We start from the raw sequence: 104,029 nt of genomic DNA on the forward strand, positions 1-104,029 counted from the left end.
TCAGGCCGCCTCCGAGAGGGGCGGCAGCTCGCGCCACATGCCGGCATGCGCAACGACGTAGCCGAGGACCTCCAGGCCGGCGACGAACTTATGGGCTGAGGCGAGCTTGTAGGTGATCCAGGCGCAGCGCTCCGGGTTCCAGCTGAAGCCGGCCTTGCGAGCCTTGCCGTGGATCCTGCGAACCGCGCCGTCACTGAACGAGGCGCAGTCGTAGAGGCGGAAGGCGCAGGACACGCCCGACAGCGAGCCATAGGCTTCATCCCGCCAGGTGATGATGACGGTGCGAGACATCGCGGTCTCCTGATGTGGTTGGGGGAGGGCGCTTCGGGCGCCGTCTGCGCTAGGGCAGGGGGGCGAAGCCGCCGTCGTCGATATCGCCGCCGCGGCCCTCAAGCCGCAGCTGGCGCGCCCGGACCCGGCGCCTGGCGTAGGAGACCTCGTCGCAGAGACCGAACAGGCACGCCTCGGCGAGCTGGAAGGCGTGCGCGTAGCGCGGTGTCATGGGCGTCACGACGCTTTGGCGCGAGACGCCGAACGTCCGCATGCCGCACCTCAGGAGGAGTAACGGGCGAGCGCGCGCCGGATCTCCGGGTCCCGGTCGAGCGGCTTGGGCTTCCCCGGCCTGTAGGCAACCTCCGAGTGACCCTGGCAATAGGGGCCTTCGGCTGGCCGGCCGCAGTAGGTGAACCCGTCCAAGAGCGGGTCGCCGATTGGCCACTTGCACATATGCGCACTGAGCGTGAGCAGGGTCGCGCAGCCGGGGCCCTCATCGACGATCCGAGCCGGCTGAACTTTGGCCACAGTCGGAGGGCAGGCGACGCCCCTCGGCCTCGAAGGCGGCGCCGGGCGGGCCCTGGGCGGCCGCGGCGCGCGGAGGATCGTCCGCGCAGGCGGCGAGGGCGCAGCTCGGCCGGACAGTCCGATACGGTGAACTTTGCCGATCACCGCGTTGCGGGTGACCCCGCCGAGCTGCTTGGCGATCTGGCTTGCGGACATTCCATCCTGCCAGAGCTTCCTGAGTAGGTCGACGCGAGCGTCGGACCAGCCGAGGTCGGACATGGGGCAATCTCCTGTCTCGCTCCCTTCGAGCGCACCCCATCTGTCCCTTCCTCCATCCTCCTCAGCCCAGCGATAGCTGCGCCGTGGCGGCGGTCTCCTGGTGAGATTGAAGGGAGGCTCAGACGGCGATCGACGCCGCGGCCGTCGCCGGCGCACTGAAGGCGAGCAGGTAGTCAACGGCCCGTTGGGCGTGGCCCGAGGCCTCCATTAGCGCATTGGGGCGCGATTTCAGGATCTTCGCCCAGTGGCCCAAATAGGCGGCGTGGCTGTCGAGCAGCTGAGGGCGCAAACCGATCTGCAGACCCATGGCGCAGGCGGAAATCTCGGCGACCAGCTCCTCGAAGGCGTAGGCCTCATCGCCGAAACGCTTGCCGAACTCGCGGTTCAGCCGGTGGGCGGCTCCCGACCAGTGAACCGCCTCATGAGCTTTCGTCGCCAGGAAGTCATCGACGGTCTCGAAGGCCTCCGGCGGCGGTAGGCGGATGAAGTCCCCGCGGGGACTATAGCAGGCGCGGGAACCGCCGATCTCGATCTTGGCCGGAATGGCGTCAAGCACCGCATTACGGGCCGCAGCGCGGGCGTCGGGGTCGACCTCGGGGGCGGCCAGGTACCTTTCCGGGCAGTCGGTCAGGTCGGCCGCGTTGAAGACCGCGTAGGTCTTCATGTAGCGGGCGATCTTGGTCTCGCCCTCGCCGTCAGAGCCCTCGCCGGCGTCGCCGTCGACGATCCGCTGTTTGTAGAGAATCGCCGGCGCGGCCTTCGCGCCTTTCCGAACCGGCGCGCCGATCTCCAAGGCTTGTTTGAAGGTGAACCAGTAGGGCGAGGCGTAGCCGCGTACGGCGCCGGCGAAGGCCAGCAGCCAGGCGTTGGAACCGGTGAAGGCCTCGCCGTTGGACCGGAGCGGCAATGTGGGATCGGTCGAGTTGACCCACGGCTGGCGCCAGGGCGGCGTGCCCGCCTCGATACGGGCGACGATGTCGGTCATCAGGTCGGCGAAGGAGATGGACATGGCGCTGCTTCCAGGCGCCCAGGACCCATTCCCGGAGCGCTCGCCCGCTCCGGTCCCTTCCTTTTAGCCTTGCCCCGGGCCCGTCCGCCGCCGCCAACACAGAAGCGGATTGCGCCGACGGACATATACGGTCCGGCGCCCGAGCGCTGGACGAGCAAGGAGAGCGGTGAGTGCCCGGACCCCTCTGCCGTCAGCCTGAGGACACGCGCGAGGGATTGTGACCGCCAGCTGGAGGAGACCGCTTGCGGGCTCCGGAGGCGGCTCGGGCGGCGGAGACTTTGCGTAGCAAAGGCTCCGCGGAGGGCGAAGCGCGGAGTAGAGCCCGGTCCGCAGGACGCGCCCAACCCAATCGTCCTGGGCCGCCTGGATCGTGTCTCGGGTGAGCACTCGCGGAACGGCGTCAGCAGCAAATCCCGGCAGCTACGCTTGCCGTCGGAGGGTCGAGCCTAAATTGTGAATCTCTTCAACACTTTAGTGCAACCCATGGTCTACCAACCCGCCTGGCAGGGCCACCTGAAGCTGTCGCTCGTGACCTGCCCCGTCGCGCTCTACAAGGCCGTGGAACCGGCCCGCCGGGGCACGAGCTTCAACTTGATCAACCCGGAAACGGGCAACCGCATCAACATGAAACCGAAGGATCCGGAGCTGGGCGAGGTCAACCGCTCCGACCTCGTGAAGGGCTACGAGGTCGACAAAGGCCTGTACGTCACCGTCACCGAGGAGGAGATCCGCAACCTTCGGCTGGAAAGCAACGGCGCGATCCAGATCGAGCGGTTCGTGGCCGAGGCGGAGATCGACCGGCTTTACTGGGACGCGCCCTATTACCTGACGCCGGATGACGATCTGGCGCACGAGCCGTATCAGGTGATCCGCGAGGCGATGCGGGAGGGTGGCCAGGTGGCGCTGGCGCGTGTGGTGATGAGCGGGCGCGAGCGTCAGTTCGCGCTCGAGGTGCGCGGGAAAGGGATCGTGGCGCACGCCATCCGCACGCATCGGGAGGTGCGGCCGGCGGGCGAGTTCTTCGATCGCCTGCCGGACGGCGAGGCGGATCCGAAGATGGTGGCGATCGCCAAGCAGATCCTGCGCCAGCACGAAGGTCCGTTCGACCCGACGGCGTTCGTCGACCGCTACCAGGAAGCGGTGAGGGCGCTGATCGCGGAAAAGCAGAAAACCCATGGCCTCACCCGGTCGCGCAAGACCGCGCCGAATGAAGCCCAGATCACCGATCTGATGGCGGCGCTGAAAGCGAGCCTAGGCGGCTCATCGCCGCCGGCGCCACGCCGCGCGACGAAGTCCCGCGCGGCAGCGAGCGGCGCACCGAAGAAGCCCGGGGCGGAGAAGAAGGCGGCGAGTTAGCGGTCCGGAGTGGGACGGCGCACCACGCAGGCGCGAGCCCTCGTGGCAGGCCCTCGGCTGATTAAAACGAAAACCCCGCCGGGTTCGCCGACGGGGCTTCAAATTTGATGTCGCCGGGGGCTACTCCCGATCGTCGAGATGGAGCTTCTTGCGAGCGACCCGCTCGAAGAAGAGCCCGATCGCGAGGACGACGCCGCCGAAGATCAGGATCTGGATGGTGGGGTCATTCATCGGTTTTGGCCTTGTCGGCTAGAGCCTGAAGATGGACGCCGAGCACCACGAATGCAATGCCGACGACGATGGTCGCGACGATGCTGCCGGTCGGGATCCGCAGGACGGCTTTCGTCGCGAGGGGCGCGAGGACCCCGGCTGCGCCGGCCGCGGTCAAGGTCTTGCCGCCAAGGTCGATCGCTTCGCCGAGCTTCCGGATGAAGGTGCGCCAGTAGCGCTCGCTGGCGGCTTTCGGGTTTTTCGGGGTCACGGCGCTTGCGCGCTTGGGTTGGGGGCGGCGTTTCTCAATCATAGATCCTCCTCTGTGGCTGGCCGATTTGGCCGTGATGACGCCCTCAGCTGAGGCGGGAAGCAGAGCCCGGCAGTCACCCGCAGGGGGAACGGCCTTGCGCCGTTGACGGCCGGCGCTCCCGCCTACTGTGGCGGTCGTTCATCACGGCGTCGGCGAGCTTCAGAGGGCGGGCCTATTGGCCCGCCGCCTCCGCGCGCAGGCGCTGGGACTGCGGATGAGATAACCCGAACCGTGGCGATCTGCCACTGGCGCTCCGCGCAGGGTGCGCGCTTGCTTGGCGACGAGGCGTTGCACGGTGTCATCCGACACGGCGGCCAGGCCGAGGTCCCCACGATGTCGAGGAACGGACCGAACTCCGCGCCGCGTACGGCGCGGAGGCCGGTCCAAGGCTCAGGCCACGGCCTGGTGATCGATCCCAGCTTGGGCAGAAAAATCTGCCACTTCCTCGTCGGGCATGACGGCATCGCCCGACTCCGTCGAAGCGTCGTCAGACACAACCGGCTCAACGACGCCATCCTCCGGCGATTCGTCCTCCAGCTCGGCCTCGGCGGGCGCCAGCTGCCAGGAGAGCACCTTGGGCGCCCACTGGCGTTCGGCGCAGGCGTCGACCACGAAGGGGACGAGATCGTCCTTCTTCAGCGACGTCGCACGTGCGTCCTCGACCTGCATCTCATCGAGCAGCTCGATCAGCTGCTTCTTGGTGTGGAAGCCGAGGAAGGCCGCATCGGGTGTCCAGTGCACGGTGATGTCCGCGGTGCAGAGGTGGGCGATCTCGGCCGCCTCGGCGCGGGCGGACCGCCGGATCATGTCTTTCCGCTCTTCGCGCACATCGAGCGACATCGCCGTGAGCTCGGCGAGCAGGGCCATCTTCTCGCCGTGCGGCAGGCTGTCGACCCAGGCGATCGGCCGCAGGCCTGAGGCGCGGTAGGCGTCGCGCCGGGCCGCCAACCGGGCGCGGACCTCGCCGTCGAGCGCGGCGATCACAGGCGTCGAGCGGCGGCTGTAGGCCGTGGCGTCGATCTTCAGCGCCGAGCTGCCCTGGCGGACCCCTGCGGTGAACGTGATCGCCTTGAAGAGCTGGGCGATCAGCGCGGTTAGCGCCACGCCCGGATTGTCGGCCAAGTCGCGGATCAGGCCGCGGGTGGCGACGTCCGTGCGCGTCGCGTGCAACACGTTGCTGGCGCCCTCGATGTCGACCTCGACGTCGGGGATCTCAAGCTCGCGCTGGGCGGGCCCGCGGATGTCGTCTTCGCCATTCTCGCTTTCGTCGTCCTCGCCGTCGTCGCCGGCAGCGACGTTCTCGGCTGGGGTCCACACGCCGTAGAACTCGACGTCGAGCCCGTCCTGGGCGTCGGGCGTGATGAGGACCGCGCCGAGCTTCATGCTGGTCAGGGGCGCGGCGGCCAACTCCATCGTCGCCTGCAGGACCGGGAACAGCGTCTCGAAGGCGCTATCGCCCGCCAGGTCCACGTCGCCGATCGCCGAGCGGGCGGCTTCGAGCTTCTCGCGCGCGGCGACCACCTTCGCCTTCACCTCCGGCGCCAGGTAGTAGGTGTTGACGTAGGGCAGGCGCTCGAAGCCGTCAGGCGCGCCGTAGCCGCTCTCGCGGCCGAGGAAGACCGCGAACTCGAGCTGCTTGAACATCTCGACGAAGGGCTGCACCCGCTCGACCCAGAGCGCCTGCAGTTTGTCGGCGTCAAGCACGCGATCGGGCAGTTCGCCGAAGAGGTCGCTGGCCACACGGCCGCCGGCCTCGCTGTAGCGGGCGCCCACGAGGGTGAAACGAGGATCCTCGACGGTGATCTGTTCCCCGGTGACGGCCTGGTGCAGGTGGTAGTCGTGCAGCCGACCCTCCAGGGCGTCCTCCGCCATCTCGGCCTGCTGCGCCTTGTCCTCGAGCCGGGCGCAGAGCCGGACCTGCTTCAGGGTCATCTTGCCAGCGCGCAGCGCATCTAGAACGGTGTCGTGGACGCCGGCGAGCGCCTGCAGGCGCTTGATCTCGATCTCCGGGTAGCCGAGCGCCTTGGCGATCGCCCCGGTGTCCATTCTCGATTTGCGCAGCCTGCCGATCGTCAGGATCACGTCGGCGACGTGGACTGGCGCGCGCTCGGTGTTGGTCAGCGAGAGCGCGGCCAGCTGCTCGGCCTTGGTCTCGAAGAGCTCGCACTTGACCGGGTAGTCCTCGGCGATCCGGCCGGCCTCGAGCAAGCCGAGGAGAGCGTAGCGCCGGCGGCGGCCGTCGAGCGCCATATAGGGCTGCTCGTTCTTGCGTCCCGGCCGGATGGCGATCGGAATCAGGATGCCGGCCGCGTGGATGGTCTCGCCGAGCTGCGGGACGCCGGCGTCGATCGGCTCGTCGAAGCGCATATTCTCAGGCGCGAGGCCGACGTCCTTCAACGGGACGAAGATCTGCCGGTTGACCGGCTCGGCGGAGTTGGCGGCTTGGGACATCGGAGTGGGTTCCAGCGCCGTGGGCGAGGGCCATCCTGCCCCTGGGCGCATCCTGCGCCTCCCTTCCTCCCTTCTTTTTCAGAGGACGAACGGCTCCATCCAGCTGTCCGCAAGGCTTCGAATGCCGGGTTCGGCTCATCGCTGGGTTCCGGGACGAAGCGCTTGGCGCATGACCTCCCCCCTCTGGACGAATGATTGCGGCTGCGTGGAAACAGCCTCGGGCGATGCGCCGAGGCTGTTTCGCTCAATCGAACGACGATGGCGCCGGCGTATTCGTAACGCCCCCGGCAATGCTGGATGGCGTTGTCGGCCGTCTTGTAGACTTTCGGGATCGGAGCTGATCGCTGCAGAACGAGCAACTCGCCAGGGCGCCAGCTGACGCGCACGAACATTCGCCATCCGTCTTGCCCCAGACTGAGCCGGACCGCCTCGATGACCCCGCCGGCGGGGCGGGTCGTCAGTTGTCGGTCGCGGATGGAGCGTTCGGCGTCCACGTCGTCGGTAGGCTTGCCTGATCTAGGGGTTCGGGAATCGGTCATGGGATGGACTTGCCAGCACTACTCTTACGAGTAGCGGCGTTGACGTACAGCTAAGCTTAGTCATGCCGTGGGGAAGGGGAAGCGGCGTTGGCGGCTGAAGCCGCCGCGCCGCGCACGAGTCGCCTCCGCCGCGTGGCGGCGAGAGCGCGAGGGGCGTCAGTCCCCCGCTCGAGGCGGCGTCGACCTCCGCCGATCGCGAAGGATCAGTCCGAGCGCGCACGACGAAACAAACGACACGACAGCCGTCGTCGCCATCGGGCGCAGCGCGATCCCGGCCAGGTACAGATGAGAAAAGACCAGCAGGGCAGTCAGAGCGGCGGCCAGGACAACATGGGCAGCTGGCGCCGCAGCGACTGCCACGAAGTCGACTTCTGAGCGGGTTTGGGGGCGGTGAAGCATCGAGGTGGCCTCCGCCGGCGTCCGGAGCGCCACTCGCTCCGGCCTTACCGGCTCCCCGCCGGTCCCTTGCTCCCTCCTTTGGAGATCAGACTGCCCCGGCCCGCCCGCGCCACAGGACCAGCGCGTTGTTCACGATCGTGACGGTGACGGCGGCCACGAAGGCCAACATCAGGAGACTGCTGCGGCCAAAGATGGCCAGGACAACCGCCCAATACGCGATCCACGCGAGCCAAAGCCCGGGCGGCCCCAACCTTCGCAGGGCGAAGCGATAGAGCGGATTGCCCTCACGGGCCGCTCCGAGCGTCTCGTAGATGCGCAGCGTCGTCAGCATGTCGACAAAGGAGAGGGCGAGGGCGACCGGGATCGTCCAGGGATAGGCGCTCTGCGCGAAGGCCGAGAGTTCGGCGAAAGGAGCCACGCGGACCTCCACTGTGAGCTGTACAAGCGTCTTATCCTGAAGCTCGGATCGGCTGGTGCGGTTTCAGGGCCGCGCCTCAGAAAGACGCGCGGCAACCGAAGGCGGCGACGCCTTGTGTTCGGCGAGCTCGTTGAAATCGCCATGCGGCGCGGGCGGAAACTCGATCCACACCTTCAGCTGTTGCTGACGCAGTCGCTCCGCCAGGATCTCCGCGGACGCGGCGCCATCCTTGCCGCGATCGGCGGCGATCAGCACCGAGCGAACGCCTTGCGGAGCGTTCCAGGTCTTCAGGTTTCGCGTCGACATGAGCGCCCAGCCCGGTAGGCCGAAACGCTCTGTGGCCGAAAGGGTGGTGAAGAAGCCTTCCCCCACCAGCATCTCGCGAGCCGCGGGATCGATGCGTATCGCGCAACTCGACGGAACCTGACCGACTGTTTTGCGCGGCAAGCGAAGGTCGCTTGCTCGGCGGCCGTTCGCAGCGAGGTAGGTCACCTCCACGGCGGTGAAATCGCCTTCGGCGTCGACGATCGCGGCGAGGAGGGCAGGGCGCCGATAGCGGCTCTCCGCGTAGGCTGCCACCGGCGTCTCGGTGCAATGGCGGCCAACGTCGGGCCCGGGGAGCGTACGATTCACGTGGCGGAGCCGGCAGTGACGCTCGGAAAGCGTTCCCGAAAGCCCGCGCCCGTCCTCCCAGATCCTTCGAGCCGCGGCTAGGCGCTGCGTGTGAGACGCCGGCGCGCCGCGGTCGGACCGGTCAGCGCGCCGTTCGATGGCGATCGACGTCGGCGCATTGTCATCGTCGATCAGACGACGTTCCCGGAGGTCGTCGAGAACCTCACGCCAATCGCAATCGCCGAAAGTGTGCACGATCACCCGGCCGCCCCGGAGCAGCAGGGACACGGAGCGATCGACAGGGCTGTGCCCGGGAGCCGGAATATTCGCCCGCATCCCGCCGTCGTAGAGATCTCCTCCCAGGGCTCTAACGATGTTGGCTAGCGACATGACACAACCTCCGCGATCATAAGACCACAGAACACGTGCATGACAATTCCTCCGTTGCTCGCGAGCGATCGCAGCACCGGACCCACCCCTTTGTGCTTTCAGAACTGATCGATCTTGGCCGCAGCGCGATCGCCCGAGCCGGCTCAGTCAGCTATGGGAAGCCATGAGCGAAGACCTCGGCCTTGGCGTGGCGTATCCGGCCCTACGCCGCATCGTCATCGCGGTCGCTCTCCTGAACCTCGCCTACTTCGGGATCGAGTTCGCCGTTGCGTTGTCGATCGGCTCGGTCTCGCTGTTCGCCGACTCCGTGGACTTTCTCGAGGACGCGTCGGTCAATCTGTTGATCGTGGTCGCCCTAGCCTGGACCGCAAAGTGTCGGGCGAGGGTCGGCATGGCGCTCGCCGGCATCCTGCTCGTTCCCGGCCTCGCCACGCTCTGGACCGCTTGGGACAAGTTCAACGTCCCGGTCGCGCCCGACCCGGGGCCGCTTTCGCTGGCAGGGCTCGGCGCGCTCGCCGTGAACCTGACCTGTGCATTCATGTTGGCCCGCTACCGTCAGCACAGCGGCAGCCTCACAAAGGCGGCCTTCCTGTCAGCGCGCAACGACGCCCTCGCCAATGTTGCGATCGTGGCGGCGGGACTGGTCACGGCCTTTCTGTGGCGCTCGGCCTGGCCCGACCTGATTGTCGGTCTGGCCATCGCCCTCATGAATGCCGATGCGGCGCGCGAGGTGTGGAGAGCCGCCCGCGAAGAGCACCGCGCCGCGGCCTGAGACGGCACGAAGGTCAGCGGTGCCGCCAGACCTTGACCGAGCTGATGAGCAGGACCCCAGCCAGGACCGGGAGCAGGACGGCGTTGGGGACGATGCCCAGCAGGGTCGCACCGATGGAGCTACCGACGATCGAGCCGGCGGCCATCACGGCGAGGAACAGGCGATTGCGACCGAGCACGGCGAAGCTACTGTCTCGGCTGTAGCGGGTGAACCCAATGATCATGGTGGGGAGGCTGACCGCGAGCGACAGGCTTCCAGCGAGTTTGATATCGGCGCCGAAGAGCAGGACGATTGTGGGGATCAGCAGTTCGCCGCCCGCGACGCCGAGCAGCGAGGCCACGACACCGATGAGGAAGCCGGCGCCGACGCCAACGGCGATCTGGAGCGGTCCCGCCAGTAACGCCCCGCCCGTGTTGGTCGTGTCATGTCCGACCAGCAGCACGATCGCGATCGCCACCAGCAGGACGGCGATGATGCGATAGAGCGTCTCCGACCGTAGGCGCGTCGCCCATCCTGCGCCGAACCACGCGCCAGCGAGGCTCCCGGCCAGCAGATTGGCGATCACCGTCCAGTGCGCTGATAGCTCCGACAACGGCACCGCCATTAGCCGAAACGGCAGAGCGCTGGCCACGACGACGAGGCTCATCGCCTTGTTCATGATCACCGCTTCGAGCGGTCCGAAGCCGAACATTCCGATCAGCAGCGGCAAGCGGAACTCCGCGCCGCCCAGACCGATCAGACCGCCCAACGCTCCGATCGCCCCGCCGCCGCCGAACGCAGCAGCGAGGTCGCGCTTCCTTGGTTCAACCGACGCTGAGGTCACGGCTGCCGATCCATTAGTTCGACAGCGGCTTTAGAGTCGAACGACCTCGCCGTCTTCCTTCGTGAAGCTCTCCGGCTTGCGGTCCAGGAGCTCGAGCACCGCCTCTGACGGCCGGCTGAGCTTCACACCCTTGGGTGTCACGACGATCGGGCGGTTCACCAGGATGGGGTGCTCGACCATGGCGTCCAGGATGGCGTCGTCGCTGACGTTCGGCTCGAGAAGTCCCAGTTCAGCGGCCGGGGTTCCCTTGTCCCGCAGGATGTCGCGGGGCTTGGCGTCCATTGATGCCAGCAGCTCCTCCAGCTGGGGCTTCGTCCAGCCGACCTGGAGATACTCGACGACGTTTGGCTCGTAGCCGGCCGCTTTGACGATTGCGACGGTGTTTCGCGAGGTCCCGCACGCCGGGTTGTGGAAGATGGTGATTGGAAAGTCGCTCATGACGCAGATCTCCGGCCCAGAAGCCAGTTGAAGGTGATCACCGCCACGAGCCCGCCGACCACTTGGCCGGCGATGAACAGTGGGGCAGAGGCCGGCGCGATGCCGGCGAAGGTGTTGGTCAGGCTGCGGGCGATCGTCACCGCAGGGTTGGCGAACGAGGTCGAGGCCGTGAACCAGTAGGCCGCCGTGATGTAGAGGCCGACGAGCATCGGCGTGCTCTCGGGCTTGAACCGCAGCGAGCCCAGGATGGTGGCGACGAGGCCGAAGGTGGCCACCGCCTCGGCGAACCCTTGCGGTAGTCCGTCACGCACCTTGGCGGACACCTGCAGGATCGGCTCGGCGAACATCAGGTGCGCCGCCCAGACGCCGATGATCGCCGCTACGGCCTGGACCGCGATGTAGGCCAGCGCCAGGCGCCAGCTCAGCTCGCGTTTGGCCGCAAACATGACGGTCACCACGGGGTTGAAGTGCGCGCCCGAGATCGGCCCGAAGATAGTGATCAGCACGACCAGAGCCGCACCGGTCGCCAGCGTGTTGCCGAGCAGGGCCACAGCGGCGTTCCCCGCCGCCAGGCGATCGCCCATGATCCCCGAGCCGACCACGACCGCCAGCAGCAGCGCCGTGCCGAGCGCCTCCGCGGCCAGCCGTCGCGCGGGGCCGAAAGGCTCGAGCGGCGGCTCGAGACTGGCGTCCAACGGCCGCGCCGCTCGGGGCAAGGTTTCGACAGGAGCGTTCATTCCGCGGTCGCCGCGGGCGCGTCGCGGGTCTGGCCGATATCCTCGAGACGCTTCTGAAGTCCGAGGCGATCGAGCGAGGCCATCGGCAGGTTCATGAAGAGCGAGATGCGATTGTTGAGCATGCGATAGGTGTCGGCGAAGGCGATCGCGATCTCGGCGGGCGATCCCGTCGCCAGGGCCGGATCCGGCATGCCCCAGTGGGCCGTCATCGGCTGGCCGGGCCAGAACGGACAGACTTCGCCGGCGGCGTTGTCACAGACGGTGAATACGAAATCGAGTTCCGGCGCGTCGGGATTCTGGTCCCGCGTGAATTCCTCCCACGCCTTCGACCGCAGACCATCGGTGTCGTGATGCATCTGCTCGAGGAGATCCAGAGCGTGCGGGTTGACCTTGCCCGTCGGCATCGAGCCCGCCGAGTAGGCCTTGAACCGGCCGCGACCGATCCGGTTCATGATCGCCTCGGCCAGGATCGAGCGACACGAGTTTCCCGTGCACAGGAAGAGGACGTTGTAGACCTTGTTAGGGGCCGCCTCGCTCATTGGTTTTGCTCCCTCATGCGCAGCGCCCCTCGGCCTCGCAGCATTGGCTGGCGATGGCGACCAGGGGCGCGCAGATCTCGGGCGAGCCGCCGCAGCAATCCTCCATCAGGAAGGCGAGCAGCTCGCGCATGGCGTCGTAGTTGGCGCTGTAGATGATCGAGCGGCCGTCCCGCTTCGACGTGATCAGGCCGGCGTGGCTCAGGATGTTCAGGCTTGCCGACAGGGTGTTGGGCAGCACCTCGAGCCGCCGAGCGATCTCGCCTGCCGCCAGGCCTTCGGCACCCGCCTGGATGAGCAGGCGGAAGGTCGAGAGACGGCCTTCGTGGGCCAGCGCGCTGAGACTTGAGACCGCGGACTTGGTTTCCATATTTCGACAATAGGTGAATTGTGCGACAGATTGAAGTCGCTTCCGCAGCCCTCCTCCCCGAGGCTATCCATGACCGACTTTCCCGCCCTGCAGCCGCAGTTCGTCGACCCGCCCCGGCTCGAAAAGCTTGAGCCCCGGACCCGCGCGAGCCATCCGCCGCGGATCCTGCTGCTGTACGGTTCGCTGCGCGAGCGGTCGTACAGTCGGCTGCTGACCGAGGAGGCGGCCCGCATCCTTCAGCGCCTGGGCGCGGAGACGCGGATCTTCGATCCTCGCGACCTGCCGTTGCCGGACTCGGTCTCGCCGGATCATCCCAAGGTCCAGGAGCTGCGGGCGCTGTCGACCTGGTCTGAAGGGCAGGTGTGGTGCAGCCCGGAGCGTCACGGGGCCATCACCGGGATCATGAAGGCGCAGATCGACTGGATCCCCCTGGAGGTCGGCAGCGTGCGGCCGACCCAGGGACGCACGCTTGCGGTGATGCAGGTCAGCGGCGGTTCGCAATCATTCAACGCCGTCAATGCACTGCGCCTGCTGGGTCGCTGGATGCGCATGATCACCATCCCCAACCAGTCCTCGGTCGCAAAGGCGTTCCAGGAGTTCGACGAGGCGGGCCGTATGAAGCCGTCGGCCTATTACGACCGGGTCGTGGACGTCATGGAGGAGCTGGTGAAGTTCACCCTCCTGACCCGGGATCGTTCGGACTACCTCGTGGACCGCTACAGCGAGCGAAAGGCTGACGGCCGCCTGCCGGACGGGGCAGAGCTCGCCGCGGCCGCGATGGAGCACGAGGCGCGTTGATAAGCTCGGGCAGAACCGCCAGCTCACCACGCCCGCCACCAGGTCTTAGATAGTAATTGCCCGGGGACGGTGGGCATTTACTTGGCACGAGCGCCCGTCACATGTTCTTTGGCGGTACGACGCGGGCGACCCGCGCCCCAGCTGATCGAGCAAGAGCACGGGCCGCGAAATGCAGCGGACGGCTGAAATTCGGTCGCCCGCGCGGGTTCAAATCATTGCGGCACGCCGACTGGGCTAGCCGCGGATATACCCGTCGTGAACTTCGGATTTCCCGCCCATGCCGGGCGCTGATGGATGCGCTCGTGCGCAGCAGCGTCTACGCCGACCACGCTCGGCGCACCTCCCATGGCGAAGCTCGAGTTTTCCGAGCTGGCCTGAACGTGCGCGGCGGCGTCTACGCCGACCACGCTCGGCGCGGACGCTCCCGTGGTGAATTTGGGATTTCCCGACAGAGCATAATCTTGGCCTGAGTATGTGGCGCAATTGGTAAGGCCAGCGCCCAATACGGCGATGGCGAGAACCTTCTGAATGTTCCTCATCACATTCTCCTTCTGATCCCCGTCGGCAGCCACCGAATGGCCGCGACGGCTTGTAGGCGGACACATGTCCGCCAGCGCTTTGGGGATCAGACGAGAATCGGCGGCCTGAGCGGGGGCGGCCTTTGCAATCCCGACAGCCGATAAAGACGAGGCGCGGGCCAACGCCTTGCCTGCTCAACTACAGCGGCCGCCGATATGGAGACCGGAGCCAGAACAATGGCGGGCGAGCAGTGGCAGCCGGCGGTGAGTGGCGTCGACATATCGCAGCCGCCCATGTGGCAGGCGCAGTCCGCCGCTGTCGCAGGGCAGGGACAGGGAGCCGCGCCGCTCGCATAGACCGGCGCGACCGCGATGGCCAAGGCGACGATCGCGGCTACAAGCACACCGAGACGCCTCATGGCGCTAGCCTACCACGCTGGGGCCAATCATGAGGTCATGAGGCCGTTACTTGGTCAGCGATAGACGCCGCACGCGCTCTGTCGAGTGCAAGCTTCGCAGTCTGTCGTGGAATTTAGATGACTTGTCCGACCGGCACGCTAGCCTGAAGCGTGATGCGCTTCGTCGTCGCCCTCCTGGCCGTCCTTGGCCTGCTCGCGAGCCCGGTCGCCGCTGCGGCGGCCCAGGTTGCGTGCAACGGGCATGCCGACCAGGCGATGGCCGCCATGCCCATGACCGACATGGACGGGATGCATCGGATCGATGCGCAGAAGCCCGACCCCTGTTGCGACCACAGCAAGAACGAGCGGCCGTCGAAGCACCACGACTCTGACTGTGTGCAGGCTTGCGCGGCGATGTGCGGCGTTGTCGCCGCCCTGCCGAGCACGCCGGTCGCGGCCCCGCTGCCCCTGGTGGAACAAGCACCCCACCCATCAGTCGTGGCCTCTTTGCACCCCCACGAGCCTAGTCGGCTCGAAAGACCTCCCAGATCGATCGCCTGAGCCTGCGGGCTTGAGCCCGCGGGATCGCGCGCCCCGACTCCGTCCGGGCATCGGATCGATTTTCAGGGAGATTTCCCATGACCAACCGTAGCTTCACGGCCCTCAGCGCTCTGGCGCTGGCACTCTCCATCGCGGCCTCCGCCGCCCACGCTCAGCCGTACGGCAAAGGCGGCAACTATAACGTCGCACCCTCTTCGGCCTCGTCTGCTCAGGACGAGCACAAGTCCCACATGCGTCAGACCAAGTGCGACTGCTCCATGATGAAGTCCGATGGGGCTATGCGCGATCAGTGCATGTCCATGATGTCTGGCCACCGCGGCGAGACCGCGCAACCCGGTCAGGCCGGCTAGGCTCCCAACCCCGCGGCTACTTATCCCCGCCCCGGGGACGGAGGGCGTTCGGCGGGCGGCTTGCCTGTCCGCCGACGCTTCCTGCGTGCGGATGCAGTCCCTTCCTACCTTAGGAGCCAATATGCGGCCCTGCTGGCTGATGTTGACCTCGGCGCTGTTCGCCAGCGCCACGCATGCTGCACCGCTCACCTATGAAGCGGCGCTGAAGCTCGCCGCCAATTCAGCGCCGAGCCTGGAGGCGAAGGCGCTGGACGTCCGGTCCGCACAGGCGTCAGCCATGGCTGCAGGGCGGCTGCCGGACCCGAAGCTACGCTTCGGTCTCGACAACTTCCCAATCTCTGGACCGCCGGCTGGTCGATTTGGACCGGACAGCATGACGATGGCGACGGTCGGCGTTATGCAGGACGTGCCGAACGGAGCCAGGCGCCGAGCGGCCCGCGACCGCGCCGCCGCCGATATTGGCGCGGCGGAATCCAGCCAGGTCGTCGAGGCCCGCAATGTTCGGACCGCGACCGCCCTCGCGTGGGTCGATCTCTACTTCGCGAGGCGTCGCCTCGCGGCGCTCGATGAGATTGCGACCACGCTCGAGCCGCTCCGAAAGACCGCGCCCTCGCAGCTCGCCTCCGGCGCTAGCAGGCCGGCGCAGACTGTGGAGCCTGAACAGATGGTCGCCGCCCTCGACGACCGGCGCGCCGATCTCGCCGCGGCTGTAGCCAAAGCGCGCGCCGAGTTGGCGCGCTGGACTGGCGATCCGGATCCCGAGGTCGCGGGAACCCCGCCACAGCTTGAGATCGACCCCGGGGCGTTGCGCGCCGGCCTTGATCATCATCCCTCGCTCCTGGCCTACGACGCCATGGAGCGCCAGGCCGGCGCCGAGGTGGCGGCGGCGCGAGCCGAGAAGCGGCCGGACTGGAGCTGGGAGCTCGCCTACCAGCACCGCGACCCGATGTGGGGCGACATGGTCTCGGTTGGCGGGACGATGAGCCTGCCGCTGTTCGCGCGGAAACGTCAGGACCCGGTCATCGCGGCCCGGACTGAGACCGCGTCACGCGTGCGGATCGAGCGGGAGGCGGCGCGTCGCGCGTTGGTCGCCCAGCTCGACGTCGACGTGGCCGACCACCTCATGCACCACGACCGGCTCATGCGGGCGCAGAGCACGCTCGTGCCGCTCGCCAGACGCAAAGCGGACCTCGAACGATCGAGCTACGCCGCTGGCACGGCGAGCCTGTCGGACGTGCTGCAGGCTTTTGTGGCGCTCGCAGAAGTTCGCGTGGACGCCCTGGACCGCGAGGCGGACGTGGTCGGCGACGCGGTTCGCATCAATCTCACCTACGAGACTTCGAACCCATGAGCCCGATCCGCTCCCTGAGCCCTGCGCGCCTGGCGCTTGCCGCCGCCGCTATCGCCCTGGTGGCGGGCGCCGCCGGCTACGGCTTGGGCCATCTCGGCAAGTCGCCGGCCCCCGCTCCTTCGACGTCGGCGGCAGGTCGAAAGGTTCTCTACTGGTACGACCCGATGGTGCCAGCCCAGCACTTCGACAAGCCGGGCAAGTCACCGTTCATGGATATGCAGCTGGTCCCCCGCTACGCGGATGAAGGACCGAGCGCGGCGTCCGGCGTCCAGATCGACCCGGCCCGGCTGCAGAGCCTCGGGGTTCGGTATGCGACCGTCGAGCGCACAGACTTCGCCGACGAGCTCACCGCCCCGGGCGTGTTGGAGTTCAACCAGCGCGACGTCGCCATCGTCCAGGCCCGGGCGAACGGCTTCGTGCAACGGGTCTACGGCCGCGCCCCCGGAGACGTCGTACGCGCCGGCGCGCCGATCGCCGACCTGCTGGTCCCGAGCTGGGGCGGGGCCCAGGCGGAGTTTCTGGCCGTGCGACGGACCGGCGATCCAGCGCTCGAGGCGGCCGCGCGCCTGCGCCTCCGCCTCCTGGGGATGCCGGAAGGCCTGATCGAGGCCGTCGCGCGCCGCGGCCAGGCGCAAACGGTCATCACGTTCACCAGCCCGATCGGCGGGGCCATTCAAACGCTCGACGTGCGTCAAGGCATGGCGGTGAACATGGGCCAGACGCTCGCCCAGGTCTCCGGCCTCGGCACGGTCTGGCTCACCGCGGCCGTGCCGGAGGCGCAGTCAGGCCAAGTCCGAATCGGCGCGCCGGCCCGTATAGATTTGGCGGCATTCCCGGGCGAAGCCTTCACCGGGCGCATCGCCGCGGTCCTCCCCGCCGCCCAGGCGGAGAGCCGGACCCTTCAGGTGCGGGTGGAGCTATCCAATCGCGGCGGACGGCTGCGGCCGGGGATGTATGGAACCGCGCACCTTGGCGGGACTGCGCACCCGGCCCTGTCGGTTCCGTCCGAGGCGGTGATCCGCACCGGCAAGCGCGCCATCGTCATGGTCGCGGGGCCCGGCGGAAGATTCCAGCCTGTCGAGGTCCAGCTCGGCCGGGAGGACGGCGCCCGCACGGAGATCCTGGCGGGCTTGAGCGAGGGCCAGAAGGTGGTCGCGTCGGGCCAGTTCCTGATCGACTCCGAGGCCAGCCTCGCCGGTCTGCAGGCACAGGCGGTCGGCACGGCGCCCGCAACGCCGCCGCCACAGCCGAGGGCCGCGCTCTACGAGACGCGCGGCCGGATCGAGTCGCTCACGGCGGACTCCATCACGCTCAGCCATGAGCCGGTTCCTGCGATCGGCTGGCCGGCCATGACCATGACCTTCAAGCTCGGGTCGCCGGCGCTGGCGAAAGGCGCGAAGGTCGGCGACCGCGTGGCCTTTGGCTTCGAGCAGAAACCGGACGGGCCGGTCGTGCAGCGGCTCGCGCCGACGGGCGCGCAATGATCGCGGCCCTGATCCGCGCTTCGGTCCGGCATCGCATCTTCGTGCTGCTGGGCGCGTTGGCCCTGCTCGCCGCCGGCGTCCTGGCCTTGCGCTCGACGCCGGTGGATGCGCTGCCGGATCTCTCCGACGTGCAGGTGATCATCCGCACGCCCTATCCGGGCCAGGCGCCGCAGATCGTCGAGAACCAGGTCACCTATCCGCTCGCGACCACCATGCTGTCGGTTCCGGGCGCCAAGACGGTGCGCGGCTATTCCTTCTTCGGCGATAGCTTCGTCTACGTCCTGTTCGAGGACGGAACGGACCTCTACTGGGCCCGCTCGCGGGTGCTGGAATACCTGAACCAGGTGCAGAGCCGGCTGCCGGATACGGCCAAGCCGGCCCTCGGACCCGACGCAACCGGCGTCGGCTGGGTCTACGAATACGCCCTCGTCGACCGGACCGGCCACAACGACCTCTCGCAGCTGCGGTCGCTGCAGGACTGGTTCTTGCGCTACGAGCTGAAGACCCTGCCGGGCGTGGCCGAGGTCGCCAGCATCGGCGGCATGGTCAAGCAGTACCAGGTGGTGCTCGACCCGGTGAAGCTCGCCGCCTACGGCGTCACGCACCAGCAAGCTGTCGCCGCGATCCGAGAGGCCAATGCGGAGACAGGCGGCTCGGTGCTGGAGCTGGCCGAGGCCGAGTACATGGTCCGCGCCTCCGGCTACCTGAAGACGCTGGACGACTTCCGCGCCATCCCCCTGAAGACCGCGGCCGGCGGGGTTCCGGTCCGGCTTGGCGACGTGGCTGCGATCCAGCTTGGGCCGGAAATGCGCCGCGGCGTGGCCGAACTGAACGGGCAGGGCGAGGTCGCCGGCGGGGTGGTGATCCTGCGCTCGGGTAAGAACGCCCGGGCGACCATCGCGGCGGTGAAGGCCAAGCTGGCCGAGCTGAAGAAGAGCCTGCCGCCGGGCGTCGAGATCGTCCCGACCTATGACCGCTCGCAGCTCATCGACCGCTCGATCGGCAACCTGCGCGAAAAGCTGATCGAGGAGTTCATCGTCGTCGCGCTGGTCTGCGCGCTCTTCCTCTGGCACGTCCGCTCGGCCCTGGTGGCGATCCTGACATTGCCGCTGGGCGTCGTCTTCGCCTTCCTGGTCATGCGCGCCCAGGGCGTGAACGCCAACATCATGTCGCTGGGCGGCATCGCCATCGCTATCGGGGCCATGGTCGACGCCGCCGTGGTGATGATCGAAAACGCCCACAAGAAGATTGAACGATGGGAAGCCGCCCATCCCGGCGAGCATCTGCAGGGTGAACGGCGCTGGAACGTGATCACCGAGGCCGCCGCCAAGGTCGGACCGGCGCTGTTCCTCAGCCTGGTAATCATCACCCTCAGCTTCGTGCCGGTCTTCTCCCTCCAAGGGCAGGAAGGACGGCTGTTCTCACCGCTCGCCTTCACCAAGAGCTACGCCATGGCCGGCGCGGCGATCCTCTCGGTGACCCTGGTGCCGGTGCTGATGGGCTGGCTGATCCGCGGCCGCATCCCGGCGGAGAGCAGCAATCCCATCAATCGGTGGCTGGCCGCCGCCTACAAGCCGCTGCTGGACCGGGTCATGCTGCGGCCGCGGACGACGCTCATCGTCGCCGTGTTGGCCTTCGCCACCACGGCCTGGCCGTTGGCCCATCTCGGCGGCGAGTTCATGCCGCAGCTCAACGAAGGCGACCTGCTCTACATGCCCTCGGCCTTGCCGGGGCTCTCCGCCGCCAAGGCTGGGGAACTGCTCCAGCAGACCGATCGGCTGATCAAGACCGTGCCGGAGGTGCAGAGCGTGTTCGGCAAGGCCGGCCGGGCGGAGACCGCCACGGATCCCGCGCCGATGGAGATGTTCGAGACCACCATCCAGTTCAAGCCGCAGAGCCAGTGGCGGCCCGGCATGACGCCGGAGAAGCTCGTCGAGCAACTGGACCGCACGGTGAAGGTCCCCGGCCTCGCCAACGTCTGGGTCCCGCCGATCCGCAACCGCATCGACATGCTGGCGACCGGCATCAAGAGCCCGATCGGGGTGAAGGTGTCCGGCGCCGACCTCGCCGAGCTGGACCGCATCGCCCACGACGTCGAGACGGTGGCCAAGACCGTCCCGGGCGTCAGCTCGGCGCTCGCGGAACGGCTGACCGGCGGACGATATGTGGACGTCGATATCGATCGCGCCGCGTCCGCCCGCTACGGCCTGAACATCACCGACGTGCAGGCGATCGTCAGCGGCGCCGTCGGCGGCGAGAATGTGGGCCAGACCGTGGAGGGGCTGGCCCGCTATCCGATCAACGTCCGCTATCCGCGCGAGCTGCGCGACAGCCTTGAGGGCCTACGCACCCTGCCGATCCTGACCCCCGCCGGCCAGCAGATCACGCTGGGAACCGTCGCCAGGTTGCAGATCGCCGATGGGCCGCCGATGCTCAAGACCGAGAACGGCCGGCCCTCGACCTGGGTCTATGTCGACGTGCGCGGGCGCGATTTGGCCTCGGTTGTCGGCGACCTGCAGACGGCGGTCGCCAAGGACGTAAAGCTCTCGCCCGGCGTCTCGATCGCCTACTCCGGCCAATTCGAGTACCTGCAACGCGCGGTCGAACGGCTCAAGCTCGTCGTACCAGCCACGCTGCTGATCATCTTCGTCCTGCTCTACGTCACCTTCGGCCGGTTCGACGAGGCGGCGCTGATCATGGGAACCCTGCCGTTCGCGCTGACCGGCGGGATCTGGACGCTGTACCTGCTGGGTTTCCACCAGTCGGTCGCCACCGGGGTGGGCTTCATCGCGCTGGCCGGCGTCTCGGCTGAGTTCGGCGTGGTCATGCTGATCTACCTGAAGGAGGCGCTCGCCGAGCGCGGCGACAATCCATCGGAGAAGCAGGTCGCCGAAGCGGTTCGCGAAGGCGCGCTGCTGCGGGTCCGTCCAAAGGCGATGACCGTCGCCGTTATCCTCGCGGGTCTAGCGCCTATCCTCTTCGGCCACGGAGCCGGCTCCGAAGTCATGAGCCGCATCGCCGCGCCGATGATCGGCGGCATGCTGACGGCCCCGCTGCTCTCGATGTTCGTCATTCCCGCTGGCTACCTGCTGCTGCGCCGGCGGCGATCCCTTCCTGCAGCTTTTCAACCCAAGGAGACACCATGAAACTCTCGACTCTCGCCGCCCTCGTCGGCTTCACAGCGGCTATCGCCGCACCTGCTTTCGCCGACGACATGAAGGGCATGGCGATGGGCCCGGCGGCCGCAGCCAAGACGGGTCACGCCACGGGCGTGGTGACGGCGGTGGATTCCAAGGCCAAGACCGTCACGATCAAGCATGGCCCGATCGCTGCCGTCGGCTGGCCGGCAATGACGATGACCTTCAAGGCCAACCCGCCGGCGCTCGCGAGCAAGGTCAAGGCCGGCGACAAGGTCGCCTTCAACGTCAAGGTTGAAGGCGGCAAGAACGAGATCACCGCCATCAGCAAGCAGTGAGCCGCAACGGGGTGGTCAGATGCGACTTGGCCACCCCGCCTCGCGTTGAAAGACTGGACGCCCCGGTGTCCGACTTTCGGATTGGAGCCAAGGACAATGAACTGCGGCGCCATGATGAGCGGATCCGGCGGGATGCTGATGATGGGCGGGATGGCCGTCGAATGGCTGATCCTGCTTGTTCTAGAAGTGCTCGCGATCGCGGCCCTGATTAAATATCTGCGTTCGCCTGGCCGGGTGCCGTAAGCCGCGCCGTCGTGGCGCGCACCCGGTTGCTGCCTGCTCCGGCACGCCCGTGTCCGGGCCCCAACCGCTCACTCTGGCGGCGCTCGCCGAGATGCGACTTGCGCCAGCTGCGCACAACGGTTGCAGCTCAGCCTATAAGCGAATCTACTCGCCCCACGCGCTGACCAGTCGCCTCACGGGTGAAAGCGCGACTATCAAAAAGCTGCTATCTCGCGCGGCCAAGTCTCGGCCGCCGAGGGGGAGGGGCGTGAATGGGTGACACGAACGGCCGTGCTGACCAGGAGTCGGAGGAGACTTGGATCCAGTCGGCCACGAACCCCGACCAGCAAATCCGACTCCGCAGCCTCGGGATCTATCTTGAGAATGGCGGATCTGTCGTCGACTGCCGCGTGATCGAAGACGCCGAGGGCCTCTGGACGATCTACGTCCGGCTCAGCGATCGGCCGGGCGAGCACCGGGTCAACATGTACAAGTCCGACCAGCCGAAAACCTACCGAGCCGTCAATCTCGCTGTGAACACGATCCGCGACGACTTCGGCTACTTCGGCCCCGTCGTGCTGTCGACGGAGCGCCGCGCCGGCGGCCCTCGACAAACCTCGAGTGAAGCCGACGAGGCGGAAGGCTGAAGCGTGGCTAGGGGAGCCGTTGCGGGTCTCGCCGTTGCGATCCTGGCCGTCGCGGGACATGCCACGCCGGGTCATGGCCAGCCGCGGCGCGAGCCACAAGAGATCGTCGGCCGGGCCGACGTGATCGACGGTGACACCTTCAGGATCGGTCGCCAGTCGATCCGCATTTGGGGGATCGACGCTCCGGACGACGATCGTAAGGCGTTCGGCACGCGCGCGCTGCGCCAGATCGTGCGGGCGCCGGTCCTGACCTGCCGCCCGCTCGGCCGGTCCTATCAGCGCATCGTCGCGCGCTGCGTAGACGAGCGCGGCAGGGACATCGCCTGGCAGATGGTCGAAACCGGATGGGCGCTCGACTGGCCGCGGTTCTCGCGGGGCTTTTACCGGCCAGCGGAAGCGCGCGCCAGGGCGCGCCGGGCTGGAGTCTTTGGCACAGATCAGCCGCTCTGGCGTGACCTGGACTAAATGATCGCTATCTGTTCCGACCGGCGGATGTTGTGCCGCGAGAGGCTGATCGCGAAGGACCGCCAAGCGCGCTAGGAGGCGTTGACGTCCTCACAGCGAGCTTCAGCCGAAGACGTTGGCGGGCTCTTGGCCATCTCCAGCCAGTGTGCTCCGAGAGCGGCATAGGCCGCCATCATCGCGCGGTCCTCGCACCAGTCGGCGAGATCACGGGTGGCCTCCGCCATGCGGTGGCAGTGTGCGATCCAGCGTCGGGCGCGCTCATCGTCCATTCAAGCGCTCCACTTTTGCGCGAGTTTAGGCGACGCACTGTCCGACAGGATAATCACCGGCTCATTAACGCTCCCCCTGTCGTACGAAAGAGCCAATGGTGATGTGTCAACTAAAGGTAGCACACCCCCTCGGTAAGCAACCCAGAAGCTTTACCGCGACGCCCACCTTGCGGCTATTCCACCAAACCATCAGAGTGCATTGCAACCACGCCTGAGGCTGCGTAGGGCTTTCCATGCGTCGGGAGCCTGACGCGAGGAACGTCTTGTTTTACTTGCGGCTGGTACAGCGTAGCTGGGGCTGGAAAATATGGGCAGGGTCCTCGTGGTCGAAGATGACCACGCAATCTGCGAGATCATGTGCGAGGCGCTGCGGGACAGCGGACACGCCGTCGAGTGCGTGAACAACGACCAAGAGGCCTATGAAAGGATCGCCGGCGTCCCCACGCTCGAGGGGCTGGTGCTGGATGTAAACCTCGGGAAAGGAACTACGGGCTTTGACGTCGCGCGCTTCGCCCGGCAAGTGATCCCCGATCTCGCGGTCGTCTACGTTAGCGGCGAAGCACCTCAGACCTCGTTCAAGGCCTTCGGCGTGCCTGAGAGCGTTTTCCTTCCGAAGCCCTTCTCGCCGGGTGAACTGGTCGAAGCTGTCACCAAGAAGCTCTGCGATCGGGCCGCCTGAGGCGCCCCCATGTAGGATGAAGCTCGACTTCGCCTCTAGCGCGTATCTAGCCATCATCATCGGCCGCGCACGGTGAGCAACACCCGCGATACATCCTCGCCGGCGGCCAAGGCGGCCGCCTGGATCACCGCGGCGAAGTCCCGCCGCAGTCGATCCGCGGCCACGCCATTCCGATGTGAGAGCTGCATCACGCCGTCCTCGATCCCATGGAATCCGATCGCGCTGAACCAGGCCCCGTAGGGGCCGGTCTTCACGCGCCTCTGCAGCTCGGCCTCGATCCGGAGCCAGCGAGGATCGTCGCGGCCAGGGCCGCCCACGACCTCGGCGGGCGAAACGGCCGTGGGCGCCGGGTCCGAGATTGGCGGCACGCAGCCCTTCTGCTTCAGGATCCGCGCAAAGTTCAGGCGCAGGTCGGGAGCTCCGAGGGGGTCGTAGGAAGCCATTTTTCCGAAGTATTTGCAGGGGCTGCGGACGTCGGGATCTTCGATTGCGATTGCCAGCATGGCGATGGCGCGCAGTCCATGGCGCGACAGGGCCCAGGCGAAGGTCTGGTCGTTGTTGCGCTCAGGCTCAGGAAGCAGCTCCGGCAAGGCAGCCGCAATCCGGGCGAGGTCCGCTGGGGACGCGCTGAGCGGGTCAGCGACAACGCCAGGACCGACCAGGGCGGCGAGCCTGGGAGAGGCCTGGTAGGCGGCCTGCAACTCTTGGCGCGCCATTTCGGCCTGTACCGAGGTGCCCGGTTGGGCTCGAACGAAGCCGCTTGCTCCCTCCGGAGAGCAAATGGCGCTGTGATTGCCGGAACGCAGGTTTTGGGTCGAGGTTTTGTCGGCGTTGCCGCTCGCAGCGGACGCAGGCCGCTGCGCTATTGAATGACTTCGCGCCGTAGGCGCGGCCGCTCCTCTTCGTACAGAAGAACTTTGGTTCCTATGGGACTGTTCTAGGCGCCGGCTTTCCGGCGCCTGGGCGCTGAATCCTCTCTCTGCGACGACATGCTCCGCAGCTTGCGCCCAGCGCTGGCGGATCTCCGCGTCGACAGCCTCGGCATTCGCCTCGAGCTCTCCAAGCCGGTCCGCGAGGGGGGCCAGGTCATAGGCTTCGATGTCGGCGGGTCGGTTGGCGCGGTTGTAGTCGCGCACCATATAGCCGCGCGCCTCAAGGACCTTGCGATGGGCGCGAAGGGTGCTCTGGCTGCAGCCGACCTCGGCGGCGATACGGGCTGTGCTCGGCCATACGCAGGCGATGTCCTTTTCGAGCTGCTCCTGGTTCAGCCGGCGCACGTAGTGCAGCAGCACGAGCCGTTGCATCGGGTTCAGATCGCGGGCGCCGAGCAGCACGGCGTCCTCGATCCGCCAGATTGTGACGCCCGGCTCCCAGCGCCAGGCGCTCGCGCGCTGGCGAACGTCCTCGAAATTGTCGGCGCGCTTGGCGAAGCCAGGCCGCCAATCGGCAATGGATACAGCAGGGTGCATCAAGTCCCTCGGAGGAAGGGACGAGGCCGGTCACGGCCTGGAGATCACCAGACGCGGAGACAATAGATCTCCTGCTCGGGCTTGACGGCGAAAAAATCGCCGCCTAGTTTTAACCCGATCATTGAGCCGCCACGACAACGGCCATCTGAGATTTCCGAAAGCCTCCAGTTCCCGCTGGGGGCTTTCGCCGTTTTAGGGTCTCGTCGTTAGGTCACGGGATGGATCCCTTGGGTTCGCCGGGGGTGTGGGCCCACGGACAGCACAGCCTCCGGTGAGTCTGTCGCCGGCCGAAGCCGGTGACCTCAGGAGACCTCGGAGCGCGCACCGCAGCGGCGCGCCAGACTGGAATTTCAGCGTGTTCGCATCGTCGTCCCTCGATCGGGACGGGACCTGGAGGGGCGATCGGACCGGCTCGCGTCAGGCCACACGAAACCGCTGGGGGCTTGACGGCGTTTGCGACGCCACCTAGCTTCATCCCCATCGAAGCCGCGCGCAGCAGCAAGTCGATTTTCCGAGAGCCTCCAGTTGGCGCTGGAGGCTTTCGCCGTTTTAGGGTTCCGTCCTAAGTCACGTTGAAGTCCTCAACAGCCATCGCACGCCGGAAATTCGGCGTGTGATTCGGCAGGGTGGAGAGTCAGCTGAGTCTGCGGTTTGCCAAACCCCGGGCGGGCGCGAGCAGGGACGACAAAGCCTGTCTGTATGCCTTGGATGCTGGAGACGAGGCCGCAGCCGCCGAGCAGGTGAATCGGGCGAGGGATCATTCTGCGGCGAGCCGGTCGGCGGCGGCCGCGCGCGCTCGCCGCCAGGCCTGAAAACCGCGATCGTTGTCGATGAAGGTCGCGAGAATATGGGCGGCGAGCTGCTCGAGCTCGATCGGCCCATTCTCAGCGACGTAGGCGTCACGGTAGTCGGTGAGATCGACGGCCGGCTTGCCCTTCAGGCGCATTCGGAGCTCCAGCGTCTTCTCCTCAGCGTCGAACTTCGGCAGCGCCAGACTGGTCTTGTTGGTACGCGACACGTTGGGTCCCTTCTTGTTTGGCGAGGTAGCGATCGACCGCCGTGCAGGCGAAGTCGGTGAGCTTGACGTTGAGCTGCTTCATCCGCTCGCGGACATCGGCGCAGAGGCTGCTGGAGAGCCGCAGGCTCCTGCAGTCCTTGGGCGAACGGCGCACGGCGAAGACGACGTCCTCACCCGCGTCCAGGGCGCTCAGCAGCTGGGCGAAGGCGTCCTCATAGGTGAGGCGCAGCGCGCCGTAGGTCGGACGACCGTCGGTGAGGCGCGCCTTGGCCGCCTGCATCATCTCCTGATGCAGGCGCTCAGGCACGTAGATCCCGACCTTCTCGGTGTGGAGGTAACGCTTACTCATAGGGCGCCAGGATCATGTCCTTGTTGACGATGACCCGGAGCGGCCAGCCGGCGCGGACGCGGATCGTCGGCTGGCGGTTCAGGTCGCGCGCGGTGATCTGGGAGCCGACTTGCTCCGCCTCGTTGGCGACCCCCGAGCCAGCGCTATTGAGCACCAGTCCGCCCGAGCTGCGCGTCGAAGCGTCCTGGGCCGAGGCGGCGCCGACGCTGAAGATCGTCGACAGGAGGATCCCCTTGGCGAGCTGCCAGCCGTGGGCGTCCCTGCGGTCCTGCAGGCCGGCCGCACCGGTCAGGTCGGCCCCGGTCATCGAGCCGATATTGATCGATCGCCCGTTGGGCATGATGATCCGGTTCCAGGCGATCATCGCGCGGTTCTGGCCGTAGGCGACTTGGCTGTCGTACTTGCCGATCAGCCGCGACCCCTGGGGAATAAGGACCGTGCGACCGGTCACGTGGTCGAAGACCGGCTCAGTGACCTGGGCGATCACCTCGCCCGGCAGATCCGAGTTGAGCGCAGTGACGAGCGCCGCGGGAATGATGGTGCCGGCCTTGACCTCATACGGGCTCAATGGCCCTCGAAGCGGGTTCTCCAGATAGTCGTCGGCGCGCGCCGTGCGCGCGAACTGGGTCTTGGCCGCCTGGCCGTTGCCCGGTTGGACCTCCTCGGTGGAGTTCGCGGCGTCAGGCTGGGTCCCCGCGAGCTGCGCGAGACTGGCGGCGCCGCCATCGTTCTGCGCCGTCGATTGGGGAGACGCCCCGCCGAAGAAGGGGCCTGACGTCTGAGCAGCGCGCGCTTGTTCGCGAGCCTGCTGCACAACTGGATCGACAGGCGGCGGAGCCGTGGCTTGTGCTGCCGCTGGTGTGCCCGCTGCGGTCGCGTTCGCCGCTGTCGCGCCGATCGGCGTGCCGGGCGGCGGCAAGCTCGTCACGCCAGGTGTGTTTTTGAGGTCCGCGTAGCTGGTCGGGACCGCCTGGGCGAAGGGCGGAGTCTGCACCGTACTGGTGTCCACATTCGCTTGCGGATCCTGCTCGCGCGGCTTCGGCGTGTGCGCGCCGCCAAGCCCCACGAAGAAGCCGAGACCCACGAGGAGAGCGAGGACGCCAGCGCCGGCGACCAGATACTTCCGGTTCCACCGCGTCACCGGCGGCCGCGGAGCCGTCAGCAGGCTCGCGCCGCCAGACTTGGTGCGCAGCGGGGGCGCGCTGGCCGAATTGAGCGGGGGGTCGGGAGGAAGGTGCGTCATGCCCTAGCTACGCTCCCCGGTGCGGGTGATCCGCACGACCGTCTGGCGCTTCTCGCCCAGCCGCAGCTCGGCGACGTCGATGATCCGATCGACCACGTAGTAGCCGTTCAGGTAGCGATAGTTGACGAGCTGGGCCTGGTGGTCTGGTCCGACGAGAAAGAGTGGCGGCGCCTCGGTCGCGGCCATGTTGGTCGGGAACTGGATGTAGGTCTTCAAGCCATCGTCGAAGACCCGCAGGGGTTGCCAGCTCGGCGCACGGCTGTGGATCGGGCGCACGTCGTAATCGAAGTGCAGGTTGTCGATCGGGACGCTGGCGGCCACGACCGACTGCGTCGCGGCGGCCTTTGCCGCCTGGGCTTCGCGTATCTGCTCCTGCGGGTAGTTCCAGCTGATGACGCTCGTGTAGGCGTCGCCGTCGTGGCTCACCGCGTCGAGCAGATAGGTCCGCTGATCGGTCGTGAGGATGACGTTTGTGCGCAAACCTCCGCGCACCGGCTTCAGCATCACCAGGATCTGCTGGTCCGGACCGCTGCCCTGCACGGTCTCGCCGAGCACCCAGCGCACCGTGTCGCCGGCGGCCTTGGAGACCAGCTTCTCGCCCGGCCTAAGGGTGATGACCGACAGGAAGCGCGGACTGGTGTTGACGGTGTAGAGCCGGCCCGGCTCGAAGTCGTAGTAGAGCGCCGAATTGATGTAGGCGCCCCTCGTGGGATAGTCCCGCGCGACCGCGTTGGCGTATCGAACCGTGTCGTAAGTCGGGGAGCGGCGCTTCGGAGCGGACCGGCGCACGTGAGCGCGGTGGACAGGCGCCGGCAGGGCCGTAGCCGCGGGCCCACGTTCAGCCGCCTTAGTGATCGGCACGCCGCGCGCGGCGCCCGGTGCGGCGGCCGGATTGGGCCGCTGCACCAGCTGGGTCTGGCCCAAGGCGACGCCGGCGGCCGAAAGGGTCAGGGCGAAAACGGAAGCGCCGCCGAGGCGCAGAATCTTGGAAGCGACAGCGCTCATAGCTCGCGGCTCCACTGGAAATTGGTGACGTAGATGCCGAGCGGGTTTGCCCTCAGCTCAGCGGCGTTTTTCGGCGGGTTGACCTTGGTCGTGATCAGGCCGGTCCAGTTCTCGGTCCCGCCGCTGGCGCCAGCGTTGTATTGGGTCTCGCGCCACTGCACCTGATAGGTGTTTGGGCTGCGAGCTAGGACCGAAACGATCTCGACATTGACCGCCTGAGAGCCGGCGTTTGCGAACGGGTCGTTGTTCTTGGCGAGGTCGTTGAGCTGGCCGATCGCTCCGCCGGCGACGAACTGATAGGCCTTCGTCCAATTGTCGCGGATGACGATCGGGTCGATGCTCTTCGAACGCGTGAGCCGCACCCAATCAGCGAGGAAATAGCCCATCTCGGCCGTGCTCGGCTGGTAGGTCTTCCCCGCCAGCTCGATGGTGCCCGGCCGGGCATACTTGTCGACCGGCACGACGTAGGTCGCGATGTGGGTGTTGTTCATCTGGTAGAGCAGGCCGCCGACGGCGAGGCCCGACAGGGCAAGGCAGCCGAAGGCGATGCGCCGCCAGTTGTTGGCCTGCGCAGCGGACGAGCCGATGCGGTTGTCCCATTCCCGGGAAGCGCGAACGTAGGGGGTCTCGAGGGGAGCCGAGCTCCCGTACTTGTCTGCAGGTCGTTTGAAGGGGTTCATGACTGGCTTTCCGACTTGGGGTCAGGCCTTGGGCTCTTCTTCGTCATCCCTGCGCGTCGGCGTGGCCGTCATTCCGTGTGTGGAGTGATCGCCGGCCGTCGCCGTCGCCGCCGCGGATTTGGCGACTCTGGAGAGACCGCCACCGTCAGCGCGGCGAGCACGAGCGCTGGCCACGGTTTCAGAGGGGCTTGGGGGTTCAGGGGGCGAGGAGGGTTCTTCGCCGCCGCCGCTGGACGGTCGGCGACCGAAGGTGCCGCTGGCGAGCTGCCGAGCGACCGAGGAAGTTGCTGACACGGGCGCTCGCCGGAATTCTTCGGCGAAGTTCATGGCGTCTTCAGCCATGGCCGAGCCACTGAAACCGCCACCGGAAGCGGGGGCCGAAGATCCGGCCGCGCCCGCGCCGCCGCCGCTGCCCACGCTCGATGCCGCAGATGCTGCCGTTCCTGCGCCGCTCGAGCCCGCTGAACTAGCTCCGGCTCCGGCCGCCGCGCGAGCTGCTGCGGACCCCGTTGAAGGGCCGCTCGGAATTGCGCCAGCCGCTGCCCGCGCCGCGGCGACCTTTTCACCGCCGGCAGCCCAGCCGCCCGCGACGGCGCCGCCAAGAGCACGGCCGGCGAGTCCGACGCCGGCCACACCGGCGGCAACCCCCGCTGCGCCCAACAGGGCGGAGCCCGAGTGGAGTTGGGGGCCGCCGGAGATCAAGGCGCCGGCGATCGACGGCACTTTGAGCGCCAGCATCATCAGGAAGAGGGCGGCGAGGACGAAGCCGCACTCCTCGGTCAGCGTGGGCTCGGCCGAGAGCGTCATCGACTTGAAGATGTTGATGCCGATCCCGAGGATTACGCCGAGCGCCATCAGCTTCATGCCGACCGACACGACGTAGCCGATTGCCCGTTCTGCTAGGAATGACGTCTGGCTGAGCACCCCGAAGGGGACCACAACGAACCCGATGAGCGTGACCAGGTGGAACTCGATAACCGTCACTGCGACCTCGATCGCCAGAACGATGAAGGCAAGCAGGATCCCCAGCGCGGCGACGGCCGCGCAGATGATCGCGTCGATGTGCATGAGCGTACCTGCGCCGAAATTCTGCGAAGCGAGCTGGCCGATGTAGATCATCAGCTGAGAGGCGACCTTGAGCCCCGCGTCCACAGCAACAGTCGGCTGGGTCATGAACGAACCCACACTGCCGCCACCGCCTGCCTGAAGTCCGAGTTTCCCGAACCCGTTGACGATCGTCGTGCTGAGGCTGTGCCAGCTGCCCACCAGCCAGGCGAAGAAGCCTATCGTGAGCACCTTGCGGACGAAGCTCGCGAGCACGTTGTTATGCTCGTCGATGGCCCAGAGCATCGCGGTAAGCACGATGCTGATAACCACGAGAGTTCCGAGAATAGCGTGGACGTCGCCTGAGATCATCCCGAAGCCGCTGTCGATCTGCGACACGAACTTCGTAATGAATTCGTCTAGCGCCGCGGGGCTAGCTGAGGCAGCCATCGAACTTACTCTTTCGGATTTCTAGAACTTCTTGGTGTTTCCAAGCTTGCTGTGTGTCGGCTTGTAGTAATAAGGCGAGCATGGGTTGTTCATGTCGCGGATATCCGGGTCTGGACATTTCTGCTTGGCTGGAACTGGAGCGCTTGCTGGCGCTGGCGTTTGGGCCGCTTGCGGCGCCGGCTTGCCGCACCCGGCAAGCGCGAGGGCAGCCGCAAGCGTCACGACTTTTAGGATCAAGCGCATCTCAGAAGCTCGTCATGCTGCCTAGGGTGGAGGTCGTCGGCGTGTAAGCGTCGTGCCGCGTCGATTCCGCCTGAGCCGCCGCGGTGCTCGCCTGCTGCTGCGCCAGGATCGTCTCCTGGGTGCGCGCCTGGGCGACGAGGATGGTCTGCAGCGTCTGAAGCTGGCTGCTAAGCGCTGCGAGCAGCTGGTTCGTGGCCTGGATCGCGGCGGTCTGGCCCTGAGCGCTCTGGGACGCTGAAACAGCGCTGTTCACCGCATAGGCCGTAGTCGGCTGCGACGCGACGATCTGGTTCTGCAGCCGCAACGCGTCATTCATGGTGGCGCGCTGATTTTGTTGCCAGTTGGCGTACTTCGCCAGGATCTGCGACAGGCTCGAGCCGCCCATGCTCGACGGGTAGAGCGTCTGGAAATCCATCGCGACGTCGGCGCCGGAATACCCGATCCCGGTCGCCGACTGCATGAGGCTGGTCGCCTGAGCGCTGATCGCCGAAAGCGGATGCGTCACATCCGTGCCGAGCCTCTGGAGCATCTGCGCCTGATAGGCGACCTGCTGCTTCAGGTTGTTGATCTGTTGAAGGCCCTGGGCGACCTGCCTGATGGCCTGAGCCACGGCCGCCGGATCATAGACGACCATCGCCGCCTGCGCCGGCGCCGGCGGGATCGCAGAGAACGCGACGAGCGCGGCCGCCGCCGTCGCGGCGAGTTGCTTACGCATGGCGATGATCCTTCTGGGGTGCGGACGCCGGAGGGGAGGGGGGCCAGAGGTCCGCGGCCTCTGCCCTGACGAAGGTCGGTTCGGTGCGAGCACGGAAGACGACGGCCGCGCCGAACAGCACAAAGCCGGCCAACAGGACGAAGAAGTTGTGATGGTAGATCGTCCCGAAGACGCTGAAGAAGCCGGGCGCCGCCAAGCCGAGGAACAGGAACCGGCGCCGCCGCCGCGTGCGGATCCAGTCGGCCGGGAGATGCCGCGCGAGCCAGCTGAGCCGCCGAAAGTCGCGCGGACTGAAGGCCGATGGCTCCGGATTCGGTGCGGGCATGAGGGCGCCGCCGTCCATCACGCCACTCGCGCTGGAACGGTAAGGTCCGCGAGGTAGGCGGCGACATCATGCTGGCCTTTGGCGGCATAGAAGCCGGCGGCGAAGCCGTCGCGGCCATGCGTCTCGAGCACACGTGAGATGAGCTGCTGATCGCCCGGGGACGACGAGCCTACGGCCGCGAGCGAGATCGGGCCTAGGCCCAGCTCGAAGAGCCGGTTTCCGGCCGTCGACTGGTAGTAATATTCCCGCTTCGGCGTCGCCTTGCCGATGATGCTGATCTGCTGGCCGTTGAGGCCGAAGCCGTCATAGAGGGCGGCGATCTGCGGCGAGTGCGCGTCGGGGTTCGGCAGGAAGACGCGGGTCGGGCAGCTCTCGATCAGCGCCGGCGCGATCGAGGACCTGGTGATGTCGGAGAGCTGCTGGGTCGCGAAGACGACCGCGACATTGTACTTCCGCAGCGTCTTCAGCCACTCGCGGATCTTGGCCGAGAACGAGCCCTGATCGAGGAACAGCCACGCCTCGTCCAGAATGAGCAGGGTCGGGCGCCCATCGAACCGCTTCTCCAGTGTGCGGAAGATGTAGGTCAGGACTGGGAGCAGGGCGGCTTTGTTCGCCATCAGCTCGCCCATCTCGAACGTCTGCCACCGAGCCGTCTTCAAGGTGTTCTGGTTGGCGTCGAGCAGATAACCGTGGGGGCCAGCCAGCGTGTACGGCTGCAGCGCAGCCTTCACGTCCTGATCCTGAACAGTGGCCGTCAGCAAGGTGAGGGTGCGTTGATCCTGCGGACCGGCCGCCAAATTGCGGATGCCGCTCCAGATCTCGTCCTTCACCTGCGGTGTGACGGGAACGCCCTCAGCCGCGACGATGTCCTGCACCCACTCCTGCGCCCAGGCCAGGTCCTCGGCCGCGTCGATATCCGCGAGGGGCTGGAAGGCCAGTTCGCTGTCTGCGCCGCCGAGCTGGTAGAACTGGCCACCGCTGAGCAGCGTCGCCGCGCGCGAGCTCGCGCCCTTGTCGAAGAAAAAGACCTGCGCCTCCGGGTAGCGCTGCCATTGCAGGGCAATGGTGTTCAGCAGCACGGACTTGCCGGCGCCGGTCGGGCCCACGACCATGGTGTGGCCGACGTCGCCCTGATGCAGGTCGAAACGGAATGGCGTCGTCGCCGCGGTCCGCGTGAACATCAGCGGCGGCTGATCCCCCTCGTGGCCCCGCTTCGCGCACTCAGACGTGAGGTGGGTGTTCCGCGTCGGACCGGGCCAGATCGCGGACATCGGCATCATATCGCAAAGGTTCAGCGAGGACACGAGCGGCCGGCGAAGATCCGCGTAGGCCTGGCCGGGCAGGCTTCCCATCCAGGCTTCGACCGCGTTGACGTCCTCGACCTTCGAGACGAAGCCGGCGCGGTTGATGGCGCCTTCGACTTCGCGCACCCGATCGGCCAGGCGATCGGGGTCGGCGTCCATGAGGGTGATGGTCGGGGTGAAGTAGCCGATCGAGGCAAGATCCCCGCCGAGGATGGCGAGCGCCGCGTCCGCGTCGACGGACTTTTGCGCTGCGTCGGGATCCTCCAGCTGAGAAGGCTCGCGGGTCACCGCCTCCTTGATGAGGGCCATGATCCCCTTGCGCTTGGCGAACCAGCGTTTCCGGATCGTGGTCACGGCCTTGCGCGCGTCCTCCTTGTCGAGCGGGAGGTAGCGGCAGACCCAACGATAGCTGACGCCGAGCTCGTTCAGGCGGTCGAGCAGACCGGGCGACGAACCGGTCGGATAGGCCCGAACGGAAATGGTCCTGATGAAGTGCTTGCCGAGGCGCGGGTAGAGGCCGCCCTGGAAGTCGTCGTCAGTCAGGAAGGCGTCGAGATAGGCCGGGGTGTCCGGCCGCCGCACATAGTGGCGTTTGGTCGAGATGCAGCCGTGCAAGTAGGTCAGCGTCTCGTCATCATCCAGCTCGCGGACCTCCGGCATGATCGCCGCCAGGATGTCGGCGATCTGCGCGATGGTGCTCTCGAAACTGCTGAGTTCGGACCGGTACATGCCGGCGGCGCCGCGGCCAGTCGGCACGTTCTCGAGCAACAGGCTTTCGGCCGTGCTGACGGCTTCTTCCGGAGGAAGATAGGTGAAGGTCATGTAGTAGCGGCTCTCGAAGTGCCGCTCGTGCGCCTGGAAGGTGTCGCGCCGTTCGTTGTCGATCAGCTCGGATACAGGATCCGGGAAGGCGCTGGTCGGATAGCTCTGGGATGGCGCCCGCAGGGCCTCTATGTGCAGGCACCAGCGCGAACCGAGGCGCCGCAGGGCGTTGTTGAGCTGCGCCCGCGTTGCGACCAGGCCGGGCTCCGTCGAACTGGCGAGATCCGGACCGCGGAAGGCGAGCGTCTTCTGAAAGCTGCCGTCCTTGTTGAGCAGGAGTCCCGGCCCGATCAGAGCCACCCACGGAAGATGATCGAAAAGCCGGTCGGCTCTGGGCCGGTATTCGCGGAGATAGAGCATCGCGGGGCCTTACTGTCGGCGCGGCGCTAGGCCTGGCGGCGTGACGCCGCGCCGACGTTGAGGAGGACTTCAGGGGAGGAGGGCGACCTGACGCTCATCAGCCGGCCAGATGAGACTTCTGGCGGATGTGCCGCATCAGAGCGTCGAAGAAGTAGGGGTCGCGCTTGTTCAGCCAAAAACAGATCGCATGGATCAGCAGCCCGAGCGGGATGCCGAGCCAAGGCACTTGGAGACCGAGGGCGAGTACGGCGGTCAGGGTGCCGTTCAGCACCGCGATCATCCGTGGGACGCCGGCCATGGTCACAGGCTCCGAAAGCGAGCTGTGAAAGCCGATCTTGAAGCCCTCGATCTCCGGCTCCGCCATCTCAGAACGCCGCCCCAGCGGTCATGCTGAAGAACGAACTGATGAAGGTCGTGGCCGTGAACGCGATCGCGAGACCGAACACAATGCCGACGCCCTTGCGCATCGCCGAACCGCCCTCGGCGAAGGCGAAGCCGACGCCGGTGAGCACGATCGCGATGATGCCGATCGCCTTGGCGACCGGACCCGCAAGCGAGTCCTGGATCGTCTGAAGCGGCGTTTCCCACGGCATGGCCGTGCCGCCAGCCGCGAATGCGGGTTCGGCGAGCAGCAGGCCGACGGCCGCTGCGATGAGCGCAGTCTTAGCGTGACGGCTGAATCGGGGGCGATTCAGCCGGCCGAAATGCCGGAATTTCATTGGAGTTGCCTACCTTTTTCAGTCCCGCCCGAGGTGTTTGGGCTACCTAGGATTGTGAGTGAGGCAGACTCGCGTCAAGCGCCTTTTTTTTGTAAATGCGCTTTATGTGCTTTTACGTCGGAAAAGTAGAGAAATCCGACATCCGCCCGGGCTGGCGCACTACGGGCTCGAGCTAGACGGCTGTCGCAAAGACAAGCTCACGGGCAATTTAGGCTAAATCGGGGCATCTCACGCCAAGACCTCCTACTCCGAGGAAAGCTTGACCATTGAGGGAGGTTATGACTTCGTTCGGGCTTGTCTCTATGTCCCGCTCACTTTAATATTAACTTCCATTTTGACGCCGTATAACTCTACACATCGTGAATATGCACGATTTCGCATAAGATATATTGTGCATGTGCCAGATTCCGCCAGGGTCTTACGCTGTATAGAGCGAAGCCGGAAACGCCGTACGGCTCCGTTATTTTTGGCTGAATTCCTGAAATTCACTTCCAGAGGTTGCGGTGGGCGCATGAGGCCGGCCGCCTGGCCCGCAACTTCTGCGATAGCTGCGCAATCGGTCGTTCTCGCGTGCGATCGCGAACGCGGCCGAGGCGATGGAAGCAAACGGCGCGGGCAAGCGCGTTGCGGGACTCGCCCTTGTTCAATTCCGCCCTGGCCTGGCGGCGCAGCGCTGGATCCTCCAGCCAGTCGAGCGAGATCGCCTTGGGCGGTTCAGAGGAAGGTCGCCAGCGGCTAACCGACCTAACGCGGACGCGAAATGGTCCGGCCAAGATGTGGTGCTGGCGACGGCTCGGGGGACCGTTTCTCTCGAATTCAAACACCTATCCGCTTTGTTTCTCACATCCAGCTAATTCGATTGTCGAAACATGACGGCTCGTTTACTCAGACAAATCGCGCGAAGAGTGGCGGTATCACTTACGGGTGAGAGGGACTTATGGGCATGCCTTCGAACGACAAGGTGGGCATTGTGACCGCATGCTGTCTGACGCTCTTCGCTGGTACCTCCGGAGCGGCGCCGGCGGCGAGGAATCGGCTGGCGACCTACGCCAATCCCGTCGATCTACCGTACCGGTATCAGGCTCCGGTCAGCATCCCGCGTCTGCAGCTTATGCCGGGCCAGCCCTACCGCGAGGCGGCTGACCCAGCGTTGGTGCTCTTCAAAGGGCAGTACTGGCTCTTCGCTTCGCACTCGAAAGGCTATTGGCGTTCGACCGATCTGCTGCACTGGAGCTTCGTCGAGGCGAGCGGCTACGCCGTCGACAAGTTCGCGCCGACCGCCGTCGTCATGGGCGGACGAATGTTCCTTGCGACGAGTGAGGCGACAAAGCGGATATGGACAACCGACGACCCGATGTCCGGCCGCTGGACCGAGGCGGCGACGATCAGCTCAGGCTACCAGGATCCAGACCTGTTCCTCGACGACAATAGCCGGCTCTACATGTACGACGGCCTGGCTCCGTCAGGACCGCTTCACGCCTACGAGCTGGATCCGAAGACCCTCCAACCGCTAGCTCGGGTGGACATACCCCAGTCTCGCAGCAAGGAAACGCGCGGCTGGGAAGTTCCAGGTGATCACAACGAGAAGACCGCCAATCTGTCGTTTGTCGAAGGTTCGTGGATGACGAAGTACAAGGGGCGCTACTACCTTGAGTACTCCGCGCCCGGCACCGAATCCAAGACCTACGCCAATGGCATGCTGGTGGCTGACAAGCCGATGGGGCCGTTCACGTATCAGGCCTACAGCCCCTTTGCCGTGAAGCCGACGGGCTTCATCGCCGGCGCCGGCCACGGCAGCACCTTCCAGGCCAAGGATGGCCGTTGGTGGCACGCGGGCACCATGACCATCTCCCGCCGGCATATCTTCGAGCGCCGGTTGGGCCTCTTCCCGACCAGATTCACGGCTAAGGGCGAGATCCTCGCCGACACCTACCTCGGCGACTATCCGCACTACCTCGACGGCGACCGCGGACTGACGGGCTGGATGCTGCTGTCTCGCAGCAAGGCTGTGACCGCATCATCCAAACTGAACGAATTCCCGGCGGAAAACGCCGTCGATGAGGACGTGCGAACCTGGTGGTCGGCGAAGACCGGCGGCTCCGACGAATGGTTCCAGGTTGACCTGGGCGAACCCAAGCAGATCGAGGCTGTGCAGATCAACTTCGCCGACGAAGGCAGCGCAGGCATAGGGATCAGTAAGGACGTCTACAACTATGTCCTGGAGCTCTCGAACGACGGAAGGACCTGGCGCAGCGTGATCGACCGCTCGGCGGCGGGGAGGGACGCCCCGCACGACTACGAGGTCTTGCCAAAGGCCGACCAGGCTCGCTTCGTGCGGCTTCGAAACGTCCATTCGCCAGATGGCGGCAAGTTCTCGCTCTACGACCTACGGGTCTTCGGCAGGGGTTACGGAGCGAAGCCGGCGAAAGTCGGTTATGCGCAGGCCACGCGCGACGCGGTCGACGGACGTAAGGCGGCGATCAGCTGGGCGCCCGCGAAGGGTGCAGATTTCTACGTCGTGCGACTGGGTGTCCGCCCTGACCTGATGAACCAGAATTACCAAGTCTATGACGGCCAGACGTCAGTCGCTGTCGCCAGTCTCAACCTAGGTGCAAAGTACTGCTTCGTCGTGGACGCGGTGAATGAGAATGGGATCGCCCGAGGCGACACCGTCCGCTGTATGCCATGATTTTATACGCCACGGGCGCTTCAACTAGGTTGGCCCGCAACTTAGCTGGGATGCAATCGATGACCTGGCAAACAATCCGCTACCTACGCGGACCCCGGCAGTCTGGGTTCCGGCGGCCGTGTCGCATGAGTTCTTCGCTCGTGGGGAGATTGCGATGCGCTCGCTGTACATCGCGCCCGGCTGCGCTGGGCAGTTCCCTGCAGGCCGCCAGCTTCATGACTCACCCTCGGCGTAGGCGCTGACTCGCCGGCGCCACAGCAGATGACTCGGGCGGGCAACGCGCTGGGTGCATTGATGTTGCGAAGGAAGCTAGTCGGCCTTCACCAAGGAAGGCTTCCGGTACCCATCGCTGGCGAACGCCGCGTCCAAGCGGGGCCTTTGGCCTCCGCTCCCAAGGTCAGATGGCATTCCGGCGTGCGACATCGCCGAGCCATGTCGCGCTGGGTTTGAGCGTGCGCGTCTGCGTCTTCCGATCGACCGCGATCACGCCGAACTTGGGGCCGTAGCCGAAGAGCCACTCGAAATTATCCATCAGCGACCAATGCCAATATCCCCGGACGTCCACGCCGTCCTGGATGCATTGATGAAGGCCGGAGATCGCTTCGTTCAGATAGCGGATCCGCACCGCGTCATCTTCGATGCCGATGCCATTTTCGGTGACGTAGATCGGCACCTGCGCCGCATCCGCTGCATAGCGCACGGCATTCGCCAGCCCCTCAGGGTAATATTCCTGGAAGATCTGGGTGCGCAGCGTTCCCGCGGGCGCCGGCACCGCTCCGGCGAAGCTGAACCTCTCACGAGTGTAGTTCTGCACGCCCAGGAAGTCGTCGCGCCGGGCCACCTGGAGCCAAGCGTCGTAGCGCTTGGACCGCTCGGCTGCGCCGGCGCCTGGAAAGCCGGGCGCGTCCTGGATGTCGCTGATGGCCAGCGTCATCCCTACAGGCAGATCCGCTCTCACCGCCTTGATCGCCGCGCGCGCGGCCTCATGACACGCTCGGACGATCGGCTTGGATCGAGAACTGTCGTCGAACAGGAAGGATCTGAACGTCGAGGATCCGCTGCGCTGCGCCGCGGCGCTCAGCATGGGCGCAAGGGTTCGCGCCGGAAGGTGATCGCTGAACGAAAGGTTCGCTTCGTTGAAAGTGCAGATCACGTCGATGAGATCCCCGCAGTGACGGACAACCCGGTCCGCATAGGCGGCGAAAGCCGCAACGCTGTCGGAGTTCTCGAACCCGCCCGCTGCGGCCTGCCAGCGCGGGCTGGTGAAGTGGTGGAGGGTGACGACCGTCTTCAGGCCGTGATGGCGACAGGCCATCAGCATGGCTCGGTAATGGTCGAGCTCGGCGCTCGAGTACCGCCCGCGCTCCGGTTCGACGCGCGCCCATTCTATCGAAAAGCGATAGCTCCCGAACCCGAGGCGCGCGATGAGCGCGATATCCTGGGCGAAGCGATGATAATGATCGCATGCGTCGAGTGACGGCTCCCGGATCATGGTTCCGGGCACGTTCTCCAGCAGCCACCAATCGTTGTTGAGATTGTTGCCTTCCACCTGGTGGGCGGCGGTGGCGACCCCCCAGATGAACCTGCTGGGGAACCGACGAGTCCCCTTGGCGAAGGCAGGAGGCGCTGCGCTGGCCAGAGCCAGGGCCGCGCCGGCCCCGAGAACGGCGCGACGGTCTGGTCGGGCGGGGGGCTGTACGCTTGCGCCAGCATCTGCCTTCGACATCTCAATCCTCTTTTTGGATTTCGCAGTTCGCGTCTCTCGTTCGATCCGTCCACGACGGACCGGGTCCCGCCTAGTCGGCTGAAGGGGCGATCTTGGCCATTCATCTATGCCGCGCTGACCGCGACCTCCTGCAGGATGTGCCCGCCAGGAGCGACGGCCGCGGTCGCTAAGGCCTAAGGCGGCTGCCTGTCAGCCGGACCTCACCTTCTAGGCGAGGAGCGTCGGACGCCGATCCGACCGCGACTGCATAGGCGCCGGGCGCCACGCGCCAGTTGCGCGCCTTCACGTCGAAAGCCGCCAGCAGGCGGGGATCTGCGGTGACGCTCAGGGTGCGGGTCTCGCCGGGCTTGAGAACGACCCGCTCCCATCCGACGAGATGCTTGACCCCGCCGACCCGCGCATAGACCTGCGCGGTCTCGGTTCCTGGCCGGGTCCCCACATTGGCCACGGTGAACCGGGCGGTTAGGGTGCGGCCGCCGGCGAGCTCGAGGCCGCTGTAGGCGAAGCGCGTGTAGCTGAGGCCATGCCCGAACGCGAAGAGAGGCTTTGCCTTGGTGCGGTCGTACCAGCGATAGCCAGCGTCCGCCCCCTCCGGGTACTCGACCGGGAAATGCTCGTCGAAGGCGACGTCGTACAAGCCCGCGTCGCCCCGTGGCTGACCGCGATCGCTGCCGGGGAGCTTGGGGTTCGGCGTCTGGTCCACGGCGGCAGGGAAGGTGACGGGCAGGCGACCGGACGCATCGATCTCACCCGTCAGCACCCGGGCGATCGCCTCGCCGCCGCGCTGGCCCGGGTACCAGGCCTCGAGGACGGCCGAGACCTTGTCCAGCCAGGGCATCAGCACCGGGCCGCCGGTTTCCAGCACGACGACCGTCTTCGGGTTCGCCGCGGCGACGGCTGCGATTAAGGCGTCCTGGCCGTTCGGGAGGGAGAGGTCCGGGACATCCTTGCCCTCGGCGGTGAATTGCTCGGCGAAGACCACGACCAGTTGAGCGTCGCGCGCCGCGGCGGCGGCGCGGGCGGGGTCCGTTCCGTCGTCATAGGTCACCGAGGAGCCAGGCCGCAGAGCGCGCAGGGCAAGCAGCGGTGAGGACGGGGCGTACATCTTCTTGTGATAGATGGGCTCGCCCGGCAGCGGCAGGGTCAGGGCCGCCCCTCCGACCGGAAGCACCTGGGACGAGCCGCCGCCGCCCAGGACGCCCACGTCGGCATGAGCGCCGATCACCAGGATGCGCTGCGTCGCCGTGCCGATCGGCAGGATCTGGCCCTCGTTCTTCAGCAGCACGATCCCGCTCTCGGCGACCTCGCGAGCGACCCGGCCATTCGCCTCAAAGTCGATCGGCTCGCCTGCCTTCACCGGGCGATCCACGACCCCAAGGCGGTACATGCTGGTGAGGATCCGCAAGGCCGCCCGGTCGACGTCGGCCTGGGCGACCTTGCCCGACGCGAGCGCTGTCTCGAGGCCTTCGCCGAACAGCGCCGGCTTCTTGGCGTTCGTACCGGACTCCTGATCGAGCCCTTCGCGAATCGAGGTGGAATGAACTGCGCCCCAGTCCGACATGACGAAGCCCTTGTAGCCCCAATCGCGGCGCAGCACGTCGTTGAGCAGGAAGCTGTTCTCGCAGGCGTAGACGCCGTTCACCTGGTTGTAGGCGCACATCACCGACCCGGGCCGGCCGATCTCGACGCCGATCTCGAAGGCAAGGAGGTCGCTTTCCCGCAGGGCCGCCTCGGCCATGTTGGCGCTCAGGCCTCCTCGCCCGGTCTCCTGGGCGTTGAGCGCGAAGTGTTTGATGGTCGAGATGATTGCGTTCGACTGCACGCCTCGAATGGCGTGGCCGACGAGCGTTCCGGACAACAGCGGATCCTCGCTGAAGTATTCGAAATTGCGGCCGTTCCTCGGCTCGCGGACCAGATTGACGCCGCCCGCGAGCAGGACGTTGAAGCCCTTCGCCCGCGCCTCTGCGCCGATCGCCGCGCCGGCCTTCTCGACCAGGGCGGGGTCCCAGGTCGCGGCCAGGGCTGCGGCGGACGGGAGGGCGGTGGCCCCATCGCCCGCGCGCATCACGCCGCCCAGGTTCGCCACCCCGAGGCTGGCGTCGCTCTCGGTCAGGTTTGGGACGCCAAGCCGCGGGACGCCCGGCACGACGCCGGCGGAATTCGGCGCACCCAACAGTCTGGCCGGCGCGTAGTAGGGGACGTAACCGCGCAGCAGGACGCGCCGTTCCTGTGGCGTCATCTGCGTGAGGACCGCAGCCGCGCGGGCTTCGGCCTCATCCGGCCTCGGCGACGGCGCGGCGTGAGCGGCGGCCGTGGAACAGAGCAGCGCAGCCGCGAGGCGGCACACGGATCTCGACATGTTCATCTGCGACCTGTTTCCTGAACGCGGATTACAGCGACATCCCGCCGCTGACCTCGATGACCTGGCCGGTGACGTAGGCCATCTGCGGCGACACCAGCGACAGGGCGACGCCGGAGAAGTCGGACGGCTCGCCCAGGCGCCGCAGGGCGGTGTTCTGTTCGAGATAAGCCTTGGTTGCCGCGTCGCCCCGCAGGTCGGCGTTGGCGTCGGAGGCGATCAGGCCGGGCATGATGCAGTTGACAGTGATGTCGCGCGGTCCGAGCTCCTTGGCCATGACGACGGTCAGGGTCTCGATCGCCGACTTGCTGATCGCGTAGACGACATAGTCCGGGAGGGCGTTGCGTGCGCCCAGCGAGCTGACGAAGATCACCCGCCCGCCTTTGCGCAGTCGCCCCTTCAGATGCTTGGTCACGAAGAAGGGCCCGCGGAGATTGTCGCCGAGGATCTTCTCGAACAGCTCCGGGGTGGTGGCGTCCATGTTCGCCACCGGGCCGCCGCCGGCGTTGTTGATCAGGATGTCGAGGTCGGTGGCGCCGGTGTGCTTCAGGAGTTCGGCGTCGAGGTCGGCCGCCAACTGTTCCGCAGCTTCGGAACTGCCCTGGGCGTTCTTGATCAGGAAGGCCTTACCCCCCTTCGCCTCAATGGCGCGAAGCGTGTCCTGTGCGGCGGCGTCGTTGCTGGCGTAGTTGATGGCGACCAGGGCGCCGTGCTCCGCCAGGAGCTCCGCCGTGGCGCGCCCCAGGCCGCGCGAGGCGCCGGTGACGAGCGCGGTCTTACCGTCGAGCATCTTGCTCATATTCTCTCCAGTTCCGGCTCAGCCGTTTCCGAGGGGGATTTGGTCGTAAGCCGGCGTCGGAACGCTGCCAGCAGGCGTGGCCTGGAGATAAACGTCGAGGTGACGAAGCTTGCCGTCCGCATTGAACTCGTAAACCGACACGGAATTCACGACGTTCTGCTGGCCGTCGTAGACGACGCGCTCTTCCAGCTCGAGGAAGACGACGTTGTCGTGCTCCGTCACCCGCTTGAACGAGCCTTCCCAGTGGGCGTCGACGCACCAGGTCGCCAGGAAGGCGATCATCGCGTCGATGGTCATCGTCTCCTTGAAGTTGCCGATGCGCTGGAAGTCGTCGGAGACGAAATCCCTCAGGCCCTGCCATTCGTCCGGTGAATAATCCGGTCCTTTCGCGCGATCCATCAGGCCCTTTTGGAACAATCCATAGTCGATCGCCTTGCGCGAGAGCCCAGTGTATCGCTGAGCTGCGACAGCAATGTCCTCAAAGGTCTTATTCACCACGGGTTTAATCTCCAAAAGAAGCGGAATTCATAGAGTTATCTGAGGCGTGGATCGCCGGAGCCAAGCATTTGGCCATTGATTGATGGGGCGGCTTCGCGGGAGGCGGGGCGGTCTCACAGGCGGCCCTGGACGCAGGGCGATCGATTGCGCCCTCCATCAGGTCAGCCCGACGCCGCAGAGACTGCGCCGTCGCCAGCAGTTCTTCCTTGTCAGGCTGTAGCGAGATCCGCAGGGCCGCTTGCTCGCAGAGCTCCGCCTCGCGTCTGCAGTCATTCGGGGTCAGCACCATCAATGCGCTCCCTGGCGCGCCGAAATTGCAGATTCGATCCATCCGGAGCGTCATATGCGCTAGCTGCGCATGATCGTGCCGCCGTCGATGCTGATCACCTGGCCGGTGATGTACGAGCCCTCGTCCGACATCAGCAGGGCGCCCATGGCGGCGATGTCCTCGGGCCGGCCGACGCGCGACTTGATGGCGGCGGCGGCCTTTGCCCAGTCAATCATCTGGGGCGGGAGCAGGGCCTCGATGCTGGGGTGCAGGGTCAGGGCGGGCGCGAGCGCGTTCGCGCGAATCCCCTGGGCGCCGAACCGGAGGGCGACGTGGCGCATCAGCGCGTGACCGGCGGCCTTGCTCATGGCGTAGGCCACCTGGGCCGGCCCGGAGCTGTAGGCCGCCGCGGAGCTTGTGTAGACGATGGCGCCGCCGCCGCGTTTCAGAAGCTCGGGAATCGCCGCCCGGGTGCAGAGATAGAAGCCGCGGGCGTTCACCCGCTGCACGTCGTCGTAGACCGCCAGCGGCAAATCCAGGATGCTGAGGTCGGGGCTGCTGTCGGCGAGGTTGGCGAAGTTGGCGTGCAGGCCGTCCAGTCCGCCGTAGGTCGAAACGCAGCTGGCGACCGCATCGGTCACCGAGGCTTCATCTGCGCCGTCGAGGTGCAGGGCGAGCGCCTCGCCGCCAGCCTTGCGGATGGCCTCGACGACCTCGGCCGCAGACTCCAGCTTGAGGTCGCCCAGAGCGACCTTGGCGCCTTCGGCGGCATAGCGAAGAGCAAGCGCGCTGCCGATCCCGCCGGCGCCCGCCACCAGGACCACCCTACCTTCGAGCCTGGGTCTCATGTCGTTTCTCCCTATCCACGATCTCGCCAGGGCGTTCTCGCCACGCCGCGACCACCGTCGTCGACCCGTGCAGTAGGCTTGTCCGACCATAGTGTCAACAAAGACGACCATATGGTCGTATAATGGGTGCCGGCCTTGATGAATGGTCGGGATCACCGCATTGAAGCGAGTGGAGAACTGGAGTCGCCATGTCGGCCATTGAGAAGGCGCAGCCGCGCAAGAGGCGTTATGTGGAGCGTCCCGACGTCCGCGTGGCCTTGCTGAACGCCGCCGAGGCGCTGGTCCGCGAGGAAGGCTATGCCGCTGCGACCGCGCGCCGGATCGCCACCAAGGCGGGGCTTAAGCACCAAGTTATCTTCTACTACTTCGGCTCGCAGGATGAGCTGCTGCTCGCGGTCTACCGACGGGCCGCCGAGGCCGCCTACAAGCGGCTCGAGATCGCCATGGCGTCCGATCATCCGGTCAGGTCACTTTGGGAGATCGTCAGCGATCGCGAGGAGACCCGCTTCACCCTCGAATTCATGGCCCTGGCCAACCACAACGAGTTGGTTCGCGCGGAACTTGCCAAGAACGCCGAGGCCGCACGCAAACTTCAGGCTGACGCCCTCGCCCGACACTTCGAAGCCCGCGGCATCATCCCCCGCCTTTCGCCGCAACTCGTCGCCGTGATGACGACGAGCATGGCGCGTTCGCTGGTCCAGGAGGCCACGCTCGGGATCAGGGCCGGACACGATGAACTCGAGGCCCTGATCTTCGACTCGCTGCGCAATTTCGAACTGGGCGGGGAGAGCGACGGCGACATGGAAACCGTGGTCGCCGCGATGAGTCCGCGCCGGGACAGCTGATCGTCCATCAAGACCAAGCCACGCGCGCACACGGTCGGCTGTCTTTTTGCGACCTAATGGTCGCTATATGCGACCGGATGGTCGGTTTTTGTTGACGCGCCTGGGGCGCCCGGATTATCAGTCCAACATGATCAGTTTCCGGCGTGCCTTCGTGGGTTCGTCGGGGAACACGCCCGAGCACGTTGTCGGTCCGCGCAGGTGGACGGGAAGCATCGTGCCGGGCGCAGGGGAGCTCAGAGTCAATGACGAGCCGTTTCGACGAGGTCGATTATTTCAACAGCTACGATCTGGTCCCCGATCCTCATCCCTATTTCGAGCATCTGAGGTCGCAGGGACCGGTGACGAAGCTGCCGGTCTATAACGTCGTGGCGGTGACCGGTTACCAGGAAGGCGTCGAGGTCTATTGGAACCACGACAACTTCTCCTCAATCGTCACGGCGAAGGGGCCGTTCCCGCCGCTGCCGTTCACGCCAGATCCCGAGGACATCAGCGCTCAGCTGGAGGCGCACCGCCCGACCATGCCCTACGGCTCGATGCTGGTGGCCATGGATCGGCCCCAGCACACGCGCATGCGCAAGCTGATGATGGGGCTGCTGACCCAGAAGCGCCTCCGCGAGAACGAAGGCTTCATGCATCAGCTCGCCGAGCGGCTGATCGACAAGTTCGTCGAGGCCGGCCGGGTCGAGGTCATCGGCGACTATTCCCATCCCTTCGCGACCCTGGCGATCGCCGATCTCCTGGGCCTGCCTGAAGAGGCCCACGAGCAGATCCTTCCGCTGGTCGGGGGGCTGCCCGGGCGGCTCGGTGGCGACGACGACATGTCGAGCAACCCGCTGGCGCAGGTGGGCATGCTCTTCTACGGCTACATCCAGGATCGCCGGGCCAATCCGCGCGACGACGTGATGTCGATCCTGGCCAACGTCACCTATCCAGAAGGCGACCTGCCCGACCTGGAGACGATCACCGGACTCGCCGGGCTGCTGTTCGGCGCCGGCCAGGACACCACCGTCCGCCTTATCGCCGCCATGCTGAAGACCCTGGGCGAAAATCCCGAACTCCAGGAGCGGGTGCGGAACGATCGCGAGCTGATCCCGAACTTCATCGAAGAGACCCTGCGGCTGGACGGGCCGACCAAGGCGGTGTTCCGTCTCGCGAGACGCCGCGCCAAGGTCGGCGACGTCGAGGTCCCGCCGGGCGGGCTCGTCATGCTGGCCCAAGCCGCCATGAACCGCGATCCGCGGAAATTCGAAAACCCCAACGTGTTCGACGTCGAGCGCGAGAACGCCCGCGAGAACCTGTCCTTCGGCAGCGGCATCCATGTCTGCCCGGGCGCGCCGCTGGCGCGGGTGGAGGCGAAACTGGCGCTCAACAAGCTGCTCGACCGGGTTCGCGACATCCGCATCGACGAGACGGTCCACGGGCCCGCCGACGCGCGCCGCTATGATTATGAGCCGAACTACACCCAGCGTGCGCTGCGCAGCATCAACCTCACCTTCTCGAAGGCCTGAAGGGCGCCATGCCGTCCTCTCCACGAGCTCGGCTGGGGTCTCTCCGCGGGCGGAACACGCTGGCAAAAATAACTCAGACAAAAATGACCTTCGCGCGTTGACGGCGATGAAGAGGCGTCGCTAACATCTTGGCAAACAGGTGTGGAACTTGCGTCGGCGACGCAGCATCACCGCACCGGCAAAAGACCTGGGAAGGAGGAACATGGCTCACAGAGCCAATCGCGTGCGCGATTCGACGTGCCGCGGCGCGTCGTGGACGTCTTTCACCGCTGATAAAAAACGACCGGACCGTGAGGTCGCGAGGTCGGATCGAGGACCCGCCGCATCGGCAGGGATCCGACAACTTGGGGGAAACATGAACAAGCTGACGACGCTCGCGCTTGCGAGCGTGAGCCTTAGCGTCCTTGCGACGGCTGTTACCGCGCAACCCGCTGCAACCTCGTCCGACGACTCCACGCTGAGCGAGGTGGTGGTCACCGCACGTCGGCGGGAGGAGAGCCTCCAGACGGTGCCTCAGACGGTGAACGCCGTCTCCGGAAACACGCTTCAGAAGCTGAACATCCAGCGCTTCGAGGACATCCAGGCTGTCGTTCCGGGCCTCACCCTTTCGTCCGGCAGCAGCGGTTATTCGACCGCAGCCACCGTCCGGGGCGCTTCGTTCCAGCAGGAGACGGGCGCGCAGCCGACGGTCGCCTTCTACCTGAACGATGCGACGATCAACTCGGCCTACTTGTTCGAGTCGCTGTTCGACGTCGGCCAGATCGAGGTCCTGCGCGGTCCGCAGGGAACTCTGCGCGGCGAAGCTTCGCCTTCCGGCTCGATCACGGTCACCACGCGCCGCCCGACGCTGGGCGAGGGCGGCGGCTACGCCGATGTCACGGCCACCGATCACGGGGGGCGCAACCTCAACGGCGCGGTCAACGTGCCGATCATTGCGGACAAACTCGGCGTACGTCTGGCCGCCATCATCGACGACAACCGCTACGACCAGGTCCGCAGCATCAACAACCCGCTCCGACCCTACTCCAAGTCCTGGGGCGTGCGTCCGAGCATTCGCTGGGAGCCGACCGACGCCGTCGCGGTCAACGTCATGTACCAGCACATGGAACGGAAGCTCGGCGCCTACGATCCGGTGGAGTCGCTCTCGCAGATCGATCCCAGCGCGCCCGTGGTGAACCCGGTGATACACGCCAGCGACAGCGTCGGAATCGCCGGGGCGGAGCGCACCACGCGCCAGGTTCAGGACGCCCTGATCGGCAACCTCGACGTTCGCTTCTCCGGCCAGAAGCTCAGCTATGTCGGTTCGCTCAGCGAGCAGACGATCACCGCCTTCACCCCGGGCGATGCTGGCAACGCCTTTCCGGGAGTCGTCTACGGGCAGGATCTCGTCAGCAAGGGCTCGCAAGTCACTCATGAGTTGCGACTGGCGTCCGAGGATCGCCTGTTCGGCCAGTTCGACTACACGGTCGGCGCGTTCGTCAGCCGGTTCGGCGCTCCGTCGGACCTGACCAATCAGAGCGCCATCACCGCCTTCGGCAACCTGGTCTTCATCGCCGACACACCGATCTTCAATCGTGGCGTGAACAAGGAGCGTTCGATCTTCGGCAATGCGACCTGGCATGTCGGAGACGCGACCGAGCTTTCCGGAGGCTTGCGCCACATCTGGTACGAGGATCACGGCGAACTGATCGTCAGCAGCAACAGCCTCTTCCAGGAGCGGAGCAAGGATCAGAAGACGATCTACAACCTCTCCCTGTCCCACAAATTCACGCCCGACTTCCTGGCCTATGCGAACACTGGGACGGCGTTCCGTCCCGGCCCCTTCCTGATCGGCGTGTTCCGTCCGCTGACGCCGACCTTGCGGCAGTTCGTCGATCTGCAGAACGAGACCTCGAAGTCCTACGAGGTCGGCTTCAAGTCGACCTTCCTCGACAAGCGGGCCCTGTTCAACGTCGCCATCTACCACCAGGACTTCAACAATTTCATCTATCGCGGCTCTGCAGTCTCCTACGTCGACCTGAACCAGAACGGGCTCGTGCCAAGCTCATTCAACTTCGGCTCCAGCGTCGATGCGAAGATCGACGGCGTCGATGTCGAGGCTGCATTCCAGGTGATGCAGGGCTTCAACGTCAGCGCGGCCTTCAGCTACGCCAAGAGCAAGATCAAGAACGACCCCGTCGCCTGCAACGACCTCGACCTCAACGGCGTGCCGGACTCGACCGCGGTCACGCCGACCCTGGCGCAACTGCTCGCCTCGACCGGGAGCGGCGCGGTGGCGCAGTGCATCGTGCACGACCCCATCTCGTTCAGCCCGAAGTGGAGCCTGACCCTTCAGTCGGAGTACGCCCGTCCGATCTCGAGCTCGGTCGACGGATATGTGCGCGGGCTGTTGTCCTACTATCCGAAGAACCGCCAGGACCCCTACAACCCCTACGACAACGTCGACAACTACGGCCTGCTGAACCTCTACCTGGGGGTCCGCAGCCGCGACGGGGCGTGGGAACTGGCGCTCTTCGGCAAGAACATCACCAACACCGACAAGGTGCTGTCGCGCAGCAACGGCGTCATCACGACCGGTGTGCAGGAACTGCAGCCGCCGACCTTCACCTCGGCGATCGGCCGCTCGATCCCGAGCTCCTATGTGTCGGCGCGCTCGACCCCGCCGCGCGAGTTCGGCGTCAACCTACGCTACGCCTTCGGCTCTCGCTAACCTCCCCGGATGCGAGCACCTGGAGCGCTGGGCGGCGACGCCCGGCGCTCTTCTTCTTCTTCGATAGGAGAGGGCGGTGGCTGCGCCGGGCGAACGGTCCGCCCCCACGGAGGCCGGCGGACGAACGGGGTGTTGGAGCCTGGGTCGGCGCCAGTCGGCGCGACAACTCCAGGGATGCCACATCCGGATGAAGCAAAACGCCTTTTCGGGAGAGGTGCGGATGACTTTGCGGCGATCGACGATCGGGCTATGCGCCAGCGCCGCGATCGTGCTCAGCAGTGCGACCTCAGTCCAAGCGGCGCCGCCGCGCGATAACCTCGAGCCCAATAGGCAAGGTGAAACCCTGGGCGAGGTTCGTGTCCTGCAGGAGCCCTATCACAAAGGCGTGCGGGTCATCGGGCGCAACGAGATCCTCCGCCGCGACTCGAACCTGCAGCTCGCGTGGATCGATCACTGCGCGTACGTGTCGAGCACGCCTGTCAACTTCCTGGGCTTTGCGACCAAGCCCAACAGCGCCGAGACCTCGGGCGTTGCCGTCGTCGACGTGCAAGATCCGGCCGCGCCGAAGCTTTCGATGCTGCTGCGCGATCCCGGCGCGATGTTCGCGGCCGAGACGATGCACGCCATCGAAGCGGGAGGGCGACGAATACTCGTCGCTGGCGCCTATGCCGGCGGTAAGCCGGGGGCGAAACCCGACGACGCTGCATGGCTGGAGATCTATGACGCCAGCGATTGCGGCCACCCGAAACACCTGGCTCAGGTCAAGTGGCCTGAGAACGTCCATACGGTGACGATCGGGCCCAGCGGAACACGCGTCTACGGCACGGCGATCGATCCCTTCACGGGAAAGGGCGGCGTCCTCATCCTGGACATCAGCGATCCCTCTCATCCTCGCTACCTGGGCAAGTTCGGGATCACACGTCCCGATGGCCGGACCTTCGAGGCAGCGATCCACGAAATCTCATTCCGTCAGGACGAGCGGCGAATCTACGCCGGGGTCCTTGCCTCGACGGACGGCGACCTGAACGCAGGCATCGGGCTTTTCCCGCCCACCGTCGCAGGCCTCGGGCCAGACGCGGGCGGGATCTACATTCTCGATAATGGTGACATCGTTGATGGCCGGCCGGACCCGAGACTGAAGCTCGTCGGCACGGTTCCGCACGGCGGCTGGCACTCTGTCGTGCCCGCACAAATCGGCGGGACGCCTTACCTAGTCGGCGCCGGCGAGCTGGGGGCCTGTCCCGGGGCGTGGCCGCGGATCACCAACATCGCGGACGAAACCCGGCCCGCTCGCGCCGGCGAATTCCGGCTGGCGATGAACCGCCCGGATAACTGCCCGCCGATGACGGAGACGGAACTCGCATCCGGCGGCGTGATCGGTCGAGCGGGGACGGCGACAAGCCACTACAATGACGTGGACAGCAGCACCCAGACCCGGCTTGGCCTGTTCAATTTTATGTGGGCGGGACTGCGCATCGCCGATCTCCGGGACCCTGCAAAGCCAGAGGAGGTCGCGTACTTCAGACCCGGTGACGCTTGCACGGGACATGTTCGCTACCGTCCGGAATCGGGCCAGATCTGGTTCACCTGCGCAGCGAGCGGGTTCTATGTGATCGAGCTGCAGCCAGAGCTTCGGGCGCGGCTCGGCCTGGCCGCCGCTTCCATGCCCGCGGCGCGAACGCGCTCGGCGCCCGCGAAGCGGCCCTGAAGCTGCGCAGCTAGGCGCCAGGCCCGTCCATCGACATCAGGTCCTTCATCGTCTGATATTCGGTGACCACCAGGCCCTGCTCGCTACGGGCGGGCGAGGCATGATGCGCCCACGCCGCTTCGATGAAGGCCACCGGGTCCGCGGCCATCGCCGGGCTGTGGAGGTCGAGGGTCAGAAGATCGAGCTGTTGAGCCGAGCGCATGGCATTCTCCCGATGGGAGGCCGTCACAGCTGGACTGGCGGCGGCGTGCTCGGCACGCCGCCGAAGTTGGGCCTCAGAGCCGGGCGCGCACCGATACGCCGTAGGTGGTCGGGTAGTTCCACACCGAGCCGACGCCGAAGCCGCCGGCCAGGCCCTGGATCCGGTACCGCTCGTTCGTGACGTTGTCGCCGAACACCGCCAGCGTGTAGCGCTGCGACGGGTCGGTCCACTCGGCGCGAAGGCTCAGCGTCGTGTAGCCCTTCTGAGGGAACTGGTTGGACGCATCGAAGAAGAACTTCGATGAGTGGAAGAGATTGCCCGAGAGCGCGAGCTCGCCATCCGCAACACCGGCGATCGTGTAGCGCGCGCCGACATTGCCCGTGAACTTCGGGGCTCGGGGCATGCGGAAGCCGCTGGCGTCGATCGGCTGGGCTGTGAACAGGCCGTAGCCTGCGCCGCACGCCACCGGATCCAGACACTGGAACTGGGCCGGCGAGTTCGGATAGCTCTTGAACTTCGCGTCGGTGTAGGCCGCCCCGGCATTGATCTGGAAGGCGCGCGTGACCTCGTACCTCAGGTCGCCCTCCAGGCCGTAGACCCGCGAGCTCGCCGCGTTGGTGATGAAGGCCAGCGCGCCGGTGTAGGTCGAGACCTGCAGGTTCTTGTAGTCGTAGTAGTAGGCGCTGACGCTCGCCGACAGCGGGCCGCGGCCATATTTGTAGCCGGTCTCGTAGGAGGTGATCGTCTCGGCGGCGATGTTGACGTTGTTCAGGCAACCGCAGCCGACATTGGTGATCGGCGCCTTATAGCCTCGGGCATAGGAGGCGTAGATGCTCGAGTAGGCGTCCGGCTTGTAGCGGAGGACGAAGCGCGGGGTGATGCGGTCGTTCTTCTGATTGGGCAACTCGAACTTGCCGAGCGGCGGGAACAGCAAGTTCGTGAAGAACGGCTTCCTGATCTGGTCGTGGCTGTAGCGGGCGCCGGCCGTCAGGAAGAGGTTCGGGACCACCTCGTAGGTGGCGTCGCCGTAGGCGGCGTAGGAGCGCGTATCCACCGCCGAGCTGGCGTACGAGACGAGCGGCGCGCCGCCGAACGCGATCTGGGTGTTCGGATAGGCGTCCTTGTAGTCGATGAAGAAGGCGCCGAGCGTCCACTTCAGCCTGCCGCTCGAAGCGGAGTTGAGCAGGAACTCCTGGGTGAAGGTCTTGTCCTTGATCGGGATGTCGCTGAAGACCACCGGGGCGGCCGACCAGTCGAGGTCGATGAAGGCGTGTTTCGTTCGCTCGTCCCTGTATTGGGTGAATGACGTCAGCGTGGCGAAGTCGAAGTCGAACTTCGACGTCAGTTGCCACACGTTGGTCTGGGTGCGAACGCCGATGGGCTCACTGTTCGCCACCTCGTTGGGCCGGGTCGCGACGGGCGCGCCGAAGACGGCGCCCGGGGTGAGGGCCTGGCCGTTGCGAACGAAGGCGTTGCCGAGCGTCGCCGTCGGATCGTCGGTGCTCTGGTGCTGGTAGCGGAGCAGGAACGACATCTTGTCGGTGGGGGCGAATTTGACGCCGGCGCGCATCGACCAGTTCTCGAACTGCCCGACCTTCTTGTCGTTGGTCAGAATGTTCCGCTGGTAGCCGTCGCCACGGGTGTAGAGACCCTCGAGGTCCACGGCCACCTTTTCGCCGAAGCCCGTGGTTCCATACGCCTGGTAGCGCTGGGTGTTGAACCGGGAGTAGCTCGCCTGCAACACCGCCTTGGGATCGCGACTGGGTTCGGCGGTCGTGACCAGTATCGCGCCGCCCGTGGTGTTCCGACCGAAAAGCGTGCCCTGCGGCCCCTTCAACACCTGGATGTTCTCGACGTTCAACAGTTCGAAGTTCGCCGCCACCGGGTTGGGCGAATAGAAACCGTCGATGTAGATGCCGACGTTGGAGCCGCCGCCGGCCGTCGTGATCGCCGTGCCCACGCCGCGGATGGTCGGCTGGATGAAGGCTCCGGCATAGTCGAACCGCAGGGCCGGGGTCAGCTTGGTGATGTCCGTCAGTTCCTTGACGGAGGCCGCCTCCATCTGCTGCGCCGTGACCGAGGTGATGGCGATCGGCACATCCCGCTGGAACTCCGAGCGACGCTGGGCGGTGACGACGATTTCGCCGATCGTGCTGCTTTGCGCTTCGTTGTTAGCCGTAGTGGCCGCCGGTCCCCCGCCGCTGCTCGCCTGTGCAATCGCCGGCCCAGCCGGGCTGGTCATAAGAGCAATCGCGCAAGCGGACGCGAGAATCTGAGCCCTGTTCATCTATATCCCTCCCATAGTTTTTTTGATTCGGTTCTTCGCGACGCACGCACTCGACTATGCGCGTCTAAAACTACAATCTCGCCGTCTTGTTTGCCAAAACGTTAGCAACGTTTCAACGCGATCGGCGCGGCGAGTCAAGCGTCATGTCCACGGGGAGCGGCTAGGGATCTGAGCGGGCTCTCATATGCAACACCGGCGCGGCAGGCCGCTCCGGATCACCATCGGTCGGACGAGGTCCTCTCGAGCGTGAGCGGGCGTTGGTAGCTGACGTCGCGCTTGTCACGCATGCCCTTCAGGTAGCCGAATTGTGCGAAGGCTTCCGACGTTAGGAAGGCGGCCTCGCCGACCAGCAGGATGTCGACCGTGGTGCGCCGGAGCGCGATCCTCCACTCGCCCTCGCGCCGTTCCAGGCGATCGGCGTAGCGGCCGGCCAGCATCCGGGCGGTCTTTCCGTCGGGATCGAGGAAGAGGCCGACGGAATAGGTTTCCGCATGCGCCACGTCGCCATCGATCTCGCAGCTGTGGGTGGTGATGTTGTGCAGGCTCTGCTGCGACATCGCATTGTGCGCCGCGTTGGCCCACTCGGGATAGCGGGGGCCTTCGTTTACGGCGAAGCCGTGCTCGTCGAAACCGTCGGGGTGGTAGGAGCTGGCCAGCAGTTCGGCGTCGTGCCGGTCGCACCCGCGTGCGTTGCGGGCGATGCAGTCGAGGATCGCCTGTCGATCCTTCATGTATCTCAGCTCGCGCTCGAGTTCGTCGAGCCGTTCTTCGACCGTCATGCCGGCCTCCTTGCCTTGTTGAATTTGGTTCAGAAGAAGAGGCCGCCGCTGACCTCGATGATCTGGCCGGTGACGTAGCCCATCTTCGGCGACACGAGCGAAACCACCACGCCCGACAGGTCCGACGGCTCGCCGAAGCGGCGCAGCAGCGTATTGTCTTCGAAGAACTTCTTGCTTCCCGGGTCAGATCTGATGTCGGCGTTCGCATCGCTGGCGATCACGCCCGGCATCAGGCAGTTCACCGTGATGCCGCGGCCGCCCAGCTCCTGGGCCATGACCCGGGTGAAGGTCTCCACCGCCGACTTCGCCATGGCGTAGACCACATACTGGGGCAGGGCCTTTCGAGCCCCCACCGAGCTCATGAAGATGACGCGGCCATGATCGCGCAGCCGCGCCTTCAACGCCTTGGTGACGTAGAAAGGGCCGCCGAGGTTGTCGGCCAGGACGCTCTGGAAGATCTCCTCGGTCGTGCTGTCGAGATCATGCACCGGGCCGCCGCCGGCGTTGTTGACCAGGATGTCGAGTCCGCTGCTTCCGGTGCGGTGCGTCAGCGCCTCGTCGAGCTCGGCGGCGAGCTCCTCGGCGGCCTGCAGGCCGCCGAGCTTCTTGCGGATCAGGAAGGCCTGGCCCCCTTTGGCCTCGATGGCGGCGAGGGTTTCGTTGGCCGCGGCGTCATTGGCGGCATAGTTGATTGCGACGAGTGCGCCGCGCTCCGCCAGATCCTGGGCGATGGCGCGACCGAGGCCTCGCGAGGCCCCGGTCACCAAGGCGGTCTTTCCCTCGAGCGGCTTGCTCACGACGCTGTCGCCGCCTTCGCGGCCTGGGCGATCCATTCTCCAGAGTCGCGGGCCTGCTCGTAGATGTCGAGGTGGACGATCTTCTGCTGGTCGTTGAACCGGTAGACGGCGATCACATTCTTCCGGATGAACTCGTCGCCCCGGTAGTGACGTTCCTCGATCTCCTGGAAGACGGAATTCCCGACCTCGCTGATGTGGAAGGTCGTCATCTCGAAGCGTGTGCCGCCGGAGACCCAGCCGGTCAGAAACTTCCGGTACGCCGGCCAGTCGAGCTCCTCCAGATAGGCGCCGACCCGCTTGAAGACCGTCGGCTCGAGGAACTCGGTCAGCGGCTGCCAGTCTTCGGGCGAGTTGATGCCCTCGCCGATCAGCTCGATCTGCTTGGCGGTGTGCGCCTCGACGACCTTGGCCAACGGGCCGAGCTCATGGGTGACCGATGTGGCCGTGGTGATCGTCATGTCTTTCCTCCCGTTTGCGTGGAGATGCGGATACTCCGCCTCACGCAAGCTGCGCGCTCTGCCCGCCGTCGATGACGAGGGCGGCGCCGTTGATGAATTTGGCTTTGTCCGATGCGAGGAAGGCGGCCAACTCCGCGCATTCGTCCGGATCGCCGCCGCGTCCCGCGGGCACGCCCGCGATGACCTCGTCGATCAGCGCCTTGGGCGCCCGCTCGGCCGCCTCCGTCATGAACATGCCGGGCACGATGGCGTTCGCCCGCACCCCGAAGCGCGCATATTCCACGGCCGCCGCCTTGGTGATGGCGATCACGCCTGCCTTGGCGGCAGAGTAGACCGCGGTCCCTCGCTTGCCGCCGAGCGCCGCCACCGACGACCAGTTGAGGATGACGCCGCCGCCCGCGGCGCTCATCACGCGAGCCGCATGCTTCGTGCCATGGACGACGCCGCGAAGGTCGATGTCGAGGATGCGGTCGTAGTCGACCATCTCGAGTTCGCCCAAGGAGCCGAAGTGGGGCACGCCCGCAACGTTCAACACGGCGTCCAGCCCGCCGAACTCGTCGCAGGCCGCGCGGATCACCGCTTCCACCTGAGCCTCCTGGGTGACGTCGCAATGGAAGGCTCTCGCGGCCTCGCCGATCGCCGCGGCGGTGTCCTGCTCGGCGCCGCTGATGTCGCTGCAGAAGACCGTCGCGCCATAGCCCGCGAACACGCGCGCCGCGGCGCGGCCGAGGCCGGAGCCGGCCCCGGTGATCACCGCCACCTTGCCTGCAAGGTCGGTCATCCACCCACTCCCTCTGTTGGTGTGGAGATCGTCGCCGACGCTCTCCGGCTCACATCTCGATCGCGCCGCCGACCGGCGGCCGGCAACCTGTCGCGTTCACTTGTCGAGCTTGAACACCTTGATGGCGTTGCCGCCGAGGATGGCGCGGGCGTCGTCCGTGCTGGTCGAGTCCACCACCGCCCGCACCGAGGTGCGGCCATAGCCGAACGCGCCCTCGCTGTGCGGATAGTCGGTGGCCCACATGCAGCGGTCGGCGCCGATATAATCCAGTTGGCTCAGACCCAGCGGGTCGTTCTGGAAGGTGGCGTAGCAGTTCTGGCGCCAGTACTCGCTCGGGCGATGATCCAGCCGGTCGACGATGTCGCCGTTGCCGAAGCTGTCGAAGATCATCTCGGCGTCCTGCAGCGCCGGCGGAACCCAGGAGATGCCGCCTTCGGCGAACACCACCTGGAGGTCCGGGTGTCGGTCGAACACGCCGCCGAACACCAGCTGGCCGAACGGCTTCCGGAAGGGCGCCAGCAGCGTCATGTTCAGCGCGCCGACGCCGCCGCGGTGCTCCACGTCCGTGCCTTCGCCGACGTGGAAGCAGACCGGCAGGCCTGCCTCGGCGACTACGTCCCAGAAGCGGTCCATGATCGGATCCTGGTAGTGGATCTCCTTGCCGTCGACGCTCTTCCCCGGGTTCACCGGGATCATGAAGGTCTTGAGGCCGAGGTCGACGATCTGCTGCATCGCGCCCTCCGCAGCCGCCGGATCCCACCAGTTGCTGAAGACGCCGACCGCGTGCGAGCGCGACCTGCGCTCGATGTGCCCGGCGGCGTAGTGCTCGTTATAGACGCGGTAGAGGGCTTCCTGGACGGCGAACTCAGGATATCGAGCGAAGCCGATTAGGGTATTGGGGAAGCAGATCTCCTCGTCGACGCCTTCCGCATCCATGTCGCTGTAGCGCCGCTCGGGCGTCCAGTCGGTGCCGTTGGTGCGCACGATCGCCCGCGTGGTGCGCTCGCCGATCGGGAGCGCCTCGACCTGGCCGCGATAGCCGATCCGCCAGAAGCCGTCGAACCACACCCGCGGCGCCTTGTCCCGCAGGTGCGTCGGGAAGTTCTCGTAGAAGATGTCCTTGGTGATTTCCCAGTGGTTGTCGGCGGACACCAGCCGCGTCCCTGGCGGCAGGTTCATGTCGCCCTTGCTCTGGGGCGAGCGGTTCAAGAACACGCCGATATCGCGGATTTCGGGAATGGCGAGACTGCGGGTGGCCACGGACATCTGGGGTTTCCTCCTGGGCTCTTGCGACCCTGGTTGCGGCCGAAGGGTGAGGTCTGCGCCACGCTGCGCGCGGCTGGCCAGCGGCCTTCGGTGTTGTTGACCAAGTTGTTAGCAAGCGACCTGACGAGCGTCAATCGGCGTTCGCGGCCAAGCCGCGACTAAAGTTCAGGCCGGGGGCGAGGTCCGGACGTGGCGCTCAGGCGGTGGTCTGCGCGGCGGCGGGGGCGGCCTCGGGCTCGAGCCGGCGGAGGCACCACTCGACCAGCGTGCGCATCTCCTTGTGCCCGCTCGATATCCCGAGGGCGGAGTCGAAGTTCATGACCAGCGCCATCGAATTGATCGCCATCAGCATGGCGTAGGGCGTGAAGACCTCCGGCTCGGGGGAGACCTGCTGCAGGCGCGCCGACAGCGCCTCCACGGCGATCTGCCGGCTTCGCTCGCCATACTCGACCATGTCGCGGCGGATGCGCTCGTTGTGGTTGGCCATCGCCATGAACTCGTTGGCGATGGCGCCGTTGGGTGGGTTCGCGGACACCTCCCAGTAGGCGTGCAGCGGTCGCTCGGAGCCGAGTGCTTCCTCCAGCCGCCGCATGAAGGTGTCCATGTGCCGGTGGAAGGTGGCGACGATGAGCTCGTCCATCGTCTGGAAGTAGTAGTAGACGAGCTGGTGGGTGAGGCCGACGCGTTCGGCGACACTGCGCGAGGTCAGGGCCGCGTAGCCCTGTTCCAGCATCACGGCCTCGACCCCGTCCATCAGCAAGGAGCGGGTCGCCGAACTCTCAGGGCCCATCCGTCGTTTCGACGCCACGCTTCGCTCCTGTCCAACTGCCGCCGCCGACTCGCGGCGGCGCCACGGCCCCGGCCGCGCACCCTTTTACCCGAGCGCCCGAGCCCGGCTCAACTCGCCGGTGTCGCCTTCCGGCTTCCGGAGACCCACTCAAGCATCCATTGCATGAAGACGCGCGTCTCGGCATGTCCCCGCGAAATCCCGACGCTCTGTTCCATGACCAGCCCGCGCGCCACGCTCGCGAGCAAGGTCGCGAAGCAGATGGAAGGGCAGATCGCCGGGTCGACCGGAGAGTCCTGGATGAACCGGGCCACGGCGGCGCTCTGCAGGTCGCGCGCGCGGTCGCCGTAGGCGGCGATCTCGGCCCGGATCGCCTTGCGGTGATTGCCCAGGGCCATGAATTCGACCGCCAGGGCCATGGGCGTGCCCTCGGTCTGAAGCCGCCAGAGCTCCTTCACCGGATCGTCCGCCTCGAGCGCGCTCGTCAGCTGCTCGAAGTTGGCCGCCGTCGCCCGGCGATAGGCGGCGACCAGCAGGTCGTCGGTGGACGGGAAGTAGTAGTGCACCAGCCCTGGAGCGAGGCCCGCCCGCTTGGCCACACTGCGGGTCGTCACGGCCGCATAGCCCTCGTCGAGCATGAGGCCTTCGGTGGCGTCGAGAATGAGGTTCTTGGCGTCTTCGGGATCACGTCTGACGCGCTTGGCCTTCACTGTCATCTCGCTCAATCCCGCGTCCCCCCATCTTCGGCCGCACGCCGGCGGCTCCCATACCTAGCCGCCGAACCAGGTCCTTGACGACCTCTGGCAGTTACTATTGAACATATGCCCAATAGTCGCTCGGGCGGCTGCAGGGTGGAGATCGAATTTCATGCTGGCCTCAGCAAAGTCGAAGCTGGCCGTTCCGGACCTCACGCCGACGATCGGCAGCGAGCTGAAGGCGGACGCTGACGCGCTTGTGAGCGGCGCGTTCTCGGCCGAGATCCGGGCGCTCCTGGAGGAGCGCGGCGTCGTCGTGTTCCGGGGGATGAACCTGACGGACGAGCAGCAGATCGCCTTCACCCGCACGCTGGGCCCCGCGGTCGAGGAAGGCGTCTTCAAGATCAGCATGGACCCGAAGGTGAACCCGGTCGCCGAGTACACCAAGGGGGCCTTCTACTGGCACATCGACGGCACCATGTCGGACGTGCCGATCTTCGCCTCGATCATGAGCGGCCGGAAGCTGGCGTCGGTCGGCGGCCAGACCGAGTTCTCGAACACCTATGCGGCCTGGGAAGACCTGCTGGAGGCCGAAAAGGCGGTGCTGGACGGGCTCAAGGTCGTGCACATGTTCGAGGTCTCGCAACGCTATGTGAACCCGGAGCCCTCATTCGAGACACTGCAGGCCTGGCAGACCTTCCAGCCCAACACCCTGCCGCTGGTCTGGACCCACCGGTCGGGACGCAAGTCGCTGGTGCTGGGCTCCACCGCCAGCCATGTGGAAGGCATGGACCTGCGAGAAGGCTGGGCGCTGCTCACCCGGCTGCGTGACTATGCGACCGAGCCGCAGTTCGTCTACCGACACGAATGGACCGTCGGCGACATGGTCATCTGGGACAACACCGGGACCATGCACCGGGCCATGCCCTATGCGCTGGACAGCGGTCGCCTGATGCACCGAACCACCATCCAGGGCGACGAGCCGTTCGCCTGAGGCGACCACAGCGTCCCCTCTCGGCTGCGCCCAGCGATGGGTGGGGCGGCTCCACCTAATCCAGGCTTTCTCCAAGAGAGATCCATGACCACACGCATACTCGACACATCCGACATCGAGCGCCACCTCGGCAAGCCGATGGACAGCTCGCCGCTGCGCGAACCCATCACCAACAACGACATCCGGCGGTGGGTGCATGCGATGCATTACCCCAACCTGCTGCACTTCGACCCGCCCTACGCCGAGGCCAGCCGCTGGGGCAGGATGCTGGCGCCGCAGAGCTTCCCGATCGCCACCGATGACGGTCACGGCGTCGCCCCGGCCTGCGTGGGGAAGATCCCGGAATCGCACCTGCTCTTTGGCGGGGACGAGTGGTGGTACTACGGCCCGCGCGTCTTCGGCGGCGATGTGATCTCAAACGAGCGGATCCCCTACGACTACGTCGTGAAGGAGACGTCGTTCGCCGGCCCGACCTGCTTCCAGCGCGGGGACAACTTCTATCGCAACCAAGCCGGCGAGCTGCTGGCCAAGCAGCGCTCCACCTCGATCCGCTATTCGGCGGAAGCGGGCGGTGAGAGCGTCAAGGCGGAGGAGGCGGAGGACCCCGTCTGGGCGGACGACGAGCTGGAGGCCCTGGAGGATCGCAAGTTCCAGTGGATCCAGATGCTCCATGACCTCGGCCACAAGCAGCGCTGGTGGGATGACGTGAAGGTCGGCGACCAGCTGCCCGAGCGCGTCTTCGGCCCGCACTCGGTGGCGAGCTTCACCACGGAATGGCGGGCCTATCTGATGAACGTCTGGGGCGCGCTGGAGATGCGCAAGAACGATCTCGCGGCTCTCGGCTTCACCAAGGAGATGGGCGGCCACGAGAACGACCCGGACATGCTGCGGATCAATCCGGAGCTGACCGACGGCGCCTACTACGGCCCCTCGCGCGGGCACCTCTTCCCGCGGTGGGCGCGGCGCATCGGCATGCCGAGGGCCTACGGCTACGGCGCCTCGATGGGGTCCTGGGTGACCGACTACCTGGCCGGCTGGGCCGGCGAGCACGGGATGATCGTCCACTCCACGGCCAACTACCGCGGCCCGGCGCTGGCGGGCGACATCACCGTCCAGACCGCCGAAGTGGTCGAGAAGTCGGTCGACCAGGACGGCCGCCACCTGGTCCACGTCAAGCACAAGATGGCCAACCAGAAGGGGACCACCCTGTGCACGGGCGCGGCCGAGATCGAACTGCTGAAGAAGCCTGGCTGAGGGCGGGCGCATTGAACGGCAGGATGCCTTTCGGCTTGGGATCACCGGCATGAACGAGATCAAGCTTGCGCAGGGCGCCCCCTCGATCATCCGGGGTCATCCGCTGAGCGAGGAACCGGGGTTGGGGCCGCTCACCCTGCCGGGCATGCTGCGGGACGTCGCGTTCCGGCATGCGGAGCGCGAGGGGCTGGTCATGCACCGGCCCGACGGCGCGGTGACCCGCTGGACCTATGCCCAGCTCTGGGACCGCACCATGGAGGTCGCCCGCGCCCTGCTCGCTTGCGGCGTCGGCAAGGGCTCGCGCATCGGCGTGCTGATGACCAACCGGCCGGAATGGATCGCGACGGTGTTCGGCGTCAGCCTCGCCGGCGGCGTCGCCATCGCGCTCAGCACCTTCTCGACCGAGGCCGAGCTGGAGTTCCTGCTGAAGGCCTCCGACATTTCCGTCCTGCTCTTCGAGCGCGCCGTGCTGAAGAAGGACTTCGAGGCCATGCTCCTGAAGCTGGAGCCGGGACTCGAAACCGCTCGACCGGGTCATGTCGCCTCGCCGCAGTTTCCCTTCCTGCGGCACGTGGCGAAGCTGGACGACGAGCGCCCGCGCGGCGCCATCGAGACCTGGCCGCAGTTCCTGGCGCGCGGCGAGGCCGTGGCGCCGGCCCTGGTCGAGGCCGCTTCGGCCACGGTCAAGCCGTCCGAGGCGGCGCTGTTGTTCTTCTCCTCCGGCACGACGGGCCGGCCCAAGGGCGTGTTCAACAGCCACCGCGGCGTCTGCATTCAGTGCTGGCGCTGGGCGAGGCTCTACAGCTTCGGGCCCGAGGTGAGGGGGTGGTCGCCGAACGGCTTCTTCTGGTCGGGCAACTTCGCCATCGGCCTGGGCGCGGTGATGGCGGCCGGCGGGTGCATCGTCATCCAGCGGATCTTCGAGCCGGCCGAGTCCATTGCGCTGCTGGAGAAGGAGCGGGTCACCTTCGCCTACGCCTGGCCTCACCAGTGGGCGCAGCTCGAAGCCGTGCCGAACTGGGATGGCGCCGACCTCTCGAGCCTGCACTATTTCGAGCCGGGCCTGCAGCTGCGCCGCCCGCAGGCCTCGATCCGCACCGAATGGCGCGAGCCGCGGGCGAGCTACGGCAACACCGAGACCTTCACCATCGTCACCGGGACGCCGGCGAACCTGCCGCCGGAGGCGACGCAGGGGCATCACGGCGAAGCCCTGGCCGGCTGCACCATCAAGGTGGTCGATCCGCTAAGCGGGGAGATCCTGCCGCGCGGCGAGAGCGGCGAGATCGCCGTGAAGGGGCCGACGCTGATGCTTGGCTATCTGGGCGTGCCGCTGGACGAGACGCTCGACGAGCAGGGTTTCCTTCGGACCGGCGACGGCGGCTACATCGACGAGCAGGGCCGTCTGGTCTTCCAGGGGCGGCTGAACGACATCATCAAGACCGGCGGCGCCAACGTCTCGCCGGTCGAAGTCGACAATGTGCTGGGCGCCCTGCGCGGCGTGAAGGTCTGCAAGACGGTCGGCGTGCCGCACGAAACCCTGGGCGAGATGGTCGTCTCCTGCGTCGCGCCGGAGGCCGAGCGGCCGCTGACCGAGGCGCAGGTGCGTGATTACCTGCGGGCCCGGCTGGCCAGCTACAAGGTCCCGCGCCGGGTGGTCTTCGTCAGCGAGACCGAGCTCGACTTCACCGGCAGCGCCAAGGTCAAGGCCGACGGCGTTCGCGCGCTGGTCGCCAAGCGGCTGCGCGCGGAGGAGGGCGCCGCCTGACCCGCTAGGCCGCGCTCAGCGCACGGCGGGCAGCAGGGCCTCGGAAATGACGCGCGGCGAGAACGGCTTCAGCTGATCGATCCTGCCCGCCTGTACGAGCTTGGCCCAGTCCGGCTCGGAGATCATCGCGCGCCCGACCCCGACCAGGTCGAAGTCGCCCCGATCGAACATCTCCATCAGCGTCCTGAACCTGGAGAGGTCGCGGCCGGCGTCCACGCCCTCCATCAGGCTCGACTGCATGTCGCCGTCGAGGCCGATCGAGCCGATGGTCATGGTCGGTTTGCCGGTGACCTTTTTGGTCCAGCCGGCCAGGTTCATGTCGCTGTCCTCGAACACCGGCTGCCAGAACCGGCGCTCCGAACAGTCGAAGAGGTCGACGCCGGCGTCGACGATCGGCGCCAGCAAGGCCTCGAGCTCCTGCGGCGTCTCGGCGATGCGGGCCTGGTAATTGACCATCTTCCAGTGGGAGATCCGCAGCGCCACGGGCATGCCCGGGCCGACGCGGCGGCGAATCTCGGCGACCACCTCCGCGGCGAAGCGGCCGCGGGCCTGAGGGCTGCCGCCATAGCGGTCGGTCCGCCTGTTCAGCTCCGACCAGAAGAACTGGTCGATCAGGTAGCCGTGGCCGCCGTGGATCTCGATCCCGTCGTATCCCAGCGCCATGGCGGTTTCCGCGCCGCGACCGTAGGCGTCGATCACCTCGTCGATCTGCGCCTGGGTCATGCCCTCGCAGACCTTCTTGCCGGGAGCGATGTAGCCAGAGGGACTGACCTGGCCCAGTTCCGGCCGGTAGTGCGCCGTGCCCGTGACCATGTCGTAGCTGCTGTAAATCAGGCCGACATGCCACAGCTCGGGAAAGGTGACGCCGCCGGCGGCGTGGACTTGCCTGGCCACGTTGCACCATCCCTCCAGCGCGGGCTCCCCGTGGAAGCGGCCCAGCATCGGATTGTCGCCGGACGCAGGGTGGTCGATGTAGACGCCCTCGGTCATCACCAGGCCGGCGCCGCCGGCGGCCCGGCGCGCATAGTAGTCCGCGACCTCCTGAGACGGGATGCCACCTTCGCAGATCGCCAGGCCCATCGCCGGCATGACCACCCGATTGGGCAGGGTCACGTCGCGCAGCTTGAAAGGCGTGAAAAGCGCGGAAAAGTCGATTTCGTGGGGCACCGCAGGCTCCGGGAACTTAGAGGATCTTCGTCATCTCGACCCGCAGGCGGGTGAGACGGGTCGACTGGATACGCCAGCCGGCGGCGTTATGGACGTAGGTCTCATGATAGTGGCCGAAACCATGGAGGTAGGTGCTGCCGTCCGCCAGCGGGTGGGCCTTGGTGCGATAGAGCCGATCCTCCATCGCCCAGATCCCCGTCGCCGTCCGGTCCGAGGTGATCTCGATCAGCGGCATGTGTCCGTGGTGGACAGAGACCTGGTCGCCCGTGCTCTTCGAGACATAGGCGATGATGTCCTCCACGCCGACCGCCTCCATCGACGCCTCGGGGACGATCAACCGACCATCCTCGGCGAACACCTCCCGGCGCCAGAGGTCCCAATCCTTGTGGTCGAGGCCGTAGAAGTAGCGCGCCTTCAGCCGCTTGATCTCCTCGATCGCGAGCAGCGTCTCGACGTCGGTCATGCGCCTTTCCTCCAGCCTCTCTAGATCTTGGCGAGCCGCGAACTCGCTCGCAGCTCCCGTAGGCGCGGCGCTTGGTGTTTGCCAGAATGTTAGCGGCCGGCGGGCGGTGTCAATGGTGAGGACGCGCCAGGACAGTCCTTGCTCCTCGGACCTGGTGCTAATAGGTTGGCAAACAACGCTCGCGAGAGGCGTGCAGCGAGGGAACGCGGCTGGTGGATCGAAACATCTGCGACGACATCGGGCGAAACATCGCCGCCCGCGAAGACGCGATCCTCGGCCATGCGCCCAGGATCGCGCCGCTCGGGGATGACCAGATCCCCGGCAAGGTGCGCGAGCAGATGAACGCGCTTCGCGCGAGCCTCGGCGTCGGCCCGATCGTAGGACCGCTTCCGGAGCTCACCGCGACGATGCTGAAGGCGCCCGTGCTGATGGACGCGCACACCGCGCTCGCCGGCTGCCTGTTCCAGGGACATCTGTCGGCGCGCGACCGAGGAACTGATCGCCGACGCCATGATCACCGACGGGACCTGGGCGGTGCTGGCGCGCACCCTGACCGAGCCGCAGCTGATCGAGCTGCCCATCCTGATCGGCCAGTACCAGGGCGTGGCCTACCTGCAGAACGCGCTGCGCATTCGCCTGATGGAAGGCAACGAAGGCCTTCGGGCCCGTTGATCGCAGCCGATCCGACCCGGCCAAGGAGGACGTCTTGAACGATATCACCAATCCGGCCGCGAGCCGCCTGGAGGCGCCGGTCGTCATTCCGGTCGAGGCCTACGTCTCCGAGGCCTACGTCCGCGCCGAAGGGGAACGGCTGTGGCCGAAGGTCTGGCAGATCGCCTGCCGGGTCGAGGAGATCCCGAAGGTCGGCGACTACGTGACCTACGACATCCTCGACGAGTCGATCATCGTCACCCGCACCGCCCCGGACAGGATCCAGGGCTTCTACAATGTCTGCCTCCACCGCGGCCGGCGGCTGACGGAGGGCTGCGGCCACACCGCCCAGTTCTATTGCCGCTTCCACGGCTGGCGCTGGAACCTCGACGGCGAGAACGCCTTCGTGCTCGATCGGGAGGACTGGGGCGAGGCGCTCACGAACGAGAACCTGCGAATGAAGCAGGTGAGGGTGGACACCTGGGGCGGCTGGGTGTGGATCAACATGGATCCTGACTGCGAGCCGCTGCTCGACTACCTGAAGCCGGCCTCATCCCTGCTCGACCCGTTCGAACTTGAGAAGATGCGCTACCGCTGGCGCCAGTGGCTCAACTTCCCCTGCAACTGGAAGACCGCGCTGGAGGCCTTCAACGAGAGCTATCACGCCCGCGCCACCCACCCGCAGCTGACCAAGTGGGTGGACCTCATCTACTGGAGCCGGACGGCCGGCCGGCACGCCTGCCACGGCGTCGCCACGCCCCGGGAGGGCGGGGCGGCGGGAGGCTCCGGATTTGGCGGGGTCAACGTCCGCGACGGCCAGGATCCGCGCACCGCGGCGGCCGAGATGATGCTCGAGATGGAGCAGACGCTGGACGCCACGACGACACGGACGATCATCGAGGCCGCGCAGCGTCTGCCGCAGGAGCTTCCCCCGGGCACGCCCGCCGAACTGGTGGCGGCCCATATGATGGCTTCGGCCGCCCGGGACGACGCCGCGCGCGGTGTCGTCTGGCCGGCTCTCGATCCTGAAAAGACCGCCGAAGCCGGCTTCGATTGGCACCTCTTCCCCAACTCGGTGATCCTGCCGGGGGTGACCTTCGCGCTCTGCTATCGCGCGCGGCCGAACGGGGCCGATCCGAACAGCTGCATCTTCGAGGTGTACGTCATCGAGCGCTTCCCGGAAGGCGAGGAGCCGAAGACCGAGTGGGTCTACGAGCCCGATCCCACGGAAGAGAAGTGGCGGCTCATCCTGTCCCAGGACTTCCAGAACATGCCGAAGGTCCAGCAGGGGATGAAGTCGCGGGGCTTCCCCGGCGCGCGCCCAAGCCCCCGACAGGAAGTGGCGATCATCCAGTTCCACCGCATGCTGGCGCAATACATTGGAACGGGCGCGCCGGAAGCGATCAGGTGATCTGAGAAACCCGCTGGGGAGGGTCATTCCAACCGACAGACCGCCCAGGCGAAGGTCCTCCTCCTGGAGCGATCGCAACGTCCACTAATGACGCTCGTTGTGCGCCATAGGGTCGTTCGACCCGCGGCTAACGGCTGGAGACAAAAAGCTGGCGGCGGCGTCGCCTTGTAGACGCGCTGCCTGTCACGTTCCGTACCTCTCAGTCGTCTTAGCTTCATCAGGAGGATTGAAGATGAAGCAGCGGCTAGCGAAACTTGCAATTGAGACCATCACACGCCGCAATGGCGGCGATCCTGATTATGCAATCGCGCTGTTCGCCGCCTCACCGCAGGCACTGAAGCGATTGGGAAAAGCCGCGGAATTGCTTTCCCACCGAGAGGCGGCGTCCTTGGAGGCGGCATTCGCTGCCCAGCTCGTCGGCGCACTGGCGGAGGGGTGCGGATCGTGCGTCCAGATCCACATCAACACCGCGCGCCGAGCAGGGATAAGCGATGACTTGATCGAGGCGGTGCTCCGCGGTGATGACCAACATCTTACAAGCGATGCGGCGCTCGCGGTCCGCTTTTCGCGCGCCATCATCAACAGGACGGATGAAGAGGCGGAAGCAAGAGAACACGTCCGCGAAAGATGGGGGGACAAAGGGGTCGTGGACTTGACTATGGCCACCCAAACAAGCCGCTTCCTTAGCATGCTGAAAGTGGGTTTTGGTTACGCTACGAGCTGCGAGCGCCTCTGTGTCGGCCAGAACGCCGTTGAAATCCGCCGACCTGCGGCATGAACAGATCACGCGATCCGATTGCTCCGTACCGTCGCCGACTGCTCGGCCTGAGCTATCGTATGCTTGGAAGCCGAGCCGACGCCGAAGATGTGCTTCAGGACGCCTTTATCCGGTTTTCCGGCGCCGACCGCGTTCAGGATGTTGAATCATATCTCACAGCGATCGTCACACGGCTTTGCCTCGACCGGCTCAAGAGCGCTCGCGCCAAGCGCGAGATCTATGTGGGCCCGTGGTTACCGGATCCTGTAATTGACTGCGATAGCCTCTCTCCGGAAACAGCAACCGAGTTGGCGGAAGATCTCACGTTCGCGTTCATGCTCGCCCTGGAGCAGCTTACACCTGCGGAGAGAGCCGCTTTCTTGCTCCACGACGTTTTTGATCTCCCGTTTCGGGAGATCGCAGCGATATTGGGGAAAACCGACGCGACATGCCGTCAGTTGGCTACCCGGGCCCGTAGAGCCTTGCGTGAGAGGCCGCGGCCGGACGCGCCAGGGGTTGAGGCGCACGGTCCCATCTTCCAAGCCTTTCTGACAGCGCTAGCGACGGGCGATCTAGCAGACCTGACCATACTCCTCCGTCACGACGCCGTGCTGCTCTCCGATTCCGGCGGATTCCGACCATCGGCGCTCAATCCAATCTATGGACCGGATCGGATCGCGCGGCTGCTCACGAAAGCCGCCAAGAAGTTCGGGGGGCCTCCACCAGGGAGCCGTTCGGACGTGGTGCACATCAACCGCTCCATGGGGCTTATCACCCGCGTCGGCGATGAGCCGCTGCAAACGATGTCGGTGTCCATCTCTGAAGGCTTGATCACCGCCGTCTATGTCGTGCGCAATCCAGAGAAACTGGTTTGGCTGAAGCCCAGAGGGGCGCCGGCCAGTGGCTTCGACCGAGCCGGTTCATGCGCCATGTCCGATTAGGGTCCGAAATTCCCCGTTGGCGCCCCTCCAACAAGCGGACTCCGCGCAGGTCCGCTCCGCGGCACGGATCCAATGCGAAAGAATGTTGAGGGTTTCGGATGCCGGCCCCTCGCGCAGAAGAGCGGGCCGGCTGGGGGGCCGGCGTCCGAAGGCCTCCGGGGGAGGAAGCCGCGGTCAGCCGTGCTGTGGCCGGCCGAGAGATGCGCGGCTATGGGGCTTTCGTGTCGCGCCACCCGCCGGGAGGTGAGTTCCCGGGCGGTTTCTGCGTCCGCAGCCGCACGCCAGAGGAGTCCTCGGTCGTGGCGGCGCGAGCTGAGCGGGACGCCAGGGCGGGATGCGAGCCGGTTCTGCGCATGTCGACGGCGATGAGCGCAGCCGGGCTGGCGCCGAGGCCGAGGGGCGACGGCGGCGCAGGCTTGGGCATGTCGGCCAGGTGCGGGTCATGAGCTGTCCAGCCAAAAGCGGGTGACGATGGCGGTTCGCGGCAGACGCCCGCGGCCGAAGACCTCGATGACGCGCATGCGCCCGCCGCAGCAGACGCAGGTCGGCGGGGCCGTGGCCTCCGGCTCGGGCTCGGCGGTGGCGTGCTGGTCGGCGGCGGGCGGCGCCCCGGCCTGGGCGGCGATCAGCGCCCGGAGCTGGTCGAGGTCTGGGGCGCGCGGGCCCTTCGCCAGCAGGCCGTAGTGGCGGATGCGGTGGAAGCCCGTGGGCAGGACGTGCAGCAGGAAGCGCCGCAAGAACTCCGCCGGGCTGAGGCTCATGGTCTTGATCTTCACGGCCCCGGTCTCGGCGTTGGCGGTGCGGTAGTCCTTCCAGCGGAAGCGGACGGCCTGTTCGTCCAGGCTGACGAGCCGGCTGTTGGCGATGGCCACGCGGTGGGTGTAGCGGGCGAGGTAGGCGAGCACCGCGGCCGGGCCGCCGAAGGGCGGCTTGGCGTAGACCACCCACTCCGTCCGGCGCAGCGGCGCGATGTGCGCGGCGAAGGCGTCCGGCGCCGCCAGTTGGGCGAGGTCGCCGAAGAAGCTCAGGCGCCCGCGGGCGTGGGCGGCGGCGAGCTTCTCCAGGAAGAGCCGGCGGAAGAGCCGCGAGAGCACCCGCACGGATAAGAAGAAGCCCTTGCGGCAGGCGATCCAGCGCTGGCCGTCGGGCGAGAGCCCGCCGCCGGGGACGATGCAGTGGACGTGCGGATGGTGGGTCAGCGCCGAGCCCCACGTGTGCAGCACCGCGACGAGGCCCACACGGGCGCCGAGATGCTTCGGGTCGGCGGCGATGGTCTGCAGTGTCTCGGCGGCGGCCTTGAAGAGCAGGGCGTAGACCACGGCCTTGTTCTGGAAGCCGATCGCGGCGAGCGCGGCCGGCAGGGTGAAGACGACGTGGAAGTAGGGCGCCGGCAAGAGGTCGGCCTCGCGCTCGGCGAGCCAAGCCTTGGCCGCCGCGCCCTGGCACTTCGGGCAGTGGCGGTTGCGACAGGAGTTGTAGCTCACCGCCAGGCGCTGGCAGTCGTCGCAGCGCGCGACGTGGCCGCCGAGCTCGGCGGTGCGGCAGGCCTCGATGGCCGACATGACCTTGAGCTGGCCCAGGCTCAGGCGCCCGGCGTGGGCCTGGCGGAAGGCCTCGCCGTGGGCGCGCAGGATGTCGGCCACCTCCAGGGATGGCCGTGACACGGGGCCGGGCTCAGGCCGGCGGCGGCCTCAGGTGGGCGAGCGGGCTCTTCACCGCCCCCAGGGTCTTCAGCGCCACCCGCGTGTAGAGCGCGGTCGTGTCGAGCTTCTTGTGGCCGAGCAGCACCTGGATGACGCGGATGTCGGTCCTGCGCTCGAGCAGGTGGGTGGCGAAGGAGTGCCGCAGCGTGTGCATCGACACCCGCTTGTCGAGCGCCGCGGTGGCCGCGGCGGCTTTGCAGGCGCGGTCGAGCTGCCGCGTGGTGATCGGCTGGGCCGGATCGCGGCCGGGGAACAGCCAGCCGCGCGGCCGGGCCGCCCGCCACCAGGCGCGCAGCAGCTCCAGCAAGTCCGGCGAGAGCATCACGTACCGGTCCTTGCGGCCCTTGCCCTGCTCGACGCGGATCAGCATGCGCGCGGAGTCGATGTCGCCGACCTTCAGGTGGACGATCTCCGAGACGCGCAGGCCGCAGCCATAGGCGAGGCTGAGCGCGGCCTTGTGCTTCAGGCTGGGTGCGCAATGCAGCAGCAGCGCAACCTCCTCGGGGCTGAGCACGACCGGCAGCCGCTCCGGCGTGCGCACCGTCGCCAGCCGCTCGCCGAACGCGGGCCGATCGAGCGTGACCCGGAAGAAGAACCGCAGCGCCGACACCGCGGCGTTCATCTTGGCCGGCGAGGCGCCCTGGCTGGCCAGGTGCAGCTGGTAGCGCCGCAGGTCCTCCGGCTCGGCCTGGTCCGGGGAACGGCCCAGGAACCGGGCGAAGTCGGCGACCACGCGGACGTAGTCGTGCTGGGTCTTGGGACCGAGCTGGCGGATGCTCATGTCCTCGATCATCCGCTGACGCAGCGGGCTTACAGGTACAGAGGCCATCGAAGATCTCCTGTCTGCAGGGATGGACCCCTGATCTTCAGACAGGACGGGCCGATCACGGCCCAGGCCGGCTCAACCCCGCCATCTATGCCGCGCGCCAATGCCGCGGGAGCGGCTTAGTCCTTCGACCCCGAACGGTCATTCCGAACGTCTGCTCCCTGGCGCTCGCGTGGTCGCGACCGGAAGGATGGGCGTGTTCGATATATGTTCCAGCTAGCGTACTCTGGCGCACAAACCTCAGGTGAGGCCATCTTGAGTGGCAAGCAGCATCACAGGATGAGGCGCATCTATTTCGAACGCGGAAGCGAATAGTCGCGCATTTCGCGGCCGCAAACCCTTGGCTTCTCAAGCAGTCGCGTCTATTTCGCGATCTGACAACGTGTCAGAGTTCGCATTGAATGCGACTGGGCCAGTGGCCTAAGCACCTGTTTTTCATAAACATGGACGTTCGCAATCGATGCGAATGTTCGCATTGAAAAGCCCATTTCGTTCGCAATCGATGCGAATCGTTACAGCCTCCCGTCATCGTGCTGCAGGTGAACGGGCATGGCGCGTGGACAGAAGGGCAGGGGCTCGGACGTTGAACCGGGCCAGAGCGCCGCGGAGCGGCGCTGGCAGCGCGCCGTAGAACGACAACGTGTGCTCCGCTCGCTTATTGAGAGCCCAACCCGCACCCGGGCCGACGTCGAGGTGGCCGCTCGTCGCCTGAACCTCCATCCGGCGACCGTGTACCGACTGATCGCCCGCTACGCCGTCGATGGAACTGCGACCGCCATCACCGCCGGGGTCGGTGGCTGGCGCAAAGGCCTCTCCAAATTGCCCGCCCGGACGGGCGAGATCATCGACGCCGCGATCGAGGAGGTGTTCCTGGATCCGCAGGCCCCCACCAAGGCGCAGCTCGGCCGCGACATCGCTAAACGCTGCGTCGCTGCTGGTCTGAAGCCCCCGTCGGCCAGTGCGATTTCACGTCGTGTAGAGCGTGTTGAGCTCCGCATTGCGGCCGCCCGCAGGCGAGGCGCGAACGCCGCGGAACGCGAGACAATGCGGCCCGGGAGCCTGGTCGTCACAATTCCAAACGCGGTCTGGCAGATCGACCATTCTCCGGCAGACGTCATTCTCGTCGACGCGAGCACGCGCGCGCCCATCGGGCGGCCCTGGGTGACGTTGATCATCGACGTCGCCTCCCGCGTCGTGACGGGACTGCATGTCTCGCTGGATGCTCCGTCCGCTGTCTCGGTTGGAATGGCCATGCGGCATGCCATTTTGCCGAAGGCCGAGGCGCTCGCCGAACGCGGGATCGCCGCCGACTGGCCGGCGTTCGGAACGCCGGAGCTGATCCACAGCGACAATGGTGCTGATTTCCGCAGTCGCAGTTTCGCCCGCGCCTGCGCCAACCTCGGCATCGAGACGGATCGCCGTCCGGTCGGCGCGCCGCGGTACGGCGGACACATCGAGCGGCTCATCGGATCAGTGATGCAGGAGATGCATCTCGTGCCCGGCACCACCTTCTCCAACGTCGCAGAGCGAGGCGCCTACGACAGCGACGCGGCTGCAGTGATGACCGTCGAGGAGTTCGAGGCGTGGCTCTGGCGCTTCGTGGCGGGCGATTACAACCGCCGGATCCATACCAGTCTGATGGCCCCGCCACTGGAGACCTGGCGGCGGCTCTGCAATCAGCAAGGCGTCACGCCACGCATGCCCGCGGACCTCGACGCGCTGGCGTTCGCGTTCCTACCGCGGGTGTCCCGCACGATCACGCGGCAGGGGATCGTGTTCAATCACGTCCGGTATTACGAGCCGTTCCTGGAGCCACTATTTGACGCCGGCGAGCGCAGGCAGGAGATCGCTTACGACCCGCGCGATCTCTCACAGCTGTTCATCGAGACTCCCCAAGGCCGGCGCGCGCTGCGGTACCGCAACCTCGCCCATCCGCCGATGAGCCTGTGGGATCTTCGGGCCGCCAGGCGGCGGCTGGTCGCCGAAGGCCGGGGGCTGGTCGATGAAGAGGCGCTGTTCGCGGCGCGCGCCGCCAATGAAGAGCTGACGTCGCGGGCGAAGGCCGAGACGCGGCGCCAGCGTCGTGAAGCTGTGCGGCGCCAGCGTCACCGCACCGAAGCCGCCAGCGTCGCTGCGCCGAGCTCGACGGCGATCGCGCCAGAACCAGTGGACTCCACGGCCGCAGCGACCGACTTCCACGTGGAGATCGAGCCATGGTGAATTCGTCAGCGGAGGCGCTGGCGCTCGATGACGACGCACGCATCGCGCTCATCCTATCGGATCGGTGGGTCAGCTATCCGCAGGGAACGACGGTATTGCGGTGGCTGGAGGACCTGCTGCGCGGAGCGCGCCGAACCCGCATGCCGTCCCTGCTGGTGGTCGGCGACCCGGACATGGGCAAGACCACCATTCTGCGGAAGTTCATGCGGAGCCAGCGATCGGATTTCGACGCCGCTTCAGGTCTGAGCCGGATGGAGGTGGTCGCCATGGAAGCGCCGCCCGAGGCCGACGAGATGCGATTCTATGCGGCGGTTCTGGAGGCGATCGGTGCGCCGACGCCGGCTGGACGCGTCATCGATATGGAGCGCGCCGTCCACGGCCAGTTGGGGCGCCTTCAGACGCGGCTGCTGGTGATCGACGAGACGAACAACTTGGTGATCGGCAGCGCCGCCGCACAGCGCAAAACCCTGGCCGCGCTGCGACGCTTGTCGAACACGCTTTCGATGTCGATGGCCTACTTCGGCACGCTCGAGGCGCTGAACGCCCTGGCCTCGGACCCGCAGATCGAAGGCCGCGCCCAGCCTTACCGTTTGGCGCGAATGGCCAAGGACGAAACCTACGGAGCCATCGTCTCCGCCGTCGTGGCGCATCTGCCGCTGCGGATGCGGAGCGAGGTCGACGCGGCCTTTGTCGACGCCGTCCACGAGATCAGCGGCGGCAGCCCGGGCAAGACCTTCCGGCTGCTGAACGCCGCAGGGGTCGAGGCGGTCGACAGCGGTCGTGAGTGCATCACCGTGGCGTCGTTACGCGCAGACGAAGTTGTCCGCCACGTCCGCACCGCCTCCGCCATGCGCCGCGGCGCCGGCGCCTTCGGGTGAGCCACCTGAAGCCGCTGCCATACGCGCCCCGCCCGATCCGCGGGGAGGGGCTGGCTTCATGGACGGCCAGGCTTGCGGTCCACAACTTCGTTGAGCCTGCCGCATTTGCCGAATGGATGGGCGCAGCTGGCAAGGCGCGTGAGACGCCAACGAGCGAGGTGCTGCGGCGGTTGGCGGTGCTCTCGCGATTGCCGGTCGAGGATTTAGCGCCACTGGTGGCGAGCAGCGCGTCCAGCGGCCGCGCCTGGCAAGTTGCGCCAAACGCGTCGGGGCTGCGCGGCGGCGCATGCCCCGTCTGCTGCCGCGAAGCCGCCGAGGCCCACCAGGATCATTGGTGGACCGGCGAAAGCGAGGACCTGCTGCGGGTGAGCTGTCCGCGCCATCGATGTCGGTTCGCGGGGCTCGGCCAACTGATCCTAACGCGGACTCCGCAGGGGCTGCGGCTGATGCTGCCCAGCAACCAGCCACTCGGCGCCGGCCGCACGAACGAGCCGCTGGAAGCGTCGGTCTTGGAGATGGAAGCGGCGATAGCGGGGTGCCATTTGGGTCACTCGCCAGGCTCGGGCTGGCGTCTGCAATGTCCGGCGACGCTGCTGCGTAGCGTGGAGGTGCTGATCGGCTATGTCCTGTGCGCCCCGGTCGGGTGCTTGCCGTTCGCCCAAGCGTTCGACACGCTCGAGTCCAAAGGTCGAGATGTGTTCGGCCTCACGCCCGCCATGTGTCGTCGAGGCGTCGCTTCGCTGCAGGGGCAATCCATCCGCACCCGCTGCAATGCCCTGGCCGCGCTGCAAGCTCTGTTGGCCCAACCTTCAGCGCTTGTCGGAGAGGCCGCCGAAGAAACTGGATGGCGAACTGCATCCGACGACCGGGGCCCGTACAGAGCGTTGGCCGAGTACCTTGGCCGTGAAGGCCGCGCGGAGCTCGCTGGTGATCTTGAAGACCTTCCTCCCGCGCTCGCTGGACCGGCCATCGCTGCGATCGAGGACGCCGAACTGGACCATGCCATCCTGAGCAGGAGACGCGTGAGACGGCGGCGAGCCCGCGCACGATGCGACGTGCGGCCGGCAGGAGATTACCGACTGCCGGCGGGTCGCTAATCGAACCGAGTTCGAACGACGTGACCTATCAAAACCGGACCCGCATTGGCTTGATAGCCTCGTCGCGCCGAGTGTGATTTCGCATAAGATATATTCTGCGCGGTAATATGATACCGCATTGAGAGCCCGACACCGTTAGATCATTCACCGGGAAAATCCGGCGCAAATGGCATGACGATGGGCCGGGGCTGCGCGGCTACTTCCCTCAGGCGCCCCGTAGCGCGCGGATCAGCCAGAGCTAACGAACGGGCCAATTCTGTCGCATAGGCGGACAAAACCCGAATGTGGCGGCCGCTTCTCGCCCGAGGCTTGCGGCAGTACGCGACGTCGACCTCTGATCAATGAAGGTGACCGGACCCGCGTCCTGGGGCACGCTAACAACCAAAAGATGTGGCTAGCGTGTCTTAGCTCCGGCCAAGCTGAAGCATGGCTCATTCCACCACGTGTCAAAATCGTGTGCGGCTGGATCCGATTCGCGATTTGCCGGCGTTCCTCCGCTCCTCGTGGCGGTTGATCGCTCTTTCGGCGCTGTTCGTGATGCTCGCCTTCGCCAGTCTCAGCGTCTTCTCGCTCATTAAATTCCAGGCCGCTGGCGCGGACTACTCCTGCTTCTGGGCGGGGGCGAAAACGGCGCTGAGCGAGCCCGCTTACATCTATGACTTCCATCACAACACCGCCCTGCAGGGCTGGCCGCTGGGGCCAGGGCGTATTAGGCCGTACATCTATCCGCCCACCGCCTTGTTCGTGTTCATACCCTTCGCCCTGACGCCCTACTGGATCGGATACGGCCTGTGGATCGTCTTAAGCGGCATCCTGTTCTTCTGGGCGGCAGCACGGACCGGAGCGCCCTGGGCGGCGATGCTGTTCATGCCTGCAGTCGCCCTGGTCATTTATTGCGGCCAGGTGACGTTCGCGGTGGGCGGGCTGGTGCTGGCGGGCCTCGCGCTACGCGATCGGTCGATTTTAGCCGGAATGCTGTTCGGGCTCGCGGCCTGCATCAAGCCGCAGCTGGTGATTTTAGTCCCGATCGCCCTCCTGGCGGAAATGCGCTGGCGCACTCTGGCGGCGGCCGGGATGACTGGTCTCGTGCTCAGCCTCGCGGCGACGCTGGTGTGGGGACCGCAGGTCTGGCGAGACTGGCTGACTGCGCTTCCCAGATTCAACGAGCTGATATTCAACGATCGGGCCCTGACGGGCTATGCCATCACCCCGTACGCCGCCCTCGTCACGGCCGGTCATCGGGGCGCCTGGGCCCTTCTGCTGGCGCCGGTGGCCGTAGCCATGGTCTGGTTCGGCTTTCGCCGGACGCAGGACCTTCCGGATCGCAGCCTGCTCCTGTTCGGGGCCACGATCCTGGTGACGCCCTACGCCATGACATACGAGTTCGCGCTGTTCGCCCCGGGCGCGGCGGTCTACCTGACCCGGCTGCGCGATCCGCGATGGCCGAGGTACGCCGCGGCGTTCCTGGGCTACATGATGCTGCCGACGACGTTCCCCACGGTCCTGCTGGCGTTCGTCTTTGCAGTTGCGCCCCTAATCCGACCGCAGCTTGCCCGAGACAACGCCAGCCACTCGCGGCAACCGATCTAGAATTCGCAGGCCGCTAGCTTTGACGAGTCGACCGCGCACTGCTCGGCGTCCACCCTGGTCAGGCGCTGGGCAGGTTCAAGGCGCCGCAATGACCCACCGTACGAAAACGTCGAGGACGGGGTTTTCCGCACCTCCTACGAGCCGTTCTGCTGAATCGCAGCTGGACGCTGAACTCTCCGGAGGGTCCTAGTCGCAACGAATGCGAACGAAAATTACCGCCGAGAATGCGACTCGCAACGAATGCGAACTTTGACACAACGCGCGAATGCGTCGCACTCGCAGATTTCGCATAACCGTCCTTAGGCGCGTTTTTATCAAATAAATCAATGGCTTAGGAAATCCCGTCAGAGCGTCGCGGCGATGTCCTCCGCCTCAGCCTCGCGGATGGTGCGGCTGAGGTTGAGCCGGATGAGCAGCTCGGCGCCTGGATTGTCGCGACGAGCGGCCTCGAGCGGGGTTGCCAGTCGCGCTGCGCCAGGTTGTTGGTCTCGCCGACCTGGAGCACACGCCATCCCTGCCCCAGTTTCTCCGCCACCAAGTAGGTGACCCCTATCGGCCGCAGGGGGCCTTCCCCGTCCAGGGGCAGAAAGGAGTAGCTCTGGCCGGACGCACCGGCGATGTCGACGCGCTTGCTCATGTCTGGGTGCATAGGTTCCGCTGGAGTCCGGATTCTGGCATTCGCAGACGGCTCATCAAAGAGCCAAGTGTCTCCGGATGCGGGCTTTATGTTGTGCCTGCTGCTACTATGGCGCTACCTCTCACTTCACCCAAGCCTTTGATTTCACGTAAGATATATTGTGCGCGATCCAGATTCAGCCAGAGTCGTTCGCTGTATAGAGCGGAGCTGGGAACGCCGTATGGCCCCGTTGTTTTTGGCTGAATTCCTGAGATTCACTTCCGCAGGTTGCGCTGGGCGCACGAGGCCGGCCGCTCAGGCCCGCAACTTCTGCGATAGCTGCGCAGTCCATCAGTTCGAACCGAATGCGCAAAACGAACGGACTCGCCAACGCGGCGCTGTTCTGTTTTTGTTCTGATCATGAAACCCAGCACGGATAACCGGCTCCAGGCGGATCGTCGGGCGGCGATCGCCAGCGGCGTTTGGCGAAATGGCACGCGGACAGTCCTATCGACGGACCTCCTGGCCAATGCCGCCAGGGTGAGCAACGAACCCGCCTACCCGATCAGCTCATGGGAGGCTTGAGGATGGTCCACCGGACCTACTATGGCCTGGGGCCACCGGACGCCGCGGTCTGCGCGTTCGAAGGCCTGAAGCCCTACGCCGCCGAGCTGCTGGCGCTGCAGTCGGAGTGCCGGCCACTCGGCTCGGACTACATGGCCGTCGGCGTCGCGCTCGATGGCCTGCAGACCGCCGCCTATCACTTCACCCGCCGGCGCGACTTCTACCACGAGCTTGAAAGCGGCCGCCCGACATACCGGGAGGGAAACGACCGGCTCAGCGACCGCGCTGAGGCGATCGCCACCTTCCGAGCGCTCACGCCGCACGTCGAGCAGCTGCGGAAGCTGCAGCTCCAGTGTCGGCCTTTCGGGCGTGACTACTGCGCCCTGGAGATCGCCAAGCAGAGCCTGGAAACCGCCGCCTTCCACTTCACGCGCGAGGAGAGGTTCTATGCCGCGCGCAACGACTCCGCCGGCCCGATCCGACCGGCGAGCTGAGTTACGGCTCATTCCAGCCGACGCAGCCACAGCCATCGGCGATTTCCGCCGCTATCCGGGCTGTCGCCTGGTCCTCGCCTGCGCCGCCTGCGGCTGGTCCAAGTCCTACAAGCCCGAGCGCGTCATCGAGCGGTTGCAGGTCCTCCAGGCGGGCGGTCACGCGACCTCGCTCTCGGCCGTGGCCAGGCGGGTCGGCTGGAATTGTCCGGCCTGTGCGCGGATGCGCTGGCGGGTTCAGTTCGGCTGGCCGCCAGGCGTGGACGAGCGGGAAGTGAGGCGGCTAGCCCATCTCTATCGGAACTAGGTCGCCGATCGATGATGATGTTTCAGACCTTGCAACGCGTCATGTCGCCCGCGGACACGCTGAAGATGGAATGCGGACGGTGCGGACACGCCGCGGAATGGCCGCAAGCCACAGCCTTACGGCGGATCGGGCCGGACGCCACGCCGGCCGAGGTCCGGCGGCGCCTGCGCTGCGGCAAGTGCGGCGCCGGTGACGTGAAGGCGTGGATCTGAGCAAGGGCATGGGCCGCAATCGCAGCCCCTAGACGCGGCGGCTCCAGCCGCCAATTCTTAAGGCCATGTGCAATCTCTACACCCTGAAGCCCGCGCTCACAGAGCTGGCGGAAGTCTTCCATAACCTCCTAGGGCTGAAGCTGGCGATGCCGGCGGGGCCGGACACCCTCTCGAACCGGCCCTGGGCCACGGTCGTCTATCCCAAGTACGATGGTCTCTTCGTTCGTCCGCTCGACGCCAACGACCCCGCCGGCGATCTGGAGCCAGGGGTCGGCCGCTGGGGCGTTGTGCCCTTCTTCCACAAGGGACCTGCGAAGAGCTGGAAGTTCCCAACCAACAATGCGCGCTCGGAGGAGATGGCGACCAAGGCCAGCTTCCGCGATTGCGTGAAGAGCCGGCGCTGCATCATCCCAGCGACCGAAATCTGCGAATGGAGCGGGCCGAAAGGCTCGAAAACCAAGCACCTCATCAGCAAGGCCGACGGCTCGCCGCTGTTTCTGGCCGGGCTATGGGCGAGCCACACCTGGGAAGGCGAGCGGACTGAGAGCTACACGATGGTGATGCAAGAGACCGCGCCCGGGGACGACATGCACGCATTCCACAATCGCCAGCCCGTGTTCCTCGACCGGGAGGCGGCGGCGACCTGGCTGGATTGCACGGCCGAATACGCGCCGCTTCTGAAGGGACCGCCGCCAGGCACACTCGTCGCAGATCCCCCAGAGGCGGTGCTCGGCTGACGTCCCTGGCATACGATCGCGGGTGACCACGGGGCGTACGCGGCTCTCCGGTCCAATTGCTTCGACAAGCTACGCCGCACGCGCGAGCCTTAGCCTCGCCCCGTTGCCCTTGCCTTCTCCGGGATGATCGGCGTGGTCCGCGACCAGAGGGTGGAACTTCTTGGGAACGGTCCTTACACGCTCGGGAATAGGCGGCGCTCCTCGATCCGCTGGCAGGAGCTTTAGTGGCGAGTTCGTGCGCGGGCGCCTGAGCAGCTGGGTCGCGATCTCTCGTGCCAGGACCTCCGCCAGAAGCGAAGGCACCGCGTTCCCGAGCATCCGTTGTACGTCATTGCGGCCGCGGTCGAATTGCAGACCATCAGGGAAAGTTTGGAGCCGGCAAAGCTCGTCAGCGGCCAACCGGCGGCTAGTCCAATGAAATGGTCCGGTGGCCGAGCCTGGTTGCGCCTGGATGGTCCAGGACGGCCGATCCTTCGCCAACTTGAGCAAGAAGTTCCAATATCGTGTGCGCCAGCCGAAGAGCGGTATGCCCCCGCCACGGTTGGTATGCCAGAGATAGTTCTCCCCCTCGGGCACCGACGGCAGGAGTTCGGCCCACTTACCGCCCATCCGGAGATCCGGATCTTTCCGCTGTTGAGGAAGATCGCCTAGCGCATCCCACGCGGTGCGAAATGGCTTTCCATGACGCGCTTCGGGCCCGTGCGTCGCGGCGGGAAATTTGAACTCCGTTCCGTCTCGGGCGGCGACGATGAACACCCTCTCGCGAATTTGTGGCACGCCATACGCGGCAGCGCTGAGGACCTGCCATCGAGGCCTGTAGCGCGCGCCTGTAGCCTTGTTGATCTCTTCCACCCCGTCGAGGATGCGGCCAAGCCCCTCGTCCTTGCCGCGGTATGCTAGCCCCGAGACGTTCTCGAGCAGGAACGCCTTGGGTTGCGCATCCCTCAAGACCCGAAGATAGGCGGTAAGGGTGTCTGCTCGAGGATCTGCCAACCGCTTCGCGTCACCCGTGGCCCAATAGCCGGATTTGGAAAATGGCTGGCATGGCGGGCCGCCTATCAGCACGTCGGCATCGCCGACGCCTAGCCCGGCCACACTCAAAATCTCATCGGAGCTGACGGAGTGAATGTCCCCTTCGATGACCCTCCAATTGCGATTCAGCCGGAGCGTGCTGCAGCAAGCGGAATCACGCTCAAGCGCCACAGCAGTCTGGAATCCGGCCGCCTCGAACCCGAAATCGAGTCCTCCGACTCCCGTGTATAGGCTAATCAGCTTTGGCATGGGCGGCATGGTGACTGATTCTAGGCTCTACATCAGGCGTGATCACGAGCTTCGCCGTCGCGGATTGTATTGTCAATACAAGACGTGATTGTCGTTCGCCTGAAGGAGATGATGACCGCCTATCAAGCCCGCACCGGCGAGCACCTGAGCTATGCCCAATTGGCGCAGCGCGCCGGGATAAGCAAGGCGGCGGTGGAATCCGCTGCGAGCCGGCCCGGATACAACCTTAGCCTCGCGGTTGTGGAAAGATTATGCCGGGCGCTCCAATGCACGCCCGGCGACCTGCTCACGCTCGAGCCACCTGGAGGGCCAACCGGTGAGTGAGGGCAAGGTTGTCGTCGACAGGCGGCTCGCTCGCGCAATGCTCTATGAGGAGGCGGCGAAAGCGGCTGCCGGATACGTCGAGCAGACCTGGGTGGCGCCTATTGAGGCGATCTCGGAGGCCGCGGAGCACGCTAACCGTACCCACATCGCGTTCCTGGGGACGGCCATCTTGGCCAAGTGCGTGAACACCGCCATCGACGTCTTCGCCGTCAAGGAGGAGGCCAGCTCGACAGCCTACTCAGCACGCGGGCTCTGCCACCAGGTGCTCGTTCCGAACGCGCCCGAACTCGATATAAACCTCGGCGTAACCGGACGTGAGCCGCTCAACAACCAGCCTTATTTTCGGATCCTGCGGATGTCGCGCGACATTCCTGCCCGCACGACGGCGAAGCCCGTCGTCACCCTTCTCTGCGACTTCCTTGATCGACTCCAGAACGCCAGCGAGGCCGAGGCGAGGCAGGCCCTTCGCGCGTTCATAATTGTGCGCCGCCGCTTCGGCCCCCGCTACTCAACCAAGCTCGACGGTTTCACGAGATTGCTCGCACCCGACCAGCTCGCGAATCGGATCTCCGCGTTCGTGCAAGCGAACTCCGAAGGCGGGCGTCGTGCGCAAGCAGCCGCAGCCGGCCTCATGGACATCGTTACCGACTCGCAGAGAGTGGATGTGCGCCGAGTGAACGATCCTTCGCGCTCAGTGCCTGGCGACGTTAACGTCAGGGCTGTGGGCGGCGGCGGTTGGGCGCGCATTTTTGAGGTTCGCGACAAGCCGATCACACGGGAGGACCTGTACGTCCTTATCCGAAAATGTCAGGAAACCAGCGTGACCGAGGCGGTCATGGTGGCGACCGCTCCAGCTCAGCCCCCTGTACCCGTTGAGGAGGCCCAGCGTTGGGCCGCCGAGCGCGGCGTCAATCTCACCGCATTCTTCGATTGGCGAAGCCTCGTGCGGCAGGCCCTGCTATGGGCCGAGCCATCATCCTTCGCCGCCGCGGGTCTCGCACCTGCTCGAATCGAGCGCCGGCTCATCGAGCTGGAGGTCGCCGAAGCCTCCGTCGCGCAATGGGCGGCGGAGTTCGCGTCCAGCCCTCCCCCCTGACATCCCGCACCTCAACCAATGCTCCGAGCCTTTCATTATGAACATCAGGCCATACGACACATCCATTCGGTCGCTGTTCCAGTCCTCGTTCCTGAAGATCCCGCGGTTCCAACGCCCATACTCCTGGGACAAGGGTAACCTCGAGGAGTTCTGGTCCGACATTACCAATGCGGACCGTGAGGGCTACTTCATCGGCTCGATGGTCATGTACGGCGCCAGGGGCAGCCAGGACCTGTTTGTCGTCGACGGTCAACAGCGCCTCACGACGATCACTATCATGCTCTCAGCTATCCGCGACGAGCTGAACGAGAGAGGATTTGAAGCACAGGCCCGCGGGATTCAAAACGTCATCGAGAGGCAGGACATCAATGCCGAACAGCGTTTCGTGCTCCTGACAGAGACCTCGTATCCATACTTCCAGGAATACGTGCAGAAGCTCGGCAAGCCAGAGATCCGCCTGACACCGACCGAGGAGGAACGCGGCATCCAATCCGCGTACAAATTTGCGCGCGACCAACTCGCATCGCTTATACTCGGGATCGAGCGGGAGAACCCCGAGGACCCAGAGGCAGTCAAGTCAATACTCAAAGCAAGGCTAGAGAGAACTCGGGATATCCTTCTCGGAATCGAACTCATCGTCGTCCAGCTCGACAACGAGTCAGATGCTTATGTGGTATTCGAGACGCTCAACACGCGCGGAAAGGATCTGGAGCCGAAGGACCTGGTCAAGAACCTTGTAGCCAAGCTCATGCCACCAAGCCGCGGCATAGACGTCGCAAGCCTTAAGTGGTCAAGCGTCCTCGACAGCCTCGCAAGATCAGCTACGACAATCGGTCCGTCGACGTACCTTCACCACTTCTGGCTCTCTCGCCACGAGTACACGCCCGAGCGTACGCTGTTTGACGCAATCAAGAAAAAGGTTGCTGATGCCGCGTACGCATCAGAGTTCCTCGACCAGCTCGTCACGGATGTTGAGACCTACCGACGCATCTTCGAGCCTGACAATTTCGCCTGGGCTAAGGAGGAGCTGCGCCTCCTCAAGTCGCTGCTCGCCCTCGCTTTATTCCGCATCCGTCAGCCGACACCTTTTGTCTTAGCTCTGCTTCGCGCCTACCTAGCGAAGGAGATCTCGCTCAAGCAAGCCGGCGACGCGCTAGCCGCAATCGAGCGGTTTCACTTCCTCCATACAGCGATTGCCGGCCTCTCATCCTCGGGCGGCGTATCTATGATGTATGCTGCTGCCGCCCGCGAACTGACCTCCGAGGGGGATGCCCAGAAGCGAGCCCGTCACCTCCAAGAATTCAAGGCTAAGCTGACCGGCCGTACACCTGACCGGGACGTTTTCAACGCCGGAATCAATGACCTCCGCTACAGTCAAGCGGAGACTCGCAATCGGCCGCTTATCCGCTACATTCTCGAAAGGGTGGACTTGTCCGGCAAAAATGGAGTTGCCGTAGACTATGACGCTATGACTATTGAGCACATAGCTCCGCAAAATCCAGTCGGAGCGAGCCCGGTTGAGGGTTATGCATCGCTCGGGAACCTCCTGCTCGTCTCCGAGGACCTGAATACCAAGCTTAAGAACAAGGAATTCGGAGAGAAGAAGGAGATTTTACTGAAGTCTGGAGTTGTGCTGGACCCAATCCTCGCGGACGCCACCGACTGGGGTAAGGAGCAAATCGCGTCACGTACCTCCCACTTAGCCAACCTGGTTTATGCCTAGTCCGGGCGGATGGAGCCCGACGAAGGGTTTCTCGACGGGGCCTGGCACGATCTGACGGCCACCTTCAGCGCGGTGACCGCCACCAGACTGGCTTCCCTAAGCCGGCAGGAAGCTTAACAATCCTCTAGCGTGAACGTCGCACCAGACTCGCGCTGACGCAGAGCACAGGCGAGCACGATGAAGGTGGTCTACCGCGGGCGGTCGAGCCGGAGGGTGAATCCCGATCCAACGGACGATGGTGACGTGATTGAACTGCTCACCAACAACTGGGATGACTACGGCCACAAGACCACCTTCGTCTCCACCAGTCGAATCCAAGGCCAGATAGTCGAGCTGGGCTCTATCAAGCTGATGATTGAGGATGTGTTCACAACTTCCACCGAACTCGACCATCGATTGAAGGTCGGGTGGGATGGAAGCTTTCCGCTAGAGAATGCCAACTACCTCTCGACTCCGACGGAGATCACCTTCTATCAGCAGATTTCCGAAATCCTTGGCGTGGAGATCGCGCGTTCCGTAGCCCTCCAGTTGAGGGACGCCAGTCTGCTCATTCACGAAACTCAGGATCCCTCCGCGACTGGATTGATGAGTTCGTCGACGTTCAAGAAGTCGCTCCAGCGCGAGCGCGGCGAGCAGAAGACGTTCCTGGATGGCTGGAAAATCTTCGCCCGCCAGCAGATGGCCGTGCTGGACCTGGGCTTCCGGTTCGAGGACGTGTTCGGCCAAATCTCCACTCTAGGCCTCAAATTTCAGTCCGAAGGTCCCCTGCCCCACGACGTCAATGTCCTGATTGGCACCAACGGGGCCGGGAAATCTCAGATCCTCCATCAGATCGTTCGGGATTGGGTCAAGGACGGGGATCGGCGCGGCAAGACCGGTTTCGCTGAGAAGCCGAACCTCAGCCAGATGGTGGTAGTCTCCTACAGCCCGTTCGAGAAATTTCCGGTCGACCTGTCCGAAACCAAGCTCCAGGACAAGTCTATCTATCGATATTTCGGTTTCCGAGCTCCACGGCAGGACCTAGACGGTCGTCGAAGGATTGTCCTGACCCACGACGCGCCAAAGCGTGACGCCGCCGCATCGCTGCTGGATTGCCTAACCGACGACCAGCGGTATCGAAGCTTCCCTGGCTGGACGCAGAAGCTGAAAACCGCTGAGCAGGTCCTGCGGTCCGCGTTCGCGTTCGATGTCGCCGCCGTGCGGATCAAAATCGGCAAGGAACTCGAGCGCTACACAGATGATCTTCTGACTGACAACGGTATGATCAACATCGCTGACGGTGCCTACGCCGGCAGATACTTGCCGATCGCCTCGGCCGACGTTCCCCATCTGAAGGCGGACGCGGTCCAGACCGATATGTTGGCCACGCACGGCGTCACCTTCTTCAAGGACGGCATGCCGGTTGAGCTGAGTTCCGGCCAACGCCTCTTCTCCTTCATTGTCATCAACATCCTTGGCGCGATCAGGCGGGACAGCCTAGTGCTCATCGATGAGCCCGAACTGTTCCTTCATCCGGCGCTTGAGATCCGCTTCATCGGGATGCTCAAACAGATCCTGGACCGCTTCAACTCAAAGGCACTGGTCGCGACCCATTCAGAAGTCACAGTGCGAGAAGTCCCGAGCGCCTGCGTCCACGTGCTCGAACGCACCACTGACGGCTTGGTGGTGCGCAAGCCGCCCTTCCAGACGTTCGGCGGCGACGTGCAGCGGATCAGTTCGTACGTCTTCGGCGACAGCGCGACGTCCAAGCCGTTCGAAGGATGGATTCGGGAGCAGTTGGAGGAGCACCGCGGAGCTGACGCCCTGATCGAGGCGCTTGGCGAGGACATCAATGAGGAACTGGTGATCCAGATCCGTGGCCTGGACCGCCTTCGCCGCGATGAAGACGTCCTGTGGTGATGTCTCTGGACCTGCCCGAGGATTGCGGCCTCGACCTGGTGGACGCCGTCGTCGCAGAGCGCCAGAACGGGCCGAACGCGGCTCTCTTCACGGGCTGGGCGGCGGAATGGCGCGACCGCGTCCAAGCCTATCTCGATCACGGGGGATCCCCAGAGCACGTGCCGGTCTGGCTGGACGTCATGGTTCACAAGGGGAAATTTCACAACCTCTACAACAGCGCCGATCCCGAATCAGCGCACGGCGAGGTTCTCGCCCGGCTGCGAGAACACGACTTGACGCTCTGTCCCGCCTGCGGCGAACCTGGGCGGCCCAACACCCTCGACCACTATTTGCCAAAGGGCCGCTACCCCCATTTCTCGCTCACGCCGGCGAACCTGTTTCCTATGTGTGACGCGTGCCAGGCCAAGAAGCTGGAAAAGACTGGCGACTCTGCCGAGCCACGCTACTTCTTGCACCCGTATTTCGATACATTCATCAAGGCTCAGATCCTCAAGATGAAGATCGACCCTCCCTTCGATAAACCAATGTTCTACTTGGCACCCTTCGGCCTGGCGGAGAGGGAAGCTGCTCTGGTCGCCTCCCACTTGCGCGAGCTTCACATCCCGGGCCGCTTCCTTAAGTTCTTTACTGACGAACACCGCCGCCTTCTGCGGAACGTCTCGCGCATGCGGGCGAAGAATCAGGACGTTGCCGCGACACTGGAAAGCTTCAGCTTCGACGCCGCGGATCCTACGCCGAACAGTTGGCAGCATCTCTTTTACGACGCCGTGATCACAAACTCGGACCTCATGCATTATCTGATGACCGCCGACCTCCCCCCCTATCTATGAGGCTGGATTGCTCCCATTGGGGCTGGATGATCGCTGGGGCGTGGATTGGTTCCAGGGCGCCGGTTGATAAAATCGAAAGGCCAAAGGGTAGGCGGCCGCGCAGTCGTCACTCGCCGCCGAATGTCAGGGTCTGACGCGGCGAAAGCACCTTCACGGTGAGGCTGGCGCGCGTGAGGGCCACGTACCAGTCCCTGTGGTTCATGTTGGGCGAGTGGACGATCACCGCGTGCTCAAACTCGAGGCCCTTGACCAGCAGGGTGCTGCCAACGCTGCGTATCGCGATGCGCCGGCCGGCGTGACGCAACCGGTTCTGCACCTGCCAGAGCGCGTCCTGGAGGCATTGGACGTCGCCGGCGACCAGCATGGTAAGGGCCGAGCGCATGGCCAAGAACATCTCGCGGCGGAAGACATGGGTGTCCGACCGGCCCGCAAAGCCATCGAAGAGGTCCAGAACGGCCAAAATGCCGCCAGGACGGCCGACGGCGAGCCCGAACTCAATGAGTTCACCGAACTGGGCCGCGCCCAACCGGCCGCCAGCGGCCCGAGACGCCACGGCCTTCACGTAAGCCGCCTGAGTGAGGCCGGTCATACACGCGCTGAGGAAGTTGAGGGCGGCCGCCAGGCGTCGGTCGTCCGAAGCATTCTCCAGAGCCGCGGCAGAGCGGAACAACTGTTTGCAGTCGACGGGCTCGATATTGGAAAAACCCCGCTTGGCCAGCACCTTTGCGATCTGGGCCCGCGTGCCTTCGTTTTTTGGGTCGGCGATGACGACGAGTCGGCCTTCCTGCCTCATGGCGTTCAGGCAGGCGGAGACGATCCTCTGCTGACGGGGCCCAGGCTGGTCGGGTAGCCATTCCCACGAGATAGGGCCGCCACGTAGATCAAGGGCGCGCGCCGCCTCGAGAGTGGCGCGCGCGGACGCGAGCCATGCGGCGAGTTCCGGGTTCCCTGCGTTGATCCAGCGGTGCGGCGTGTTCAGGCGGCCAACGACCGGGAAGCTTGGGAAGACGTCGGTGTCCCAGCGCACCGGCGTCTGGTCGCCAAAATCGAAGATCGCCTGCAAGTTGTCGCCGAAGACGCATATTGGTAGGCGCGACGCGAGGGCGACCACCACGGCGTGCTGGTCGAGCCCACAATCCTGGTACTCGTCCACGAAGACTCCACAGTAGGAGGCGCGAAGTACCCGGTCGACGGCGCCGCTGAGGACCAGGCGGGTCGCCGCCGCATAGACCGCTTTCCAGTCTGCCGAAGTCTTTGGCTCGCCGATCACGAACACGGAGGTCACGGGAAAGGCCAAGACATAGCGCAGGCACCAACCCGCCAGCGTCTCCAGATGATAGAGCGTCGCGGGGGTCTTTAGGCGCTTGAGCCGCAGCCGGAGCGCATCCACGCCGGCGTGGGTGTGGGTGAGGATCAGCCTGCGGCCGCCGGACAGCTTGGTGGCGCGTGCAATCTCCTCGGTCTTGCCACATCCAGCTGCGGCGATCACGCAGCCAGCGCGGGCGGCGGCGACCTGGGCTGTCAGATCGTCGCCGGTGCCGTCACCCATCGACCCACTGCCGGACAGTCGACAGGCTGATACCGAGCGGCGTCTCGGCGATCCGGCCGAGCACCGGGTGGATAACGCCGGCAATGGTTTCGGCACGGGCGATGTCCTTGAACCAAGCCTTGTCCTTCGTCTTCGCTGCCCTACCGAGAATGCGGCGGAATTCCTCGGTCTCAATTGACGCGGGAAAGGCCGTCGACGTGAGTTTCGCGATCCCCTCCGGTAAGGCGGCGTTGATCGTGTGGAGGATCCGGTCTGGCCCTTCGAAGGAAACGGCGAGGTCCACCAGCTCACGCACCTTGGACCAGGGCAAATCGAGGAATATCCTCTGTTCCGTGGAGCAGGCACCGGGCCAGATCACCACTTCGCACCCCTGCGACCGCAGATCCGCGATCGTCACCGCGTCTGGGGGTTCATCCGAATCCAACAGCACCAGAACCTCGTAACCTAGCTCCCGCAGATGGCGCGCGAAGGTGGGGGCGGAAGGAACACCGCCCCCATTGACCGCGACGACGCCCTGGCAGGCGAAAGATTCGGACCCGGTGGCCGACCAGAGGTCGTCCAGGCCACGGGCCAGCCCACACTCAGTTTTCCCCTCCCCCACCAGGATCCGCGGGGCCAGAAAAGCCTCCGGGTTGGCCCGCAGATGCCGCTGCGCCTCATGGAGGGTCTCGGCCGTGCCGGCGATGTCGCCTACGCTCACGCGGCCACCGTTCCGGCGCACAGCGCGCAGGTCGCCGGCACCAAGTTCGCGGATCACGACCGGCGAGTGGCTGGTCATGAACACCTGCGGCGGGAAGATCGACGCGGCCTCGCCAGCCGCCTCGTCGTCGCCGAGCGGGGCGTTGCGCAAATGTCGGAGCAGGCGGGCAATACGATGCGGCTCGAGCCCGTGCTCGATCTCGTCGATCAGGGCGATGTGCGGACCGCCGGTGTTGTGCTGCAGCCCCGACACCACCAAGCGTGACGAACCGGTGCCGAGCGTGCGGAGCGGCAGCGGGCCGTCGTGCAGGGCCACGCCACCGCTGGTCACCAGTACCCCTTGGATGTCCAGCTCGGCCGCGTAGCCGTCGCGTACAGCGACGGAGAATTGCTGGCTGAGCCTCTCCGCACGGGCGGCCGCCGGCCCGAACACCGTACGGTCGCCAGCCCGAAACGCGTCTCGCGCGGCGCGGCCCGCGGCCGCGAGCTGGGCGTTCATGTTGGCGCGGTCGCCGATCCGGTGCAGCACCGACGCCCGCCCCCAGCTCAGGTGCCGGTCGGCGTAGGGTCCGAGGCGCGTGGTGGCCAGTTGCCGCGCATCGAGCCACCTCAGGGTCGGCGGATCCTCGTCCGGGGCGAGCCGCTCGTGGAAAATTGACCAGCGCGCCTCGAGGGAGTCCGGCTCCAGGGTTGCCCGCACGGAGAGCGCTTCCTCACCCCCGCCGGGCTCGTCGACAATCGTGTCACGCTCGGCGTCCCAGCTCCTCATGTGCAACCCATAGCGGGCGTCCGAGCAAAAGGTGTCGGGCAGGCCTGCGAGCGTGACAGTGATCGTCGCGGCTACCATAAGGTCGAGACCGTGGAAGTCCGTGTCCTCGCAAACAAAGTTTGGCCGCGGGTTGAGCGCGAGTTCGATGGCGTCGAGCACCGTCGTCTTGCCGGCGTCGCCCGGACCGATCAGACAGTTCAGGCCCGGCGCCGGCGCCCAATCCAGGCACCCAATGCCGCGGAAGTTCCGAATCTCGATGTGAACAATGCGCATCCGAGCCCCCTGCGGCCAAGCTTAGCGCTTCAAACTGCAAAGCCGCTCCAAAATTGCACCCCCTCAGCGCCTTGGCGCGCATTGCGATGGCCATCAGCTTCCAGGCCGCCCGCACCGCCGGCGGCATGCTCTCGATGCGCATGAAGACCCCACCTCGCTCCCCGAAACCCGGAATCGTCCCGCGAGACGCGGAAAAGCCAAAGCCTCCCCTTCCCGCCCCTCGTGGCCGTCGTCAGTGGCGGATGGCCTCCAACTGGTAGGCCTCGCCCTCTCGGCCGACCAGGCGGCTCACGTCGCGCACCCGCCGCCCCGTCGGCGTACGCTCGATGTAGATCACCACGTTGATCGACTGGGTGATCGCCCGATAGGGGATCCGCTCGGAGACCTCGCCGATCAGATCCTCGAGGCGAGTCAGCCCCTCGGCCGCGCTGTTGGCGTGGATTGTCGCCAGCCCGCCGGGATGTCCGGTGTTCCAGGCCTTGAGAAGATCCAGCGCTGAGCCGTCGCGCACCTCGCCGATGATGATGCGGTCGGGTCGCAGGCGCAGCGTGTCGCGCACAAGGTCGGTCATGGTGACAGGCGGATCAGTCCGCTTTGTCAGCATCTGGATCTTGTCCATTGCCGAGCATTGAAGCTCGGCTGTGTCTTCGATCAGCACGACGCGATCGTTCGCGAACGCCGGCTCCGCAAGGATCGCGTTGGCCAGCGTCGTCTTCCCGGACCCGGTGCCGCCGACGATCAGGATGTTGTCGTGGGCCTCGGCCGCACGGCGGATGATCGCCGCCTGGTCCTCGCTCATGATCCCCTGCCGGGTGTAGTCCGCCAGGGTGAAGACCACCTCGGGCCGCTTGCGGATCGCGAAGGCCGGACTGGAGACCACGGGCATGAAGGCGCCCTGGAAGCGCTCTCCGGTCTCGGGAAGCGTGGCGCTCACTCGGGGCCGGTCGCGCGTGACGACCTCGCCTACGTGGTCGGCCAGGAGGCGGAGGATGCGATCGGCGTCGGCGCTGTCCAGCATGTGGCCGGTGAAGGAGCGCCCCTCCCCTATCCGGTCGACCCAGATCCGGCCGTCCGGATTGACCATCACCTCGACGACCATGCGGTCGGCGAGCGCGCTGGCGATGATTGGGCCCATCGCCTGCTTGAGGGCAGCGACCTTTCGGTTCTGGGTGGCGAAGTGGTGTTGCGGCATGGGGGTGTCCGTCAGGAGTTGGAGGCCAGGCGGGCGGAGGCGGCGAAAGCCGTCCCTCAGGCCGGGCCCGGCAGGGAATCGTCGTCGTCGCGCTGCAGGGTTTCGATCGGCTCGATCGCGCTGTTGGCGTCGCCGTCTTCGGCCGGGGTGATCGGTTCAACAAACTGGGGCGGCGGTGGCGGCGGCGCCGCTATGACAGCTCGAACGCGAGCCCAATCGATCACAGGGCGCCCGGGCAGGTCCGCCTCGCCCGGCCGCTGCTTGTAGACGGCGGGCTTCCCATGGAAGTAATCGCCCGTCTTGTCCTTGAAGAACGGCTCCTCGTAGTAGCGGATCTTGTCCGCAAGGATCGGCTTCGTGTTGTTCACGAATATGAACTGCTTGCGGTCGTCCAGCTCACGCACGTCCTCTTCCGAGAGGATGTACCGCTGCTGCTCCGACTGCGACATCGAGCGATGCGAATTGCCGAGGATCGTTCGGGGATCGCTGTAGCTGGCGCGCATTTCGAGGGACTTGCCGGCGCGCCGGATGACCTTCTCGATGCTGTTCGGCTCGGACGTCGCGAAGGTGGCGGTGATGTGCATGTTGTCGAAGAGCGGCGTGCGATCGCCGTACTTCGAGAACACGTCGTTGAAACTCTGGCAGACCAGGTGGGCGGTGATGCCGTAGCCGGCCATTTCGCCCATCGCGTTCTCGAGGAAGGGCAGGCTCCCGAGCTTCGGGAATTCGTCCAGCATGAGCAGCAGGCGATGGAGCTTCGTGCGGCCTCGGCTGTCGACGTGCTCGCTCTCCATGAGGCTGTTGATCGTCTGCCGGGTGAACACGCGAACGAGGAAGGCCAGCCGATCGGCGTGGGCCTGCGGCGTGATCATGTAGAAGCTGACGGGCGCCTCCGAGCACACCAGGTCGCCGATCATGAAGTCGGACCAGCTCGTGGCGTACTCGACCAAGGGGTCGGCCCACAGCGTCAGCGAAGCCCGGCACGTGGCGAGCACGCTCGATCGCACCTTGGGCTCCATGGTCTCGAACGCCCGGGCGCCGAGCAGCACCTCCGGATGGATCTCCGGGATGGGCTTGCCGTCCTCTCCCTTCGCCAGTCCGTCAGCCGCGTGGAAGTCCGGCCGGTGGCGATGATAGGTGTTCTTCATCGCGTGCAGGGTGGCTTCGATGTTGATCAGCAGCCGCCGCACGTGGGCGATGTTCTTCTGTTCGGCCGGCGCGCTGTAGAGAACGTGCAGGATCACGGCCGTGAAGAAGTCCGTCGCGCTCTGATCCCAGAAGCTGAGGTCGCCCGCCTTGCGGCCGAGCGGGTCGACGAGGATACCCACGACGTTCTGGATGTCTGCGATCTCCATCGGCCCCTGGCGGACCTCGAACAGCGGGTTCCAGCGGACCGTGTTCGGGTCCGTCGGGGCGAAATAGAAGACGTGGCTGAACTTCTGCCGATGGTCGGCGGTGATGTGCCAGAGCTCGCCCTTGCGGTCGTAGATGAACGCGCTCTGCGTCCAGCAGACCAAGGTCGGGATCACGTGCCCCGCCCCCTTCCCGCTCCGCGAGGCGCCGACGATGATCGCGTGCTCGACACCGTTGTAGGTCAGGTATCGGCCCGCGAAGCGGCCGAACACCCGCCCTGTCACGGCCGGCCCTTCCTGCAGCAGTTTCGCCTTGGCGACGTCTTTGAGCGTCGCCCAGCTCCCGGCCCCAAACTCCGGCGCCTCGCGCACCGGAGGCCGCTTGCTCAGGCCGATCCAGAGCATGGCGGGTACGAACATCAGGAGCAGAGGCAGGCCGGCCGCCAGGTCGAACTGTTGGCGATAGAGCGGCTGGAATTTCGCGTACCAGCCGAGGAAGCTCCAAGGCGCGTAGAGCCGCGTCCGGCCCACGTCCAAGAGCCCGCCCCCGAACTCGTGTGGGTAATGGAAGAGGTGGGCGACGAACTGCGTCGAGATCGCCAATGCGACGACGATGCCAAGCGCAGTGACAGGCAGAATGGTCTTGGCTTTCGAGGCGGCCGTCATCGCGGGCTCCTATCGGCTTATTCCAAGGTTCTGGGTGATGCTGCGGCCGACGCCGCGATTGATCCGGTCGATCGCGGCGGCGCGCTCCTGGGCGGGAAACTGCTGCAGCACCGCGCGGGTCGGCTGACCGACGTCGCGCATGAACCGCGTCGCGTCCGGTGAGCTGCGCGGGACGCGTAATGAAGAGATCCCCAGCTCGTGCGCCACGCGAAGATCGTTGTACGTGCGGGTCGCGGTCGCGATCCGCTTGTCCATGCGCTTGATCTTGCGCTCGAGCGTCCGCTTTTCGCGCGTCACGTCGACGGCCTTTTCCAGCGCCGGCTGGCGGCGCGCGACGATGTAGGCCTGGCCCTTTTCGGACCTCGCCCACGCCTGACGCACGGTGAGCACCGCCTCGGCGCGCTTGAGCTCCTGACGAGCCTTGGCGATGGCGTTCAGCTCGGCGTGCTTGGCCCAGATCATACGCGCCGGATTGCGGATCCACTGGACGAGCTGCAGCCGCTTTGAACGCGTCTCTTTCACCCGCTCTTGGATCGCCAGGAAACGGGCCCGCGCGCGGTTCCGCGCCGCCACCGCGCCCGAGGTGAGCTCACGCTCAATCTGCCGGGCAGTGGGGACCGGCGGCGCCTTCAGCCCCTCCTTTTCCGCCTTCCAGCTGTCGCGCTCGGACATCATGTCGGCACGCAAACTCCGCGCGCCTTCGATCAGCTTTTCGACCGTCACTTCGACGCGCGGGCGCGCCGCGGCGACCCGGTCGATGGTCTCGTCGAGCGCGGTCTGAACCTCATGAGCCTTGGTGTTCCGCGCCTTCACATCGCGATTGTGCTCGCCGCGTTCGGACGCGATCTGCTTGCGTTCCAACGCCGTCGCCGTCGGCCCCAGATGCACCGTCGGCGCGCGGTCGAGCCCTTGGTCGGCGAGGCTCAAATGCGAGACTTGCGGAGCGTTGGGGCCGAGGTGTTCGCGCAGATGTTTGTTCTGCACTTCGGCCCACGAGGACCGAAGCCGCGGCACAAAGCTGGCGTGGTGCCAGTCGCGATTCTTCTTACCCAGACCCTCGGGCCCGACCTCGCGCGTCGTGACCAGGACGTGGGCGTGAAAATTGCGCTGATCGCCCTCCTTTCCGGGCCGGTGCATGGCCACGTCGGCGATCATGCCGTGGGCGACCAGGTGCTCTTTCACCCATTCGCGCACCAGCTCACGGCGCTGCGCGAAGCTGAGCTCATGGGGCAGCGAGAGCAGGATCTCCTGCGCCGGTACGGCGTCCTTCCGCCGCTCCGCCGCCTCGACCGCGTTCCACAGGACCTCTCGGTTCGAGTACGCCGCCGGCGCGCCCTGCGGCGTGATGATCTCCGCGTGCTCGATGCCGTCCTTGGCGGAGAAATCGAACTCCATCGCCAGGCGCTCGTCGATGAGGTGGTCGCCGGCGCGATAGGCGGCGGCCGCCACGGCCGAACGACCGAGGCCGCGTTGGATCGTCTGAACGGCGAGGCGGTACTGCGCCACGTCACCCTCTCCTGGCCGGCGCCGCCGGCGGGATCGCTAAGGGCTCCGCCCTTGGCTTCAAGCACCAGGCCGCGGCCGGCCGTTCGGGGGCTTGAAGGGTGTCGGGCGTCGCCTGACCGCAGTCGTTGGTGGGCGTAGCCCAACCAATGGGGAACTGCGCCATTGTCCGTAATTCTAGTTTACCGACTGTGGACCATGGATTCCCGTCATGGTAGCGAAAACCATCCAGGGGCGGGCAATTCTGGTCTCGGAGCGCGACATGGCGACGATCGAGAAGCTGACTGAGAAGCGCAAAAGGAACACCCGGCGTTCGAAGTACCGCCCGCGCACAGAGGCCCAGAAGCAGCGACGAAAGGAGCTGTGGGCCGCCCGCGAGGAGGAGCGGAAGCTTGGTCGCCGGCTCTCCGAAGAGGACCTCCTCCGCGATCGGCTGATCGAGCTTGAGCAGGCCCTGCGCGATCAGGGACAATCCGGCGTCCATGCAAAGCGGCACACGAAACCGCTTGAGGACATTGCCGACGATGCGCAGCGGTTCGCTGTGCTGAAGGCCCGTGTCGAGCGGCTGGAAGCGCTCTGGGCCGTCAACCAGCGCAAGCGGGAGACGCGCGGCAAGATCATCATTGGCGGCGCTCTGCTGGCAGAGGTGGCCGACTTCTTCACCGAGGATCGCGAGGATCTTCTGGAGCGCCTGGTCGACCTTCTCGACCGGCGCGTCGATCGGGTTCGCGACCGTCTCACCGTCCGCGAACTCCTCGGCAACATCCCGCTGCCCTTGCGCCAGGGCGGCGACCTTGAGGAAGGCGTCGAAGCCGCCCTCCAGGCTGCCGGAGATGATCTGCCGGACTTCGACGCGATGGCGCAAAGCGCCATGGCCGATGACCAGGACGACGAGCTGCGGCCGAGCGAAATCGACCCCGATTACGCCGACCTCGATGACAGCTGGCGGCCTCAACTTTAATCCAGCCGGTCGCTGGTGCGGCCGTCGGTCAGCACAAAGATCCCCCGCACTGGATCAGCGGACCGAGGGGCCGGAATGACGGGTGACGGAGCCTTGTCCGCATTAGGAGGGAGCGGCGTCAGAAGGTTCTCTGCATCGTCGGTCGTCGCTTGCTGCCGGCCGCCGCTGACCGAGCTGACCGCCCGGACTTCCCCGACGAACATCGAGACCGCCGGAGTGCTATTGGCGGCTGTTCGGACGCCAGCGCCCGGCCGCCCTCGCCGCCCCGTCTCCGCATAGAAGGTGTGCGCGCCGATCGTCGCCGATGGGACAGCCCCGCCGAAGTTCGTCAGGCCCCGCGAAACGGCCCCGGCAGCCTCTCGCTGGGCCACGATCGTCGCGTTCTGGAAATAGCGCGCGCCGTTCGTCAGGTCGGGCAAACGACCCTCCAGCGCCAGGTTGAGGATGGTGTCGATCCGGGCGCGTTGGGCATCGCTGACCGGGCGAAGATTGCGCCAGGTTCCGCCAACCCGAAGCACTGGCTCAAACTGAGCTGGCGCATTCAGAACGCTGTCGACGCTGGATCCCCAACGCCCATCCTGCAGCCGGTTCAGGATGGTGTAGACGACACCCGCAAGCCCGCTGTCGCCCTGGTTTGCGGCTTCTGCATAGGCCACCCGAGCGATGCCGTCGCGAGCCTCAGCTGACGCGACCCGGGCTGCCAAGCCCGCCCCGGTCATAGGGCTCCCCGGCCGGGCTGAGGAGAGGACGGCCGACGTGCGGGCCGGACAGGTCACACCCGCCGGAAGTGGATCCGCCGAGGCGTTCCGGCTGAGCAACAGGCACAGGCTCGCAAGGGCTGCGGGATCCATCACAGCGCTCCAGGACGGCCAGGAAGGGTGAAGACCGGCCGGAACACGCCGACCACCTCAGGTGCGCGCAGAGGGCCGTAATACCGGCTGTCGAAGCTGTTCGGGATGCGATCGGAGAAGACGAAAAACTCGTCCTCCGCGAGACGCCTGCACCCGATCCAACGGGGCAGTTCGCCGCCATATCGATCGTGCGCATAGACCGGTCCGGCACGCCGGTCGTTGATCCGCAACTCGCCGTTCAGGGTGCACACTCTGTCACCCGCCGCGGCCCCGATCTGCTTCAGGATCGGGATGCGGTGAAGGTAGTCCATCCGACGCTCGGCATAGGGGAAAACCGAGGCCGGCGCCTTGAACGCGATCACCCGGCCGAGGCGGGGCGTCTCAGGCGTCCGGACGTAGAGGCCCTGGGGTTCGCTATCGCTGGCGTTCCAGAGGACTGAAGGGTGCGGCGCCAACACCGCAACAGCAGCCGCAACCGCAACCGGCGCTGTCGACCACACGAGAATCCGAAAGCGACGACGCCGGCTGTTCGGCGATGGACTGGACGACATGCCCCGCTCGAGGTTTGGGTGAACGCCCCTCCCCCGGCTGAAGCTCAAGAACGCGCCGGGGAGGAGGTGCGATTTGCATGAAATTGCACATCAACCCGCGGCCAAACACAACCCTAAATGCGCGTCGCGACAGACACTCGCTAAGCGTGACTGTTGCACAAAATCGGCCAGCATCCGCCGCTGCTCACGTTCACATCGCCGCTCAGTCGGCGGTCAACGGCGTCACAACCATCCCAGGCGCACCCGCTTTGGTCGCCGCCTCAGATTCGGCGGAGATCCTCGAACCGATCTTGCCGGGTGAGGAGGTCCAGCGCATCCCGCCTTGCAACGCAGATCCATGCTGGTCGATCGCCGCTTGTCCAACGAGCTCGGACCAAAGGGCCCTCTCCTTGGCCCTTTGGATCGAGCGGCCCCTCAACGGCGCATTAGGAGTCTCGTTATTGAGAAGGTTAGGACAGTTAAGCTGCAAAATGCCGCCCGAAAGCCTCACCTAGCCAATGGCTTCGACGTAGACCGGGTGGGCGATAACCCGTCATCCGGTGTGTGATCCCCCGCACTTGTCGCGGGCGATCCCCCGAAGCTGAAGCGTGTGTTCCCCCGTCACCATCCACAGGCGGCAAGCCGTCCGCGCGGTGGGTGAAACCCCGACGAGGTGACGATATTGCGGTGTGTGAAACCCCGAAACGCGAGCGTGAGGGACGGTGGGCGATCCCCCGCAGCGTTTGCCCGGTGGGCGATCCCCCGACGGTGAAGTCCAGCACCTGGTGCACGCGCCGCCCGCTGGCCATCCGGTGGGGTTTTTGGCCCCGAAAGCCCCTCAGACGCTGACTTGACCGTCCTTGGAATGAGGGACCGCCCCGATCGTCACCAACTTCCAGGCGCGATCGCGGAAATTAACCGGATCTTAAGGACGAGGAGGTTGGGAGGAGAGTCTCGGGTGGGCGAAACCCCGTGCCTCAAGCGGTACAAGGGCGCCTTACATGTCCCTCACAAGCCATTGTATTATAGCCATTTTAGCAGGCTGGGTGTGTGATAGACCGTTAGCTGTCGGCGGAGGAGGCGCGGCGTCTGAAAATCAGCTCGGGAACGCCATCAACCTCGGCGGCTCGGGCGTCTTCACGAGCCCGGCGCGTCCTTTGGGCCGTCTCCGCCTCAAGCTCCGCTCGGAATTTGGCCCGTTCAGCCGCAGTTCGCCGGACAAAGTGGACGGCGGAAGAATTGTCACCGGTCGTCGTGAAAGCCAGGTCGTATTCGGGCAGATCGTTCGCTTCCACGATCTTCCGCAGCATGCGCGCGAATTCCTTCGGCGCGCTATCCGACCCCGACTTCTCGTGAAGTAAGGAGACGCGGCAGGTCCATCCCTGCTCCTGGTCGCCGGCATGTTTACGTGCGATCCGGTACAGCGCCCGTTCCAAACCGCCGGAAAGCTGGAAGTAATCGGGATGCATCGTGAGCACCGATTTCTCGTTGATGATCCCCTCGTAGACCCAGTTCGACAGCGTGATCTTCAAGGCGATCGGCTTTTCGGTCACCGGGTCGACCTCGACGCTCCATGAATCAAGCCAGCTAAACCGGCTGTCGCGTCCTCGCTTCGCTCGGATCGATGTGAAAATCGTCGTGGTGGTCAGCCGGTCGAGCGCCGCCTTGAGTTCAACATAGCCTTTTCCGCCGGTGTCGCGCTGGATCGATCGCAGCAGGTCGTACGCCGTCGTCTTCAGCTCACGAGGCAGGTCATTGCGCCCCTCCGCCTTGAGGCGGTTCAAGGCGCTCGCCGCCCAGATCAGGATGTCGCCGTCCCAGATCGTCGCCATTCCATAGGCCGGCACGGCCTCGACCTTCACCCGGACCTCGCCGTCGGCGCTGGCGTATTCGATCGGCTTCAGGCGCTTGCGCTTTTGAAGGCTGAAGAACGGCCGCTCCATCGTCTCCCGCTGATCTTTCAGCGGGAGGTCGCGCATCAACGGGATGAACAGGTCGAACTGGCGGGCGGACGGCTTAGGTGGGGACATGCGCCCTCCCCTCCCCGCCAATCCGGCTCGCACGCGGCTCACCAACTTCGCAGCGGACGCGCGCGCCAGACATCAAGACCGGCCTTTGGGGGTGTCGGAGGCCGCTTGAGCCTCCATCGCGTCCATGGCCCGCTCCAGCACCTCCCACGCCGGCACGCTGGCGTCCTTCACGAGCTGACGCCAGCGCAAGACGACCGGAACCGGCGCCAATAGATTCAGCTGCGCCCGCTCGCTTTCGGGATAGCGGTCCTCGATGCCGAGGAGCTCTTGCAGGCTAACGCGGCGCTTACGGCCCTTTTCCGCGGCCTGCGCGGGCTTTGCGGCCGCTCGACCGCGCGGCGCAGGCCCTGGCTTTGCGGCGCGGCGGGTGAAACCCGCATCTTGAGCGACCTCCGTGGCCGCCTCAGCCGCCGCACGGTCGATTTGGCGGGGTTTCGGAGCGAAGGCCGACAGGTCGACGTCGTTCGTCTCGGCCGCAGCGGCGAAACCGAAAGGATCTTCCTTTGCCATCAGGCAGCCCTCGTTTGTTCGTCAGCGGCGGCCTTCAGGATTGAGAGGACCTCCGACACATACTCGGCGGCGTTTCGCCGTGCGCTCTCCAAGCCGTTGATCGCCGTGTCCGGGAGCTCCCCCATCGTCGAGTCGAGCTTGAACAGCCCCCTATAGGCCGGGCGCTCGCGGAGTGTGGTCTTCATCAGCGCAAGGCCGTTCTCCACGAGACTCCGCCGGATTTCCCGCTCGTCACGGGTCATCACGCCGCCGGCCCGGGTGAGCAGGATCCGATAGTTCACCGGCCTGCCGGACCGCTTCGACACGCGCTGTAGGACCTGCACCGTCCGAGACACTTGCTTTGCGTCCAGGGCGGACGGCGCGAACGGAATGATCACCAGGTCGGCTTGCGAGGCGACATCGGTCAACCATTCGTTCGGGCTGCCCTCGGGGTCCGCGATGACGAAATGAGCCCAGGACGAAGCGCCTTCGATCCAGTCGAACACCCCTTCCTGATCGTCATCGTGAACAACGGCCAGCCGGCCGCCGTTCGCATCCGTGACGGCGCTTTTCTCAATCAGATCGCAGGCTTCAGCCGGAGACTTGACCCGCGACCTCGACGTTTCCAGCGACGGCATGTTGCGCGCTTGAGCCCAGTTCATCAGCGGCCGGTTTGGATCGCCCTCGAGCAGAACCACCTTTGCCCGGTGATTGACGAGCTCGCCCGCCAGGACAAGGGCCGCGGTCGTTTTACCGCTCCCCCCCTTGGTGTTTGCGAAGAGGACTAAGGCCATGGCGCTCTCCGTGCGTGTGCGTCTAGACGTCCGGAGCAGATGACATCCGGATGGTAAAGACTTCCTGAATGACAAGACTTGCGGTGGGTCCGGACGTCCTGTGGCTCCGGCGCACAGGACGTCCGGAGCCAACGGTATTCCGGATTCGCAAGATGTCTAGCCCCGCTTGTTCTCCGGCCCGCCTAGCACTCCGGAAAGCTAGCCACTCCGTCGCGCCTAGCAGCACTAGCCCGCCTAGCATACCTAGGGTCACTTTCCGGTCTAGTGGGTCTAGTAGGTCTAGACCCACTAGCTTCCAGGCCGAGGGCCGTCCGTGTAGCTCACCACAGCACCGGAAAAGGCTAGCCGGATTCGGTGCTCGGCCACGCTCGCACTCCAGCCAGCCGTCGCGGGCGAGGGGAGGGCGCCCGACCTTTCGGGACGGGCGCCGGGCCGCGTTAGTCCTCGTCGCGGTCCGCGTTGTCGCCTGGACGATCCAGGGACTTCACCTCGTGCGCGGCCGTAGTGACCACCACCTTCGAGAAGTAGCGCTCGACGCCCTGGTTGTCGGTGAAGCGGTCGTGGCGGATCTCGCCCTCGATGAAGACCTTGGAGCCCTTCGCAAGCCCGCGCGTGTCGAGCCATGTGACGGTGCTCGGGCTCCAGATCTCGACCGAGTGCCAGGTCGTGTAGTCCTGCCGCTCGCCGTTCTTCTTGGTGTAGCGGCTGGTGGCCACCCGGAGCGTTGCGACCTTCTTGCCACCCGCCGTCGTGCGGATTTCGGGCTCCGCGCCGGTGAAACCGATGAGTTGGACCTTGTTGAGCATCGTCTTTCTCCATCTGCCGCCGGGAGAGGCCCCGGCGGCTCGCGGTCCCGCCGCGATCACGAGACCGTCCTGGGCGGGGGAGAGGGGAGGGGCCAAAGCCCGAGGTCGACGGAAACCGGCCTGCAGCGCAGCGAAGGTCGGAGGGTCCGGCGAGTTCGCCTCGCTCGCGAGGTCGGCTTTGACCACGACCGCCCCGCCCTAGGTTCACGTGATGGATCGCGCCAGACCGCCGACCGACGGGATCGACCTGCGCAATGGTGATGACGGCGCCTCGGCGGCTCCAGATCAAGGTTTCGCCGGCGCGACGTCCGCGTCCCGCATCCGCAACGGTCGCAAGATCGACAGTCTCGGGTCCGCTGGCGCGGAACGAAAGAACAGCAAAGCAAGTCACCCTGGAGATCGGTCGAGATCAGGACCTGTGCAGGGCAATGGCCTGCCTCTCCGAGACGGCCCCGACGGGTCCACGAGGGGAAGAGGGGTTGGGGTCAGCCCCGACCGCTTCACCGGCAGCCGGAGCAGCGAGCGGGCAGATCGAGCGCTTGGTCACCACACGGCAGGGGACAAGGCGGTCACGGTGAGACCAGGAATACGGGGACCGTGACGAGCACCATTATGGTCCGGCGCCGGCCCCCCAAGGGCGGGCACGCCTCCGCGGACCCGCGCACTTGGCCGCCAGCGAACAGCACAGGAACGAAATCCAACAGGTGGGAGGGTTCGCGCTCCGTCCTCACACGACCTTGGGGTTGGTGATTCGTTCGCGCGGCCGCAGCGCGGCCGCGCAAATTTTGCCCTCAGCCGAATTCGCAAGGGGAGGGCGCAGCTTGCTCCGCACTCTCGACGCTGTGGTCGGCTTGTAAGTGACAGCTGCAGCGTCGAGGCAAAAACCACCGGCGCTGAAGGCGCTCATTTCCCGCCCGACCAGCAGGGAGGGAAGGGCGGCCCGTCGGGCCGCCCATTGGCCCTAAGGCCGTGCTTTCACAGGGAAGTGGCGCACGCCCTTCTCGGCCGCTTTCTGACCGAGGTTCAGCGCCGGGCCGAAAGGCTGCAAGCTCGCGCCCCGCTCAGTGTTGAGCGTGTTCGCCAGGGTCAGAACGCAAACCGGTTCAAGGTCCATCAGTTGGTCGTTGGCACGGAACGGAGCTGCCCGGCCGTTCTTGTCGAAATCAGCCTTGGCCAGCACAAGCGTAACCTTCTTCTGCTGCGCCCACTTGATCGCGATCTTCTCGCCGCCCTTCGCCCCGGTTGTCGCCAGCGCCATCTCGGGCCATTGCTGGTGCGCCCAGTTCAGGGCGTCAAAGATGCGCTGCGCGTCGTCCGCCGTGTCAGCCTGTGGCGCCGCCCGGAAGGCCACAATCGTTGCGCCCGGATCCGTCGCCGCGTGCTTCCGCGCCTTGGCTGCACGAAGGGCGTCGCGCGCCTCCATCTGCGCCGCCGTGGCGCGGGAGGCCCGAACCGTGCCCTTCCAGGCGGTCCAGACGTCGCCGGTCGCCGAGGTGTAGGCCTGCGCTGCGGCGTCGCGGATCGCCTCGACCGCGACAACCGCCATGTCCGCCGCGCGGGTCTTGGCGATCGCCTGCTGCAATTCAACGTCTGCGATCTCGCTTCCGTCGTTGTCGCGCACAAGGCGGTTGATGTCGTCGCGCTGATTGTCGGCATCGCGGTCAATCCGCTGGGCGGCGGAATGAAAGGCGCCAATCAACGCCTCGCAAATGAGCGTCCGGAAGTCCTCAAGCTGGGTGTCGCTCAAAACGTCGATCACCTCTGTCATCAGGGCATGGCCGAGCTGCTCAAGCTGAGCCTCGGGAGGTTGCTCGCGGCCGTCGTCGAAAGCGGTCGGAAGGGGAGAGAAGGAGGGCTGGAACATTTCAGGAAATCCCACGGGCTAATGGTCGGGTCAGGGCCCCCGCCCTGACCCCTGCCCGTCGGCGAGACTGGGGGTAGCAAGTGGGGCGCGGCCGGAGGGGAGGGGTATCTCCCGGCCTGCACGACCAAAGGGAGGAAGGTTGGGGAAACCCCTCCGGCCGGTCGGAGCGGAGCGGAGACTTCACGCCCCGCGCGCGAGGGGCTACGCCCCTTAGGGAGGCGACTAGAAAAGCCGCGGCTGCAGAGCAGCCGCGTCCTCCTTTGGTCGACCTCTTCCGCAAATCCGCTCCGCGCGGCTCAGAAACGGTGCTCGCGCCAGCTGCGCGCCAGCGCCCGGGCTTCACTGCGCGTCCGAGCCTCGCCGATCCACTCGCCACAGAAGCGGGCGACGTAACGCCGAGCCCGGTAGCCGCAATATTCCGGGCGGACATTGAAACGCCGGTCGAGCCCCTCGGCAGGCTCCCGCCCGGGTTCGTGAGGGGTGTCCAAGGGCGCGCCCA

Annotated in this window: 96 protein-coding genes and 1 pseudogene; 37 read left to right on the plus strand and 60 right to left on the minus strand. The window is 66.0% G+C overall.

Annotated elements, in window-relative coordinates:
* From ACSQ2B_RS25910 to ACSQ2B_RS25925, 4 genes are all read right to left on the minus strand, one after another.
* On the minus strand, nucleotides 1-291 hold the full coding sequence (locus ACSQ2B_RS25910) for a hypothetical protein (RefSeq protein WP_436054302.1): 291 nt from the start codon (nucleotides 289-291) through the stop codon (nucleotides 1-3).
* Nucleotides 292-340: 49 nt separating this feature from the next.
* A complete protein-coding gene (locus ACSQ2B_RS25915) occupies nucleotides 341-544 on the minus strand; it encodes a hypothetical protein (protein WP_436054303.1) in 204 nt (67 codons plus the stop codon).
* An 8-nt stretch (nucleotides 545-552) separates the two neighbouring features.
* Nucleotides 553-1,059, minus strand: a complete 507-nt coding sequence (locus ACSQ2B_RS25920) for a GcrA family cell cycle regulator (protein ID WP_436054304.1) — start codon at nucleotides 1,057-1,059, stop codon at nucleotides 553-555.
* 118 nt (nucleotides 1,060-1,177) lie between these two features.
* The gene (locus ACSQ2B_RS25925) at nucleotides 1,178-2,068 is read right to left on the minus strand and encodes an ArdC family protein (RefSeq protein ID WP_436054305.1); all 891 of its coding nucleotides are present in this window, start codon (nucleotides 2,066-2,068) and stop codon (nucleotides 1,178-1,180) included.
* A gap of 453 nt (nucleotides 2,069-2,521) precedes the next feature.
* Here ACSQ2B_RS25925 and ACSQ2B_RS25930 point away from each other — a divergent pair, with 453 nt between their 5' ends.
* Entirely contained in the window at nucleotides 2,522-3,424 is a 903-nt protein-coding gene (locus ACSQ2B_RS25930; RefSeq protein WP_436054306.1) for a Ku protein, read from the plus strand.
* Between the two features lie 223 nt (nucleotides 3,425-3,647).
* Here the strand turns inward: ACSQ2B_RS25930 and ACSQ2B_RS25935 are convergent, their stop codons facing one another.
* The 4 genes from ACSQ2B_RS25935 to ACSQ2B_RS25950 form a co-directional block, all read right to left on the minus strand.
* Nucleotides 3,648-3,947, minus strand: coding sequence for a hypothetical protein (locus ACSQ2B_RS25935; RefSeq protein ID WP_436054307.1), 300 nt, complete (start codon nucleotides 3,945-3,947; stop codon nucleotides 3,648-3,650).
* 390 nt (nucleotides 3,948-4,337) lie between these two features.
* Nucleotides 4,338-6,398: a ParB/RepB/Spo0J family partition protein gene (locus ACSQ2B_RS25940; RefSeq protein WP_436054308.1), complete on the minus strand. Its 2,061-nt coding sequence runs from the start codon at nucleotides 6,396-6,398 to the stop codon at nucleotides 4,338-4,340.
* A gap of 1,023 nt (nucleotides 6,399-7,421) precedes the next feature.
* Nucleotides 7,422-7,754 (minus strand): hypothetical protein, encoded by a 333-nt coding sequence (locus tag ACSQ2B_RS25945; RefSeq protein ID WP_436054309.1) that lies wholly within the window; start codon nucleotides 7,752-7,754, stop codon nucleotides 7,422-7,424.
* Between the two features lie 63 nt (nucleotides 7,755-7,817).
* Nucleotides 7,818-8,756: a toprim domain-containing protein gene (locus ACSQ2B_RS25950; RefSeq protein WP_436054310.1), complete on the minus strand. Its 939-nt coding sequence runs from the start codon at nucleotides 8,754-8,756 to the stop codon at nucleotides 7,818-7,820.
* Nucleotides 8,757-8,919: 163 nt separating this feature from the next.
* On the opposite strand from ACSQ2B_RS25950, the gene ACSQ2B_RS25955 reads away from it, so the two are divergent.
* On the plus strand, nucleotides 8,920-9,528 hold the full coding sequence (locus ACSQ2B_RS25955) for a cation transporter (protein WP_436054311.1): 609 nt from the start codon (nucleotides 8,920-8,922) through the stop codon (nucleotides 9,526-9,528).
* Between the two features lie 13 nt (nucleotides 9,529-9,541).
* Here ACSQ2B_RS25955 and ACSQ2B_RS25960 read toward each other — a convergent pair whose 3' ends face one another.
* The 5 genes from ACSQ2B_RS25960 to ACSQ2B_RS25980 are packed head-to-tail and all read right to left on the minus strand — an operon-like array spanning nucleotide 9,542 to nucleotide 12,432.
* Nucleotides 9,542-10,351, minus strand: coding sequence for a sulfite exporter TauE/SafE family protein (locus ACSQ2B_RS25960; RefSeq protein ID WP_436054312.1), 810 nt, complete (start codon nucleotides 10,349-10,351; stop codon nucleotides 9,542-9,544).
* A gap of 30 nt (nucleotides 10,352-10,381) precedes the next feature.
* Nucleotides 10,382-10,789: an arsenate reductase (glutaredoxin) gene (gene arsC, locus ACSQ2B_RS25965; RefSeq protein ID WP_436054313.1), complete on the minus strand. Its 408-nt coding sequence runs from the start codon at nucleotides 10,787-10,789 to the stop codon at nucleotides 10,382-10,384.
* Entirely contained in the window at nucleotides 10,786-11,526 is a 741-nt protein-coding gene (locus tag ACSQ2B_RS25970) for an MIP/aquaporin family protein (protein WP_436054314.1), read from the minus strand. Before ACSQ2B_RS25970 ends, arsC begins: the two co-directional genes overlap by 4 nt.
* The gene (locus ACSQ2B_RS25975; protein ID WP_436054315.1) at nucleotides 11,523-12,065 is read right to left on the minus strand and encodes an arsenate reductase ArsC; all 543 of its coding nucleotides are present in this window, start codon (nucleotides 12,063-12,065) and stop codon (nucleotides 11,523-11,525) included. The genes ACSQ2B_RS25970 and ACSQ2B_RS25975 overlap by 4 nt, the downstream gene beginning before the upstream one ends.
* Nucleotides 12,066-12,078: 13 nt before the next feature.
* On the minus strand, nucleotides 12,079-12,432 hold the full coding sequence (locus ACSQ2B_RS25980; RefSeq protein ID WP_436054316.1) for an ArsR/SmtB family transcription factor: 354 nt from the start codon (nucleotides 12,430-12,432) through the stop codon (nucleotides 12,079-12,081).
* A 69-nt stretch (nucleotides 12,433-12,501) separates the two neighbouring features.
* Between ACSQ2B_RS25980 and arsH the strand changes: the two genes are divergently transcribed.
* The 10 genes from arsH to ACSQ2B_RS26030 all read left to right on the plus strand — a co-directional run bounded on the left by arsH (nucleotide 12,502) and on the right by ACSQ2B_RS26030 (nucleotide 22,701).
* Complete coding sequence (arsH, locus tag ACSQ2B_RS25985; RefSeq protein ID WP_436054317.1) at nucleotides 12,502-13,230, plus strand: arsenical resistance protein ArsH; 729 nt, start codon at nucleotides 12,502-12,504, stop codon at nucleotides 13,228-13,230.
* Nucleotides 13,231-14,320: 1,090 nt separating this feature from the next.
* Nucleotides 14,321-14,707, plus strand: a complete 387-nt coding sequence (locus ACSQ2B_RS25990) for a hypothetical protein (RefSeq protein WP_436054318.1) — start codon at nucleotides 14,321-14,323, stop codon at nucleotides 14,705-14,707.
* 77 nt (nucleotides 14,708-14,784) lie between these two features.
* Nucleotides 14,785-15,057: a hypothetical protein gene (locus ACSQ2B_RS25995; protein WP_436054319.1), complete on the plus strand. Its 273-nt coding sequence runs from the start codon at nucleotides 14,785-14,787 to the stop codon at nucleotides 15,055-15,057.
* 121 nt (nucleotides 15,058-15,178) lie between these two features.
* Nucleotides 15,179-16,408 carry a TolC family protein gene (locus tag ACSQ2B_RS26000; RefSeq protein ID WP_436054320.1) on the plus strand — a complete coding sequence of 410 codons (1,230 nt, stop codon included), beginning with the start codon at nucleotides 15,179-15,181 and terminating at the stop codon, nucleotides 16,406-16,408.
* Nucleotides 16,405-17,892 carry an efflux RND transporter periplasmic adaptor subunit gene (locus ACSQ2B_RS26005; protein ID WP_436054321.1) on the plus strand — a complete coding sequence of 496 codons (1,488 nt, stop codon included), beginning with the start codon at nucleotides 16,405-16,407 and terminating at the stop codon, nucleotides 17,890-17,892. Before ACSQ2B_RS26000 ends, ACSQ2B_RS26005 begins: the two co-directional genes overlap by 4 nt.
* Nucleotides 17,889-21,038 carry an efflux RND transporter permease subunit gene (locus ACSQ2B_RS26010; RefSeq protein WP_436054322.1) on the plus strand — a complete coding sequence of 1,050 codons (3,150 nt, stop codon included), beginning with the start codon at nucleotides 17,889-17,891 and terminating at the stop codon, nucleotides 21,036-21,038. The genes ACSQ2B_RS26005 and ACSQ2B_RS26010 overlap by 4 nt, the downstream gene beginning before the upstream one ends.
* The gene (locus ACSQ2B_RS26015; protein ID WP_436054323.1) at nucleotides 21,035-21,367 is read left to right on the plus strand and encodes a copper-binding protein; all 333 of its coding nucleotides are present in this window, start codon (nucleotides 21,035-21,037) and stop codon (nucleotides 21,365-21,367) included. The genes ACSQ2B_RS26010 and ACSQ2B_RS26015 overlap by 4 nt, the downstream gene beginning before the upstream one ends.
* A gap of 96 nt (nucleotides 21,368-21,463) precedes the next feature.
* Nucleotides 21,464-21,610 (plus strand): hypothetical protein, encoded by a 147-nt coding sequence (locus tag ACSQ2B_RS26020; protein ID WP_436054324.1) that lies wholly within the window; start codon nucleotides 21,464-21,466, stop codon nucleotides 21,608-21,610.
* 251 nt (nucleotides 21,611-21,861) lie between these two features.
* Entirely contained in the window at nucleotides 21,862-22,236 is a 375-nt protein-coding gene (locus ACSQ2B_RS26025; protein ID WP_436054325.1) for a hypothetical protein, read from the plus strand.
* Between the two features lie 3 nt (nucleotides 22,237-22,239).
* Nucleotides 22,240-22,701 carry a thermonuclease family protein gene (locus ACSQ2B_RS26030; RefSeq protein ID WP_436054326.1) on the plus strand — a complete coding sequence of 154 codons (462 nt, stop codon included), beginning with the start codon at nucleotides 22,240-22,242 and terminating at the stop codon, nucleotides 22,699-22,701.
* Nucleotides 22,702-22,772: 71 nt separating this feature from the next.
* Here ACSQ2B_RS26030 and ACSQ2B_RS26035 read toward each other — a convergent pair whose 3' ends face one another.
* Nucleotides 22,773-22,970: a hypothetical protein gene (locus ACSQ2B_RS26035; RefSeq protein WP_436054327.1), complete on the minus strand. Its 198-nt coding sequence runs from the start codon at nucleotides 22,968-22,970 to the stop codon at nucleotides 22,773-22,775.
* Nucleotides 22,971-23,277: 307 nt separating this feature from the next.
* Between ACSQ2B_RS26035 and ACSQ2B_RS26040 the strand changes: the two genes are divergently transcribed.
* Nucleotides 23,278-23,649, plus strand: a complete 372-nt coding sequence (locus ACSQ2B_RS26040; protein WP_436054328.1) for a response regulator — start codon at nucleotides 23,278-23,280, stop codon at nucleotides 23,647-23,649.
* Nucleotides 23,650-23,705: 56 nt separating this feature from the next.
* Here ACSQ2B_RS26040 and ACSQ2B_RS26045 read toward each other — a convergent pair whose 3' ends face one another.
* The 13 genes and pseudogenes from ACSQ2B_RS26045 to ACSQ2B_RS26105 all read right to left on the minus strand — a co-directional run.
* Nucleotides 23,706-25,118: a helix-turn-helix domain-containing protein gene (locus ACSQ2B_RS26045; protein WP_436054329.1), complete on the minus strand. Its 1,413-nt coding sequence runs from the start codon at nucleotides 25,116-25,118 to the stop codon at nucleotides 23,706-23,708.
* Between the two features lie 757 nt (nucleotides 25,119-25,875).
* Nucleotides 25,876-26,136, minus strand: coding sequence for a DUF2274 domain-containing protein (locus ACSQ2B_RS26050; RefSeq protein WP_436054330.1), 261 nt, complete (start codon nucleotides 26,134-26,136; stop codon nucleotides 25,876-25,878).
* Nucleotides 26,087-26,485, minus strand: a complete 399-nt coding sequence (locus ACSQ2B_RS26055; protein WP_436054331.1) for a hypothetical protein — start codon at nucleotides 26,483-26,485, stop codon at nucleotides 26,087-26,089. The genes ACSQ2B_RS26050 and ACSQ2B_RS26055 overlap by 50 nt, the downstream gene beginning before the upstream one ends.
* A complete protein-coding gene (locus ACSQ2B_RS26060; RefSeq protein WP_436054332.1) occupies nucleotides 26,478-27,728 on the minus strand; it encodes a TrbI/VirB10 family protein in 1,251 nt (416 codons plus the stop codon). Before ACSQ2B_RS26060 ends, ACSQ2B_RS26055 begins: the two co-directional genes overlap by 8 nt.
* Before the next feature lie 3 nt (nucleotides 27,729-27,731).
* Nucleotides 27,732-28,733, minus strand: coding sequence for a P-type conjugative transfer protein TrbG (gene trbG, locus ACSQ2B_RS26065; protein WP_436054333.1), 1,002 nt, complete (start codon nucleotides 28,731-28,733; stop codon nucleotides 27,732-27,734).
* The gene (gene trbF, locus ACSQ2B_RS26070) at nucleotides 28,730-29,413 is read right to left on the minus strand and encodes a conjugal transfer protein TrbF (protein ID WP_436054334.1); all 684 of its coding nucleotides are present in this window, start codon (nucleotides 29,411-29,413) and stop codon (nucleotides 28,730-28,732) included. Before trbF ends, trbG begins: the two co-directional genes overlap by 4 nt.
* Nucleotides 29,414-29,434: 21 nt before the next feature.
* The gene (gene trbL / locus ACSQ2B_RS26075) at nucleotides 29,435-30,907 is read right to left on the minus strand and encodes a P-type conjugative transfer protein TrbL (RefSeq protein WP_436054335.1); all 1,473 of its coding nucleotides are present in this window, start codon (nucleotides 30,905-30,907) and stop codon (nucleotides 29,435-29,437) included.
* A gap of 244 nt (nucleotides 30,908-31,151) precedes the next feature.
* Nucleotides 31,152-31,865 carry a P-type conjugative transfer protein TrbJ gene (gene trbJ / locus ACSQ2B_RS26080; RefSeq protein ID WP_436054336.1) on the minus strand — a complete coding sequence of 238 codons (714 nt, stop codon included), beginning with the start codon at nucleotides 31,863-31,865 and terminating at the stop codon, nucleotides 31,152-31,154.
* Complete coding sequence (locus tag ACSQ2B_RS26085) at nucleotides 31,858-32,208, minus strand: hypothetical protein (protein WP_436054337.1); 351 nt, start codon at nucleotides 32,206-32,208, stop codon at nucleotides 31,858-31,860. The genes trbJ and ACSQ2B_RS26085 overlap by 8 nt, the downstream gene beginning before the upstream one ends.
* The gene (gene trbE / locus ACSQ2B_RS26090) at nucleotides 32,208-34,676 is read right to left on the minus strand and encodes a conjugal transfer protein TrbE (protein ID WP_436054338.1); all 2,469 of its coding nucleotides are present in this window, start codon (nucleotides 34,674-34,676) and stop codon (nucleotides 32,208-32,210) included. The genes ACSQ2B_RS26085 and trbE overlap by 1 nt, the downstream gene beginning before the upstream one ends.
* A 97-nt stretch (nucleotides 34,677-34,773) precedes the next feature.
* Nucleotides 34,774-35,040, minus strand: coding sequence for a VirB3 family type IV secretion system protein (locus tag ACSQ2B_RS26095; protein WP_436054339.1), 267 nt, complete (start codon nucleotides 35,038-35,040; stop codon nucleotides 34,774-34,776).
* A 1-nt stretch (nucleotide 35,041) separates the two neighbouring features.
* Nucleotides 35,042-35,395 (minus strand): TrbC/VirB2 family protein, encoded by a 354-nt coding sequence (locus tag ACSQ2B_RS26100; RefSeq protein ID WP_436054340.1) that lies wholly within the window; start codon nucleotides 35,393-35,395, stop codon nucleotides 35,042-35,044.
* A gap of 542 nt (nucleotides 35,396-35,937) precedes the next feature.
* Nucleotides 35,938-36,090, minus strand: a pseudogene (locus ACSQ2B_RS26105) (Tn3 family transposase); the annotation flags it as partial.
* A gap of 242 nt (nucleotides 36,091-36,332) precedes the next feature.
* Here ACSQ2B_RS26105 and ACSQ2B_RS26110 point away from each other — a divergent pair.
* Nucleotides 36,333-38,084, plus strand: a complete 1,752-nt coding sequence (locus tag ACSQ2B_RS26110; protein WP_436054341.1) for a family 43 glycosylhydrolase — start codon at nucleotides 36,333-36,335, stop codon at nucleotides 38,082-38,084.
* 397 nt (nucleotides 38,085-38,481) lie between these two features.
* Here the strand turns inward: ACSQ2B_RS26110 and ACSQ2B_RS26115 are convergent, their stop codons facing one another.
* The 5 genes from ACSQ2B_RS26115 to ACSQ2B_RS26135 all read right to left on the minus strand — a co-directional run bounded on the left by ACSQ2B_RS26115 (nucleotide 38,482) and on the right by ACSQ2B_RS26135 (nucleotide 44,582).
* Nucleotides 38,482-39,810 carry a glycoside hydrolase family 1 protein gene (locus ACSQ2B_RS26115; protein ID WP_436054342.1) on the minus strand — a complete coding sequence of 443 codons (1,329 nt, stop codon included), beginning with the start codon at nucleotides 39,808-39,810 and terminating at the stop codon, nucleotides 38,482-38,484.
* A gap of 166 nt (nucleotides 39,811-39,976) precedes the next feature.
* Complete coding sequence (locus ACSQ2B_RS26120; RefSeq protein ID WP_436054343.1) at nucleotides 39,977-42,169, minus strand: beta-glucosidase; 2,193 nt, start codon at nucleotides 42,167-42,169, stop codon at nucleotides 39,977-39,979.
* Between the two features lie 31 nt (nucleotides 42,170-42,200).
* On the minus strand, nucleotides 42,201-42,968 hold the full coding sequence (locus ACSQ2B_RS26125; RefSeq protein WP_436054344.1) for an SDR family NAD(P)-dependent oxidoreductase: 768 nt from the start codon (nucleotides 42,966-42,968) through the stop codon (nucleotides 42,201-42,203).
* Nucleotides 42,969-42,986: 18 nt separating this feature from the next.
* The gene (locus ACSQ2B_RS26130) at nucleotides 42,987-43,463 is read right to left on the minus strand and encodes a hypothetical protein (protein ID WP_436054345.1); all 477 of its coding nucleotides are present in this window, start codon (nucleotides 43,461-43,463) and stop codon (nucleotides 42,987-42,989) included.
* Between the two features lie 351 nt (nucleotides 43,464-43,814).
* Nucleotides 43,815-44,582: an SDR family NAD(P)-dependent oxidoreductase gene (locus ACSQ2B_RS26135; RefSeq protein ID WP_436054346.1), complete on the minus strand. Its 768-nt coding sequence runs from the start codon at nucleotides 44,580-44,582 to the stop codon at nucleotides 43,815-43,817.
* Nucleotides 44,583-44,839: 257 nt separating this feature from the next.
* Between ACSQ2B_RS26135 and ACSQ2B_RS26140 the strand changes: the two genes are divergently transcribed.
* The 4 genes from ACSQ2B_RS26140 (at nucleotide 44,840) to ACSQ2B_RS26155 (ending at nucleotide 51,353) form a co-directional block, all read left to right on the plus strand.
* Complete coding sequence (locus tag ACSQ2B_RS26140) at nucleotides 44,840-45,427, plus strand: TetR/AcrR family transcriptional regulator (protein WP_436054347.1); 588 nt, start codon at nucleotides 44,840-44,842, stop codon at nucleotides 45,425-45,427.
* Nucleotides 45,428-45,669: 242 nt separating this feature from the next.
* Nucleotides 45,670-46,935, plus strand: coding sequence for a cytochrome P450 (locus tag ACSQ2B_RS26145; RefSeq protein ID WP_436054348.1), 1,266 nt, complete (start codon nucleotides 45,670-45,672; stop codon nucleotides 46,933-46,935).
* 355 nt (nucleotides 46,936-47,290) lie between these two features.
* Complete coding sequence (locus ACSQ2B_RS26150) at nucleotides 47,291-49,645, plus strand: TonB-dependent receptor (RefSeq protein WP_436054349.1); 2,355 nt, start codon at nucleotides 47,291-47,293, stop codon at nucleotides 49,643-49,645.
* Between the two features lie 187 nt (nucleotides 49,646-49,832).
* A complete protein-coding gene (locus ACSQ2B_RS26155) occupies nucleotides 49,833-51,353 on the plus strand; it encodes an LVIVD repeat-containing protein (RefSeq protein WP_436054350.1) in 1,521 nt (506 codons plus the stop codon).
* Between the two features lie 10 nt (nucleotides 51,354-51,363).
* Here the strand turns inward: ACSQ2B_RS26155 and ACSQ2B_RS26160 are convergent, their stop codons facing one another.
* The 9 genes from ACSQ2B_RS26160 to ACSQ2B_RS26200 form a co-directional block, all read right to left on the minus strand.
* Nucleotides 51,364-51,555: a hypothetical protein gene (locus tag ACSQ2B_RS26160; protein ID WP_436054351.1), complete on the minus strand. Its 192-nt coding sequence runs from the start codon at nucleotides 51,553-51,555 to the stop codon at nucleotides 51,364-51,366.
* Nucleotides 51,556-51,628: 73 nt separating this feature from the next.
* A complete protein-coding gene (locus ACSQ2B_RS26165) occupies nucleotides 51,629-53,797 on the minus strand; it encodes a TonB-dependent receptor (protein ID WP_436054352.1) in 2,169 nt (722 codons plus the stop codon).
* A gap of 260 nt (nucleotides 53,798-54,057) precedes the next feature.
* Nucleotides 54,058-54,621 carry a nuclear transport factor 2 family protein gene (locus tag ACSQ2B_RS26170; protein WP_436054353.1) on the minus strand — a complete coding sequence of 188 codons (564 nt, stop codon included), beginning with the start codon at nucleotides 54,619-54,621 and terminating at the stop codon, nucleotides 54,058-54,060.
* A gap of 29 nt (nucleotides 54,622-54,650) precedes the next feature.
* Nucleotides 54,651-55,418 (minus strand): SDR family NAD(P)-dependent oxidoreductase, encoded by a 768-nt coding sequence (locus tag ACSQ2B_RS26175; RefSeq protein ID WP_436054354.1) that lies wholly within the window; start codon nucleotides 55,416-55,418, stop codon nucleotides 54,651-54,653.
* Complete coding sequence (locus ACSQ2B_RS26180) at nucleotides 55,415-55,876, minus strand: hypothetical protein (protein ID WP_436054355.1); 462 nt, start codon at nucleotides 55,874-55,876, stop codon at nucleotides 55,415-55,417. The genes ACSQ2B_RS26175 and ACSQ2B_RS26180 overlap by 4 nt, the downstream gene beginning before the upstream one ends.
* A 40-nt stretch (nucleotides 55,877-55,916) precedes the next feature.
* The gene (locus tag ACSQ2B_RS26185; protein WP_436054356.1) at nucleotides 55,917-56,657 is read right to left on the minus strand and encodes an SDR family NAD(P)-dependent oxidoreductase; all 741 of its coding nucleotides are present in this window, start codon (nucleotides 56,655-56,657) and stop codon (nucleotides 55,917-55,919) included.
* Nucleotides 56,658-56,753: 96 nt separating this feature from the next.
* Nucleotides 56,754-57,923, minus strand: a complete 1,170-nt coding sequence (locus tag ACSQ2B_RS26190; RefSeq protein ID WP_436054357.1) for an amidohydrolase family protein — start codon at nucleotides 57,921-57,923, stop codon at nucleotides 56,754-56,756.
* Nucleotides 57,924-58,119: 196 nt separating this feature from the next.
* Nucleotides 58,120-58,731, minus strand: coding sequence for a TetR/AcrR family transcriptional regulator (locus ACSQ2B_RS26195; RefSeq protein WP_436054358.1), 612 nt, complete (start codon nucleotides 58,729-58,731; stop codon nucleotides 58,120-58,122).
* 89 nt (nucleotides 58,732-58,820) lie between these two features.
* Nucleotides 58,821-59,426 carry a TetR/AcrR family transcriptional regulator gene (locus ACSQ2B_RS26200; protein ID WP_436054396.1) on the minus strand — a complete coding sequence of 202 codons (606 nt, stop codon included), beginning with the start codon at nucleotides 59,424-59,426 and terminating at the stop codon, nucleotides 58,821-58,823.
* A gap of 151 nt (nucleotides 59,427-59,577) precedes the next feature.
* On the opposite strand from ACSQ2B_RS26200, the gene ACSQ2B_RS26205 reads away from it, so the two are divergent.
* From ACSQ2B_RS26205 to ACSQ2B_RS26215, 3 genes are all read left to right on the plus strand, one after another.
* On the plus strand, nucleotides 59,578-60,399 hold the full coding sequence (locus tag ACSQ2B_RS26205; RefSeq protein ID WP_436054359.1) for a TauD/TfdA dioxygenase family protein: 822 nt from the start codon (nucleotides 59,578-59,580) through the stop codon (nucleotides 60,397-60,399).
* An 84-nt stretch (nucleotides 60,400-60,483) separates the two neighbouring features.
* Nucleotides 60,484-61,653: an FAS1-like dehydratase domain-containing protein gene (locus tag ACSQ2B_RS26210; RefSeq protein WP_436054360.1), complete on the plus strand. Its 1,170-nt coding sequence runs from the start codon at nucleotides 60,484-60,486 to the stop codon at nucleotides 61,651-61,653.
* 49 nt (nucleotides 61,654-61,702) lie between these two features.
* Nucleotides 61,703-63,418 carry an AMP-binding protein gene (locus ACSQ2B_RS26215; RefSeq protein ID WP_436054361.1) on the plus strand — a complete coding sequence of 572 codons (1,716 nt, stop codon included), beginning with the start codon at nucleotides 61,703-61,705 and terminating at the stop codon, nucleotides 63,416-63,418.
* Between the two features lie 15 nt (nucleotides 63,419-63,433).
* Here ACSQ2B_RS26215 and ACSQ2B_RS26220 read toward each other — a convergent pair whose 3' ends face one another.
* The 3 genes from ACSQ2B_RS26220 to ACSQ2B_RS26230 all read right to left on the minus strand — a co-directional run bounded on the left by ACSQ2B_RS26220 (nucleotide 63,434) and on the right by ACSQ2B_RS26230 (nucleotide 65,560).
* Nucleotides 63,434-64,585 carry an NADH:flavin oxidoreductase gene (locus ACSQ2B_RS26220; RefSeq protein ID WP_436054362.1) on the minus strand — a complete coding sequence of 384 codons (1,152 nt, stop codon included), beginning with the start codon at nucleotides 64,583-64,585 and terminating at the stop codon, nucleotides 63,434-63,436.
* Nucleotides 64,586-64,601: 16 nt separating this feature from the next.
* Entirely contained in the window at nucleotides 64,602-65,048 is a 447-nt protein-coding gene (locus tag ACSQ2B_RS26225; RefSeq protein ID WP_436054363.1) for a nuclear transport factor 2 family protein, read from the minus strand.
* A gap of 89 nt (nucleotides 65,049-65,137) precedes the next feature.
* The gene (locus ACSQ2B_RS26230; protein WP_436054364.1) at nucleotides 65,138-65,560 is read right to left on the minus strand and encodes a hypothetical protein; all 423 of its coding nucleotides are present in this window, start codon (nucleotides 65,558-65,560) and stop codon (nucleotides 65,138-65,140) included.
* Between ACSQ2B_RS26230 and ACSQ2B_RS26235 the strand changes: the two genes are divergently transcribed.
* The 4 genes from ACSQ2B_RS26235 to sigJ all read left to right on the plus strand — a co-directional run bounded on the left by ACSQ2B_RS26235 (nucleotide 65,559) and on the right by sigJ (nucleotide 68,808).
* On the plus strand, nucleotides 65,559-65,720 hold the full coding sequence (locus ACSQ2B_RS26235) for a hypothetical protein (RefSeq protein WP_436054365.1): 162 nt from the start codon (nucleotides 65,559-65,561) through the stop codon (nucleotides 65,718-65,720). The genes ACSQ2B_RS26230 and ACSQ2B_RS26235 overlap by 2 nt on opposite strands.
* Before the next feature lie 34 nt (nucleotides 65,721-65,754).
* The gene (locus tag ACSQ2B_RS26240) at nucleotides 65,755-67,110 is read left to right on the plus strand and encodes an aromatic ring-hydroxylating oxygenase subunit alpha (protein WP_436054366.1); all 1,356 of its coding nucleotides are present in this window, start codon (nucleotides 65,755-65,757) and stop codon (nucleotides 67,108-67,110) included.
* Between the two features lie 232 nt (nucleotides 67,111-67,342).
* A complete protein-coding gene (locus tag ACSQ2B_RS26245; RefSeq protein ID WP_436054367.1) occupies nucleotides 67,343-67,888 on the plus strand; it encodes a carboxymuconolactone decarboxylase family protein in 546 nt (181 codons plus the stop codon).
* A complete protein-coding gene (sigJ, locus tag ACSQ2B_RS26250) occupies nucleotides 67,885-68,808 on the plus strand; it encodes an RNA polymerase sigma factor SigJ (protein WP_436054368.1) in 924 nt (307 codons plus the stop codon). Before ACSQ2B_RS26245 ends, sigJ begins: the two co-directional genes overlap by 4 nt.
* A 440-nt stretch (nucleotides 68,809-69,248) precedes the next feature.
* Here the strand turns inward: sigJ and ACSQ2B_RS26255 are convergent, their stop codons facing one another.
* Complete coding sequence (locus ACSQ2B_RS26255) at nucleotides 69,249-70,472, minus strand: IS91 family transposase (RefSeq protein ID WP_436054369.1); 1,224 nt, start codon at nucleotides 70,470-70,472, stop codon at nucleotides 69,249-69,251.
* 10 nt (nucleotides 70,473-70,482) lie between these two features.
* Nucleotides 70,483-71,340 carry a tyrosine-type recombinase/integrase gene (locus ACSQ2B_RS26260; RefSeq protein ID WP_436054370.1) on the minus strand — a complete coding sequence of 286 codons (858 nt, stop codon included), beginning with the start codon at nucleotides 71,338-71,340 and terminating at the stop codon, nucleotides 70,483-70,485.
* A 546-nt stretch (nucleotides 71,341-71,886) separates the two neighbouring features.
* On the opposite strand from ACSQ2B_RS26260, the gene ACSQ2B_RS26265 reads away from it, so the two are divergent.
* The 6 genes from ACSQ2B_RS26265 to ACSQ2B_RS26290 all read left to right on the plus strand — a co-directional run bounded on the left by ACSQ2B_RS26265 (nucleotide 71,887) and on the right by ACSQ2B_RS26290 (nucleotide 80,049).
* Nucleotides 71,887-73,557, plus strand: coding sequence for a Mu transposase C-terminal domain-containing protein (locus tag ACSQ2B_RS26265; protein WP_436054371.1), 1,671 nt, complete (start codon nucleotides 71,887-71,889; stop codon nucleotides 73,555-73,557).
* The gene (locus ACSQ2B_RS26270; RefSeq protein ID WP_436054372.1) at nucleotides 73,551-74,435 is read left to right on the plus strand and encodes a TniB family NTP-binding protein; all 885 of its coding nucleotides are present in this window, start codon (nucleotides 73,551-73,553) and stop codon (nucleotides 74,433-74,435) included. Before ACSQ2B_RS26265 ends, ACSQ2B_RS26270 begins: the two co-directional genes overlap by 7 nt.
* A complete protein-coding gene (locus tag ACSQ2B_RS26275; protein WP_436054373.1) occupies nucleotides 74,432-75,532 on the plus strand; it encodes a TniQ family protein in 1,101 nt (366 codons plus the stop codon). The genes ACSQ2B_RS26270 and ACSQ2B_RS26275 overlap by 4 nt, the downstream gene beginning before the upstream one ends.
* 426 nt (nucleotides 75,533-75,958) lie before the next feature.
* The gene (locus ACSQ2B_RS26280) at nucleotides 75,959-77,122 is read left to right on the plus strand and encodes a glycosyltransferase family 87 protein (RefSeq protein WP_436054374.1); all 1,164 of its coding nucleotides are present in this window, start codon (nucleotides 75,959-75,961) and stop codon (nucleotides 77,120-77,122) included.
* Between the two features lie 1,203 nt (nucleotides 77,123-78,325).
* Entirely contained in the window at nucleotides 78,326-78,796 is a 471-nt protein-coding gene (locus ACSQ2B_RS26285) for a hypothetical protein (protein WP_436054375.1), read from the plus strand.
* A 581-nt stretch (nucleotides 78,797-79,377) separates the two neighbouring features.
* Complete coding sequence (locus tag ACSQ2B_RS26290; protein ID WP_436054376.1) at nucleotides 79,378-80,049, plus strand: SOS response-associated peptidase; 672 nt, start codon at nucleotides 79,378-79,380, stop codon at nucleotides 80,047-80,049.
* A 69-nt stretch (nucleotides 80,050-80,118) separates the two neighbouring features.
* On the opposite strand, the gene ACSQ2B_RS26295 is transcribed toward ACSQ2B_RS26290, so the two are convergent.
* A complete protein-coding gene (locus ACSQ2B_RS26295) occupies nucleotides 80,119-81,339 on the minus strand; it encodes a DNA cytosine methyltransferase (RefSeq protein ID WP_436054377.1) in 1,221 nt (406 codons plus the stop codon).
* A 102-nt stretch (nucleotides 81,340-81,441) separates the two neighbouring features.
* On the opposite strand from ACSQ2B_RS26295, the gene ACSQ2B_RS26300 reads away from it, so the two are divergent.
* The 5 genes from ACSQ2B_RS26300 (at nucleotide 81,442) to ACSQ2B_RS26320 (ending at nucleotide 87,202) form a co-directional block, all read left to right on the plus strand.
* Nucleotides 81,442-81,654, plus strand: coding sequence for a helix-turn-helix domain-containing protein (locus tag ACSQ2B_RS26300; RefSeq protein WP_436054397.1), 213 nt, complete (start codon nucleotides 81,442-81,444; stop codon nucleotides 81,652-81,654).
* On the plus strand, nucleotides 81,647-82,750 hold the full coding sequence (locus ACSQ2B_RS26305) for a restriction endonuclease, SacI family (RefSeq protein WP_436054378.1): 1,104 nt from the start codon (nucleotides 81,647-81,649) through the stop codon (nucleotides 82,748-82,750). The genes ACSQ2B_RS26300 and ACSQ2B_RS26305 overlap by 8 nt, the downstream gene beginning before the upstream one ends.
* 37 nt (nucleotides 82,751-82,787) lie before the next feature.
* On the plus strand, nucleotides 82,788-84,473 hold the full coding sequence (locus tag ACSQ2B_RS26310) for a DUF262 domain-containing protein (RefSeq protein WP_436054379.1): 1,686 nt from the start codon (nucleotides 82,788-82,790) through the stop codon (nucleotides 84,471-84,473).
* A 177-nt stretch (nucleotides 84,474-84,650) separates the two neighbouring features.
* Nucleotides 84,651-86,372, plus strand: a complete 1,722-nt coding sequence (locus tag ACSQ2B_RS26315) for an AAA family ATPase (protein ID WP_436054380.1) — start codon at nucleotides 84,651-84,653, stop codon at nucleotides 86,370-86,372.
* Entirely contained in the window at nucleotides 86,372-87,202 is an 831-nt protein-coding gene (locus tag ACSQ2B_RS26320) for a hypothetical protein (RefSeq protein ID WP_436054381.1), read from the plus strand. The genes ACSQ2B_RS26315 and ACSQ2B_RS26320 overlap by 1 nt, the downstream gene beginning before the upstream one ends.
* A gap of 106 nt (nucleotides 87,203-87,308) precedes the next feature.
* Here ACSQ2B_RS26320 and ACSQ2B_RS26325 read toward each other — a convergent pair whose 3' ends face one another.
* The 5 genes from ACSQ2B_RS26325 to mobQ form a co-directional block, all read right to left on the minus strand.
* On the minus strand, nucleotides 87,309-88,751 hold the full coding sequence (locus ACSQ2B_RS26325) for a UvrD-helicase domain-containing protein (protein WP_436054382.1): 1,443 nt from the start codon (nucleotides 88,749-88,751) through the stop codon (nucleotides 87,309-87,311).
* A complete protein-coding gene (locus ACSQ2B_RS26330) occupies nucleotides 88,744-90,492 on the minus strand; it encodes an ATP-dependent nuclease (protein ID WP_436054383.1) in 1,749 nt (582 codons plus the stop codon). Before ACSQ2B_RS26330 ends, ACSQ2B_RS26325 begins: the two co-directional genes overlap by 8 nt.
* Before the next feature lie 232 nt (nucleotides 90,493-90,724).
* Complete coding sequence (gene trbB / locus ACSQ2B_RS26335) at nucleotides 90,725-91,684, minus strand: P-type conjugative transfer ATPase TrbB (protein ID WP_436054384.1); 960 nt, start codon at nucleotides 91,682-91,684, stop codon at nucleotides 90,725-90,727.
* A gap of 56 nt (nucleotides 91,685-91,740) precedes the next feature.
* Nucleotides 91,741-93,702, minus strand: a complete 1,962-nt coding sequence (locus ACSQ2B_RS26340; protein WP_436054385.1) for a type IV secretory system conjugative DNA transfer family protein — start codon at nucleotides 93,700-93,702, stop codon at nucleotides 91,741-91,743.
* A gap of 9 nt (nucleotides 93,703-93,711) precedes the next feature.
* Nucleotides 93,712-95,208, minus strand: coding sequence for a MobQ family relaxase (mobQ, locus tag ACSQ2B_RS26345; protein ID WP_436054386.1), 1,497 nt, complete (start codon nucleotides 95,206-95,208; stop codon nucleotides 93,712-93,714).
* A gap of 259 nt (nucleotides 95,209-95,467) precedes the next feature.
* Between mobQ and ACSQ2B_RS26350 the strand changes: the two genes are divergently transcribed.
* The gene (locus ACSQ2B_RS26350) at nucleotides 95,468-96,166 is read left to right on the plus strand and encodes a hypothetical protein (protein ID WP_436054387.1); all 699 of its coding nucleotides are present in this window, start codon (nucleotides 95,468-95,470) and stop codon (nucleotides 96,164-96,166) included.
* Here the strand turns inward: ACSQ2B_RS26350 and ACSQ2B_RS26355 are convergent.
* The 8 genes from ACSQ2B_RS26355 to ACSQ2B_RS26390 all read right to left on the minus strand — a co-directional run.
* Nucleotides 96,163-96,885: a cell wall hydrolase gene (locus tag ACSQ2B_RS26355; protein WP_436054388.1), complete on the minus strand. Its 723-nt coding sequence runs from the start codon at nucleotides 96,883-96,885 to the stop codon at nucleotides 96,163-96,165. The two genes, ACSQ2B_RS26350 and ACSQ2B_RS26355, sit on opposite strands and share 4 nt — an antisense overlap.
* A gap of 131 nt (nucleotides 96,886-97,016) precedes the next feature.
* A complete protein-coding gene (locus ACSQ2B_RS26360; protein WP_436054389.1) occupies nucleotides 97,017-97,568 on the minus strand; it encodes a S26 family signal peptidase in 552 nt (183 codons plus the stop codon).
* 1,040 nt (nucleotides 97,569-98,608) lie between these two features.
* Nucleotides 98,609-99,577 (minus strand): replication initiator protein A, encoded by a 969-nt coding sequence (locus ACSQ2B_RS26365; protein WP_436054390.1) that lies wholly within the window; start codon nucleotides 99,575-99,577, stop codon nucleotides 98,609-98,611.
* Nucleotides 99,578-99,649: 72 nt separating this feature from the next.
* The gene (locus ACSQ2B_RS26370; RefSeq protein ID WP_436054391.1) at nucleotides 99,650-100,087 is read right to left on the minus strand and encodes a hypothetical protein; all 438 of its coding nucleotides are present in this window, start codon (nucleotides 100,085-100,087) and stop codon (nucleotides 99,650-99,652) included.
* A complete protein-coding gene (locus tag ACSQ2B_RS26375; protein WP_436054392.1) occupies nucleotides 100,087-100,860 on the minus strand; it encodes a ParA family protein in 774 nt (257 codons plus the stop codon). Before ACSQ2B_RS26375 ends, ACSQ2B_RS26370 begins: the two co-directional genes overlap by 1 nt.
* Before the next feature lie 437 nt (nucleotides 100,861-101,297).
* Nucleotides 101,298-101,666 carry a single-stranded DNA-binding protein gene (locus tag ACSQ2B_RS26380; RefSeq protein WP_436054393.1) on the minus strand — a complete coding sequence of 123 codons (369 nt, stop codon included), beginning with the start codon at nucleotides 101,664-101,666 and terminating at the stop codon, nucleotides 101,298-101,300.
* 961 nt (nucleotides 101,667-102,627) lie between these two features.
* On the minus strand, nucleotides 102,628-103,530 hold the full coding sequence (locus ACSQ2B_RS26385; protein ID WP_436054394.1) for a DUF2493 domain-containing protein: 903 nt from the start codon (nucleotides 103,528-103,530) through the stop codon (nucleotides 102,628-102,630).
* Between the two features lie 296 nt (nucleotides 103,531-103,826).
* Nucleotides 103,827-104,029: hypothetical protein (locus ACSQ2B_RS26390; protein WP_436054395.1), on the minus strand; the 203-nt coding region annotated here is incomplete at its 5' end.

This window comes from Phenylobacterium sp. LjRoot225 (assembly GCF_964252855.1).
GTDB lineage: Bacteria > Pseudomonadota > Alphaproteobacteria > Caulobacterales > Caulobacteraceae > Phenylobacterium.

What these genes read in the sequence shown, in the direction of transcription:
- ACSQ2B_RS25910 (WP_436054302.1), bottom strand. Translation starts at nt 291, where the DNA reads ATGTCTCGCACCGTCATCATCACCTGGCGGGATGAAGCCTATGGCTCG.
- ACSQ2B_RS25915 (WP_436054303.1), bottom strand. Translation starts at nt 544, where the DNA reads ATGCGGACGTTCGGCGTCTCGCGCCAAAGCGTCGTGACGCCCATGACA.
- ACSQ2B_RS25920 (WP_436054304.1), bottom strand. Translation starts at nt 1,059, where the DNA reads ATGTCCGACCTCGGCTGGTCCGACGCTCGCGTCGACCTACTCAGGAAG.
- ACSQ2B_RS25925 (WP_436054305.1), bottom strand. Translation starts at nt 2,068, where the DNA reads ATGTCCATCTCCTTCGCCGACCTGATGACCGACATCGTCGCCCGTATC.
- ACSQ2B_RS25935 (WP_436054307.1), bottom strand. Translation starts at nt 3,947, where the DNA reads ATGATTGAGAAACGCCGCCCCCAACCCAAGCGCGCAAGCGCCGTGACC.
- ACSQ2B_RS25940 (WP_436054308.1), bottom strand. Translation starts at nt 6,398, where the DNA reads ATGTCCCAAGCCGCCAACTCCGCCGAGCCGGTCAACCGGCAGATCTTC.
- ACSQ2B_RS25950 (WP_436054310.1), bottom strand. Translation starts at nt 8,756, where the DNA reads ATGTCGCTAGCCAACATCGTTAGAGCCCTGGGAGGAGATCTCTACGAC.
- ACSQ2B_RS25955 (WP_436054311.1), top strand. Translation starts at nt 8,920, where the DNA reads ATGAGCGAAGACCTCGGCCTTGGCGTGGCGTATCCGGCCCTACGCCGC.
- arsC (WP_436054313.1), bottom strand. Translation starts at nt 10,789, where the DNA reads ATGAGCGACTTTCCAATCACCATCTTCCACAACCCGGCGTGCGGGACC.
- ACSQ2B_RS25970 (WP_436054314.1), bottom strand. Translation starts at nt 11,526, where the DNA reads ATGAACGCTCCTGTCGAAACCTTGCCCCGAGCGGCGCGGCCGTTGGAC.
- ACSQ2B_RS25975 (WP_436054315.1), bottom strand. Translation starts at nt 12,065, where the DNA reads ATGAGCGAGGCGGCCCCTAACAAGGTCTACAACGTCCTCTTCCTGTGC.
- ACSQ2B_RS25980 (WP_436054316.1), bottom strand. Translation starts at nt 12,432, where the DNA reads ATGGAAACCAAGTCCGCGGTCTCAAGTCTCAGCGCGCTGGCCCACGAA.
- arsH (WP_436054317.1), top strand. Translation starts at nt 12,502, where the DNA reads ATGACCGACTTTCCCGCCCTGCAGCCGCAGTTCGTCGACCCGCCCCGG.
- ACSQ2B_RS25990 (WP_436054318.1), top strand. Translation starts at nt 14,321, where the DNA reads ATGCGCTTCGTCGTCGCCCTCCTGGCCGTCCTTGGCCTGCTCGCGAGC.
- ACSQ2B_RS25995 (WP_436054319.1), top strand. Translation starts at nt 14,785, where the DNA reads ATGACCAACCGTAGCTTCACGGCCCTCAGCGCTCTGGCGCTGGCACTC.
- ACSQ2B_RS26000 (WP_436054320.1), top strand. Translation starts at nt 15,179, where the DNA reads ATGCGGCCCTGCTGGCTGATGTTGACCTCGGCGCTGTTCGCCAGCGCC.
- ACSQ2B_RS26005 (WP_436054321.1), top strand. Translation starts at nt 16,405, where the DNA reads ATGAGCCCGATCCGCTCCCTGAGCCCTGCGCGCCTGGCGCTTGCCGCC.
- ACSQ2B_RS26010 (WP_436054322.1), top strand. Translation starts at nt 17,889, where the DNA reads ATGATCGCGGCCCTGATCCGCGCTTCGGTCCGGCATCGCATCTTCGTG.
- ACSQ2B_RS26015 (WP_436054323.1), top strand. Translation starts at nt 21,035, where the DNA reads ATGAAACTCTCGACTCTCGCCGCCCTCGTCGGCTTCACAGCGGCTATC.
- ACSQ2B_RS26020 (WP_436054324.1), top strand. Translation starts at nt 21,464, where the DNA reads ATGAACTGCGGCGCCATGATGAGCGGATCCGGCGGGATGCTGATGATG.
- ACSQ2B_RS26025 (WP_436054325.1), top strand. Translation starts at nt 21,862, where the DNA reads ATGGGTGACACGAACGGCCGTGCTGACCAGGAGTCGGAGGAGACTTGG.
- ACSQ2B_RS26035 (WP_436054327.1), bottom strand. Translation starts at nt 22,970, where the DNA reads ATGGACGATGAGCGCGCCCGACGCTGGATCGCACACTGCCACCGCATG.
- ACSQ2B_RS26040 (WP_436054328.1), top strand. Translation starts at nt 23,278, where the DNA reads ATGGGCAGGGTCCTCGTGGTCGAAGATGACCACGCAATCTGCGAGATC.
- ACSQ2B_RS26045 (WP_436054329.1), bottom strand. Translation starts at nt 25,118, where the DNA reads ATGCACCCTGCTGTATCCATTGCCGATTGGCGGCCTGGCTTCGCCAAG.
- ACSQ2B_RS26055 (WP_436054331.1), bottom strand. Translation starts at nt 26,485, where the DNA reads ATGAGTAAGCGTTACCTCCACACCGAGAAGGTCGGGATCTACGTGCCT.
- ACSQ2B_RS26060 (WP_436054332.1), bottom strand. Translation starts at nt 27,728, where the DNA reads ATGACGCACCTTCCTCCCGACCCCCCGCTCAATTCGGCCAGCGCGCCC.
- trbG (WP_436054333.1), bottom strand. Translation starts at nt 28,733, where the DNA reads ATGAGCGCTGTCGCTTCCAAGATTCTGCGCCTCGGCGGCGCTTCCGTT.
- trbF (WP_436054334.1), bottom strand. Translation starts at nt 29,413, where the DNA reads ATGAACCCCTTCAAACGACCTGCAGACAAGTACGGGAGCTCGGCTCCC.
- trbL (WP_436054335.1), bottom strand. Translation starts at nt 30,907, where the DNA reads ATGGCTGCCTCAGCTAGCCCCGCGGCGCTAGACGAATTCATTACGAAG.
- trbJ (WP_436054336.1), bottom strand. Translation starts at nt 31,865, where the DNA reads ATGCGTAAGCAACTCGCCGCGACGGCGGCGGCCGCGCTCGTCGCGTTC.
- ACSQ2B_RS26085 (WP_436054337.1), bottom strand. Translation starts at nt 32,208, where the DNA reads ATGGACGGCGGCGCCCTCATGCCCGCACCGAATCCGGAGCCATCGGCC.
- trbE (WP_436054338.1), bottom strand. Translation starts at nt 34,676, where the DNA reads ATGCTCTATCTCCGCGAATACCGGCCCAGAGCCGACCGGCTTTTCGAT.
- ACSQ2B_RS26095 (WP_436054339.1), bottom strand. Translation starts at nt 35,040, where the DNA reads ATGGCGGAGCCGGAGATCGAGGGCTTCAAGATCGGCTTTCACAGCTCG.
- ACSQ2B_RS26100 (WP_436054340.1), bottom strand. Translation starts at nt 35,395, where the DNA reads ATGAAATTCCGGCATTTCGGCCGGCTGAATCGCCCCCGATTCAGCCGT.
- ACSQ2B_RS26110 (WP_436054341.1), top strand. Translation starts at nt 36,333, where the DNA reads ATGGGCATGCCTTCGAACGACAAGGTGGGCATTGTGACCGCATGCTGT.
- ACSQ2B_RS26115 (WP_436054342.1), bottom strand. Translation starts at nt 39,810, where the DNA reads ATGTCGAAGGCAGATGCTGGCGCAAGCGTACAGCCCCCCGCCCGACCA.
- ACSQ2B_RS26120 (WP_436054343.1), bottom strand. Translation starts at nt 42,169, where the DNA reads ATGTCGAGATCCGTGTGCCGCCTCGCGGCTGCGCTGCTCTGTTCCACG.
- ACSQ2B_RS26125 (WP_436054344.1), bottom strand. Translation starts at nt 42,968, where the DNA reads ATGAGCAAGATGCTCGACGGTAAGACCGCGCTCGTCACCGGCGCCTCG.
- ACSQ2B_RS26135 (WP_436054346.1), bottom strand. Translation starts at nt 44,582, where the DNA reads ATGAGACCCAGGCTCGAAGGTAGGGTGGTCCTGGTGGCGGGCGCCGGC.
- ACSQ2B_RS26145 (WP_436054348.1), top strand. Translation starts at nt 45,670, where the DNA reads ATGACGAGCCGTTTCGACGAGGTCGATTATTTCAACAGCTACGATCTG.
- ACSQ2B_RS26150 (WP_436054349.1), top strand. Translation starts at nt 47,291, where the DNA reads ATGAACAAGCTGACGACGCTCGCGCTTGCGAGCGTGAGCCTTAGCGTC.
- ACSQ2B_RS26155 (WP_436054350.1), top strand. Translation starts at nt 49,833, where the DNA reads ATGAAGCAAAACGCCTTTTCGGGAGAGGTGCGGATGACTTTGCGGCGA.
- ACSQ2B_RS26160 (WP_436054351.1), bottom strand. Translation starts at nt 51,555, where the DNA reads ATGCGCTCGGCTCAACAGCTCGATCTTCTGACCCTCGACCTCCACAGC.
- ACSQ2B_RS26165 (WP_436054352.1), bottom strand. Translation starts at nt 53,797, where the DNA reads ATGACCAGCCCGGCTGGGCCGGCGATTGCACAGGCGAGCAGCGGCGGG.
- ACSQ2B_RS26170 (WP_436054353.1), bottom strand. Translation starts at nt 54,621, where the DNA reads ATGACGGTCGAAGAACGGCTCGACGAACTCGAGCGCGAGCTGAGATAC.
- ACSQ2B_RS26180 (WP_436054355.1), bottom strand. Translation starts at nt 55,876, where the DNA reads ATGACGATCACCACGGCCACATCGGTCACCCATGAGCTCGGCCCGTTG.
- ACSQ2B_RS26185 (WP_436054356.1), bottom strand. Translation starts at nt 56,657, where the DNA reads ATGACCGACCTTGCAGGCAAGGTGGCGGTGATCACCGGGGCCGGCTCC.
- ACSQ2B_RS26190 (WP_436054357.1), bottom strand. Translation starts at nt 57,923, where the DNA reads ATGTCCGTGGCCACCCGCAGTCTCGCCATTCCCGAAATCCGCGATATC.
- ACSQ2B_RS26200 (WP_436054396.1), bottom strand. Translation starts at nt 59,426, where the DNA reads ATGACAGTGAAGGCCAAGCGCGTCAGACGTGATCCCGAAGACGCCAAG.
- ACSQ2B_RS26205 (WP_436054359.1), top strand. Translation starts at nt 59,578, where the DNA reads ATGCTGGCCTCAGCAAAGTCGAAGCTGGCCGTTCCGGACCTCACGCCG.
- ACSQ2B_RS26210 (WP_436054360.1), top strand. Translation starts at nt 60,484, where the DNA reads ATGACCACACGCATACTCGACACATCCGACATCGAGCGCCACCTCGGC.
- ACSQ2B_RS26215 (WP_436054361.1), top strand. Translation starts at nt 61,703, where the DNA reads ATGAACGAGATCAAGCTTGCGCAGGGCGCCCCCTCGATCATCCGGGGT.
- ACSQ2B_RS26225 (WP_436054363.1), bottom strand. Translation starts at nt 65,048, where the DNA reads ATGACCGACGTCGAGACGCTGCTCGCGATCGAGGAGATCAAGCGGCTG.
- ACSQ2B_RS26235 (WP_436054365.1), top strand. Translation starts at nt 65,559, where the DNA reads ATGATCACCGACGGGACCTGGGCGGTGCTGGCGCGCACCCTGACCGAG.
- ACSQ2B_RS26230 (WP_436054364.1), bottom strand. Translation starts at nt 65,560, where the DNA reads ATGGCGTCGGCGATCAGTTCCTCGGTCGCGCGCCGACAGATGTCCCTG.
- ACSQ2B_RS26245 (WP_436054367.1), top strand. Translation starts at nt 67,343, where the DNA reads ATGAAGCAGCGGCTAGCGAAACTTGCAATTGAGACCATCACACGCCGC.
- sigJ (WP_436054368.1), top strand. Translation starts at nt 67,885, where the DNA reads ATGAACAGATCACGCGATCCGATTGCTCCGTACCGTCGCCGACTGCTC.
- ACSQ2B_RS26260 (WP_436054370.1), bottom strand. Translation starts at nt 71,340, where the DNA reads ATGGCCTCTGTACCTGTAAGCCCGCTGCGTCAGCGGATGATCGAGGAC.
- ACSQ2B_RS26265 (WP_436054371.1), top strand. Translation starts at nt 71,887, where the DNA reads ATGGCGCGTGGACAGAAGGGCAGGGGCTCGGACGTTGAACCGGGCCAG.
- ACSQ2B_RS26270 (WP_436054372.1), top strand. Translation starts at nt 73,551, where the DNA reads ATGGTGAATTCGTCAGCGGAGGCGCTGGCGCTCGATGACGACGCACGC.
- ACSQ2B_RS26280 (WP_436054374.1), top strand. Translation starts at nt 75,959, where the DNA reads ATGGCTCATTCCACCACGTGTCAAAATCGTGTGCGGCTGGATCCGATT.
- ACSQ2B_RS26285 (WP_436054375.1), top strand. Translation starts at nt 78,326, where the DNA reads ATGGTCCACCGGACCTACTATGGCCTGGGGCCACCGGACGCCGCGGTC.
- ACSQ2B_RS26290 (WP_436054376.1), top strand. Translation starts at nt 79,378, where the DNA reads ATGTGCAATCTCTACACCCTGAAGCCCGCGCTCACAGAGCTGGCGGAA.
- ACSQ2B_RS26295 (WP_436054377.1), bottom strand. Translation starts at nt 81,339, where the DNA reads ATGCCGCCCATGCCAAAGCTGATTAGCCTATACACGGGAGTCGGAGGA.
- ACSQ2B_RS26300 (WP_436054397.1), top strand. Translation starts at nt 81,442, where the DNA reads ATGACCGCCTATCAAGCCCGCACCGGCGAGCACCTGAGCTATGCCCAA.
- ACSQ2B_RS26310 (WP_436054379.1), top strand. Translation starts at nt 82,788, where the DNA reads ATGAACATCAGGCCATACGACACATCCATTCGGTCGCTGTTCCAGTCC.
- ACSQ2B_RS26315 (WP_436054380.1), top strand. Translation starts at nt 84,651, where the DNA reads ATGAAGGTGGTCTACCGCGGGCGGTCGAGCCGGAGGGTGAATCCCGAT.
- ACSQ2B_RS26320 (WP_436054381.1), top strand. Translation starts at nt 86,372, where the DNA reads ATGTCTCTGGACCTGCCCGAGGATTGCGGCCTCGACCTGGTGGACGCC.
- ACSQ2B_RS26325 (WP_436054382.1), bottom strand. Translation starts at nt 88,751, where the DNA reads ATGGGTGACGGCACCGGCGACGATCTGACAGCCCAGGTCGCCGCCGCC.
- ACSQ2B_RS26330 (WP_436054383.1), bottom strand. Translation starts at nt 90,492, where the DNA reads ATGCGCATTGTTCACATCGAGATTCGGAACTTCCGCGGCATTGGGTGC.
- trbB (WP_436054384.1), bottom strand. Translation starts at nt 91,684, where the DNA reads ATGCCGCAACACCACTTCGCCACCCAGAACCGAAAGGTCGCTGCCCTC.
- ACSQ2B_RS26340 (WP_436054385.1), bottom strand. Translation starts at nt 93,702, where the DNA reads ATGACGGCCGCCTCGAAAGCCAAGACCATTCTGCCTGTCACTGCGCTT.
- ACSQ2B_RS26350 (WP_436054387.1), top strand. Translation starts at nt 95,468, where the DNA reads ATGGCGACGATCGAGAAGCTGACTGAGAAGCGCAAAAGGAACACCCGG.
- ACSQ2B_RS26355 (WP_436054388.1), bottom strand. Translation starts at nt 96,885, where the DNA reads ATGACCGGGGCGGGCTTGGCAGCCCGGGTCGCGTCAGCTGAGGCTCGC.
- ACSQ2B_RS26360 (WP_436054389.1), bottom strand. Translation starts at nt 97,568, where the DNA reads ATGTCGTCCAGTCCATCGCCGAACAGCCGGCGTCGTCGCTTTCGGATT.
- ACSQ2B_RS26365 (WP_436054390.1), bottom strand. Translation starts at nt 99,577, where the DNA reads ATGTCCCCACCTAAGCCGTCCGCCCGCCAGTTCGACCTGTTCATCCCG.
- ACSQ2B_RS26370 (WP_436054391.1), bottom strand. Translation starts at nt 100,087, where the DNA reads ATGGCAAAGGAAGATCCTTTCGGTTTCGCCGCTGCGGCCGAGACGAAC.
- ACSQ2B_RS26375 (WP_436054392.1), bottom strand. Translation starts at nt 100,860, where the DNA reads ATGGCCTTAGTCCTCTTCGCAAACACCAAGGGGGGGAGCGGTAAAACG.
- ACSQ2B_RS26380 (WP_436054393.1), bottom strand. Translation starts at nt 101,666, where the DNA reads ATGCTCAACAAGGTCCAACTCATCGGTTTCACCGGCGCGGAGCCCGAA.
- ACSQ2B_RS26385 (WP_436054394.1), bottom strand. Translation starts at nt 103,530, where the DNA reads ATGTTCCAGCCCTCCTTCTCTCCCCTTCCGACCGCTTTCGACGACGGC.